This window comes from Pseudoalteromonas fenneropenaei, assembly GCF_042643375.1.
GTDB classification, from domain to species: domain Bacteria; phylum Pseudomonadota; class Gammaproteobacteria; order Enterobacterales; family Alteromonadaceae; genus Pseudoalteromonas; species Pseudoalteromonas fenneropenaei.
Genome location: NZ_JBHRSD010000006.1, coordinates 56,718 through 154,715 on the forward strand (window position 1 = coordinate 56,718; position 97,998 = coordinate 154,715).

Here is a 97,998-nt window from a genome sequence, read left to right on the forward strand (position 1 = left end):
TGGCGTTTTCACCAAATCGCATCACCACCACACCACCGACCACTTCGCCTTCACCGTTGAGTTCAGCAATACCACGGCGCATTTGCGGGCCTAAGCTTACGCTTGCGATATCGCCAATACTGAGTGCTGCACCTTTGTCATTGAGGCCAAGGGGGATACGTTCGATATCTGTCACTGATTTTATATAGCCTGAGGTCGTGACCATATATTCTGCTTCGGCCATTTCAATGACAGAGGCACCCGTTTCCTGATTGCCTTGTTTCAAAGCCAGTTGTACTAAACTCAACGGAATACCGTAGGCGCGCAATTTGTCTGGGTCAACCTGCACTTGGTATTGGCGTACCATACCGCCAATTGGTGCGACTTCTGACACTCCGGGTACAGTTTGTAGCTCATATTTTAAGAACCAATCTTGAATACTACGTAATTGGCTTAAATCATGTTTGCCGGTTTTATCCACTAAGGCATATAAATACACCCAACCTACCCCAGTGGCATCTGGCCCTAGCTGGGCTTTGGCGCTACTGGGTAGTGTGGGTGCGACTTGGCTGAGATATTCCAAAGTGCGGCTGCGAGCCCAATATAAATCCGTTTTATCATCAAAGATGACATACACGTAGGAATCACCAAAGAATGAAAAACCCCGCACGGTTTGGGCTCCAGGCACCGATAGCATTGCAGTGGTGAGCGGAAACGTGACTTGATCTTGTACCACCTGTGGCGCTTGGCCTGGGTAGGAAGTCTTGATGATCACCTGAACATCTGACAGATCAGGGATAGCATCTACAGGAGTATTTTTTAGTGCATACACCCCAGCGCCACTTAAGATAAAGGTCAGCAACAACACAAAGAAGCGGTTATGCAACGACCAGCGGATAATGCTTGCAATCATTTCAGTGCTCCTAGTGATGTGCCATGAGAGGGGTGATGGCGGTGATAAGCAAATCATCTTGCACCACAAAAGTAAACTCAATCTCCATACCTTGTTTGAGTGCTGTTAGGTCGAGCGTGTCTGCGGCGATAAAGTCCATGGTGGCAGCAGGACGTTGCCATTTTTCAATTGCCTCGCGGCTGATGGTAAGGATTCTGGTATCAGAATTAATTTGCTCAATAACCCCTTTCACTGTAGCGCTTGGCGCATCTTGTACTGGCATAGTAGCGGGTTTGTCCATAATATGAATACCCGTCAACAAAATGCTGCCATCGGCAGACTTCTCTATTTGGAAATGCAGGCTTTGACCAGCGGCAAGTGGTGTCATATCGACACTGTCGGCTACGTTAAAGTCCATGGTCATGGCTGGCCAATTCCAATCTGCGACTGGATCGTGATCTAAATTAACGCTACGGTTAGCTATATCGACTTGATTAACACGACCTGCCACCCACACGCTGTTACTGGTTTGGTCGCTCATACGTTTGAAGTCTGATGTTTTGCTCGACTCAGAGTCAATCAAAAATTGTGCGGATGTCACGACTTGGTCATCGGCATTCAAGCCCTCAAGAATTTCAATCATGTCTTCGCCAATACGGCCCAGCTTAACCGCAACCGATTTAAATTTGCCGTCGCCTAACGCGAGCACCACACGGTCTTGTTTACCGGTACGGATCACCGCTTCTTTGGCAACCTGTAAAGTCGCTGCGCTTGCTTCAGCGTCTAATATCACGCTGGCAAACATGTTTGGTTTAAGCGCATGATCTTGATTATCAAAACGCAAGCGTACGCGCAGGGTACGGGTTTTTACATCCAGTGAAGGGTAAATATAATCAACGCGACCATGCCAAGTACGGCTGGGTAAATAGTCGAGCGTCATACTCACATGCTGACCGATTTTGACCTGATTGGCATCGCGCTCAAATACTTCTGCTTCAACCCATACTTGGTCGAGTTGGCCTATGCTCATTAAAGTATTGCCGGGTTTAACGTAAAACCCTTCTCGGATCTGTAAATCGTCTAGCACGCCCGACTGCGGTGCATAAAAGGTGATGGATTGTTTGACTTGCTTGCGCTTAGCGAGCTCATCAATAAAGCTTGGCGCCAATTGTAAGGCGAGTAAGCGTTCACGCGCAGCATTGATAAGTGCTTGATTACCACGGTTTACGGCAATTAAGAACTCTTCTTGTGCGTTGACAAGGGCTGGAGAATACAGGGTGTATAAAGGTGTATCGGCAACAACTGGGTCGCCAGCCGCTTTAACGTATAAGGTTTCCACCCAGCCTTCGACGCGCGGGTGAATATGCATTAACTTGTCTTCGTCATATTGTACATAACCGACTGTTTTAATCCGTGTAACCATAGGCTCAACGCTGACTTTGGCGGTACGCACACCAAGGTTATTGACCACTGCGGGACTGATGGTGACTGTGCCAACTTCATTGCTACTGTCATCTTCTGCGTAGACCGGAATTAAGTCCATGCCCATTGGTGATTTGCCCGGCCCATCGCGACGGTAGTTGGAATCCATTGGCGCCACCCAGTAAAGCGGCTTTTTCTCATTCTCTGCACTTGGTGAAGTTGAGTCATGGCCTGTAAACCATTGCCAACCAAGGAGTAAACCAAGGCCAGTGCCTAAGATTAAAATAATAAAGGTTTTTACCAGATTCATGGCTTGGCTCCCGTAAATTGGCCAACATTAGGGTCAAGAAAGTAGTTCAATTTAGCCACGCTTTTGAGCGCGTCTGCATGGATGTTCAGCTCGGCAAGTTGTAGTTGCAGCACATTGCTGCGTGCCCGTACTACCTCACTAAACTCGCCATCATCATGGGTATAAGCGGTTAAAGTCGCTTCGGCTTGATCTTGGCTTTGCGTCAGTAATTGGCTATTAAAGCGTTGTTGGCGCTCATATAAACGCTTTAGATTGGCGTATTCGGCATACACTTGTCCGAGCATAGCTTTGAGCTGCAACTGAATTTGCGTTTTGCTCATCTCTGCTTCGGCAAGCGCTGCATCGCGCCATTGGTCTTGGCGATTTTGCGTAAATAATGGCACATCGAAGCTCACACCAACCGACAAAAAGTCACTGCGCGACATTCCTGTCGGTGCATCATCACGATAAGCGTAGCTGGCATTGACGCCCCATTGCGGCTGATATTGTGCTTCGGCTAATTTGATACCTTGCTCAGCACGTTTTTGGCCTTGCTGTAACGCATGTAGCGCCGGATGCTGTTGCAGTAATGCCACTAACTGTGGCTGGGCATTAAATGCATTGCCGTGTGTTAGGCTCAATTTAGGAAAATCACTTGGAATACTGATAGCCACAGGCTCAGCACCAGGCGTATTGGCTTGTAGCCAAGATGCCAGACGCGCAGTTGCAGTCTCGAGCTTTTGCTGCTCTTGGGCGATTCTTTCATCGAGCTGTAACAGCTCCAATTCAGCGCGGATCACATCTTGTTGGCGGGTTTTACCGAGTGCACTGGCATAACTGGCTTTAGTGATAGCCAGCATTTCGGCAAACAAAGCTTTGTTTTCAACCACCAGTGCCATGGCTCGTTTGGCACGCACGGCATCGAGCCAAAGCTCAGTCACTTGTAGCGCAACTTGCGCGCTGCGCTCAGCTTGTTGCCAGTTGACTTGTCCTGCTTCTGCGAGCAATTGTTGCTGAGCATGTTGCAAGCTATCGCCACGCGCAAACATTTGGTTTACGCCAATTTTGAGTTGCGTCATGGCTTCTTGGTTAAATGCAAAGCCATCGGTAGGCAAATTCATTAGACCAAGGCTGACGGTCGGGTCGGGCTGAGTATTCGCGGCAGTACTTCTTGCAGCCAGCGCTTTCGCTTTTAAGTTGGCACTTTGCTGCCATAAATCATGCTGCTGCGCGGTCGCTATGACGTCACTCAAAGGGAGTGTAACGGCAAGACTCGCCTGGCTGTAAAAACCTGCTAGCGCTATGGCTAACAAGGGCATTTTAAATACGGATTTCATCATGAGACTATCCCATAAAAACGCAAAAATGCGGAAAATTACGACAATTTTTGATGGAATTTACGGCGTTTTGGCCTTTTCAGGGCGCAATAAGCCTAAGTTAGGCTAATATCGGTGGGCGGTACAATGAACCTAAAGGTGCTGCGGGAATATAATTAAGGGTGCTATTAATTCGTGATGCAGTGACAGGAGCAAGATCATCAAGCCATTGAATAGCAACAAAATGGACTGAGCTACAAGCATGAGTTGGACAATGGCACTCGACTTTACAGCAATCTGCCATCGAGGCCATATCATCTGCTACAGTCATTTTATGCGTCATGGCATCATGGTTTTGCATCGCCATCGTGCTGTGGTCATTTTTTTCCTCGCTATTCATTTGGTGCATTTGTGCACCCATAGCGTGGCATGGCATAGCCGCATAGGCCAACCCTTGCACCATCACAGCAAGTAGCATAGTAATGACTATCAAGGTGGTTGAAATACGCAAGCCTATTTCCAAAAAATGTTTGCAGATATGCAAAAGGCTACCTTGGATGATGTAGTTTGTAAAGTAAAAGCAGTGTAAGGCGCTGTAATCGTAGTTTGCTCATAAGCAGCTACAATAGTCATTATGAAGTGCAAACTCGGCGCCGAACTATGAACAAAAACCAACTCAATCGACCTTCACAGAAGCCATGCAATACCGATGAATTGGAAAACATCACGAATACGGTAAACAGTCATATCGATGCGATGCTATTAGTTGGTCTCGGTGATGAGGACATCAATCAATACCGCCCCCAAATTGAACGCTTGATGCAATCTTTGTCTCTGTACTGCGGTATAGAAGTGGAAGAAATTGCGGACGGTGTGCTCAAATTTAAGTTGCCGAATCATCACTAGTTTGAAATTGCTGTTGCAACCATAGTTGAAAGGTTTCAACAGCAGTAGAGGTGTAATTTTTGCGGGTCAGCAAACTGTAAGCAAACCCCAACTGTAATGGGCAAACTGTGACAGCACTGAGCCAGCCTTGGGTTATATAGCCTGCAACTAACAACTCACTTCCAAAAAATAGCCCTTGGTCATGCAATGCTGCTTGCACGGCTTGCTGCTCGTCAGAAAAATAATACAGCTGCCACCGGGCGCCAAACTGTGCGGCGAGCAATTCCTCAGCTGGCCAAACTGGTAACTGCGGATTTTTCCATTGTGTGGTGTAAACCTTGAGCTGCCCCGTGGTGTTGATTTGTGCAACTACAGCTGGGGTGGCAAACAATCCAATCTTTTCACGCGTCAATAATGTACTTTTGCTTGTCGCGTCAAAGCTGCCATAACGGATGATACAATCTAGTGAGGTATCAAGAGCTAAATCATTCAGTTTATCGTCGGCGCAAAGCTTGACGCGAATATCTGGGTAGCGCTGCTGAAATTCAAGTAGCTTTGGCACCAGCCAGAGGGAAGCAAAGGCATGGGTGGTTGCCACAGTCACTTGATTGGCAGCGTGTTGTATGGTTTGTACAGCGTTACTGAGTTGGCTAAAAGCCTGCTGCGCACTTTGAGCAAGAGTTTGCCCCGCAGCGGTTAATGTTACGGCTCGAGTGTGGCGGATAAAAAGTGTACAGCCTAAGTGTGATTCAAGGTTACGGATTTGATGCGACACAGCGGTTGGGCTGATACAAAGCTCGTCTGCTGCGAGCTTAAAACTCAAATGGCGAGCTGCGGCCTCAAAACATCTCAGGGCGGATAACGGAGGGAGTGAGAGCAATAGTGATACCTCTAATAGGTGAATTTAACTCAGCTATAGGAAAAAACTTCTCGTTTGTTTAGATGGCTTTAACTAAGCATACTCAATGTCACCTAAACAACCGGAATACCTCAATGAAAAATATCTTACACATAGATGCCAGTGCCCGTAAAGCAGACCGCGAGATTGCTGCCCACAATTCTATTTCACGCCAATTAGGCCAAAAATTTATCACAAGATGGATGAGTTTATCTCATCAAACAAAAGTGTGTTATCGAGATTTATATCAAGAGCCAATACCCTTTATTGATGCAGACTGGATTGCGGCAGTATTTGCCAAACCAGCACCGAGTGAAACGCAGCAGCAACATCTGGATTTATCCGACCGTTTAATTGCAGAGGTCGCTGCGGCAGACCTGATTGTGATCACCACGCCAATGTATAACTATGGTATGCCCGCAATCTTAAAAGCTTGGTTTGACCAAGTGATCAGAGTGAATAAAACCTTTTCCTTTGACTTAGCTCGCGGCGATTATCCCTTAGAACCAATTCTAACCGGTAAAACCTTAGTGTTGCTGACTTCAAGTGGTGAGTTTGGCTTTGCAGAGGGGCTGGAACGTGCGCAGCTGGACCACTTAGTGCCGCACATTAAGTTGCTAAGCCGCTATCTTGGTGTGGCTGACTTTTACGTCGTACGTTCTGAATATCAGGAGTTTGCGGATGCGCGTCATCAACATTCACGAGCACAGGCAGAACAACAAGCAGTACAGTTGGCAGAGCAGCTTGCTAGTATTGCAAACCTAACTTAGTTCGCTTGAACGTTACTGGCATTTTTGCCATCGACTTGAAACGCCCAGCTTTGTTGAGAAAGGCTGTGCATACAACCCCAAGCGTTATTTTGTGCTCGGAATCTTAAGTTGTAATGGCCAGGTGCGAGGGTATAAGCCACTTTGAGGTTGAGTGTTTCGTTTAGGATCTGGTCGGGTGCTAAAGTAATGAAATCTTCTGCGGTTGGGGTCACGCGTTTGGCTTGAGGGCCTAGGTAATCAATGGCTCTACCATCGACATTGGTAATGATAAATAAATCAGACCAAAAGCCTTCGAGTGGTGTATACCAAGGCAATATCGTCACTTCGTCATGACTGACATTGGCCACCGTGAATATCACTTCATGAGGCTCTGAACCTAAGCTTATGGCATTGACATGCAAATAGCACTTTAAAGGCTCTGCTGATAAGGGCGAAACGATCAACGCTGTACTTAGCAAGCCAAAAATAGTTTTAATCATAACCTTTGCTACTAGCCTATTTGGTCGAAAGTTACAACATAGCTTAAGAAAAGGAGCCTAAGCAAGTTGCCAAGGCTCCTCATTCACCTGGGAGAATTAATTCTGGAACGGTGTGTTTTCTGCAAAGTATTCGTGGCTATCGGCATTTTGAATCGCTTGGCTTGGGTTGCTAATCGCCAAGTTTTTCGCGCCTGATTGGCCGTAAACTATGTCGTCCGTGCCAGCAACTGCATTGAAGTGGCTGAGCTCGTGAACTATGGTACCTGCACGAGAGTCAGTCCCTAACTCATTAGCGCTCCAGAAAGCGCGGCAGAGGTAGACTTTGTAAGGTTGAGTTGGGTAAACATACGCGAAGTAAGATTTTTTGCAGCTACAGTCAAATGTTAGAGGTTTGTTGTCGATTGCATCATTAATAGCATCGAAATTGGCTTTAACTGTGCTGTAACGGCTTGTTGTTGCCGCGCCAAACCAAGTTTGATAGCGAGTTGAAGGATTGCTTGCTGAGTGGCTATTTAGATAGCTGACAGAATTGTTGGTGATTTGATCCGCGGAATTAAGCGCAGATAAAATATCGTTTTTCTGCCCATTGTCACAGCGACCGGTAAAACACGTGCCGTCAATACAGTCACCTGCTGCTGCAGCATTAGCCGAAGTTTTAACAGAAGTAGTCGCTTTACTGATACCTTCTACCCACATGCTGACTTTGTTTGAATGTAGTGATGCGGTTTCAGCTTGTTGCAAAGCAGCAACACGTTTACGTGGGTCTACCAAAGTGTGGCCAAACAAATCTAGAGATTCAACATGGTAACTGATCTCATAGTTACCAGCTTGGCTGAAATCATACAGGCCTGTTAATTCGAATGTTTTGCTGAACGTTTCGCCCGCTTTAAGCTTAATGAAATCATTATCAGTCGGCGCCGGACGCTTATAATGTGGGCCATAAAAATCCACTTCTTTACCGTCGCGCGTAACATGGAAAATATGCTCTTCTTCTAAGTCAGTGTACCAACTCAGAACTTTTTGTACCCCTTTACCTTGGTTAGTAATATTGAGGGTCGCAGTCACATTCCCGTTGTCGTGGTTTTGTACATCAACTGATACAGCCAAGCTTTTGTTCCCTGCATAGCTATTAAAGGCGCTAAGCATTGCAACGGCAACAGCCGCTTTACTGAGATTACGTGTCATTGTTGTCATAATAGATCCTGTAGATTTGTTATTATTGCGTGAATAGAGCTATGGCTCGGGTTAATTTGTAAACTAAAAATAACCCATTTGCAATAAAATGTTTACATTGGTTTTTCTTACAGGGTCGTATTTTTACTTGTTCATCATTTTAAATACGAATTATGCATGAATGCGAAACAAGGTTGCGGTACAGAAGTGGCGTGTGATTTTACCGAGTATTTACAAGATGCGATTGCCAATAAAGTTATACACTGACTCGCTAATAGGCTGAAAATTAAGCGCTTCATCGGGGTTATCCACAATTTCTGTGGATAGTTATGTGTTTAACTAGGTATAGCTGGTGTGCAACGGGTGTTGCAAGGGGATAGCAAAGTAGAGTTAGCTAATGTTCAGCCAATCGTACCAGCCCTCTTCAACAGTTTTTGTCATTGAAGAGGGCGGTAGCGGAGGACTCTAGATAATCGTTTTACGCGTACGTAAATGATTGTACTTATCTTTGCTGTACTCGAGTTTTATCTCAACTAATTTTTGATAATTCTGTTGGAAGTAGGTTTGGGTTGGAATTGATGCGTCTTTAAAGCTGATAAATGCACCGTAAGTATTGTTGATTGGCGTATCTCGGCATACTTCAATCCAATCCATGGCACGGTTGGTATATTGGTACACGAGGTTATTTTGGCCTTCTTGTTTAAAGGTCACCAATTCATTCCACCAAGTCTGATATTGGATAGTGTACTGACAATCTTGATATGGGAATGCAACCCCAAGCTCGCTATCACCATTCGGGTTCTCCTGATAATAAGGGCCAGTAATTGCACCTAGAGTCACGTAGCAGAAGAGCCCTAAGTCTTCATCACATTTACCAATTAAAGGTGAGGTGAGGGTTTGCAATAGTTGCAACTTACCTTGGTCGCATAGCCCATTTTTATTGACTAATTTTGAGGTGATTTTGTGCGGCGCTGGTGCATCGTAATCGGGTTTAAATGGTTGCCCACCCAAAAGAGGTGTGCCGAGTAACATTTTTGGTTTGCGTTGCATGACTTGGTGTAGGGAGTTTCTATCCCAATTGCCAATCAACATACTGTAGTTTTTCTTGTCTTCTTTACCATGAACGGTGAGCTTACCATTTGGTAAATAACGTGCGACAAACTGCGTTAATGAAGACTCGCTACCCTGCCAATAACCATACATGATACTGTGATGTTCAAGTCTTGTAACAGCCTCTAAAGTTGGTACTTGGTCAGATGGCAAACCGTTGATTTTTAAATTGGTGCCAACTAGTTGAGCGGTACTTGTATCGGCGATGGTAGATTGCCAGTTGGACAACACAGTCACGCTCTTTTCACGATATGTTGTTTGCCCAGGTTGGTTCCATTCGATTTCAAAACGGTGAATTTCGTTTGGTAACTCAAAAGCTTTTACTTGAAATTCGGTGACTATCCCGTAACTTGGTGCGCCACCACCACGCAGTGCCCATAACAGCGCTTTATGCTCGTTATGTTCGGTTGCAGTAATGACATCGCCATTACCAAGTACCACAGTTGCGCCAACTAAATATTCACAACACATGCCTTTGATACGAGTCCAAGGACCCCAGCCACCCCCTTGAATATAACCTGCTAACCCTACGGTAGCGCATGTACCATGGGGGATGGTCAGTTCCGGCTGATGGCTTGCCAGTTTCGGTACTAGTTGATAAAACCGATAGCCTGAGCCGATATGAGCGATATATTCAGTCTTCCCACAATCGCTGAGTTGTTTTTTAACGTCGTACTGTTTAAGCCCTGAAAGATCGATTAACACCGCGTCGGTGCCGCTACATTCACCTTCGTGATCATGACCACCAGAGCGAACACGAACCAATAAATTATAGGCTGTTGCAGTGCGATAGACTTTTTGTACATCTTCCGTGGAGGTACACATCACTATCACTGCGGGGTTATATCTAAGGCGAGTGTTAAAGATCAGGGTTTGTGCTTGGTACGCAGTGAGCCCAGGTGTTTCTGACGCTTGAGCGTGTTCAGGGCTGAGAATACGGGTGATAGGGATCTCTAGTTGCAGCAACTCAGCAATAAAACGTTGTGTATTATTTGCATACTGCGCCATCAACGCCTGAATTTGCAAATACTGCTCATGGGGATCTTGTGTTTCATCAAAGTGGTAAATGTCTGTCATTATGCGTTCCTTCCATATTGAGGGGGTCAAAATATCTCGATGTTGCTGAAATGTTAGATGCATTAGCGGAAGTTTGCCATTACACCAAGTTACATCAGTAAGCTCACAGAAGTGGATGGTGCACCTTCGACTAATACTGGTTGAAAGAAAATGCTTACCCCTAGTCAGGAATAATGCCCAACTCCATAGACGTTAAACCGTGTTTTGGTCACGCGCACGTAGCTATGGACTTAGAGCAATCTTAATTGATGGGAAATACAGCAGTGGTGAAGTGGAATCGAAAATATTGTTTAAACGATTTTCTTCTTCTTATTAAGTTAAGCAAGTATGCCTAAAGTCAGCGGCTTTTCGTGGCTGGGAAGTGAGGTCATGGCAGGTTTTTGTTCCCGACAAAACCCTTGCCTTAATCAACTTCATCCCCTAAATCCATTTAAGCAATGACCGAAGTAACCAAGCTTCAAGGATGGATAGGCGAACGGAATATCTTCAGTGTAAACACGTCCATGATGACTCTCCCCCAGCTCAGACATCCTGTCTTCGCGTTCAACCCTAGCCAAGCTGCGGGCACTCGCTTGACTCCAGTAGGGTTTCACCCACACAGGCAGCATAATAGCGCGACATAAAGTCGCGCCCACAGGGGTAAACAATATTTATAGGCAAGGGTAGTTAAGCTGAATTTTGCCCAAATCGTCATTGTTAGAATGAGCGCGACATAAAGTCGCTCCTACAGGGAAAACAACATTGATAGGTGAGCGTACATTTTTTACTTAGTTGTTTATGGTTATGATCTAACTAAAGATTTCAGGCTAAACCTAAATGATGATAACCATCTGAAGTTGATGGTTTAGAGAAGAAAATTAAATGGGTGGCGGCTTGCGCCGCACAGCCCAGGGAGAATTGTCGGCAATGCCGCGCCATTCTCTTAAATCTGGTCTGCCGGCGTTCTTGCCTGTCGCGCGATAATGATTGCGCTCCTGATGTAGGTACACTAACAGATGTGTTTATTTTAGGAAACACAAAAATTGTATGAAATTATGTCAACGCTGTCTTTTTGGTAATTAATAGTTTGCTTTTGCATCGGTGGAATATCCGCGCACAAAGAACTAAGGTCACCGCACCAATTAGCACTGGGGTAATTAAAAACCACCAACTTGGCGCACTGAGCATGATCAACAGCGCATTGGCTCCTGCAGGAGGATGGGTGGTTTTTGTTAGTAGCATAGTGCTGACACTAAGGCCTGTAGCGATGGCTAGAGTTAAGCCATTAACAGGGAAGAACTGCAAGAATATCAGTCCAATAGCGGCAGTAAGCAAATGGCCAAAGATCACATTTCGTGGCTGTGCTAACGGGCTGTCGGGTAGGCCAAAAAGTAATACTGTGGTCGCGCCAAACGGTGCCATCAGCCAAATAAAGTGCGGCGACAATAACTCTAGTAGTGCCAGTAAACCAATTGCAATGGTGGCGCCCATGCCAGCAAGTAGGGCAGGAAAAACGACGGGCATATTAATCTCTCTCCAAGTAGACCGACTTGTCTACCATAGTAGACAAATCGGTCTACTTGTGTCAAGCTATTACAAAATGTGAGGTGTTGATGTTAGATAAACGACAACAGTTGCTTGAAACCGCGTTACAGTTATTTTATCTGCACGGGGTGCAGGCGATTGGCATTAATGAAGTGCTGAAAGTATCAGGGGTAGCAAAGAAAACCCTTTACCATCATTTTGCGAGTAAAGACGAACTGGTTTTGGCGGCACTTGCGGAGCGCGATAAGCGCTTTTTAACTTGGTTAAGGGCGGAATTGGCTTTAGCAAAAACGCCCGTACAAGTGCTGGCCGCTTTGTGTCAAGCATTGGAGCGTTGGTTTGCTGGAGAGGTGGCTGAGCTTGGGGTGTTTCGCGGCTGCTTTTTTATTAATACCGCAGCCGAGCTGCGTGACCGCGATAGCGCAATTACGATAGCCTGTAGGCAGCATAAAATGGCGGTGCGGGCGTTACTGAGTGAAAAATTAACGCAGTGCAGTTCTGCGCAGCTCGAGAGTATTTGTACGTTTAAAGAAGGCTTGATTGTCAATGCTCAATTGGGTTTAACGCGTGCTCCGGCTGCGCATAACCTTAAGTTACTTAAGGTGCTTGCAGGCTTTGAGGCATGATTTAATGCCTCAAAGCTTTATATCGGTCTGACTAGCGCTTTGGTGTGTTGTAAATGCGCCGTACTGTTATCATCGCTGTTAAGACCAGCAACCAATTCAGCCCCCCACCTGATGAGCCACCTGAATTATCTGGCTGGGTAGGTGTAGTCGGGTTGGTTGGAGTAGTTGGGTTGGTGACCACAGGCTCTGTGACTTTGACGACCACTTGCTGGGTATTTTGGCCTCCGCGTTCATCAGTTGCAACCAATTCAAAGGTCAACTCACCAGCGGTTTCCGGCGCCATAAACGATATCACTTTGCTGTTTATGCCAGAGAGCGTCACTGTGCTGCCCGCAACTTGGCGCCAAAGTAGCGTGACCGTATCGTCGTTGGCGTCACTCACATTGGCCGTGATGACAGAGAGTTGTCTGGTATTGACCTCAAGGTTGGTAGGCAAAAGCAAAGTGGGTGGTTGATTGGCTTCATCGTCAAGCACAGTAATGTTGAGTGCCAATGGCTCTGCATTATCACCAGACTCTAACAGTAACTGATAGGTTTTGTCGCTTTCACTCACTGAGTCGTTGATGGTGCTAAATGTCAGCCGCTGCGTGCTGCTATCGCCATCAGCCCAACTGAGTGTGCCAGATAGTGAACCGCTTAAATCCGTGCTTGCATCGCTATTAAAGCGATAGTTAACTTGCAGTTCTCCTTCATTGCCGTTTTCGCGCGCGACAGTGACGCTAAATGCTTCACCATTTTCCAATACCCGCAGATTTGCAGTGGTAAAATTGGCGATACCAGTATGTGCTTCGCGCTCGCCAAAATTTACTCGCAGCGTATTGTGCGCTAAGGTTGCACCGCCTTGGCTGTTTGCCAACCGCACAAAAACGGTCTTTTGCGGTTTTTGTTGGGTAGTGTGTAGCGCTATCGTAATGTACTTGGTTGCAAAGTCGCCGTCCTGCCAAGTAAGCGTGCCGTTGGTAGGCGTAAAGTCATCGCCAGCTTTGGCATTACCAGCCAGTACGTCGTATTGCACCGAAACAGCACCAGTTGCGCCAGCGCTGCGTGTTACTGCGATGGTCGCTTGCGTTGCGCCGCTATCAACCACAAGTTCGCTTGCTGGGAGTGACAAAGTACCGTGGTTTGAATTTAGTGTTTGGTCTTTGAGAATATAAAGTCCGCTATTAATGTCGCTGACTAAAAGCAGGCCTGAAGGCAAAAACGGATAGACACCCCAAGCGCCGTTAAATTGTGCGCCATCTGAAGCAGGAAAAGTATCAAAAAAGCCCGCTTCAATTGGTGTTGCTGGGTTGGTGATATCTAAAATTGTTAAGCCGCGTTGATAGTTGGACATATAGTAACGGTTGCCGCGCACAAATCCGTTATGATCGATTGCCTTAGTCGGGCCTTGCCATTCGCTCACTAATTTAGGCTGGGTGAGCTGTTTAACATCATACACTCTTAAGGTGGTGTTGAGGCTTACGCGCAGCTCATCTAATTCGTCATGAACAAAGACATAGTTGCGGTCTTCACTCCACCAGCCGGAATGAACGTAATGGGCGTTAAGATATGAGGCGGTGCTCAGCTGCTTGGGTTGGGTTTTACTGGTAATGTCCCAAAAACGAATTTCGTTCTCATTAAAATCGACAAATACCTCACAACCGATCATGGTACCATTACTGCAATCACGTGTGGCGCGAGTGTCATTCACCCAAAACGATACCGCGTCGTGGGTGTAATCAGAGCGGTTAGTTAATTTAACTGGGCTGGCTAACGACAGCGCAGTTGGAGATGACAACGATATATTACGAAATGCACCGCCTGAGACATTCTCCCCTACAAGGTGCAAGGTGGGAGTAGTGTGGTTAAGGGCGATATTCAGTGCATAATCAACGTTCGAAATATAGACGTTATGAGCACTGGCAGAGACAAAGTCCTTATTGACCAGAGTAACGCGGTTTGGCAAGCCACTTAGGTCTAATATCATCACCCCATCCCTGCCACTTTCAGAAGTGACATAGGCATAAGCTTGCCAACGCTTTTGGCTCGATGAGTAGAATTGATACACTTTGATATCGCGCCAAGTGGTACTAAAGCCACTGACAAAGGCTACTTCTTGTGGATTGCTTGGGTCTTTTAAGCTCACTATCGCCACGCCATTTTCAAACCCCATAATGGCATATTCGGTATTGTCATTGAGGTCCACATGACCCCACACATCATTGCCCTCGGCAGGGTTTTGTGAGAACTGGTTGAGCGGTATATGGGCAACTAAGTCAATATTGCGGCAGGCAAAACCTGCGGCACTACCATTATTACAAGGCGCATTAGTTTGTTTTTCGGCAAGTATTGCTTCTTGTTGCTGGCGAGCTACATAGGCTGATTTATAGCGCGCAAGGCCGTCTTGAATAATGCGAAACCCTTGCTGGTAAAGGCGTTCACTTTGCTCGTCTGGTACGCCATACAGTGTGGTTTGATGAAGACTAGGCGCTTGGTTTAAAAAATGATCAAAACGATTGTAACCACCTAGTACAGGTACGATAGCGCTAGTCAAAGCCAGTAACTCGTCGCTGCTGGTGATATGATAATCCCCCTCGGCAACAAGTACTTTATCACCTTTACTCGCTTGCGATACCGCATAGGAAATACTTTGACATGGCCGCACCGGGTTATCACAACGGCCGTGGTCTTTACCGTCAGTTGCTACAAAACGCGCTTTATCGTGTTCGGCGTGGGCGTTTGCAGCTAGGCTAAACATACTGCTGCTAAGCCACAGTACAGTGGTTAAAAGCGTTAAATTAGGTTTTAATGTGGATGCCATGCTGTTACACCTGTTGACCCGAAGCCAATTCTTGGGTATTTGTAATCGGAACATTATATATATTGCAAAAATGCTATGAAGTACAGAAATTATGCAATCGTTATCACTTCGCTAAGTATGGCTGCTTGTCAGCCCCATGACGGTGCAGAGATTTCGGTACAGTCGATGTGGCAAGCAACGCCACTGGTCTATTGCCAACCCTTAGCTCGTTCTAACTTGGTGGTGGAAAATTTTCAGTTTTATCTCTCTGATTTTAAAATAAATAATCAGCAGTTGACGTTGCAACCCGATCCGCGAGGTTTGCAACATAATGGTGTAGTGTTAATAGGCGGCGATTGTCATGATGCGGGAAACTGGCGGGTCAAATTCGCAGAACCTTTACCGGATGGGCAAATCAGCTTTACTCTGGGTGTGCCATTTGCGCTCAATCACCAAAATCCATTAACTCAGGCTTCGCCACTTAACGTACCTGAAATGTTCTGGACTTGGCAGCAAGGGCACAAGTTTTTACGTTTAGCGCTACGTGAAGAACAAACACAATGGCAGTTTCATCTTGGTTCATTGGCGTGCCAGTCACCAAGTATGATGCGTGCGCCAGATAACTGCTTGGTACCAAATCGTATCAGTTATACGCTCAATTACCGACGCGGCGATGTATTAAAAGTGGATTTTGCAATGCTGTTAACGGGGATGCAGCCACTAGTAGCTGGTGAGTGTATGGGGGATAGCAACAGTCCTGTGTGTCAACCAATCATGAGTAATCTTAATAACTTAGCGGTGTTTAACTTTGTTCGCCCGTAATCTTGTTTGGCTGCTCGGGGTTGTGCTGCTTGGTGCGGGAGGCGTCTATTGGCTAACTGATACGGCACCAGAGGCACCTTATGTGTGGTCTATTCCAGCTCATTATCCTGCGCCATTGGTACCCGCTGATAACCCCATGTCTGAAGCCAAAGTTGCTTTAGGTCGTTACTTATTTTATGACCGTAAATTGGCCGGTAATGGTAAGCAAAGCTGTGCTGACTGTCATCAGCAAGCCCATGCCTTTGCAGAACCTTTAGCAACTTCGATTGGCTCAACTGGTGAACTGCATCACCGTAATGCCTCAGCGCTCGTGAATGTTGCTTACAATAAAACCCTGACGTGGAGCCATCCGCATTTGCAAGAAATTGAACGCCAGGTACTTATCCCAATGTTTGCTGATAACCCAGTGGAAATGGGCATTGCAGGGCATGAGCAACAGGTTTTAAAAGCACTCGCGCGAGCGCCGTATCCTGAGTTATTTAACGCAGCATTTGGTGACGAAGAGGTGAATTTTTTACGGGTGACGCAAGCGCTTGCGAGTTTTGTGCGAAGCCTCGTCTCGTTTTCGAGCCCTTTTGACCGCTATGCTTATCAAAATGATGACAGCGCGCTCAGTGCTCAACAACTTGCGGGGATGGAATTGTTCTTTTCTGAGCGTTTGGAATGCCATCATTGTCATGGCGGGTTTAATTTTACTCAATCCACCACACATCAAAATCAGCCGATCAACCGCTTCGCGTTTCATAATACGGGGTTGTATTACACGCACCAGCCACAAAGCGGGCAGTGGGGATATCCTGAACATGACCGAGGGATGATAGATGTGACACTCAACCCTGGCGATGAAGGTTTGTTTCGCGCCCCTACACTACGTAACGTGGCTTTTTCCGCGCCTTATATGCACGATGGTAGTATTGCGACATTGAGCGAAGTATTAGATTTTTATGCTGCTGGTGGTAGGGTCATTGCAACCGGACCACTCGCTGGGGATGGTCGTAAGCATCCCAATAAGAATCAATTTATTAAAGGCTTTGAACTGACCGAGGACGAAAAGCAAGCCTTGTTGGCGTTTTTAGAGAGCTTGTCAGACGCGCACTTTATTCGCAATAAACAGTATGCCAATCCATGGCTCTTGGACGAGCAACCAGCAGTTGATCAATAAAGGGGCACAAACGATAAAAATAGCTTAGCTGATATAAAAAACGCTTTACTTTTTAAATGATTATCTTAAAATCAGGTTCGACTTTTGGGGCTATAGCTCAGCTGGGAGAGCGCTTGCATGGCATGCAAGAGGTCGGCGGTTCGATCCCGCCTAGCTCCACCAAAAGCTTCCAGAAAAATTCCGCCCATCACCCATCTGTTGTTTTTCAGTACCTCCCATACATCCAAATAAATCTATACAACTGCTCTTTACATGTCTGTTTTTAAAGGTTATTTTCCACTTTTGTATTTGCATAAGGACATCTGATGCGTAACTCAAAGCGGCAGCGTTCGCGTGCCATCGCTTTATTGGCGTTTGGGTTGTTGCTATTAGGGTATGTTGGATATCAATGGTTGGCATTGCACAGTATGAGTTGGTTCTCGGCGTGCACGGTTTAGGTTTTGCTTTGATTGGTGCGATTCGTTTGTGGTTGCCAATTCAGCATGACGCGATTGAAACGTTACTAAAAGTGGATGGCGGGACGCTTAATATTAAGCGGCAACAAGGTAATGAGCTGCAGCTACCGTTAGCTGACGTGGGTACTATAACGGTTGGCGACGGTTACCTTGCCATCGTTAAAGTAAATAATGGCAATGGTTTTAACGTGTGGCTACCCCTTTCTAAGGCCGATATTCTTGCACGTTTACGCGCCTTAGGTGTGTTAGCCGTGGCACATATTCAAGTTGTAGAATTAGAGGACGAGTAGCAACACTTTTGTTGCTGTGAAAAAGAGATTAAGAGAAAACAGGACTTATCATGCTTAAATTTCCCGCCCCGCTTACGGCTAATAGCCATATTGCTGTAACGGCATTTTCCAGCGGTGTTGCGGCGCCGTATCATCCTCGGCTTGACTTTGTGCTATCAGAGCTCCGTGCGCTTGGTTTTCAAGTGACTGAAGGGCAATGTTTACGCGAAGATAGCTGCCATGTCAGTGCGCCTAAAGCGCAGCGGGCAGCTGAGCTTATGCGCTTTTTGTTGGATGACACAGTCGATGCCGTGTTTGCGCCTTGGGGCGGCGAGTTTGCGATGGAATTATTGCCGTTGCTTGACTGGTCGCGCTTGGCTGCGGCTAAACCCAAGTGGTTATTAGGCTTTTCAGATATCAGTACCATTTTACTGGCACTCACTTGTAAGCTCGGCTGGGCAACTGCACATGGAACAAATCTTATGCAGTTACATCGTGGCCAAACTGATCCGCTGACCAGCCAAGTATTTAACGCGTTAGCTTTGGTTAGGGGTGAACAGTTGGTGCAGTATCCGCTGAGCCATTTTGAATCTCAGGGCGTGAGCATGGTACGCGACCCTAAAGCTGCTTTTACCCTGACAGAGCCTTCAACTTGGCAGGCTTTGGGCAAGGTGAATTTACCGGTGAGCGGACGCTTGTTCGGTGGCTGTCTTGATATTTTGGTGCATATCTTAGCAACGCCCTATGCGGATATTGAAACCTTCTGCCAGCAATATGCACCAGAAGGCATTATCCTGTATTTTGAAAACGCCGAGCTGCCACCCAATAGCTACTATCGTGCGTTAATGGGGCTGCGGATGTGTGGCTGGTTTGCCAAGGTGAATGCGATTTTAATTGGTCGTAACGCCAAGCCCGTTGCCCATGGTCAGGAAATCACGGACAAGCAAGCGGTACAGATGGCATTTGCGGATTTAACTATCCCAGTGCTTTATGATGTTGATATTGGTCATCTACCACCCAACTTAACCTTAATAAATGGGGCGCAAGCTGAGTTAAGTTTGGAACTTGGTCAATTTAAACTGACGCAAACTTGGGAGTAAGTATGAATAAGGTGACAATTCGACCAGGCAATATTGCGGACATAGCGGAAATTGAGCAGCATATTCCTGAATTTGTGGCACCTAAAACCACAACCATGATTTTACAGCGTTTGGCAGATAAACCTTACTTATTGCTGGTGGCCTATGATGGCGATAAGCCAGTGGCCTACAAGCTTGGCTATCAACTTGCAGCAGAGGAGTTTTATTCTTGGCTTGGCGCTGTACTACCAAGTTATCGAGGGCAAGGTATTGCGCGGCGGTTGCTGCTAGATCAAGAGTTATGGTGTCAAACCAAGGGTTACCAAGCGATTCGGGTCAAATCCATGAATTGCTTTAAAACTATGCTGCAGATGTTGATAAGTCACGATTATCACATTGTGGGCTGCGAAACTGCAGCAGCAACAACAGACCCGAAAATTCACTTTTATAAGCGGCTTAAGTAAGCCGCTTATAAGTTATCAATTGCCTTTTATTTGCTTGGTGCGCGCTTTTGGTTGAGGTATTGGTCTAACCACAGCGCGGCTAGAATAACAGCACTGCCCAGTGTCAGTTTGAGCGGATCACTCGGTTTATGCCAAATTAGGATATTGACCAAAATTCCCACTGGGATCAGTAAGTTGTTCATCACAGCTAATGTCCCTACTGATACCAAAGTGGCACCTTTGTTCCAAGCTAGATAACCCACTCCAGACGCGACTAAGCCTAAATAAGCTAAAATACCCCACTGTAATTGGGTTTGTGGCAGTTTATTAAAGTCGGCAAAGATAGCCAGCGAAACGCTCGATACCAACAAAGCGCCAATGAAAAACCAGCCAAAACGTTGGCTGTGGCTGATGGTAATGTGTTTATCAAGGCGTTTATACATGACTTGCCCAAAAGCAAAGCACAGATTAGCGCCTTGTACCAACAACACTCCTAACCAATATTGAATGTTTAAGCCTTCAAAGCGAATTGCCACAGCGCCGAGTACAGCGAGCACGGCGACCAATAAATAGCGCCAGTCGAAACTGCGGTTTAAAAAATCATTCAGTAACGTGATATAAACTGGCGTCATGACTGTCATGAGTAGCACTTCAGGCACGCTGAGGTACAAAAAAGCATGATAATAAAAGCCGTACATCAGACCAATTTGCACCCCCCCAATCAACATAAGCTGTGACGATAAAGCGATAGGTAACGCTCGCCATTTGAGTAACGGCAGGAAAACCAACGTCGCAAGTAAGATCCTAGACCAAGCAGCGAACCAAGCATCGACTTGGCCTGCCAAATAAACTCCAATAAGGCTAAATGAAAATGCCCAAAGCACTGTGATTGAAAGCAAATATGCCATGATGTTATGACCAAGGAGAAATTACGCGCAGTATATACTCTTCTTACTTGAAGTTGCAGCGGTGTTAGCTGTATTCCCGCATCCCTTCACATAGGATAGTTATATACAAGGGGATTTGCTCCTTGTAACTTCAAGTCATCTGGCTATAACAATGCCAGTGTAAGTTTCGTATTGTTCGTAAATTTCGATGATTTAGGTCGTTATAATGTGATTTTATTTTCTTATCATTTTTCTATAATGAAGTTCGTTCACACTTATCCCTTTAAGTATACCCATGAACGATTGGCCACAATAAGCTTGCTTACTGTGGCCTTTTTTTATGCTTTGAAAACGTAATGCGAGTTTTGTCAGGCCGTTCAGCGCAGTGCCAGTTTTAATTGCTACACTAAACGCAATTAAACTGATAAACCGTTCGGGATTGGGTTTCCGTTAGGTTAAGGAGTGAGCATGAAAAAGCTATTGCAATTAGTAGTACTTTCAACGGTATTGGCAGTGACAGGGTGTGCCACCAGTGGTGATGCGTCGCCAGCGGAAAAGCGGGCGGTGGTGATCAGCATGAAAAACAACACGCTTGCTAAACTTTACCAGCAAAAACCAGACGTGCGCCAGCAGCTGCAAAGTGCGCCGGGTTATGCGGTGTTCGACAATGCCAATGTGAATGTGATCATTGCCAGTGTCGGTGGCGGCTATGGTGTAGTAACCAATAACCGCACGGGTCAACAAACCTATATGAATATGGCCGAAGCTGGCTTGGGACTGGGCTTAGGGGCAAAAGACTTCAATATCGTCATGGTGTTCCACACCGATGCGGCAATGCAACGTTTTATTGACCATGGTTGGGCATTTGGCGGGAACGCCGATGCAGCGGCTAAATATCAAGATAAAGGCGCGGCAGCAGTGGCTGAAGCGGTGGTGGATGATGTGACTGTCTATTCGTTAACGGACTCAGGCCTTGCGCTACAGGCGGTATTAAAAGGCACTAAGTTCTGGGTGGACAAAGAGCTTAATTAGACAGAGCGCTTACACCAATTTTGTGATGCAACCAAAGGGGCTTAACGCCCCTTTTCTTGTAATGCAACTTGACTAAACTCTACGCCATCAATGCCTAGCTCACTTGCTAATAGGGCGCGAATATTGGCGTGATTGGTTGCACTCGGGTTCACTAATACATCAGCAAAATAGTGTTCAGCAAAACAAGCTAAAGTTTGCGCTTTACTTAGCTGATGCAATTTTGCGAACGCCAGCACTTTACATGACCCTTGATTTTCACCGCCAGCGTTATCAACACCATTGTTGTTAAACGCCACCGCAGTAAAATGATAATGAGCTTCGATACTGGTAATCACATCAGCAAAACGTAATGTTTCTGGTTGGTGCTCAAGATGTTGTAGTAGCTCGGTAATAGTCAGTGCCGACATAAAAATCCTTAGTTTGGCGCGAAGTTAAAACTTGGAAAAGTGCTTCGCGATGTTCATTCGATTTGTGTTGGCTTAGTTTAAAGTTCCCTTGCATATCGTCAATATGAATTGCAAACACTTGAATTTGTTTCATTAACATCGCTTGATCTTGCGCTGACATGGAATAAGCTAACCACGGAGTTGGCTGAGTGGCTTCAAAATAATCAGTTTGCGCCACCATATTATGCCATGCAGCTTCTGCATCTGTTACCGCTTCGAAAGTGCCGGTAATCGCCACCGCTTGATAATGCCAAGTAGGGAGTTTTTGGCTTGGCAGTAAGTTGGGCGAAATATATTCGCTTTCACCATGAAAAATCACCCGCACTGTATTGCCATTTTGATTGGTCAGAGGATTGTAGCGAGCACAGTGCCCCAGCAAACGCCCCGTCGCGACATCCAAATAAAGCGGCAATAAGCAAAACTCTTGCGCGGCATAGATCACCGTCGCCAATGGAAAGCGGGCGATTAACTGCTGTAATGGTAATGGGTCGTCGACCTGAAATTGACGTTTCGGGTAGCTCATAGTTGTTGCTCCAATGCGGTTTTTATTTGCGCCCAATCGTCATCAATTATCGAGAACCAAGCCGAATTACGAAATGGGCCTTGGCCTAAGCGCCTGTCTTTACGGCTGATCCCTTCAAATGTTGCGCCGATTCGCAGCATGGCATTACGTGACTTTTGGTTGTTCTCATGAGTGCGTAACTCGACCCGAACCAGCTGTAAATCCTCAAATGCATGCTTGAGCATCAAATACTTGGCATGTGTATTAACGAAGCTGCGTTGCCACTTAGGCGTAATAAAAGTATGGCCAATTTCAACTTTCAACTGTGACTGGTCATAACGGAAAAATCGCGTGGTGCCGATAACTTCGCCCGTGGCGGTTAATGTGGTGGCGAAGACTAATTGACTGGTAGCATCAAACTGGGCGGTATCAGTAAACCACTTGGCTAGCACATCCTCCGAAGCACAAAAATTTTGTAATAGCCATTGCCAAATTTGTGGATCTTGCCCCGCTGCTAATAAGCCCAGTAAATGTGCTTTATTCAAAGGCTCTAGGGTTACTTTATATGATTGTAGTGTCACTGGACTTAGCATAATGACTCCTTAATTGAGTGGTGAATTAACGCTTGTCAGATTACGGATTTTTGGTATAACAAAAACAACCAGAATGGATAATTTGTATAGACCAGAATGTATTCCTTACCGCTTTTGAACCAGCTAGACAAACCTAAATATCTCCAACTTGCGGATGCACTACGCAGCGCTATCCGGCAAGGGCAATTACAACCCGGTGAGCGTTTAGTTTCTGCGCGCAGCTTAGCTGAGTCGCTGACGCTAAACCGTCATACCGTGATGAATGCGTTGCAATTGCTGGTTGCTGAAGGGTGGTTGGCGAGTCAGGAGCGCAGTGGCTATGTGGTTGAAGCGAGTTTGCCAATAGAAAGTAGTCGCGGCAGTGCTAGTATGCCACAGTTTAATCCCATAGTGCCTACTTTTGCTCAACCACTGAGTCTGCCTAAAGCACCGCCACATTTAAGTTATGATTATCATTTTGGAGGGGGGTTGCCCGATTTACAGTTGTTTCCCTATTCCAGTTTTCGTCGCATGTTGGCAGAAGCATGTTTGCATCGCGAACTTGGCCATTTTCATTACAGTGAAGTGGCGGGGGTAAACGCGCTGCAACTGCAAGTATTGGCTTATTTACGTCGTGCAAGGGCGCTTAATTACCAAGAGGTGTTGATCTGTAATGGTTCACAAGAGGCTTTGTATCTCGTTGCGAAAGCGTTTTTACGTGAAGGCGATGAAGTGGCGATGGAAAATCTTGGCTATCCGCCAGCAAAAAAAGCCTTTGCCTCTTTTGGCGCGAGATTGCGTGGTATTCCTCAAGACGAGCAGGGGATCTGCACTCAGGCATTAAAAAATGTGTTAAGTGAAGGCAAAGTGCGGTTGCTGTATTTAACGCCACTCCATCAATATCCTACCACAGTAACCTTAAGCCCAGCGCGGCGTTTAGAGGTATACCAACTTTGCTATCAACATGGGGTGTTTATTGTTGAAGACGATTATGACCATGAGTTTCATTATGCTTGCCAACCGCTCAGACCTCTTGCTGCAGATGACCCCGCAGGGATAGTTATTTATCTGTCGACGTTTTCTAAATTGATGTTTGCAGGCGCTCGTACCGGTTACATCTGTGCATCTGAGCATGTATTGCCGCAATTAGTGGCACTTAAGCAATTGCTCAATCATAAGAACGATGCGGTGATGCAACTGGCGATTGCGAAATGGATGGCAAAAGGGGAGTTTGAGCGCCATTTACGCAAAATGACCAAGCTCTATCATGCGCGCCGAGATGCTATGGTGAACGAATTAGGTCAGTGGCAAAGACAAGGTAAAATCAAACAGTTTACTATTCCAGACGGTGGAATGGCGCTGTGGGTAGATAGTGGTATAGACGTGCGAGGCTTGGCACAACAGGCAGCCAAATTAGGGGTATTTATCCAAACGGAAGAGGAGTTTTTACTGGCACCAGAACATCTGCCTACGCATATTCGGTTGGGATTTGCAGGTCAAAGTAGTGAGCGTGCCAAACAAGGTTTGGCACAACTTATGACACTATTATAGCGCCATAGAAAACGGCTATTAGTGATGCATAGCCGTATTTGCGCAGCCTAGTTAGGCTGCGACTTCTGCTTTACAGCCCTCAGGGCCGTTTACAACCACAAAATTGGCTTTGCGGAAGAAGTTAAACTCAGTGGCAGATGCCCAAGTATAAGCGCCCATGACATGGCCAATCACCAATTCACCGACAGCCAATGGTGGCAACATAATATCTTCGCGGATCACGTCGATGCTATCGCACGTTGGGCCCGACAATACGCTCAGTTTTGGTTCACCAGCCGCATAGGGGAAGCTCAGCGGGTATACCATATGGTCGTAAATTTGCCCTGAGTACGAGCCATATACGCCATCATCTAGGTAGTACCAAGTTTGGTCGCCACGCTCAGCAATACCCATAACAGATGAAATTGCCGTCACTGCAGGGGCACAAATATAACGACCTGGCTCCGCAAGCACGCGAATATTGCTTGGTAACTTCGCAAGTTCAGCGCGAATTGGCGTACAATATTCAACAATATCAAAAGCTTTATTGTCGTAACTGACAGGGAAACCACCACCAATGTCTAACGTTGATAAGTGAATACCCGCTTGTTTAGCGTTTTCAATGATCTCACGGCATGCAGCGATAGCATTGCTATGGCGCATTGGGTTCACTGCTTGCGAACCAACATGGAACGACAGGCCAATTACGTTTAACCCTAATGCTTGAGCTTCTTTAAGTAAACCAAGGGCTTCTTCTTGGCGACAACCAAACTTTTTCGACAAGTCGATTTTTGTGTCTGGATTGCGGAAGCTTACGCGTAATAGCAATTTAGTATCGTGCTTGTACGCCACAAACTTTTGTAGCTCAACAATATTGTCAACCACAAAAGTGGTGCAGCCATATTCCAACGCATAGCGGATATCGCTATCGCGTTTGATAGGGTGGCTGTGGATGCAACGCTCTGGATCGACACCTACATCACGCACTAAATCAACTTCGCCGTTAGTAGCAAGGTCAAAGTAACCATCTAGCTCTTTAAGAACAGCGACAACAGCTTCGTGTGGCAGCGGTTTTAGTGCATAATGCAATGCTACACCTGGCAAAGCTTGTTGCAGTGATAAGAATTGCTTTCGTACAGCATCCCCATCTAATACCAGCAGTGGAGAGCCGTATTGGGCAACAAGTTTACGATAATCAGGTTGATTAGCATGCAGTGCGCTCAGTTCCATAAAGTGTGTGGTTACCTCGTTGGTTGAAAAGTGAACAGTTAAACAACTTTTGTGCGCGCATTATGCGCTTAATGAATTTAAATGCAATAAATTTAGATAAGTTTTCATTAATTTTTTTCACTTTCAGCGAAATATCAAAATTAACTGTTTTAAATCATGGTGTTACGTAAGGTTTTGATTTTTAGATACTGATAGGGTGGGGTTTGTTTAACCATATGTTTTATATTGATTTTTACAGCTTTCAACGGGGAGGGGAAGGAAATCGACACCTAGCTAGTAAACCATCGATTTGAAATGGCTGTTTAAGCTTTATCCTGAGCGGTAAGTTGAGTGCACGAGCCAAAATTATGGCTATGATTTTAAATCAAAATTTACCTGTTAATTGGTCGCGATGTGATGGGTTTATAGCAAGGTCATAAAATGTCAAAGCGATGTGTGCCTTTCTTGTTAGGTTATAAGCGTTATTCATGGCGCTGCATAGCGAAAAAATGGTGATAGCTTTACCACAATTCCTGTGCCCTCGTACCTTTTTCGTTTATCTTGCAGTTGTGGCAGTAATTTTTGAGCTGCTAATTGTGTCTAGGATGATTTTTGTTAATTTACCTGTCACTGATCTCGACGACTCTAAAGCCTTTTATCAAGGTTGAGGTTTTACAAATAATCCAAAATGCACCGCCCGGCCAATACTAGATAAGAGCAACAATGAAGTGTTGTTGTGTGTGTCTTGTGAGAACCGTACCGAAGTGGATGTATTTAACCACTTCGCGCATGATCAAGGCGGTGTTGCAGACGTGCTGCCAAAGCAAGATCACGGTTTTATTTACAATCGTAATTTAGCCTATTTAGACGGTCACATTTGAGAAATGATGTGGATGGATGCAACGGCACTGCAATAGTAAAGAGTTTTAACACGTAGTTGAATTGAAAGCGGATTGTGCTGAACTAATTCGACTAAAGTTTGTAGACTTTTCAACAAGCGAATGCTCAGAAACGATAAAAGGGCCTTGCGGCCCTTTGGTGAAGTATCGTTCAAGTTAGTGTGGTCACTTTAACCCCTTAAAGCAACCAACCAATTGTTTTGCAACCACGGCTTATCTCGTTAAGTTTCTAAGCTAGCGAGAGGAAAAAACCTGCAATTGCGGCGCTCATAAGGTTAGCCATTGACCCTGCCAACACTGCTCTGAGCCCTAAGCGTGCGATATCCTTTCTACGACTTGGCGCCATACCGCCTAGTCCGCCTAGTAAAATTGCTATCGATGACAAATTAGCAAATCCACATAACGCGAATGTGACAATCGCTTGTGTGTGCTCGCTTAACGTATCGCGATAATTAATAAAGTCTAGGTAAGCAACAAACTCGTTGACTACCAATTTCTGGCCAATGAAGCTACCAGCAATCTGGGCTTCTGACCAAGGTACCCCAATCACCCAAGCTATTGGTGCGAAAAGGTAACCTAAAATCTCTTGAAGCGTTAAAGTGGGATGGTCGAACCAACCACCAATACCGCCTAGCATACCGTTTAGTAGCGCAATCAAAGCGACGAAAGCAAGTAACATCGCACCTACGTTGAGGGCTAAATGCATACCACTTGACGCACCTGCTGCAGCGGCGTCAATGACGTTCACAGGTTTATCGTCACCGCTATCAACTTCTGCTAAATTTTCTTTAGGTGTTTCAGTCTCTGGCACAATCATCTTGGCCATTAAGAAACCACCTGGTGCCGCCATAAAGCTCGCCGCAATCAGGTATTTCAACTCCACACCTATGGTCACGTAGCCTGCCATTACAGAGCCAGCTACTGTGGCCAAACCACCCACCATAACAGCGAATAGTTCAGATTTTGTCATGGTTGGAATAAACGGTTTCACAATCAAAGGTGCTTCCGTTTGGCCAACGAAGATATTCGCGGTTGCAGACAGAGATTCTGGTCGAGAAGTTTTCAATAACTTCTGCAATCCACCGCCTAAAATACGAATAATCCAATTCATAATGCCGAGGTGATATAACACCGCGACTAGCGCTGAGAAAAAGACGATGACAGGTAATACTTGCACCGCAAAGATAAATCCCAACGTGTCTTGCTTGGCTAAGTTACCAAACAAAAAGCCAATGCCATCATTGGCGTAGCCTATGACGGCTGATACTCCACTTGACATAGCGGCTAGGGCATTTTTCCCAGCTTCAAAAAATAGTACAAAACCGCCGATGGCCACTTGAAGTATAAAGGCCACACCAACGGTGCGCAGGTTAATCGCTTTGCGGTTCGTAGAAGCCACAAATGCGATGCCAAGGAGCACTGCCATGCCCACGAGGCTCATTATTGTTGTCATGCTGAATAGTTCCCGATTATTCTTGCAGTAAATATTTTATTTTACTTTTAATAATGTCAATCGCAACGCGATTCATACCGCCACGGGTTACGACCAAGTCAGCATTATGCTTGGACGGTTCGATAAATTGATAGAACATAGGTCTAACAGTGGCTTGATACTGTTCTACCACAGAAGCAATGCTTCGTCCTCTTTGTTCTATATCTCTTTGCATCCGACGCAGTAGACAGATGTCTAACGGCGTATCGATAAACACTTTAATATCGAACGCTTCACTCAATGCAGGATCGCTCAGCAACAAGATCCCCTCAACAATTAAAATTTTTGCTGGATGAATCGTGCGTGTTTTGTTACTACGCGTATGCTGCGAATAATCATAGGTCGGTACTTCTACCGATTGACCTTGACGTAATAATTCTAAATGCTGGCGCAGTAAGTCGTGCTCAAATGCATCGGGATGGTCGTAATTCGTTTGCGTACGATGCTCCATCGGAAGATGAGACTGATCTTTGTAGTACGCATCTTCTTCAATGACGGCAATTGCCCCGGATTTAAGTTCAGTCACCAATTCATTGTAGATGGTTTGGCTAAACAAAGATTTGCCCGACGCAGAAGCGCCAGCTATGGCTATAATAGTTCGTGTCACTAAAGTTCACACCCAGCAGTTGTTCTTGATGGCGATCACAATAGCAAAAAAGACACGAATAATCTCTTTTGCCTCGCTTGGGGAGCAAATTTAACGACTTTGGTCGGTACAAAACAGGACTTATGTCCGCTTAACGAAATTAGCAAGTTAGCGACATGTTCGCGACAGATGAATAATTTTATGATGCTTTCATGACAGCGGACTTATGTCCTGTACGATAATTTTAGGTATCAATAAAGTAACAACCAGCGGAGGTACGGTGAATAATCTGGAACCAAAGCAGCAGTTAAGAGGTGAATAAAATGACAAGAGCAATCATATTAATGGCAGATAGCCTTGGCATTGGCGCTGCACCAGACGCCGCCAAATTTGGCGATGTTGGTAGCAATACTTTAGCCCACCTGTTAGCCGCTTACCATACGGAAAAAGGCCACGCGTTGGCGTTACCTAATTTGTCTAAATTAGGCTTAATTGCAGCATGCGAAGCAGCGGGACAAGAAACCTGTCTAGTCGCCGACCGTCAGACACCGATTGGTGCGTATGGCTATGCAAAAGAGTTGTCCAGTGGCAAAGATACGCCATCGGGACACTGGGAAATGGCAGGTGTGCCAGTTTTGTTTGATTGGGGTTACTTCCCAAATACCACACCTTGTTTCCCGCAAGATTTCGTTGACGAGCTATGTAAGCGCGCCAACATCCCGGGCATTTTAGGTAACTGTTATGCTTCGGGTACGACCATTTTAGAACAACTGGGTGAAGAGCATGTTAAAACCGGCATGCCGATTTGCTACACCTCAGTGGACAGTGTTTTTCAAGTGGCCGCGCATGAAGAGTCATTCGGACTGGAAAAACTTTATCAGGTTTGTGAAATCGCACGGGCACTGCTTGATGAACTAAACATAGGAAGAGTGATTGCGCGGCCTTTTTTAGGTACGCATAGCGGTGATTTTGCCCGTACCGGCAATCGTCGTGATTATTCGGTTTTGCCTCCAGCACCGACTGTGTTGGATAAACTGGCAGCCGCAGGCGGTGAAGTCGTGAGTATTGGCAAAATTGCTGATATTTATGCCCATCAAGGCATCACCCAGAAATTTAAAGCGCCAGGCTTAGAAAACTTATTAGCAAAAACCAGTGAAGTGATGGACTTGGTTACAGACAACGCCATTATTTTTACTAATCTTGTTGATTTTGATGAAAAATTTGGTCATCGCCGCAATGCCATTGGCTATGCGGAAGCATTAAAAACTTTTGATGACTATTTGCCGACTATACTCAACAAGCTGCAACCGGACGATTTGCTGCTGATTACTGCAGATCACGGTTGTGACCCAACAGCAGCAGGCACAGATCATACCCGTGAGTATGTCCCTGTGGTTGCATATCGAAAAGGCATGCAAGCTGTAGATTTGGGTGAGCGACAAACTTTTGCAGACATAGGTCAAACCCTTGCCCAGTGGTTCGATTTACCTGCGTGTGAATATGGCGAAGGCTTTGCGGCCGCGCTGAATAAAGCTTAATTAAAGGAAACAGACCATGAGTACGCCTCATATTAACGCGAATATCGGTGACTTTGCTGAAACAGTATTGATGCCTGGTGACCCACTACGCGCGAAATATATTGCGGAAAACTTCCTCGACGATGCTCGTCAAGTGACTGGCGTACGCAACATGTTCGGTTTTACTGGCACATATAAAGGTAAACCTGTGAGCCTTATGGGTTCAGGCATGGGTATTCCTTCAATGTCTATTTATGCACGTGAGCTGATTGTCACTTTTGGTGTTAAAAACCTAATTCGTATCGGTACTTGCGGTGGTATCAGCCAAGATATCAAAATTCGTGATGTAATTTTTGCACAAGGTGCAAGTACAGATTCAAACGTGAACCGCGCTCGCGTGCGTGGTTATGATTTTGCGGCGATTGCTGATTTCGGTTTATTAGAAAACGGCGTAAATGCGGCTCGTCGTTTAGGTATTGAGGCTAAAGTGGGTAACGTGTTTACCACAGACACTTTCTATCAAGCGGATGCGACTTTCTATCAGCAGCTAGACAAACTAGGTGTGATGGCAGTTGATATGGAAACGGCAGGTTTATATGGCGTTGCAGCTGAGTACGGTGCAAAAGCGATGGCGCTATTTACAGTGAGCGACCATGTCATTACTGGTGAAGCCACACCTGCTGATGAGCGTCAAAGTACCTTCAATGAAATGGTAAAAATCGCTTTAGAATCAATTTAACTTCTAATTTTAACAAGCTTAATGACAGTGCGGGTTCATACCCGCGCTGTTTACCCTGTTCCTTGGTAACGTAATCGCAGCGTTTTGGAGACACGCCTAAAACAACGCGAATCACACCCCAAAAAGCCACACCATAGTGTGGCTTTTTTTTGCCTATTTTAATCCTCTAAATTGAGCTAGTATTAACTCAGATTGGTCTCAACCTTTGCCAAAGAGTTAGATTTAACTCTGCTAGGAGGTCGCTTATGTCACAGTGGATCCAAGGACAAGTCGAAGACATCACTTGGTGGACGCAAAAACTTTTTACTCTTAAAGTTCGGGCAGCAGTTAAACCGTTTAAAGCCGGACAATTCACCAAACTTGCGCTCCAAGTGGGCGATAAACGCATCGCACGAGCCTATTCCTTTGTTAATGCCCCACACAACCCAGTTCATGAATTTTATGTGATTGAAGTCGAGGATGGGTTGCTGTCACCACCGCTTGCGTCGTTACTCCCGGGGGATAATGTTTGGATAGAACAAAATCCAAGTGGTTATTTTACCTTAGATGAGGTGCCTGATAGTGAGCAGTTGTGGATGCTAAGCACCGGCACTGCGATTGGTCCTTTTCTTTCCATGCTTCGGGACGAGCAGCTGTGGCAACACTACCAGCAAATTGTGCTAGTACATGGGGTGCGACACAATATCGACTTGTCATATCAAGCCTTACTGCTTGAATTGCAGCAGCAAAAAGCCAATTTTAGCTACATTCCAGTGGTGTCGCGTGAGCAGCCTAAGGTGGGTGTTGCAGGGCGCATAACCAAAGTGTTGAACGATGGTGAGTTAGAAGAGTATTGTGGGCTTATCTGTACCCCTGAAAAAAGCCAATTTATGATTTGTGGTAATCCTCAGATGGTGAAAGATACAACTCTATTACTGCAAGAGCGTGGATTTTTACGCAATCGTCGGGCGGCACCGGGTCACATTACGGTTGAGCAATATTGGTAAGGCTGAACTATATTTGTAAGCAAATGAATACCTAAAATGATGGGCGCTGCATGCGGCAAATTTGCTTACTTTTGACCTTGTTGGTGTTGGTGCTAGCAGGAAACGTACTAGCGGGTACTGAAATTGTCCGCTTTGTTGATGCCACCAGCCTCAAAAATAATCCTAACAATCGCTATTTTATCAAAGCGTTAGACCTTGCACTGCGCAAGAGTGAAAAACAGTATGGCGATTACTTTTTAAAAGCTATTGATATCCCTATTACCCAACAGCGGCACTTTGTTGAACTGGCGCTCGGTCGCATAGATGTGTTTTGGACCATGGCTTCGCCGCTGCGTGAGAACTTTGCCAGAGCCGTACCGGTTCCGTTAGCATTTGGCAGTTACGGTATTCGGCTTTTGGCTATCAACAAAGCAAGTCAAAGTTTTTTTGCTGGGGTAACCAATCAAGTCGAGCTAAGCGAGTTTATTGCACTCACCGGTCAGGACTGGCCTGACACCATTATTTTACGTGAAAGTGGCTTACGTCTTGACGATAGTCATTCTGAACACGACTTTTATACATTATTGCAAGGCAATCCTCAGTATTATTACCCAAGAGGGGTAACTGAAATTTACAGTGAATTGTCTGGTCCAAATGGAGTCGGGGTGGAGGTGGAGCCGAATTTGGCGTTTGTGTACCCAACCGTGATGTACTTCTATGTTGCGAATGATAATAAGCTGCTAGCCAACCGTTTAGAGGCTGGGCTCAAAGCGGCACTGGCAGATGGCAGTTTAGAAGCGCTATTTCTATCTTTCCCTGAGCATAGTGAAGCGTTCAAACAGGCTCAGTTACACAAACGGCAATTGATTAAGTTAGTGAACAATAACTTACCAAAAGGTGTTGTGGCGAGCGACATTGAAAAGTTACAGCAAAAGCTTATCAATACAGTAAGTGATAGGCAGTAAAAAAAGCCAGCATAGCTGGCTAAAGGCTTAACAGTAGTTGGGCATCAATGTTGGGAACAACCAGTACAATCTAAGCTGAATTGTCTTAATCATGGCTTAATGTGGCAAGTCAGATCAGCAAATGCTCAAGTAACGGGTTCTAGGAGGAAAGTAAGGCATGGTAAAAAAGGCTTTACTACTATTAACAGCGTTGATTTTTATGTCGCTTGCACACGCTGAGGTAAAGCTTATGGTCGTGACTGAAGATTGGAGACCTTATCAGTACCTTGACGAAAACGGTAAGATTGTAGGCCGAGCCAGTGACAAGGTAAGGGCAATACTGGACGAGGCGAAAATTTCCTATGATATACAGCTCTATCCTTGGGTCAGAGCCATGAAAATAGCGGAAGAACAGCCCAATACCATGATTTTCTCGATATTTCGCACTGCTGAGCGAGAGGCGCGATTTCATTGGGTGTGCCCGTTACTTGAACCAGTTAAAGAATACTTTTTTAAACGCAAAGATCGTACCGATATAAAAGTTGAAAGCCTAGAAGATGCCAAACGTTATGTGACGTCTGTCGTCAAAGGTTCGGTTGCTTACACTTACCTGTTGAGTAAAGGGTTTACAGCGAGTGTTAATTTGGATGTCGATGCTGATCCAAGTGCAATTCCGCGCAAGTTGATGGCGAATCGCATTGATTTAACGGTGGCAACTGAATACACCTTGTATGAATCTTTACTCGCCTTAGGTGAGTCTTATAATGACGTAGAAAGGCTTATCCAACTTAAAAATGTAGACAACAATCAAGCTTGTATGGCGTTCAATTTGCATTCGGATAAGGACTTAATTCAATCTATTCAAACTGCGTTACTTAAGTATAACCTCACTCACCGTGGGCCTTAAACGCTTACCCCTTAGTTCATTTAAATACTTGGTCTGGTGTTGAGGGCTTTGATATAATGTGCGGCTGAGTTGCCAAGCGCTTGGCTTTTGGCAGGCAAACATATGTATTTGAATTATTGAGTGGCGTGGAAAAGTTGTTTAAAGATACTGAAAAATTGGCCGGCTGGGACGGGCTAAATCAAGCTGCTGAGTTATTACAACAAGGCGAGCTGGTTGCTGTGCCAACCGAAACCGTGTATGGATTGGCTGCGGATGCGCGTCAGCCAGAAGCTGTTGCCAAAATTTTTCATGCCAAAGGCCGCCCTGCTGATCATCCATTAATTGTCCATATTGCCGATGTTGCAGAATTGAGTGAGTGGACGACAACTGTCCCTGCCTATGCACACACGTTGGCAGCAGCATTTTGGCCAGGCCCGCTGACGTTTATCTTGCCAAAGGCGCCGCACGTCAGTGATATAGTGACTGGCGGTCATCCAAGTGTTGGGGTGCGGTGTCCCTCACACCCGTTAATGTTGGCGCTACTTAAGCAACTCGGGACTGGGCTTGCGGCACCGTCAGCGAATCCATATAAAAAAATCAGTCCGACTACTGCAGAGCAAGTGCTGTATGGTTTGAATGGTAAAATCAGTGCTGTGCTTGACGGCGGCGCCTGTGAAGTGGGACTAGAATCCACTATAGTCGATTTAACCACTGACACACCGCGCATATTGCGTGCCGGCCCAATTACTCGACAACAGCTAGAAGCTGTGTTGGGATGCACGGTCGAACAACCCAAGCAACACAGCGAAGCAGTCTCAGGCAACGTTAAAGCGCATTATCAGCCAAACACGCCGTTGTTGGTCCTGCCACAGGCAGAATTATTGGCTAAGTTACACACGGCAAATGAAAAAACCGCGGTAATGTACTATTCCGAACAGGTTGCTCTGCAGGTACAAGGGCAAACGTTATTGACGTTAAAATTAGCTGCCGATAAAGCCCGTTATGCACAGAGTCTGTACTATGCGTTACATCAGCTAGATCAAAGTGAAGCCAATGAAATTTGGCTTGAACAGCCCCCAAGCGACGATGCTTGGAGTGATGTGCAAGACCGCTTGGCACGCGCGGCCTATCGTTAGTTGCCGGGCGTCCCAAGCGAGTACAAGTACTAGCACGGTGATCTAATTCACAAAAACAGCGTTTTAGAACTCTCTACCAGCGATATCATTATAAAAAGTCTCTATCGCGCCACGTTTTTGCATGGTTACAAACACTTGTTTGCCATCTTTGCCGCCAAATGCCACATTAGTCGGGTGCTGACCTGTTAGTTTGATTTGCCGAATTAACTGACCTTGTGGATTGAGTACTGCAATTTCCCCTGCACCATAACGGGCAATATAAAGATTCCCTTGCTTATCAGTACGCATGCCATCTAAGCCAAAATCGGCAAATTGGTGAAAGAGGCGCGCAGGGCCAATATTGCCATGAGGATCAAGTGAAAATGCCCACACTCGACGCTGCACACTTTCATTGACATAAAGTGTCTGATTGTCCGGGCTCACTTCAATACCATTGGTGGTACCCATGTTTTCGTTCAGTAAAGTCGTTGAACCATCAAGATTAATGCGCCACAGTTTACCTGTACTGTGTTGCCAATTGGGGTCGCTTGCGAACAATATGCCGTTATCCATGATGGCTAAATCGTTGGGCTGGTTCATCGTAGGCTGGTGCGCATAAACACTGACTTTAGCTTGGCTATCAACCTTCAGTACGTTATGACCGCTATAATCGGCAATAAACATCTCGTTACTGCGATTGAAGCGGATGCCATTGCCTGTGCTGCCTACAGGCAAAGTCACGTATAAGCTGGCTTGGTTTTGCTCACTCACCACGCCAATGGTCCCTTCTTTGGCAAAATTCACCGCATATAAATTACCTTGATGATAAGCAGGCCCCTCAACGCCCTGCGTAAAAGTACCGTCACTTATCCAATCAAAAGCTTGGTGTAGAGGTGCAGGGGAGTGAATGGTTTGAGTACAGGCGGTGAGTAACGCAAGCATAAACAGTGACAATGGCAAACGCATAACAGTCCTTTTCATTATAATATCAGTCGTTAATACCTGCATTGGGCATTAACTTAAGAGAAAACCAGTATGCAAGTATCTGCTCTCAAAGGAAATTGAGAATATTTCAGTTTTAGTGATACGGGGCAGTTGCATTTAGTTAGGTGAGTGGTGAAGATACCGCAAACGATACTCATAGGACGTAAACGTCATGACAGCATATCAACAATTGGTGGCACATTTTGCGACCATAGACAAATTCTCTCACCTCGCTGCGATTTGCGGTTGGGATCAAGCTGCGATGATGCCAAGCGGCGGCGCGCAAGCACGTAGTGAAGCCATGGCTGAACTCGCGGTACATATTCACAGTTTAAGTTGCGACCCTCGTATTGGCGATTGGTTGCAAGCTGCTCAAAGCCAAGAGTTAAGTACAATTGAGCAAGCAAGCGTGCGCGAAATGGCGCGTAGCTTCCAGCAAGCCACTATATTGCCGCAGCGTTTGGTCGAAGCCAAAGCCATTGCTGGGGCTAAATGTGAGCATGCATGGCGAACACAGCGTAAAAATAATGATTGGCAGGGCTTTTTAATTAACTTTCAAGAAGTTGTTGCGCTTTCCCGTGAAGAAGCCGCAGTACGTGCCAGCCAAGGCCATGCTACGGCTTATGACGCTATGCTCGACTTATACGAGCCCGGCGTGACAAGCCAACAACTGGATGGGGTGTTTGGTGATGTGAAAACTTGGCTGCCTGATTTTATTAACACAGCGGTCGAACGCCAGTCAAAGTTGGCTGTTGCGGACAGCCACTATCCGACCTCAGCACAAACCCAGTTAGGGCAAGCGCTGATGGCCCAATTTGGTTTTGATTTTGCGCGCGGGCGTTTAGATGTCAGCGTCCATCCGTTTTGTGGTGGTGTGAGTCAAGATACCCGCATAACCACGCGTTATCGTGAGGATGATTTCTTGCAGGCTATGATGGGCGTTATTCATGAAACCGGCCATGCGTGCTATGAACAAGGTTTGCCATCAGCACTTGCGGCGTTACCCGTTGGTAAAGCGCGTTCTATGGGTATTCATGAATCACAGTCGCTGTTTTATGAAATGCAGATTGCTCGTGATAGTTCATTTAGCGAAGTACTCTTTGCTGCAGTTAAGCAGCACTTAGCGGATTATCTACCTGCGGATTTCAGTGTCACGAAGTTACAACAGCAAATTCAACAAGTTGAACGTGGTTTTATCCGTGTCGATGCCGATGAAGTCACTTATCCTGCGCACGTTATTTTACGTTATGAAATTGAGCGTGATTTGATCAATGGCGCTATAGAGGCGGAGCATTTGCCTGCGCTGTGGCAGGAGAAAATGCAAAGCTACTTGGGTCTGAGCACTGCGGGTAATTATCGCGATGGCTGCATGCAGGATATCCACTGGACTGATGGCAGTTTTGGCTACTTCCCAAGTTACACTCTAGGGGCTATGTACGCAGCGCAGTTTCGTGCTGCAATGGAGCGAGAGTTTGATGTGAGCAAAGCACTACAAGCAGGCGACCTTGCGCCATTACGAAACTGGCTTGACAAAAACGTCTGGCAACAAGCGAGTTTGCTTGAAACGAATGAACTAGTGCGGGTTGCGACTGGTGAGCAGTTAAATCCGAACTATTTTAAACAGCATTTGGCCAAGCGCTATTTGGGTCAGTAACTGCGTTTACAATCGCAGAGTGGCGATTGTCCCTACTTAATCCTAAATTTAAAGGTGTTAAGCAGCCCATCAATCTTGATGGGCTTTTTTTATCGCTAAAATCTCGGGTAATTTCTCAACAAACAGTGAAATAAGTTGCGGATCAAAATGGCTCCCAGCTTGCGCTGTCATCCAATCAACAGCGTCTTCAATCGACCAAGGCGCTTTGTAAGGGCGCTTTGATGTGAGTGCGTCGAACACATCGGCTATTGCAACGATCCGTCCTTCAAGGCTGATCTCAGTATTTTTAAGGCCGAGCGGATAACCACTGCCATCCCATTTTTCATGATGTTCCATGGCAAGCTGATAGGCCAGTTGAATAAGTGGTGAGCGGGAATTGGCTAACACCTCAGCGCCGATTGTGGTATGAGATTGCATGACTAGGAACTCTTCCTCAGTCAGTTTGGCGGGCTTTAGTAAAATAGCATCGGGAATACCAATTTTACCCACATCGTGCATAGGAGCCGCTTGGCGCAGCATTTCTGCTTGCCACTCTGGCATGCCCGCTGCTAAAGCCAGCACTTTTGCGTATTGGCTCATGCGTTGAATATGGGCTCCGGTGTCAGTGTCTTTATATTCGGCTGCGCGCCCCAATCTTTCCAATAACTCAATATGTGATTGCCTGAGTTCTTCAGCTTGGACCAGTGACAAATGGGTTTTTACTCGCGCTCTTACAATGGCTGGGCTGATAGGTTTAGTAATGTAATCAACCGCACCGAGTTCAAAGCCTTTTGATTCGTCCGCTTCTTCATCTAAAGCGCTGACAAAAATAACCGGAATATGGCGCAGTTTGGCTGATTGTTTTAACCGCGCACAGACATCAAAACCACTTAGGTTTGGCATCATAATGTCGAGCAAAATAAGTTGCGGTAAATCTTGCTCAGCAAGTTGTAGCGCTGCTTCACCAGAGCGAGCAAATGATAAAGTGTAGAGGCTGCCAAGTACCTGCTGCATTACTTTAAGATTGGCAGGTTCATCGTCGACCACTAAGACTCGAGCGGGTGTGGCATTGAGTAAAGTCATTGCGGTTCCTCATGCTGATTAAGCCGCGCTAACAAAGCATTGAGTTTTGTAAGTGCGCGGTCAAAGTCAAATTCATCCAAGGCATTGCTGATCTCGGCTAGGTCTTGCGAATATTGGCCTAAAGCCTGACTTTGTAAGGTGTTTAAGGTATCTGTCGCCAGTTCGCCACGCGCGCAGGCGTCATGTAACGATTGGCATAGTGCAGTCAGCGTATGCAGATCAAAGCTGTAAAGTGGTGCTTGTGACGGGGCGCTGTCGCTTGGCCTTTCGCATAATGTTTGGCTTTGCTCAAGCGCGGTTGCCAAAGTTTGTTGCGCTGCTTCCCACGTATCTGCCGCTGCGGCGTTTTCAAGCGCTTTAACGGCCGCGCTAAGTGCTGCCAAACCTAGGTTACCTGCGGTGCCTTTAAGGGTGTGTAAATGGTTCACATGTTCGGCTTTAGCCGTAAATGATGCAGCAAGCAACATCTCGAAAGTGTCCTGATATTGAGTCAAAAATAATGCCACTTCACTCAGTGCTTGTTGTTCGCTGCCCCAAATTGCCACAGCCCGTTTTTGTTCAAAAACCTGCATTGGTTTTACGTAGGCTTGGGGAGTTTTGATCTCACCAAGATTTAAAACTTTGGCGATTTCTCGGGTTAATTCATCCATTTCAACCGGTTTTGTGGCAAAACCGTCCATGCCAGCTTGTTTAGCCGTGACTTTGTCTTGCTGTAGAACACTTGCGGTCAGTGCAATGATTGGAGTTTTTGCTTGGCCGTTTTGTTGCTCCAATGCGCGGATCTGTGCGGTGGCACTGAGCCCATCACACAGTGGCATATGAATATCCATCAAAATCACATCAAAACGTGCGGTTTTAAATTGCTCCACTGCTTCAATACCATTGTGCGCAATGGAAATATGATGGCCTTGCTTTTCCAGCAATAACTTCAGTAAGCGAGTGTTTTGTTCGATATCGTCAACCACTAAAATCTGTAGCGGCGGCAAGGTAAAGGCTTGAGCTGATACTATTGCGCTCTCGTCCATGTGGCTAACCGCCAAAGGCACAGTGACCACAAATTGGCTGCCGCTGCCAAGCTCACTCTGTGCTGTAATGCTACCTTGCATCAGTTCAACCAGTTGTTTACTAATGGTGGTGCCAAGACCTGTGCCGCCAAAGCGTCTGGTCATGGTGGCATCGGCTTGCTCAAAAGGGCTGAAAATCGCTTCAAGGCGATCAGCGGCAATGCCTATACCAGAATCACTGACACTAAACTGCACTTGATTTTCATCAAGCTGTTGTACTGACAGAGTAACAAAACCTTGCTCAGTGAATTTCACCGCATTACCAACTAAATTGGTTAGGACTTGTTGCAGGCGCTGCGCGTCACCGAGGTAAACATCGGCTAAGTTTGGCTCGACCGTTAAGTTGAGTTGTAAGTCCTTTTTCTTGGCTTCTAGCCAAAATGTCGATACCACGGCATCTAACAATTGCCGCAAGTTAAACGGCGCGTTAAGGAGTTCAAGTTTGCCTTTTTCTAGTTTGGCAGAGTCGAGAATTTCATTGAGTAAACCTAACAGCGAGCGCGCAGAGCGGTTGACGGTTTGCACATGTTTGAGTTGCTCTACTGATAAATCGCTGTCCATAAGCACATCACTAAAACCAATAATGGCGTTCATTGGAGTGCGAATTTCATGGCTCATATTGGCCAAAAACTGCTGTTTAGCATTGGCGGCAATTTCCGCTTGTTGCTTGGCCTTTTGCAGTTCCTGTTCATATTCTTTTTGTTCGCTGATATCAAGCAAGACACCGTCAATCCAGGTGGCTTCGCCATTGTCGGCATAATTGAACGAGCCTTTGTCCAGCACCCAAACTACTTTGCCATTGCGATGACGAATACGATATTCAACCGAATAACTTTGGCGGCTAAGCCGAGCTTCTGCTACTTGCAAGTCGGTTTGATAGGTGTCTTCAGGTAAAATCAGCTCGGAGAAATGAATGTCACCGCACAAAAACTCTTCATCACGATAGCCAGTTAAGTTAATCACACTGGGACTAATGACTAACATTTGCCAATATTGGTTGGTTAGACAGCGAAATGCGACACCCGGCATATTGTTTAGTAAAGTACGGTATTGCTGCTCTTTTTGTTGCAAAATTTGTTGAAGCTTATGCTGCTCGCTCAAGTCGGTAATAAAGCCAACAAAAAGCGGCGCTTGATCTGTCTGTTTGACTTCACCAATACCTAAGCGAATGGGGAACACTGTGCCATCTTTATGTTTGGCAAACACATCGCGATTGACCCCAATCACTTTGGTAAACGTCATGTCGTTGGGCTTTTGTAAATAGCCATCGTGAACGGCGGCGATGCTGTCATCCATCAAAAGTTTGACGTTTTTCCCTAGCACTTGATGCGCTTGCCAGCCAAAAATGGCTTCAGCTGCGCGGTTGAAGCTCAGGATATGCCCGCGCGTGTCTATCGTCACAATGCCATCAATTGCGGTTGAAAGAATGGCTTCAAGCCGAGATTGACTGGCGGTTTTTTCTTCCAGCAGCATACGGTAGCGGTACATACCATTAAAAATCACCACGATGCCAGTTAAGGTTAAGGTAGCAAAAGCCACTCCTAATGCGATAAAAGTGAGTTCGCTGTTGTTTTGATCAAGCATTGGCGAGGTGGCGATAAAACGGGTTGCTAACATACCAGTGTAATGCATACCAGAAACGGCCAAACCCATTACCAACGCGGCGACGATGCGCAACTGCACATGGGTGAGTGTTTTAAAACGTTGCTCGAGTCGAAAACGGCTATACAACGCAATAAACGCCAAAACAACCGCGACCACAATCGAGAGCGCAAACCACCATGGGTCGTAACGCAATAGCGGGCTTAGTTCCATTGCGGCCATGCCGCTATAGTGCATGGTGCCTATACCTGAGCCAAGTAACAGTGAGCTTATTGCCAGTTGTTTAATGGAATGATTGGGATTGGTGAGAATTTGCTGCGCTACCCAGCAGGCGGCAAACGCCGGAAAAAACGAAGCGATGGTAATCGCTGGGTTATAAGCAACTGTGGTACACAAAGAAAATGCCAGCATGCCGATAAAGTGCATACTCCAAATGCCACCACCAAGTATCAGTGCACTACTGGTGCAAGCAAAACGTTTGTAGCCGCGAATGGCAGTTTTACTACCCAAATCACTTAAATAGAATGCTAGGTAACTGGCAAAAATCGCGATGAGTACAGACAGAAAAACCAGATACGGGTTATACACTCCCTGCAACACTAAAGCGGGATCGGGATGATTGATAAATAATTGTTGCAGCATAACCGCTCAGGTAATGGATTTAAAATTCAGTTTATTACACTTACAAGCTGACGCCAAATAGATTGCGGTAAGCATGTTGGCGACGATAGGGAATTGTAGCAAGTATAGGTTTATGGTTTGTCAGCAAACACTTACCTAAATATAACTACAATGCTGATAGTTGTGGCTGTTATGAGTTGCATACGTATTCATAAACTACACAGAATAATTTAGGTTAAGTTTACATTGTTGTTAATAAAAGGTGAAAAACACAATGATAAAACAATCTATAACCGCATTGGCTTTATGCAGTGCGCTCGCAACACCACCCCTTTTGGCTGCACCAAGTACCTTTGTGCACTTATTCGAATGGTCTTGGTCTGATGTCGCCTATGAATGTGAGCGTTACTTAGGGCCAAAGGGCTATGCCGCAGTACAAGTATCACCGCCGAGTGAGCATATTCAAGGTGAACCTTGGTGGACACGTTATCAGCCTGTGAGTTATCAGCTTATTAGCCGAAGTGGCGACCGTGCGGCATTTACAGACATGGTGGCGCGTTGTAAACAAGTAGGTGTCGATATCTATGTTGATGCGGTGATTAACCACATGGCAAATGGCGCCGGCGTGGGCGTGGCTGGCAGCAGTTTCGGCGTTAAGAGCTTCCCCATGTATAGTAATCAGGATTTTCATAATAGTTGTCCTATCAATGGGGAAGATTATGCGAACAATGCCTGGCGCGTGCAAAACTGTGAACTGGTCGGTTTACCGGATCTCAATACCAGTAGCACTTATGTGCAAACCCAGCTTGCCAATTATTTAAATGATTTGTTGTCGCTCGGTGTAGCTGGTTTTCGCCTCGATGCCAGTAAACATATGGCTGCCAACGATATTGCCGATGTGATGAGTCGGCTAAGCCAGCCCGCGCTGATATTTCAAGAAGTGATAGATCAAGGCGGCGAAGCGGTGCCAGCGAGTGATTACTTTGGCAATGGTCTAGTCACCGAATTTAAATACAGCACTAAACTAGGCGAAACGTTTAAGTTTGGTAAATTAGCTTGGCTTCGCCAATTTGGCGAAGCTTGGGGAATGATGCCAAGTGCTAACGCGGTAGTCTTTGTCGATAACCACGATAACCAGCGTGGTCACGGCGGGGCGGGCAGTGTGGTGACGTTTAAAGATGGCAAGCTGTACGATTTAGCCAACGTGTTTATGCTCGCATATCCTTATGGTTATCCAAAAGTTATGTCGAGCTATCAATTTGCGCACAGTGATGACGGCGCACCGAATGTTCCAGTTCATGATGGTAATACTTTGCATTGTGAGGCAAATAGTTGGCAATGTGAGCATCGTAAACAGGCAATTGCTGGCGCGGTGGCATTTCGCAATAACACTTTAGCGGCATGGCAAGTCAATCATTGGTGGGACAATGGTAACAATCAAATAGCCTTTGCCCGTGGCAACCTAGGGTTCGTTGCAATAAATCGTGAGTCTTACAGTATGGCCGTACAGCTTCAAACGGGTTTGTCAGCCGGTGACTATTGCGATGTGTTAAGTGGCGAGTTAAATACGGCTCAAGATGCGTGTAGCGGAACTCGTATTACGGTCGCCAGTGACGGTACGGCTCACATTAATTTGCCCGCCATGTCGGCGCTCGCTATCCATCACGCAAGCAAAGTGACTAGCACAACCCCAAGTAACTGGCAGCGCACTGTGGTCTTTATTCAAGCACAAACACAAACTGGGCAAGACATGTTCATTCGCGGTGGAATTGATCATGGTTTTGCGTTATCCCTTGGCAAACAATGTGATGTTAACTCGCTGGCATGTGCTTTGCCAATTCGTTATCGCAATCAACTCAATGTGACCAGCGCAGCTTGGAAAATGGGTGATCAGTATCTCAACTGGCAAGGGCGAGAAAATGCTCAGCCACAAGATGCTGAAGGTAGTCCATTAGATTGGACAACTAATCAATGGCCGCAAGAGTGGGGGGCTAAACGTAGCTATGAAAGCGATGGTTTTGGTGAAATGTCGCTCAATCAATGGGGGAGTCATTATTGGTTGTTAGACGTAGATATGGATTGTAATGCAACTTATAACGGTTGGTTTGAACTCAAAGCGTTTGTTAAAAATGGCCAAGGCTGGGAGGGGAATATCAATCAGGCGGAACGTCCTTACGCAAGTAACAACCATTTTGCCCAGTGTGGCAGAGTAAACGTGTTTGAGTTTGCTAACAGCAGCTTTCAAGTGCTGGATTTCTAACTTAGGGTGACATGCATAAAAAAGCCAGCGCAGTGCGCTGGCCTAATATTGGTTTATTGCGTATTAGCGACGACGTCTGATAAGACCCGCTGCTGCCAACAGCATTGCAAACCAGCCTAACGAACCTGAACTGCTCTTCTTCGTTGGCACGGTTGGTACAGTTGGCGTAACAGGCGTTTCGTTGGTCACTTTCACAACAGTGGTTGATGTGGTGGTCGTTTTACCATCGCTTACCGCCAGTTCAAACTTGAGCACCGCATCAGCAGTAATGCTTGGTGGTGTCACTGTCAGCTTCGCGGTATTTGCACCACTAACTGTAGCCGTAGGGCCTTCTACTTGAGTCCAAGCGTAAGTGAGTGTGTCACCGTTACGATCAGTTGCCATGGCTTCGATATCAACGTTAGCTGACTCTTTGGTCGTCACTTCTGCAGCTACCGTTACTAATGGTGCAACGTTATCACACGCGTTAACGTCACCCGCTATCATTTTATGGAATACCGGTGATGCTAAGTTTGAGAACTTCACATCATCAATAAACCAGCCAAGATCAGCAGTATTGCTGTCAGATGAAATACGGAAACGGAATTTAACCAATTGACCATTTAGCGATTCGCCAAAGTGGATAGTTTCAACGTTACCGAACATCGTGGAGCCATCGAAGTTTCTACCACTGAATACCGGTCTGTCTTGTAGCGATTGAGCTGAGTTGTCCTCTAGTTTCTCCGTGTTATAGCCCACTTCGAATTGACCACCAGCTGTACTTGAAGTGACATCAACCCAGTTTCCGCCGTTGATACTCACTTCCACTACCGCACCATCCCAGCCAGCTTCAAGCATATACAGGTGCCAGAAACTCACGCTGAAGTCTGGACCAAAACCAACTTCAAATGCCTCAGTTTCAACGCCCACGTCAGATTCAAAGCCAGTGTTCGCTAAGAACATAGTTTGTGCACCAAAGTTCACACCTGGGTTTTTCGATGCAAAATATGCCGTGTTTTGAGTATCAACAGCTTGCGTACCCATTGCCAACTCGCCGCCTTTCATGACGTGCTCTTTAAAGTCAGCAAATGCAGTTAGCCCTTCCATTGAAGCAGTTGCGGTCAAACCATCGTTTGCTTTTAAAGTAAAGTCGTAGTTAACCATGGTTTCAGCAGTCAACGTTGGTGCGCCAACGGTGGTTTGCTCAGGGAAAGTCACTTCGAACGTCAGCGTGTCAGCGATAGCTGCATCATTGAGTTTTACTTTGAGCGGCATGCTTGAAACAGTCGCGAATGGTGCAATACTCTCGATGGTGATAATACCGTCGTTTTCTAAAGTCACGTTTTGACCACTAGTCACTACAACTTTAGCGGTAACATTGTTCATCACCGTTTTGCCAGCGTTTTTTACCGCAACAGTAATAGTGCCTGTTTCACCTTTATCTAGCACGTTGTCGTTAGAACAGTAACCAACGTCAGCACCGTTAAAATTGGTGTTCAATTTAACACTTTGTGCCTGAATTGCGCTCAATTCTGTTGAGTACGACTCAGTCACGCCAACGTTGTCCGTGCTGAAACGTGCCGGAGCAATAGCGCCTAAACCAAGGCCGCGACGCGCAAATGCAGCCAATGCCAATTCAAAGTCTTCCATATCTGCAGCATAAATAGACGCAAGAATGGCATCACGTGCTTCAACATAGGTTGGTGCAATCGGTGTCGCTTTGTATCCTGAGATCAAGTAAGTTGCCATACGGTCTTGGGCTTCTTGGAAACCGTGTTTGTTGATAAGTCCGACATAAACGTCCCACAGCATAGTTGCCCAAATTTCACCTGGCGCATGTGGAGAGGCAACGCTTGTTGGTGGTAAACCAGGAGGTGTGGCACCACTTTGGATGTGTTTAAAGGTTAATGGGTTAACCGACATATCCGTCGAATACGGTGCACGGCGAATACCTGTGGTAAAGTCCTCAACATAAGTACCTGTCGCATAAGGATGTTGGAACTTGTCATTACCCGCAATCGCCATATCTGATTCTAGCGCTAAGAACATCAGCGAGTGGAAGTCACCCCAGCCTTCGCCCATCGCACGACCTTGGAAGTTAATTAAACCAGATGAGTTACCAACCAAACGGTTAGAGATATAGTGACCCCATTCATGCGCAATAATACCGTTGTCGAAGGTTGAATCTTTCAGAGGGAAAGTATTCATCATATTAACGGTAACCGCTTGACCATTATCGATTAAGTCGTAAATTTTCTTACCATCTTGGAAATTTAAGCCCATTGATGGAATGTACACATCATCAGCCTCACCACCCATAGGTGCTGGCGCGCCATTATCGACGTTATTCACAATTAGCACACCAATTGCACCTGCTTCTTGCGCCTTCTGCGATTTCAGTACAAACGCACAGGCACCGCGGTCAATAATGGCAATTTTGCCAGCCACATCGGCAGCGTTAATTGCTGTTTCGCACCCTGCATGCGGCGTTGCAGTACCATCATTGATACGTACCACTTCGCCACTGAAGTTATATTGACGTGGACCATATGAGGCGATTTGAGTTGACTGCAACAAACCAATATTACTTGGAGAAGTTACTGTTACTGCATAATCTTCGCCCACTTTGGCATCTTTGCTAGTCCATAAGTATTGTTGCATACGAGGGCTGCGACCGTCAGATGGCGTGCTCATATTGGCGTTATTAAGGCCTAAATAGTCTTGCGCCTGCACATGTAGAGGGTCGCCCTCAGCACCGCCACGCTCGTAGTTGGAAAGCTGCGCATTACCTGCTGCTTCATCAAAACCATAGTCGTAGAAGAAGTCATGCAAGAAGTTGGTCATGTAGAACAAGTTCACAATCGCCGCTTTACGATTATGCATGCTGTTAGCTGTTTGTGAGCCATCTAATTGATAGTCAAAAGTCATCGCTGAAGTTGTTTCAGCAGTAAAGTCGCCCTCAGTAAAGCCATCTGGCGCAACAACGTCAGCATAAGCGAAGACGTTATTACCTGAGGTAATTGTTGCGCCCTCTGGTAGCCATGGATCTTGAGTGCTAATTTTACTGTAGTTAGCGAGTGTCACTAACGGCGCGGCTAAGATCTCAGTTTTGTCCGGATCGTTGTCAATTTTTGGAATAACATCGCCGTGTGGGCCTTCCATTGGGTAACCGTCTGGTTTGGCATAAACTCGGTAAGTGTAATCGTTACTGTGAGCGACTAAGTCGTTCTTAAGAAGCACTTTATTGTTGTCTGCGCTGATAACAAAACCGAACGCTTCAGTTTCAACACTATTGGCTTTTGTTACTTCTACTTCCACATAGTGTGCGGCAATTAGGCGTGAACCATCATCAAAAAAGACTTTTTTAGCACGCGGTGCAAAACCTGCTTTGTCTTTACCGAAGTCAGCTTGGAAGCTAACGTAATCGCCTTCAACTTTTTTCCCTGATAAATGAATGGCATTGTCGCTCACGCCTAAATTACTAGCCGCTACGCGAATGGCATCTTGCGCATCACCAAAGTGAGCAAACTGAGGATTGGCGCCATTAGCCAATTTATTGGTCGAGAGATAACCTGACGCGGCAACTAAGTTTAGCTCTTTGTCCATCATGATATTGAATTCACGATTAAACACTTCAACACCCGCAACAGATTGCTTGTATTTTGCAATGCTAGGGCCTTTCTTCGCTTCGTGGAAATTGACCAAGGTTGCGTCCGAGTCGCCAGATTTCGCTACACTTAAACCAGTTAACTGGTGCAAGTAGAAATTCGCAGAAAATTTTGCTTGGTCAGCTTTAGCAATGCCAGTGAAGTTTGGTTTTACATAATCAGATGGAGCCCAAACGAAAGTCGCTTTACCTAAATCGGCATCAAATGAACTTGCCATTCCTGATTTAGTTGGCTTTGCTGCGAGTGCTTGTTGCGCAGCTCTGATTTGTTGATTCTGGTCCTGCGTAACGGCAGTGCTGTTATGAACTAAAGATTGGGTGTTGATGAACTGCGCATTTGCTGTGCTGCCAAGGGCTGCTACAACTGACGCGGCGATGAGCGTGATTCGAGTTGTTTTTATCATTTTTTCACCAATTTGTTGTTTGGGTTGTTGTGATTCGAATGTTAACATAGCAGGAGTCTGTGCCTATTTTCAAAAATATTTTGCAATGAAAGGTAAATATTTACTTATGAAAAAATTAACATTAATTGTTTGCTTTTTATCTTTATTGATAACTGGTTGTAAAATAAAGGGTTTAGAGGAAAGTCAGGCGAAGCCAGCTAAAGCTGATGGTGCTGCAGCTGTACCTCCTTCGAGCGAAGAAAGTGTGGTTGAAATAAAATGTCCAGATAAATCAAGGTGCTTGGACCTTTTTGAGGGCCTAACTTTGAAAGTGGGCATGGACAAAGTTAAGGTAAGTAAATTGCCGTTGCTCAAAGGAGATAAGGTAGAAAACTTATCTACAGCACAATTTGGACGAGTGACTGGTGAAATTGTAGTCGAGCTGCATGATAATTCAGTACCTGAAATTGCAAATATGATTGTTGCCAAAAGCGGTTCAAAATCGCTTGTTTATCGTGTCGAGAATAACACTGTCGATCTCTATAACGCATTGATGTTGCTGTCTAAAAATAAATCAGTTCGCATGACTGAGTTGCAGGTTTTTTATTCAGGTCATTCGAGTACAGCTGAGACTTTCTAATCAGGATCTGCGCATTGAATCGATGTGAGGAAAGCTTGCTTAGATGTGCGAGCGAAAAAATTGGATGAATAAGCGGGTTTTGCTTGTAATACCTCAAAGGTTGCCATAGCAAGCATGCGTTGATACTCAAAAAATGCAAAGCAAGTATTTTTAAAGTCGCCATTGTTCCTTACGATCTATCAGGACGACTCGTTCCTTGATCAAACATTGCGCGTTTTTTATTTCTAAAACATCAAGGTAGCGACCGTTGAAGACTTCGAGTTGCTTGTTTGGAGGCTGCTGATAAGAGCGCTTAAGTAAAATAAAATGCGAAAGGGCGGTGATCTTGCCTTCGTCATTAATGCTTATTTCACTGGAAGTCAGATTGTGCATGGTCTTGTCGGTTTTAATGGCGGCTTGTTGGCGTGTAACAATTGCCTCTTTACCTTTGAGTTCAATTTGCAAAGCAGGAACTGCAAATGTGGCGTCAGGTGTGAATAAACTGCCATACTGTGCTGCGCTGCCATTATCTCTAGCCTTAAGGTATTGATACAAAGTGTCTTGGCACGCTGCCACATGAGATCCTTCGATGTTTGTATGAGAGCGGCCAGTCAAAAAATTTAACACGCCTATCAGCGCAGAAAAGTGCAATAATTTTTGCATGATGATCATCCATGAATTTTGGAGGAGGTGAATAAAGCACCAGTTTGGATGAAGAGTAAAATAAAAACCAGCAAGTGCCGTGAAAATCCATAGGAATTTGTGAGACTTTTACCATAGTTGCTGTTGTTTTAGCTGAAAGATAGGTGAGGGAATACGATATTTTCATTTGGTAGATTTTTTATTTGATTGAATTACATGTATTTTTTTATTCTTAGTTAAATCATAAATGTGTGTTTTTCAATAATGACAGGTCGCAGATCTCGTAAATCTTTGTATATCGAGTATCCTGAGCGCTTGAAAATACCGTCACAGGAAGTGTCATGAAATTACTAGGGACCTTTGCATTATTACTTTGCAGCGCGCCATTGTTCGCATTAGATGATCAAGCTCAATCAATTAGCTGTAACAAATTAACCTACCAAAGAGATTTGCTGACCGTGATTAGTGATAATCAAGCGTCACATGAGTTTGCGCAAGAACAGCGACGTCAGCAGCTGGATATGCTATTGCAGCGGCATTGTGTTTACACGCCAGAGAGTTTGCTGAAGATAAATTCGGAGATCCTTGTAAAAAGCAATGTAAACCTCACTATCGCAGGCGTCGTATTTCAAGATGCAATGCAACAAACGCAGTGGGAAAGCTATTATCAACTTCCCGAACGATGTCGTAGTAAAAGTGCTGATCCAAGCGAATTCGTATGGTGTAGTCAACATCGTCGTGAACAAAAATTACGTTTTCTGAAGCGCCAGCAGTTGGAACAAAACTCCGATGGCTTTGTATCCTTGGTAGCAGCATATACGCAGTAACGAACTTTCAATAAATTGATGTAAAAGTGACTAACTTTACACAATTTTCTCGGCAATATTGTGCGTTTGTACGATATTCGCGGTACACTGACGTTTTTGTTATTAGGGAACACTATGGTTCTGCTAAAGCAGTTGACTCGGTCCATCTCCATTTTCTTCGCTGGGTTAATTACATTTTGTTGTGTTGCATCGACGACACTTGATGGACGTGCGCCGCTGGTGCCAGCACCTCTCCAGCAGCATGTTGTATTGATTTCTTTGGATGGTTTTCGTTGGGACTACATCGAGAAATTTGCGGCGAAAAACTTAGCTGCGATAGCAGATAAAGGTGTACGCGCCAAACGTATGCAACCCGTTTATCCAACAAAAACTTTCCCTAATCATTTGTCAATGGTAACCGGCTTGCTGCCTGTCAACCATGGCATTATTGATAACGAATTCTGCGATAGTGCGCGTCAGCTGCAGTGTTATCAAATGGGCATGGGGAAAACCGACAGTAGTTGGGTAAGTGGTATTCCGCTGTGGAATTTAGTCAAAATGAATGGCTTAAAATCAGCGACCTATTTTTGGCCGGAATCCGAAGCGCGGATCAACGGTATGGTGCCCGATTATTATTACTATTATTCACAACATGCGGATTATTCGCAGCGGGTTGAGCAGATAATGCAGTGGCTGCGGTTACCAAATGGCTTAAGGCCGACATTTGTGGCAGGTTATTTTTCACTCGTCGATACCATAGGTCATCGCTATGGCCCTGATAGTGAGCAGACTAAACAGGCAGTACTGGAGCTCGACGCACTAATAGGTCTGCTCTACGCTGACTTGCAAACGCTGCCTTTTGCGGTGAATTTAGTGATTGTATCTGATCATGGCATGGCGCAGATTGATCCCAAAAAAGCCATCAGCTATCCAAGTCTTCCGATATCAAACCGCTGGTTGGTGAAAAACTCAGAATCTCGGTTGTTGTTGTACGCAAAATCTGATGCGAAAGTTGATAAGGCCAAACAAATTGAGTTGCTAAAAGCGGCGGCAAAAGGTCGTTTTAAGGTGTTAAGCGATGAGCAATTGGCTGCTCTGCATTACCAAAATAGCAGTCGAATTCCAGACATCATTTTAGAAACTCAGCCCCCAAGAGTGTTTAAAGGTAATGAAAAACTTACTGATCTTGGTATTCATGGTTATGTTGATGCAGATACCATGGACGCTATTTTTATCGCTGCGGGGCCAGCATTTAAAACCGGTTTAGTGTTGCCTGTGGTGGAGAATCTTGATGTCTACCCAACTCTTGCGCAGGTAATGGGGTTAACTTTATTCAACCAACCCGATGGTGATGGCGCAACTTTGGCTCCCGCCTTATTGCCTGCTAAGCGGAAGTAACAGTAGTTAATTAGTGACGGTGATGGTTTTTGTGCTTTTCTTTGGCACGCACAACGCAACTGGCGAGCGCATAAACCACGTAAACCAATACTAGCGCATTGCCGACCACTAATATTTCTTTATCGGACGCGAGCATCCAGAGCATAGCTAAAGCAAGCATGGCTAGCGATAGTTGCGAAACCAAAGGATGAACAGAGCGAGGCTTTTTCATGTCAACCATTCAATGTTGGGAATGCTGATAAGTGTAAAGGAATTTACTTAAGGTTAAAACCGCAGCAAGCAAAAGAACCACATTGTACGGTTTTAACAGAATAGGTCCAACGCTACGCGCCTGTACCTTTTTTAGCTGCACAAAAGCTACATATCACATTTAAAGTTGATTTTGGTGACATAAGGCCTACCCATGGCGTGCTCTGCAGAGTTGCCTGCAACGGATGCAATTGCCCCTGCGTCATCAACTCGACCATCGCCAAAGATCCACAACGCTGTGCCTACGCCTGAGACTATCTCGGCGGTTTTTAACGCAGCGAGGTAATCCGCTTCAGGTTGGCTCCCTTCATAACTGACAGTTTCATTGAGGACATACATCTTCGCTTTCAGGCTTTGGCAATAGTGGCGCGCCTGTTTGAGCGCATCCTGAATGCCTTCATCGCGCTGCTGCGAGTTTACTACTACATAATGAGAGTTTTGTGCACTTGGCCGAACATCATCATGATGGGCGCAGGCTACCAACATACTTGCAGTTACTAATAATAAAAAATGCTTCATATCAACCTCACAGACCAATAATGTACCATTTTCCCCTTATTCGGTGGCTTTTGACCAGTAAAAAAATGTAATATTGAGCAAACACTTGTGCGAAATATCATGAAATATTTATTACTCACTCTTTTATTGATCTGGGCTAGGAATAGCGATACTGTGGTAATGTAAATTATTAATCTAATGTAACCTAATTTCTCAACTAACGTACTGTGTTCATCTATGACCTTATCATTTAGTCACTTTTATAACCTACCCAGCAGTAGCGCTCGCTACGAGTTTGCTGTGGAAATGATGTACAAGCGCTTTGGTGCCAAAGTGTGCATGATAGGTAAGTTTGTAGAAAACGGTGAAAAAGTAAAAACCGTTGTACATAGTGAACACGGTGAGTTGATAGATAATATTGTCTATGAACTGCGTGGTACGCCCTGCCGGGACGCCAAAGACAGCCATAGTATTTGCCTGATTGATTCTTGTATTCAACAGCGTTATAGCGATGATGAAGCGTTGCGAGTGTTGAATGTTGATGGTTATTTAGGAGTGACACTGAGGGCGTTAGATCATAAGCCGATAGGTATAATGGTCTGTTTGTTTGAGATCTGTCCGGTAATTTCAGAAGACGATAAAATTTGGTTTCAAGAATTGAGCCATTTAGTTGGTGCTGAGCTCAACCATAATCTTGAAATGGCGCAGCAAGATGCGTTACTCAATCACCTTACTAAAGGTGAACGTATTGCTAAACTCTGTTCTTGGTCATGGCAAGTAAATGTCAATCGCCATTGGTTTAGCTATGAAATGCCAAGGCTGATGCTCAAACCTGAGGCCTCGCCAAGTCTCGCTACGTTTTTAAATAGCCTGACTGAGTTGGACGCACAGCGTGTGCAAAGGTTGTTTAAACAAATCAAAGCTGGCATGGTGCGCCATGTTGATATTTCGGTATTGCATCGCCTACATAATCAACAACGTGGTTTATTCCATATTGTTGGTCAAGTCGAGCAAGCCGAAGACAACGAAATCGTGTTTAATGCCACGATTCAAGATGTGACTTACATCACCTCTTTAAACCAACAGCTTGAGCTCACCAACGTCGTATTTGAAAACGCCAACGAAGCCATCATGATTTGTGACGCAGAGAATAAAATCATCATGATCAATCAGACCTTTGAGACGCTTACAGGTTATACGGCGGATGAGCTCTGTGGTAAAGATCCGAAAGTATTATCGTCAGGTCTGCAGGATGGGCGCTTTTACCGCAAAATGTGGGAACAGTTACTTCAGCACGGTACTTGGAAAGGCGAAATTTATAATCGCCGTAAAAATGGCCAAATTTTTCCGGAGGAATTGACTCTTACTGTGGTTAAAAATGACATCGGGGAAATAAGTAACTATGTGGCGATTTTCCGCGATATTACGGATTGGAAACGAACCGAGGCGCAGCTGACCTTTTATGCGAATCATGAGCCTTTAACCGGTTTGCTTAACCGCCGTAGCTTTATGGATGCGCTGGAAGTGAGCATTTCAGAGGCGCGTAGTCATCATACTCCTTGTACTTTGTTATTTATCGGCCTTGACCGCTTTAAGGAAGTCAATGACGTATTTGGCCCAGAAACTGGTGATAGGGTACTAGTATCGGTAGCGAAACGATTACGAAACAGCGTTCGTCAGTTGGATATGGTTTGTCGTTATGGCGGTGATGAATTCGTGATTTTACTTAGTCACTCCAATGTTGATAGCGCCATGAGTGTCGCGCAAAAGCTGAGTGAAAAGCTTCGTCAGCCATATGTGTTTAATGAGCTCACCATCGAAATTACCGCAAGTATCGGGGTTGCACAGTTGGAAGAAGGTACGGCAACCAATGCTGCGACCTTACTACGTAATTCTGCGCATGCTATGTCGAGTGCAAAGAAGACTAATGTCGGTAGTGTGGCCTTGCACAGTCAGCAAATTCAAGCCGCTTATCTACAAAAAATAGAGCTAAAGCATAAGCTTAAGCAAGCATTGAAAGATGGCACTTTAGAGGTTCACTATCAACCAATCGTCGACTGTTACTCGGGCAAAATCACCAAGTTTGAGGCTTTAGCCCGCTGGCATGACGCGGAGTTTGGTGTTATCCCGCCTGGGCAGTTTATTCCTCTTGCCGAAGAGTTTGGTTTTATTCACCTTATAGGCCAGTTTGTGCTTGAGCGTAGTTGTCGCGATTTGGCCGAAATTCACCGCGCGGGTTTTACCCAAGTAAGCATCTCGATAAATCGTTCTGTGAATGAATTTAAAGTCAGCAATAATCAAGTTGAGCAAGTAGCTAACGCGATTGCACAGGCTGGTATCGCACCAAACAGCATTACTTTAGAAGTAACCGAATCCATTGCAACTAATAGTTACACTTGGCATATCTTAGAAAAACTGCGGGCTTTGGGTGTGCAAATAGCGCTGGATGACTTCTGCACGGGATATTCTTCGCTCAGTAACCTCATAGAAAATCAGGTCGACTTCTTAAAAATTGATAAGTCATTTGTGGATAGTCTGCTGGCTGATCAAGCTAAACAAGTGATGATCAGTGGCCTGATTCAAATAGCCTCGCAGTTGGGTATCGCTGTTATTGCTGAGGGTGTAGAGACTGATATGCAGCTCCAGTTATTGCAGCGTTTTGGCTGTCATTTTGTGCAAGGTTTCTATTTCAGCAAAGCACAAAGGTTAGATAAATGTATTGCGATGTTGAAGCAAGAGTGCCAGCCATTTGACGCTACAGGGCTAAGCGGTAAAAACGGCACGGTGTAGGTTGGGCTACTTAACTAACCCTAGTTCATAAGCTCGTAGCGTGGCTTGGGTGCGATCACGAACCTGTAATTTGGCAAGTACATTAGACACTTGATTGCGCACTGTACCTTCCGCTTTAAACAACAATGCTGCTATCTCTTTGTTGGACTTACCATGCGCAATTAACGCCAAAATCTCTCGTTCCCGCTCAGTAAGTTGTTCCAGCAATGGCAGTGTGTGTTGATTGAAAAGTGAGCTGGCCAGCGTTGGCTGGATCACGACTTCACCCCGGCAGACTTGGTGCAGCGCATTTTCTAAAGCTTCTAAAGCGATATCTTTGAGCAGACAACCTTTAGCGCCAGCTTGCATGGCGCGCCGCAGCTGTTGGGTGTCGTCAAAGGTGGTGAGGATCACACAAGGGCGCATGAGGTTTTGTAGCTGCATTTGCTCTAACACTTCTGCACCACTTAGCTCCGGCATGCGCATGTCCAACAAGATCACATCGGCATCCACAGTATTGCTCTGTAGTTGCTGTAAAAACGCTTTACCATCTGATGCACTCCCGCTGACCACAAGTGATTGCGACAGCGCCAGCAACGCCTGCAATCCTTGACGAAATAATGCCTGATCGTCCACCAGATGCACTTTAAGTTTGTGATTCATTTAGCTGTCCTTACATTTAATCGTAACGTGATAAACATTGCCCTAGTTCCCCAAAACACCGAAATTACAGCTTTATACGCAGTACCAACTGAAAACAACGAGCTTGCGTGCAGTTCCAACTCAGTTCAGCGTTACAAGCAGAAGCTCGCTCAGCCAAGCCCAGCAAACCATTGCCGGGGTTGACCAAGCTAGGGCAGTGGCCACCGTTATCTGCAATAGTGGCGACAATGTCATCTGCTGTTTGGACAATCTTGATATTAACTAAGCTCGCTTGGCTGTGTTTTAAAGCATTAGTGATCGCCTCCTGACAGGTGCGCAGCAGGCAATGTGCCTGATTTAAATCCTCAACTTTAAGATCTGAGGCTATGTCCAAAGTGACCGTTAAATTCGGTAAATTGCGGGTCAACTCCTTCAATGTGGTTTGGATAGCCACAGGCTGCAGCTGGCGTTTGTCGCTGACCACTTCACGTACACTGGTCAGGCAGCTTCTAGCTTGCTGATAACAGAGGGCTAAGTTGTCGTCTTGTGGGTGGGTACGGCGTGCGACATCTAGCATCAAAATAAGGCTGGTAAGATGATGCCCGACATCATCATGGAGCTCTCGAGCGAGGCTAATACGCTCTCGCTCAGCTGCTGCTTGGCTGAGCAAATGGCTGGTTGCTGCTAACTGATTGTTGGCAAGCTGGAGGTTTTCTTTGGCTTGTTGCTCCTGGTTCATGCGCTCGCTGAGTACTAAGGCAAAAAGATGGAAGCAACCAAATAACGCTACATCGACCCATCGCCAGCCATTGTGCCAGTAAAATGCCTGTGCCAGCAAATAGAGGCCTAAAAAGGCCGGGATATAACTATAATATGCCCACTTAGGTAGATAAAACGCCAAAATTGCACTGAGCATAATGCTGTAAATCAATATGATACTGTTGTCTTCTTGCAGTAGTAGCGCAACGAGTAGCGCGACCGCAATACCCAGCCCAGTATAGCGACTTGCTAAACTGAAATGTTGACGAGTTTCATTGGTTACAAACAATAAGGCAGGTAACAAAGCACAATGTAAGGTAAATAGCACCCACCAAGATGATGAGTTACGACTGTCTAAGAGGCTCAATGACGCAACTGCTGTCCAAGTTGCCAGGGTGGTAATTAACCACCCTGGAGTATAACGAAAGCATTCCAACACTTTGTCTGCTCGCCTAATTTTTACCTTAGCATAGCAAATTTGCGGCATTTCGAAATACGACAAATGTCACGCTTTATTAGATAAATAAGGAATAACTAGCTTCGCTAATGCGGCAATGTGGTCTTCACGGTCATTAAGTGCTTTGATATAACGGTAGTGTTTACCGCCAGCATGCATAAAGGTTTCGCGATTTTCCTCTTCTAGTTCTTCCAGTGTCTCTAAACAATCCGCGCTGAAGGCTGGGCTTAATATCGCTACATTATCAATACCTTGCTTGGCAAACTCAGTTAAAGTGACATCAGTATATGGTTGTAACCATTCAGCCTTACCAAAGCGGCTTTGGAACGTGGATACCGCCAATCCTTCCGGTAATTGTAAGCGTTCACTCACTAATCGAGTTGTTTGCATACAAAAACAGTAGTAAGGGTCGCCCCAGTTTAAAAACTGTTTTGGTGTACCATGATACGAAAACACCAGTTTGTCAGGGGTGCCGTTAGCAGTTAAATCCTCGGCGATGGAGTTTGCTAAAGCTTCAATGTAGTCGGGTTGTTGATGATAGCCATTGATAAAGTGCAATTCAGGTACCCAGCGCCAACTACGCAGTACTCTACTGACGGCATCAAATGTTGAGCCTGTTGTTGCGCCTGAATATTGCGGGTACAAAGGTAATACAACAATCTTCGTTACACCTTGCTCGCGCAGCTTAGTCAAGCCACTTTCAATTGAGGGATTGCCATAGCGCATGGCCATTTCGACAATCACATCTTGATGCCCTAAGCGGATTAGGTGTTGCTGTAACTTTTGCTGTTGAGCTTGTGTGATGGTGATAAGAGGAGCACCTTGCTCAGTCCATATTTTTTGATAATTCTTCGCAGACTTAGCCGGACGAATACGCAAAATGATGCCGTGCAGGATAATTAGCCACAGTAGGCGAGGGATTTCCACAACTCGAGGGTCGGACAAAAATTCTCGCAAATAGCGGCGCACAGCACTGGTTGTAGGGGCGTCAGGGCTACCAAGATTAGTGATAAGTATGCCGGTCTTTTGGCTGAATCCGCGTTGGTGAGGATTATCTGTGATGGCTGAAAATCGAGACACGCTGGCTCCTTTGAGCAATGTTGAAGGGTAGATGGCATCATTTTACAAGAGGATAACAACGTAAGTCATCTAACAATGGATCAATCTCTGCAATCGAAAAAAGCGAAAACCATACTTTATTCGCAATTTCTGGAACATGATAAAATATCCATTGAAAATGTAAGGTTAAATAACTAAGGTGCCAGCCATTTATCCTGCTGTCATCTAATTGTAATAAGGAAATTGTTGTGCGTCGCAACTTACCTATCACACCGCATGAGCAACATTTTGACTCATCAACCCAGTTAATTTCTGTCACCGATCTACAGGGCAATATTGTTAGCTGTAATGATCATTTTGTAAAAATTAGCGGTTTTGCACGCACTGAGCTGATTGGCCAACCGCACAATATAGTGCGCCATCCCGATATGCCGGAAGCTGCGTTTCGGATGATGTGGCAAGAGCTGAAAGCGGGCAGGCCGTGGATGGGGATTGTAAAAAATCGCTGTAAAAACGGCGATTTTTATTGGGTAAATGCTTATGTTATGCCCGTAACTGAGCGCGGCCGCGTGGTTGGTTATGAGTCGGTGCGAGTGAAGCCAACAAAACAACAAGTGGCAAAAGCCAGCAAGTTATATCAACAGCTACATGATGGGAAATCCGCTAACTTCAAAGTGCCAAAAGCCACCCAAGCGATGGCTTTAATAGCCATGATGTTAGCCTTTTGTGTAATGCTTTGGCAATGGCAGCCGATTGCGGCTGCGGCGCTATTAGCACTGTTATTGGTCATTTGTAATCTACTGCACTGGCAGCGCCGTCGTAAAGACATGGCCGAGTTAAGCCAATTATTCGCCCATAGTTTTTGTGACCCAGTTGCGATGGCCGTATACAGTGAATTCCGCGGAGTTAAAGCGGAACTTGACGTGCGTATTCAAAGTGCGCGCGCCCATCTTGAAACCGTTTTAGCGCGCTTAAGTGATGGCGCGGAGCAAGTTGCGGTTGGGGCTGAGAACACCAAACAACTTAGCCAGCAAGCCAGTTTGCAGATTCAGCGACAGCAAAGTGAAACTGAACAAGTCGCAGCTGCAATGACGCAAATGAGTGCTAGCATTCACGACGTCGCTACTCATATCCAACAAACGGCTCAGGCTGCGGGCCAAGGCGAGGCATTGGCGTCGCAGAGTAATCGCTATGGAGAGAGCACAGCTGAGGCGATTAGCAAATTGGCGGAAACAGTGCGAGAAATTGGCGCCTCTGTACATGGAGTGAGTGCGCAAACTGCAAAAATAGCGGAGGCTGCGCAAATCATTGAACATATCGCGGAACAAACGAATTTACTTGCACTCAATGCGGCGATAGAAGCGGCACGCGCTGGCGAGCAAGGACGAGGTTTTGCTGTCGTAGCGGACGAAGTACGCCATTTGGCGCAGCGCACTCAGCAATCGACCCATGAAATTTATGCCATTATCAAAGAATTGACCGAAGGTGCTCAAGCTGCGGTGAGTATTGCGGACCAAGGCAAAGAAGAAGCGCAGCATGGATTAATGCAAATTGCGACCAGTGCGGATTGTTTAATCCAAGTGCGGGAAGCAATTGCTGATATTCAATCTCGCGCTACTACGATTGCCAGTGCAGTTGCCCAGCAGGCGGCGGTGTCAGACGAAATTAATCAGCAAGTGACCAATATTGCTGATCTAGCCCGCGAAGGGAGTAATGGGATCGTGCAGGTTTTGCAAGCCAATGGGCAGCAAGCTGCGACAGCACAGAATCTTCATGAACTGGTTGCGCGTTTTAGTACTAAAACCACTAAACCTTAATCAAGCGTCAGTCAAGTAACTGCAGCTTGCGTATCCCAAGCTGCAGTTACTTAACCATGATCCGAAATGGTGTCGGGCGCTGCGCCTCTAACTGTTGCAACTTGGCGATGGACTTGTCTGAAAACACATGGCCTTTTGGTAACAGCATAATGCCTTTATGGCTATGAATGGCAAGTCCTAAGGTCATACCGGGCTGCAACTCAGCGGAACTGATAATATCCATTGAACCCACTTGCTCCGAGGGGTTGCTTTTTACATTTTGGAGATGCTGTTCTAAGGCTGTCACAACTTTAGGGTGGTAAAAATTGCCGCTGTAGAGTTTTATCATTTCTAACGCATGTTCAGCACGCGCGGATTTTGGTAGATTGCTGTCATGAATATGTTGTTGGTAGTCCCGAGCCACAGCGAGAATGTGTGCTGTGATGGGAATATTCTGACCTCTAAGCCCTTTTGGAATACCATTGCCGTTGTACTTTTCAAACTGATGGTAAATTCCCTCCGAGACTTCACTGAGGTGCGGTGCTGGCATTAACATCAATTGTGCAATGGCGGGATGGGTATAAAATAGCTTACGTTTTTCATCGCTTAGCTGATTTACCGAGACTTTATAAACCTCAGGATCCATTGCCAATAAACCTACTTGTGCAAGATAGCCAGCCATACTCACAGTTTCCAAAATGGCGTTACTCAGCTTAAGTTGTTTTCCAATGCCTCGGCAGGTTTGAGCGACTTTTTTTGCCAGTTCTGCATCTAAATAGGGGTTGGCATTGATAAAATTATACAACACTTCTACCGTTGCTTTGTGGTCGCGCTGTTCATGCTCATGCGCAACTTCAAGTTGCTTCAGAACTTGGCGAATTTGCTTGGTGCGCTTATCAACCAAAGCTTCTAGCGACGTATTTAATTCCTTGAGTTGGTTATTCTGCGCTTCAATTTTCGCTAATAGCTGCAGGTTTTGTTGCTTCAATCTATATTTTTCTACAGCTTCTTTGACGGTTTGAATTAACTGATCATTTTGCCAAGGTTTTTGCAAATAGGCGTTAATACCCCCTTTATTGACTGCATTTACGGTAGCATTCAAATCTGCGTAGCCTGTCAGTAAAATGCGTTGGCAGTTAGGTGCAATGGCACGGGCCTTTTCCAAGAATTCATCGCCGCTCATATTAGGCATACGCATATCACTGATGATCACTTCAAATGGGGTTTGGCGCAGTGCTTCAAGTGCACTTTGCCCATCAGTAAAGGTAGTCGCAAGCAAGTTGCTACCTCTTAAAACTCGTGTCAAAGAGCGCAGCACACTCTCTTCATCGTCAAGGCAAAGTACTTTTGCAGGGGCTTCAAAATCCAAGGTAAGTGGCTCCTCAGAAATCATTAGAATTTAGTCTTATCTAATTATCACTATTGATAATTTAGTCTAAGCTTAGGCAAGAAACAAATTTTCAAGGTTTTGGCTAATGTTAAAGATAACAGCGCTTGTTATCGATGATGATGAATTGATCCTTCGCGCCTTGAGTCGTACTTTAAAGCACATTGATAGTGATATTGATGTGTTTACACTGACTCAGCCGCTAGAACTACTCCATTGGGTTGCTGAACATGGCGCACCTGATCTACTTTTTTGCGATTCATTAATGCCAGAATGCTCGGGTGTCGAAGTCTTAGAACAGGCGAGATTGGCTCTCCCTGCTACGGTTAGGTGCCTGTTAACGGGTGACTTATCGACTAACTTATCGTGGCAAGTTGGAAATATCGCCCATTGCTATTTTGCCAAGCCCTTCACTAAGCATCAACTGGTTGACGTTATCAAAAATACGCGGCAGCTCAAGCAACTGGATTTACCTCAAGATACCAAAGCTACTTTGGGCGCGTTAAGGGGATTGCCGGCATTAACGGCAACCACCAGTCAAATTCTGCGCAGCTTACGAGAAGTGCCACCTAGGCTCGATGTCGTGGCTGATTTACTGAGCCAAGATCCGCCTTTAGCCGCAAAAGTAATGCAAATTGCTAACTCTGCTTTTTTAGGCTTTATTGCGCCTGTACACAAAACCCATCAAGCGGTGTTTCGGCTTGGAAGTCATTTATTACAGGCAGTGATCACCTGTTTTGAACTTGAGCGGTTAATGATTCCTGTCGGTGGTGAAATGGAAATAGCCCGGTGTATTACACTCGCTCAACAAAAAATGGCGCTCGCGGAATCACTGGGTGAATATTTGAGCCTACCACGCCATTTGTTGGAAGAGTTGCAATCGTGCTGCTTTTTAAGCGCAATAGGACCTATTTGCGCTACTTGCTTAGGCCAGTCTGATTGGAGTGAAAAGCAACAAGCTGAGCTTTCAGCTTATCTGTTAGCCTTATGGGGTTTTGAGTCATTGGTGGTCACAGGTCAGCTTTACTTACATGAGAACTATGTTGACCACCAACTTATCACCTTGTTGCACGCCGTCATTAGTTTGCAGATAGGCTCAGGTGCAACCTGCAACGATGTGCAAAATGCGCTGAGCGGACATCTAAAGGCATTGTCTTATACGGAACAAGTCGCTAAGTGGCGGCTCAAGGAGTCCCAATGAAAGGAGTTATTTTTCGTGCATTAGAGCAGTTGGTAGTTGACAAACTGGGGATGGCGGCGTGGAACAACTTATTGCAACACCATGGGCTTGCTGAGCAAGTTTACATCTCACCTAAGAGTTACCCAGATCAAGAGCTAATGAGTTTGGTCGGTGGTATTTCCGAAGCGTTAGCCATACCTGCAGATCAGGTTGTGAAGATGTTTGGAGAGTATTTGTTTGGCTACTTGGCAAATCGCCATTGTGCAATAATGAACCAGTTCGTTAATTTTCAGGAACTGATATTTGGCATTGATGCAGTTATCCATAAAGAAGTGATCAAGCTTTATCACGAGCCTAATCTACCAGCGATCCGGGTTGAGCAAGGGAGTCAGGGAGAATTAAATGTTTTTTATGCTTCCAAACGTCAACTCTGTTGGTGTGCAGAGGGGTTGATAGTTGGAGCCGCAAAATACTTTAACACTCGGATTAGCCTGCAGCACCCTGAGTGTATGCACCAAGGGGCGAGTGAATGTCGGATAGTTGTTAAGGTTGAAGATAATGGCTGATATTGATTATCAAGCCGCGTTTATACGTGAGCGGCGAGCGCGCGATGAACTTGAGCAGTTGTTTGAAGACCAAACGCGGGCGTTGTTTGACGCAAATTTGGCGTTACAGGAAAAAATTGCCACGCTAGAGCGGCAAAAGGCTCTGGTATTAAAAACTGAAAAAATGGCGACGCTAGGGTCACTTGCTGCGGGAGTTGCACACGAGATCAATAATCCACTTGCGTATGTTTCTAGTAATATTGAGTGTTTGCAAGATTACAGTCAGGCGCTTATCGATATGAGCACCTTGGTGAGTGACCTTGATAGTGAAGGGCAACTCCCGCCAGAGTTACTCCCTTTGGCTGCAAAATTACAAACTAAATATGATGTCTCTGCGATGACTTTTGAGATCAAGGAAATGCTTGACGACGTCAGTGATGGTGTTAAGCGTATTTCGGGGATTGTAAATAATTTGCTGAGTTTTTCTCGACCGAGAGAGAGTCAGTTTGAACACGTGGATGTTTGCTCTCTCATTGCAAAAGTCGTGCGGCTGTTAGAAAGCCAGTTCAAGTACGTAAATTTGGTAAGCCATACTCAAGCTGTACCACTCACCTACTGCAATGGCGATGCATTAGGCCAAGCTATCATTAATGTCTTACTTAATGCTAAAGAAGCGTGCGAGCAAAGACAGGAAAGAGATGGTGTTGTACATATTTATTTGTGCGAAAGCCAAGACATGATAGTCATAAAAGTGACAGATAATGGCTGCGGTATGACAGAAGAAACCATGACTCGGGCTTTTGAGCCATTTTTCACAACTAAACCAGTTGGTCAAGGCACTGGTATGGGTTTAGCTGTGGTTTATGGTGTTATCGCTGATCATCAAGGTTCGGTTGATATCGACTCAAAATTGCAAACCGGCACAGTAATTACCATAAAAATCCCAGTTTCCCACACTCCACCTGTCTATCGCTAAATCAACCAAATTTCATTCGTTTTGAGCCTCATTGGGTTATTGCGCTTTGTGCGTAAATATATTCCTTCAACTCCCTTTTATCTTGGTCTGATCAGGGTACATCTATCCTTGAACAAGAGTGAATGATACGAAATGCTCAGCATACTCTAAAGGTCGTTTTACAGGTGTTTGTTAGTTGGCTTTATAATTTTTTGTAAAAAAATAATTTCTTTTGTTATAGATATTGATAATCTTGTTGACCTAGTTTTTCTAATCTGACTCTTGCATTTGTTGCCCCTCCTCCTTCTGAAAAAAATCATAACCTTTTCATTTTAATGTAATAATTGATTTATTTTTATACGCCAGCAATGAGATTAATTCATGGTGTATATAATTTGTTCAGTATGAGGTGCGCTCATGTAGAAGTGTTAATTTATAGGCTAAAAGTATTGGTTATTGACAGATGTAACGACATTTTACCGAGTTCAAGGAGTTGACGAAGGTAAACTATGTGTTACTTTTATGTTTGCATGTGAAATATACGTTACTAATGATAGGTTGGAGAGAAGATGAGATCACAAAAATATCTCAAGTCGATTGCGCAATTGAGCGCCATTTCACTTGGGTTGTTTGCAGCTCAAGCAATGGCAGTTGATTGTACTAATTTGGCACAATGGCAAGCAGGGCAGGCATACAGCGCTGGACAACAGGTGCAAAAAGCCAATTACGGTTATAAAGCGAATTGGTGGACACAAACTGATCCTGAGACGCATTCTGGTCAATGGCAAGATTGGACTAATTTGGGTCAGTGTGACAGCGTTGTCAATAATCAGCTACCTGAAGTCAGCGCATTTAGCCCTGCAAACGGTACTGAGTTTAATCAAAATGACAGCGTTGCCATTTCGGTAAATGCAACGGATGCTGATGGTACTATCGCGAAAGTTGAGTTCTTCCTAGACGGCGCTTTATTGTCCACTGCAACCTCGGGCAGTCAAGGCGTGTACGCGACCAGTTGGACTGCATTACCTGGTAGCCACACCTTGGCAGTCAAAGCGACCGACGACAAGGGCGGTGTTTCACCTACTTTGAGTCATCAGGTCACGGTGAAAACGTCGGGTCCGGTCAATCAAGCGCCAGTTGCTGACTTAGCGCTCTCTTCTGCTCCAGCCAAGCTAGTCGTTGGTAGCCAAGTGGTATTTGCACTCTCTGGCAGTGACAGTGATGGTCAAGTAACGCAGTTGAGCTTTGCCGTAAATGGCGCTGAAGTCGCTGCTACTTCTGGTGCTGCAACTCAGTATACGTGGACTGCAACGCAATTAGGTGCAGCGCAATTTGTGCTGACAGTAACCGATGACAAAGGTGCGGTATCTAGTGTCTCCAAAACCCTTACTGTGGTTGAAGATACTCCTGGCACAGATCCAGATGCGTGTCGTCCAGCAGGTCTTTACCAAACGCCGGGTGTGAACACCCCCTATTGTACTGTCTACGACGCCAATGGTCGTGAACTTATGGGTGCTGATCATCCGCGTCGTATCATAGGTTACTTTACTAGCTGGCGTAATGGCGCAAATGGACAACCAAGCTACCTTGTTAACGATATCCCATGGGATAAGATCACCCACATTAACTATGCGTTTGCGCATGTTGATGGTAGTAATAAGGTTTCAATTGGCGATCCTAATGCGGCTAATAACCCTGCAACGAATATGGAATGGCCGGGTGTTGCAGGTGCAGAGCTTGACCCAACACTGCCGTACAAAGGTCACTTCAACCTATTGAACAAATACAAAAAGCAATATCCAGATGTCAAAACTCTGATCTCTGTTGGTGGCTGGGCTGAAACCGGTGGTTATTTTGGTGCCGATGGTACACGCGTGAAAAGCGGTGGTTTCTATACGATGACCACTAATGCCGATGGCTCAGTGAACCAAGCTGGGATTGAAACCTTTGCGGCCAGCGCAGTGAGCTTTATCCGTCAATATGGTTTCGATGGTGTGGATATTGACTATGAATACCCGTCTTCGATGGCCAACTCTGGCCACCCAGATGATTTTGCGATTTCGAATGCGCGTCGCGCAGGTCTAAACGCATCTTATCAAGTGCTAATGAAACGGTTACGTGAAGAGCTAGATAAAGCCGGTCAGCAAGACGGCAAACATTACATGTTGACGATTGCTTCACCTTCATCAGGTTACTTACTACGCGGCATGGAAACATTCCAAGCAGTACAATATTTAGATTATATCAATATTATGTCTTACGATTTGCATGGTGCGTGGAACTCACATGTGGGGCCAAACGCCGCATTGTTTGATACCGGTGAAGACTCAGAGCTCAAAGCATGGAACGTATATGGTACGGCGGAATTTGAGGGCATTGGTTACCTCAATACCGACTGGGCGGTGCGTTACTTCCGTGGTGCAGTTTCTGCTGGTCGTATCAACATCGGTATTCCGTATTATACCCGCGGCTTTAAAGATGTAGTTGGTGGCACCAATGGTATGTGGGGTCAGGCGAAACAAGCTGATCAAAATAACTGCCCACCTGGTACAGGTGAAGGTGAGAAGAACTTCTGTGGCGCAGGCGCAGTAGGTATCGACAACCTGTGGCATGACAAAAATGACGTTGGTCTTGAAGTTCCAGCTGGTTCAAATCCATTATGGCATGCGAAAAACCTTCAAAGTGGCATAGTACCAAGTTACCTAGCAGCGTATGGCTTAACGCCAGATACTGATCCACAAGACCGTTTAACTGGTACGTATACCCGTCACTACGATGCGGTTGCAGTTGCACCTTGGCTTTGGAATGACCAGAAGAAAGTATTTATCTCCACAGAAGATGAAGAGTCTATGGCGCGTAAAGTCGATTATGTGATAAGCAACGGTCTGGGCGGCATTATGTTCTGGGAACTCGCGGGTGACTATGACTACGACGCAGCTAAAGGCGAATACTTTATGGGTTCTAGCCTTACTTCGCTGGCGCACAGTAAGTTCAACCAAAGTGGTAGTGCGTACAACGTGCACATCGGCAATGTGAACTTCCAGGTACCAACAGAGCAAGTGGATGTCAGTTTTGCGGCCAAAGCGTTCCCAGTGGGTGATGATAACTACCCAATTTCACCGACATTTGCCTTTACCAATAACTCAGGTATTGATTTGAGCGGTGCGAAAATTTCATTTGATGTACCAGTCTCTACCTCTGCGATTTTCAAATCGAATTGGAATGCGCAGGAAAAACTCGGCATGGCGGTGGACGTAAACGGGTCGAATGCTGCTGGCAACAATATTGGCGGTTTTGAAAATGAGTTCCATCGGTTCTCAATCACTTTAGTAAACGAGTGGGGCGGCAGTCCAAAATCATTTGCACCGGGTGAGACGGTGAATGCGCAAGTGATGTACTACATGCCAATTACAGGTCCAAGCAACTTTGTGGCAGAAAAAGACGGCAAACGTTATGCGTTCAAGTTTGAATATCCACAATTGCCTGCGGCACAACCTGGTACAGATCCGGGCACAGGTGATCCTGTGACTACTTGTGAAGGTAAACCAATCTCTGAGATCAGTGTTTACCCTAACTTCCCTCGTGGTACTCACGCGGCGGCGGGCGACCTCATCATCGAAGGCAAAGCAGTTTACAAAGCCAAATGGTGGAGCAATCAGGCACCTGCAAGCAGCAGTGACTACAGCAAAGTTTGTAGTATCTGATAAGCCAAAATTGGGGGGCAACGCCCCCCATCTGGAGCACACTATGACACAACATGTAAAGTTTTCACCGCTGGTACTACTTGGTGCGTTGTTATTGCCACAGTTTAAGGTTTCGGCGCATGGTTTTATGGAATTCCCTAAAGCTCGGCAGTCTATCTGTGAAGCGCAAGGGGGTTACTGGTGGCCAGATGATGGTTCGAATATTCCCAATGCGGCTTGTCGGGCGGCATTTTTAGTGTCGGGTTATGTGCAGTTTACCCAAGAGCACGAATTTTCGGTCAACGTCGCCAATTACTTAAATCAAGCTGCGGTAGAAGCAGCAGTACCCAATGGCAGCCTGTGCGCAGCAGGCTCACATGAAAAACGCGGGATCAATACCCCACATGCGGACTGGCAAAAAACCACAGTTACGCCAAACAGTAACGGTGAGTTAGCGATACGTTTTCGAGCGACCACTCCGCACAACCCGAGTTTTTGGAAAATTTACCTTTCTAAACCGGGCTTCGATTCCGCCACTCAAGCGCTAGGTTGGCAAGACTTAGAGTTAATTAACGAGTTTGGTACGTTGGAAGTCGTCAAAGACCCTGATGGCAAGCGCTATTACGACATGGTTGTGAATATCCCAGCGAATCGCAGCGGTGATGCCATTCTTTATACCCGTTGGCAACGTAATGATGTTGCTGGGGAAGGCTTCTACAACTGTAGTGACATTACTTTTGCGGCAGATACAGGTCCAGTAAATTGGGTCAGTGCAGGCTATTTTGTTAGCCAAGGCCAATCAGCCAATGTCGGTGATAAAGTGTGGGCACGGGTGTTTAATGGTTCGGGGCAAGAGCTGCTCAGTCAGTTACTGACAGTGACTTCAGCTAATGCGAACAATTGGGGCGCTGAGCTTGCACAAGTTATCAATAGTCAATATGGGCATGTAGCCCAAATTGGCGTGAAACAAGGCAACGGCGAGATTCAATTTGACTCACAAAACTTGCTGAGTAACCAAGTGTTTGTCACGGACAACAACCACACCTATAACCTCACCATTCAAGTTGCTGGACCAAATACGGCACCAGCCGTTCATCAGCCAGATCCTCTCGTCCTTAATGAAGGACAAAGCCAAAGTTTGCATGTGCATGCCTTTGATGATGAGCAAACTGAGCTTAGTTATGACTGGCAGTTTCCAGCCCCTTTGAGCTTCACCGGTACGGGCGCAACTATCACTATTAGTGCGCCACAAGTGACCCAAGATACAGTTTACAGCGGCACCATCACAGTATCTGACGGGGAGTTGAGCACCACTAAAACCCTTTCTGTGACAGTAAAGGATGTAGTTGCACAAAATCCCGCTTGGTCGGCAAGTAGCACCTATGTAGGTGGCAATCGCGTTAGCCATAATGGCGCTGATTATCAAGCCAAATGGTGGACGCAAGGTGAAGAGCCGGGCAAAGCCGATGTATGGCAAAAGCTTTAGAATTTAAGCAGTAAAAACAACAACACCCGCCCAAGGTTTGGGTACAACATGTAAAATAGGTTGAGAAAGTTATGAAAATCAAAACAGTAACCGTAGCAGTCGGTCTAGCGATGCTCAGTGGGGCTGCGTTTGCAGCACCATCAGCGCCTAGTATCAGTTGGGAACCACAACAGTATTCTTTTGTTGAAGTTAATCTTGATGGTAATGGCTCTTATAAGCAACTGGTTACCGCCAAAGAGACAGTGAACATCAGCATTAAATGGAATGCTTGGAGTGGAGCTGGTGGTGATAGTTATAAAGTGTATTTTGATGATATGTTGGTCAATCAAGGTGCGCTCGCGGCAGGAACAAAAAGTGGCACTATCAGTTTCCCTTATCTGAAGTCAGGTCGCCACACTATGTATGTTGAGCTGTGTGAAGGCGCGGTTTGTGCGCGCAGTGCCGGCAAACCCATTGTCATCGCCGACACGGATGGTGGTCATTTAGACCCACTGCCAATGAATGTTGATCCGAACAATCGCAACAATGGCACCATTCCAGGCATGGTGACGGGCGCTTACTTTGTTGAGTGGGGGATTTATGGTCGTAACTTTGATGTGACGAAAATTCCAGCTCAAAACCTGTCGCACTTACTATACGGTTTCATTCCAATTTGTGGTGCCAACGAATCGTTGAAAGAAATTGAAAACGGCAACAGTTGGCGCGCACTGCAAACGGCCTGTAGTGGCACTGCAGATTATGAAGTAGTGATCCATGACCCGTGGGCCGCGATTCAAAAAGCGATGCCGGGTGTAGATAGCAACGACCCAATCCGTGGTGTGTACTCACAGCTTATGGCGTTGAAGCAACGTTACCCTGATCTCAAGATCCTACCTTCGGTTGGTGGTTGGACACTGTCAGATCCATTCCATGGTTTTACCAATAAAGCGAATCGTGACACCTTCGTTGCGTCAATGAAAAAATTCCTAAAAACTTGGAAATTCTATGACGGCGTAGATATTGACTGGGAATTCCCAGGTGGCGATGGCCCTAATCCAAACTTAGGTGATCCAGTCAATGATGGCCCAGCTTATGTGGCGTTAATGCAAGAGCTACGCGCCATGTTAGATGAGTTAGAAGCGGAAACTGGTCGTCAATATCAACTTACCTCAGCAATTGGCGCGGGTTACGACAAAATTGAAGATGTGAACTATCAAGCGGCTTCGCAGTATATGGATTACATTTTCGCGATGACGTATGACTTCTACGGTGGTTGGAACAATGTTACAGGTCATCAAACGGCATTGTACTGTGGCTCACATCAAAGCGTAGGTGAGTGTAATGGCACAGGCGTTGATGACCAAGGTAATCCGCGCAAGGGGCCAGCTTATACGGCTGATCATGCTGTACAACTGTTGCTCCAACAAGGTGTTAATTCTCGCAAAATCGTAATGGGTGCTGCTATGTATGGCCGCGGCTGGGATGGTGTGTTTGAAGCCAATGCAACGATTCCGGGCAATCCAATGACAGCCCCAGGCAATGGTAAATACACCGGCTCTACGTCGGAAGGTGTTTGGGAAGCTGGGATCATGGACTATAAAGCCATCGCTAAGAATTTGGTTGGCCCAAATGGAACTGGCTTAAATGGCTTTGAAGTTGGCTATGACGAGCAAGCGCAGGGTGCCTATGTCTGGAACCGCACTTCAGGCAAGTTATTGACATTTGATAACGCTCGCTCAGTAAAAGCCAAAGGCCAATATGTGAATACCCATACGTTAGGTGGTTTGTTTGCGTGGGAAATCGATGCGGACAACGGCGATATTCTTAATGCGATGTACGATGGTTTGACTGGTGGTGTGATCCCTAATCGTCCACCTGTGGTAGATGTTGCAGCTGCGGTGACAGTTAACTCTGAAGCGCAAGTTCAAGTTGCGGCGAGTGCATCGGATCAAGATGGTGATACTTTGACTTACCTTTGGTCAGGTGATAGTGCTTTGCAGCTCGCGAATACTTCAGCAGCAACCGTCACTGTAACTGCACCAGCGGTCACACAAAATAGTCAATACACACTACAAGTTGCGGTGTCTGATGGCAAAGTGACTACGACGAAAAACGTGGTAGTGACAGTAAAAGCGCCAGCTGGGCCAAACACAGCTCCAGTTGTTGATGCAATTGCTAACGTCACGATGGCAGAAGGCGCAAGTCAAGCTGTGGCTGTAACTGCAACGGATGCGGAAGGTGATGCACTTAGCTATAGCTGGAATGTACCAGCGGGCTTAACTTTAGTTGGCAGTGGCGCAAATGTAACGCTACAAGCAGCTGAAGTTGCAGCAGACACCAACTACACAGTGTCTGTCACCGTGTCTGACGGTACATTAAGCACAACTCAGTCTTTTACTGTGACGGTAACGAATACCGCTGGACCAGTTGATACGTGGAGTGCAAGCCAAGTGTATGTTGGTGGTGATACTGTCGTTTATGGTGGCAAAAACTACCGCGCAAAATGGTGGACTTTAGGAGAAGAACCTGGCAAAGCCCAAGTTTGGCAGTTGCTATAAGTAGTTTTGGTCTGTAATCGCAAGAGGACTCAAGGACGAGCCAGGCCATTAATACTAGTGACAAAGGCGCAATAGCGCCTTTGTTTTTTATGTGCGTTTAGACCATACTAACTAACAAGCAAAGCTAAGTTGAGTGAGCAGTGCGCCAATTCATAGTTATCATTTGTTTATTGTTCAGTGGGGCGGTCGCTGCGAAATGTGAAAGAACATTAAAGGTTGGTATCGGTACAGAATGGCCACCTTATGTCATGTACGCGGATGAGCGCGCTTTTGGACTAGACGTTGAAATTACCGAGCATGTGTTAAAACAAGCTGGGTTGTGTTTTACGTTTGTCAATTTGCCTTCTTCTGCACGAGGCATCAATGAATTGGAAAAAGGTGAAGTCGACATTCTCCCATCTGCGAGTTTCAATACCGAACGTGCAAAAATAGCCTTCTTTAGTGAACCTTATCGCCGCGAGCGGATGCGGTTGTTTTCGCTGTCGCCAGACGAACGTGCGCGCAATTTGCAAGAGTTGTTTGCCGCTGATTATATTTTTACTGCCAATCCAGGCGCTTATTATGGTGAAGAACTGGCCGACATTCTGAAAATTGATTGGTACAAAAAGCGTTTTTTTGAAGTCGCCAGTGTCGATAGACGCATGCAAATGGTTGCACTTGGGCGGGTTAACTATTTAATCGAAGACGAAATGTCAGGGCTCTACTTTGTTCACAAGCTAGGTTACGACAAAATCAAATTGCACAGTTATGTAGTGAATGATAACGCCATTCATTTTATGCTTAGCCGTAAAACTTTTAACGAAGTGCAAGTACGGCAAATCAATGATGCATTGAGCATGGTATTACCGACAGTCATCGCATTACAGTTAAAATACATTCCGAATTATCATCAACTTGCAGATAAAGACCAATGACAGTCAAGCTTCTGGCAGATTTTCCAAGGACGGTGAAATGAAAGTCATGAAAGTCATGAAAGTCATTTGGCTATTCTTACTGATGATGTTAAGCCTAAATGTTTGGGGTGAGCGCAGGTGCGAAGTGACTGCTAAGGTCGGGCTCGCAGCTGAATGGCCGCCTTTAGTGATTTATCAAGGGCAACACACCACAGGACTAGATGTTGAGATTGCTCGTTTGGTGTTTAACGACGCGGCCATATGCTTGGAATTTAAACGCTTACCTTCATCCGCACGGAGCTTGACTGAGATGGAGAAAGGCGAAATTGATTTAGCCTTGATGACCAGCTTCACAGAAGAGCGCGCCAAATATGGCGAATTTTCGATACCTTATCGGCTAGAGAAAATGCGTTTATTTACCTCTCATGCTGCACTGAGTGATACTTCGTTAAGTCAAGCGCTTGAGCGCGGATACAATATCGGCGTGAGCATTGGTTCTTATTATGGTGAGGAGTTTGAAGCCATACGGGGTGGCGAATATCAAACTGCGGTGGTTGAAGTAGCCAGTGCTAAACGGCGCGCACAGTTATTGATGCTAGGACGTTTAGATTTGATCATAGAAGATGAAATTACAGGGCGTTATCTGTTTGCACAAAGCAAAAAGCCGATATTTATGTCTGACTATCCAGTGCATGATAATGGCGTACACTTTATTTGGCGCAAGGGCTTTTTCACCGTAGAGCAAATCGCCGCCATTAACACCGCGATTGTCGCCCGAAAAACCGCAATAGCGTCCTTATTGGCGCAATATCAAAGTGGCAAGCTCTAGCTTGGGTATATTAGCCAAGCCGAGTGACGGTCACTTTGATTTTCCCTGTATTGGCGCCATAGTAGCGGCTAATGTCATTGGCAAACGGGGTAAACTCGCCGCTTTGTGCAATTTTTACGTCGGCGCCTTCATTAATCGCAAAGACCCATTCATCTTTCCCGTTAATCGACCCGATAAGTGCAAACCAGCTGGCTTGGGGACAGCGGCGAAATGGCTCAAGTAAGGTGATGGGGGTGCTTTTCTCACCGACGGTGACACCAGCTCTTTGCCATCCAGTGGCCGCAACTTTCACACCGTTATCAAACCAATACCCGTCAAGCTCTGGCGTAAAACGATAAGTGGCGCCTTTTTCTAACAAAATACCAGTGCAATTGTAGGGCTCTGCTGCATACACCAAACATTCGGTGGATTCGCCTTCTTGCAATACAGTTAGGTTTTGCTTTGGTAACTCAATATGCGCCGATAACCCTTTAAAGGTTAAGGTTTCACCACTTGGGTATTCAAGGCGATATTGCAAACCTTTAAGCGATTCAGGACGATACGAGGCAACATGGAAAATCCGCAGGGCAACACTGTGATGGATAAGTGGCAATTCGCTGCTGAGCTGATTATCGACCATCACAGTGCAAGTTCGGTCAACGTTTTTAAAATTAGCTGAATACCATAAATAGTCTTGCTGGTGGCTAACGGCCAACGGGTTTGGATGAATCGCTAAATCGTCTTCGTCGATTAACAGTCCGCCATCGAGGGGCAACAACGCCGCATAATCAACCTGTTTTGTTGTCAACAAACGAATGGCTATGGGTAAGTCGAGTAACCATTCAATTGCATAGCGCAAACACACGTCAGATAAGCCATCACGGTAAAAGCCGCCACCAATGTCAGAGTGGGCGCCTGCAAACCAGATCTCCTTTACTTTAGGTGAAGCGTTGAAGAGTGTTGGTTCAAAGGCACGGCGTTTATCATCGAGTGATACACAGTGCAGCGCAGCGGCAACATTACTCGCTACATCACAATCACTGAAGATCACATGCTCAGCGCCACATGTTGCTTTGGCAATTTTACTTAAACCAAGCGATGCGACGGTATCGAATACGCATAAGTAAACGTTTGCGCTAATGAATTGCTCAAGACATTTAGCAAAACGCCGCGCCAATGCTGCGCCTCGACTAAACCCCGTTAACAAGACTTGATCACCGGCTTGGTAATGACGCTGAAAGTCATGCAGTGCCTGATTCAAAATACTGCCTACTTCGGCGTTCCGCGGAGCCAAGATTTGGTTTAGTACACGTTTAACTGCGCTGCCTTGCATACCAATTCCGGCGTAGTAAAAACTTTGTTGTTCTGAAAAGTGGCTGGGAGCGTGAGGATGAAGTTTGCCGCCGAGTAGCAAATGGAGTTTGAGAATATTGGAAATGGCGGCGTCTTCTTTGAAATGTTCGGAGGTGAATTGTTCGCTATCGCGGGGCTCGTTGCCCGTACCATCAAAGTTAAAGATTAACAGCTTCGGTGCCATACCTTTATTTCCTGTCAGGGTTTTTCTCACTTTAACGTGAAATTGTGATATTTTTGCGTCACTTTGTTGAACAACTTGAGACCACCTAATGGAACATGGCAGCTCGCTGGATAAAAGCTTAAATCAACATTTTGGATTTTCCAGTTTTCGTGAGGGACAGCAAGAGACAATTTCTCATCTTGTGGCTGGGCACAGTGCGCTGGCAATATTTCCGACCGGATCTGGGAAATCCTTGTGTTATCAACTGACAGCTCTGCTGCTGCCGCATTTAACTTTGGTGGTCTCACCTTTATTGGCTTTGATGCAAGATCAAGTGGCGTTTTTACAGCAAAAAGGCATTGCAGCTGCAAGCCTTGATAGCACCCAAGACAAAGCCGAGCAACAGCGTATTACTCAAGCGGTGCAACAAGGGCAGCTGAAGATATTAATGATCTCAGTCGAGCGGCTGAAAAATGAGCGTTTTCGCTTATGGTTACGGGGCATTCGTATTTCGTTGTTGGTGGTAGATGAAGCGCACTGTATTTCTGAATGGGGTCATAACTTTCGCCCAGATTATCTGAAATTACCTCACTATCAGCAGGAATTTGCCATTCCCCAAGTATTGCTATTAACTGCCACGGCCACGAAGAAAGTAAAACTGGATATGGCGGCGCGTTTTAATATTGCTGCAGAGCATATTGTACAAACTGGGTTTTATCGTAAAAACCTTGATTTGAGCGTTGTGGCTATTCCTGATCAAGATAAAATTGCCTACCTTATCAAAGCATTGTCTCGATCGCCGGGCGCTGCCATAGTTTATGTCACGTTACAGCAGCAAGCTGAAGCTGTTGCCAAGCAGTTACAAGCAGCAGGACTTGGCGCCCGAGCTTATCATGCGGGTATGAACGATGAGGCAAGACGTAGTGTGCAGGCGGACTTTATGGCCGACCGGGTGCAGATTGTAGTTGCCACCATTGCTTTTGGTATGGGCGTGGACAAGGCTAATATTCGTGTTGTTGTCCATCATGATTTACCTAAATCACTCGAAAATTACGCGCAGGAGATTGGCCGTGCAGGCCGTGATGGTGCACTCTCGCATTGTATCGTGCTGGGTAACCTCGATGGCCTCAATACCCTAGAAAACTTTATTTATGGTGATACGCCCGAGCCGGACAACATCGCCGCCTTGTTGACTGACATAGCAACGCAAAGTGAGGCTGGGCTTTGGCAAATGGTAGATAGCCGCTTGGCAAGCCAAACCGATATTCGCATTTTAGCGCTCAAAACTTTGTTGGTGCAGCTCGAACTGCGCGGGGTGTTAACAGCTCAATACGCTTACTATGCGGAGCTGCGGTTTAAGCTGCTGGTCAGTGAAAAGCAATTATTTGCTCAGTTTGATAGCGCGCGCCAAAGTGTGCTGCAACAAATTTTTGCGTATTGTGAACACAAACGCAGTTGGTCAACGGTAGATGTTACGGGCCTATTGCAAAGCGGTAGCATTACCCGCGATACCTTACTGGCGGCGCTCGAATACTTACAAGAGAAAAGTTTACTGGAGTTGGAAAGCAAAACTTTAACTCAAGTGTATCAAGTTAATCAGCAGAAGTTGGCCGATCCTGATTTAAAAGCGCAGTTGGCAGATTATTTCTTAACTAAAGAACACAGTGAACTTAATCGGATTGCCTTGATGCTCCGCTTTTTCCAATCAAACCGCTGTTTAAGCAGAAATTTGTGCGATTATTTTGCCGACCAACAAGGTCCAACTCAGTGCGGTCATTGCTCTGTATGTCGTGGTAAAGTGGTGGTGTTTAAACAATATGTTGAACCTACTCAAGTGAGCGATGAGGCTATCCGCGAAGCGGTGTTTGGTCTTAACAAACTCCTAGCGCAAGCTGGGGATAAAGCCTCTCCTATGCTTAGAGTGCGCTTTTTAGCTGGCACCGTGACACCAAAAATGACGCGCTATAAAATTAAGCAACTCCCAGGTTTTGCTGCTTGCCAAAGCTGGCGTGGGGAAGTGATTTCAGCCACCTTAAAGCGCTTGGGGTTATTGGGCGTGACATCCCAAGGCGAATAAAGTGTGCTTGAGGCAGGTAGGCTAGTTAAGTTCGTTAATTTGTCGCATTAGTCTAATTAAATTCAGCCTAAGTGCATGGCCAATATGGCATTTAGATTCAATCCCTAAATTAAAAAATGTGGGTCTGGCCTAAGCTTGCGACGGAGCTTGCTATCGGTCATCATGCCCACATACGTGTGGCTCACCCATCAAGGAGTTTTTAGTTATGCACCCACATCTTAAACGCTTAAGCCAGTGCGCTGATGCGCCACACCGTCTAATTATAGGCTTGATGAGCGGCACTTCGTTAGATGGCTTAGATGTCGCGCTGTGTCGACTTACTGGGTGTGGCAATCAAACTCAGTGCGAACTCTTGGCATTTGAAACCCTGGCCTATAGTCAGGACGAAAAAGCGACCATACTCAGTGTGTTTTCTAAAGCTGAGGTGTCACTCCAACAGCTGACTTTAGTCAACGCTTGGCTTGGGCGTTTACATGGCGAAATGGTCAATAGCTGTCTTGCCAAGTGGCAAGTGGACGCCCAAACGGTTGATTGTATTGCCAGTCATGGTCAAACCATATTTCACTGTCCGAAGCACCAGCACGGCTTGGCACAATTTGGTCACGCCACTTTGCAAATTGGTGATGCAGACCATTTAGCCGTAACGACGGGGATCACCACCTTAAGCGATTTTCGCCAAAAGCATATTGCGGTTGGTGGGGAAGGTGCACCGCTAGCAATTTATGGCGACCATTTGTTATTCAGCGACGCCACTGAACACCGTGTATTACTTAACCTTGGCGGTATTGCGAATTTAACTTTGTTACCGGCCAATGGGGCACTTGAGTCTGTGCTTTGCTCAGATCTCGGGCCTGCCAACACTATGATTGATGCTTACGTACGCACCCATCTTGCTTTACCTTATGATAAAGACGGCGCTTTGGCTCGTGCTGGCAGCGTCCACCAAGAGTTACTTGCGGCGCTTTGCAACCATGACTTTTGCCATCGTGCATTGCCTAAATCCACAGGCCCTGAAGTGTTTAATCTCGCATTGTTGGCGCAAGCCCAAGCGCAAACCAATACCACGTTGCTCTCGCATCAGGATGTGGTTAGCACTTTAACGGAATTTTCTGCTTGGCTGGTGGCAGAGGCTATCTCTGAGCTTGCGTTACAAAGGCCAAATCTAAGTGTTTACGCCAGTGGTGGTGGTGCATCTAATCCTGAGTTAGTGGCGCGTATTATTGCGCGTCTTGATAAGCGTATTCACTTTACCACCACATCTCAGTTGGGAGTTAACCCCGATGCCAAAGAAGCGATTTTGTTTGCACTGCTGGCAAACGAGAGTTTGTGCGTACCAAGACAAGGCGAAGCGTCGGTATTAAACGTGGCGATGGGTAAAATCAGTTTTCCAAGCTAAATCTAATCGCATAGAAAACGTTAACCTTCTAAAAAACAGAGAGAAAAGCGACAACGCAGTGCGCAGCGTGCCGCTTAACTCTACTGATCCAAGGGGAACTAAGGGACGAGGCGGATGGCACAGAGCCACTCGACTCAACGGCTAATACCGTGACTGAGAAGCTATTGCTGTTTTTAATCGCGCCATGGCGACCATGTAAATTCAATTGCAACACATATTCACCCGATAAACCGCTTCCCGCCAGCTGCATTGCCACGGCTTTGGCATTGAGCAATGCCTCATTAATAGTTACGGTTGCACTGAAATTGCTGCGCCGTGATTTTACCGCGGTAGCATTGACAACCAGTTGATCTCCCAAAGCTGCATCAAAAGGTAATTCACATTCACAATGCAATGTGCCGCCCTCTGCAATAAAACGCGGTGGATAAATTGGGGTATGATCAAATTTGACATGGTGACGTGCGCTGGGGGCAGTAAAACCAGCTTTGTCAGCCATGACGCCGTCAAACAACATCTGCAACTAACCGAGTAAATATACTAATTTATGTTAGCTATGATGACGCAACAAGATGACACTATTATGACAAAATACCTATTTTAACAATAGTTGATGTTAATAAAGTAAGCGGTTTGTATTGACTTCCTCGCTAATAGCTTGTTCAAACAAGCTATTAGCGAGGAAGTCATGCTGTCAGAGCAGGCTTGAAGGCGAGTTAATCAATATGGAAACGGCCGACCAATTGGTCCAGCGCATTGGCCAGTTCCACCAGCTGTTCAGCACCGTGCGACAGTGCATCGGTTGCCGCGCCCACTTGTTGCACCGAAGCACTTACACCTTGGATCTGCCTATGGGTGTCGCCCGCAGCTTGCCCTTGCTGGTCAGCTTCACGAGAAATATCTCCGATGATGCGTTTGACCGAAGAAACTGAACGGGCAATGTCATCAAACGCTTGATGGGCTTGTTCTGATTCTGCAATTGCCTGCTTCGACTCGCCGACACTTTGTGTCATTTGCTGCGAAACATGCCGAGTACGTTCAATAAGCTTAGTCAATACCTGTTCAATTTCTTGGGTAGCATCGTGTGAGCGCTGTGCTAAGGTACGTACCTCATCCGCGACCACGGCAAAACCTCGACCTTGTTCGCCCGCTCTAGCAGCTTCAATGGCGGCATTGAGCGCGAGGAGATTGGTTTGCTCTGCAATAGCGCGGATCACGCCAAGAATATTGGTGATGTTGTTACTTTCGCTTTCAAGTTGATCCATGGCTTTAGCCGACACACTCAGCGATTCATTGAGCTTTGCTACTTGAGTTACTGTACCGCTTATCAGATGGTTACCTTTTTGCGTATGGTTGTCGGTAGCGTTGATTTCAGCCAGCGCATCTTGGCAACTACTACTGACATTTTGCGCCATTTGCTCAACGGACTGCGTTGTATCGGCAGCTTCTTGAGCGGAGCGGGCCTGATGATGGCTTTGTTTACGGATGTCATTTATCTGATTTTGTGATTTATGCGACTCAGCGTTGAGGGTCTTGGCATTGGTTTGGATATCTCGAACTAGCGTATTGATAGAATCTAAAAACTGATTAAACCAGGCTGCCAGCTCGCTTATCTCGTCTTTGCCTATGACTTTGAGGCGTTTTGACAGGTTGCCTTCTCCTTGGGCAATATCACGTAGCCCCTCAGACACCATTTCGATTGGATAAACAATTTTATTCGCCATAATCACAGCGATAAAAGCAAATAAGATCAGCATGATAACGGCAATGCCACCGATACTTGCCGACATACTGTAAGCGGATTCAAGAATTTCATCGGTTTCAATTACCGCAATAAACTGCCAATTTAAGGCTTTGGAGCGGTATACCTCGGCATCGAGGTCTTTTTTACCTTCTGTAACTACAAAACTCACTTTACCTTGATTGGCTTTGATGGCTTGATAAAGCGGGGTGTCTATGTCGTTAATATGTTTGAAGTTATTGGCCTTATTTCGCGGGTCGGCAAGTACCGTACCATCTCCAGCCAACAGAATAAGGTAACCAGTGCGGCCAAATTTGATATTGGCGACGATATCCGTGAGTGTTGCAAGTGTAACATCAAGCGATTGCACGCCAACAAACGCGCCATTGCGTTTAATCGCCGTTGCGACCGACACCATAGCTTGGCCTGTTACCCCTTGATACGGGTCGGTTACCACAACCTCACTGCTGGAGTTTTTCACCGCTTGATACCAAGGGCGTTTACGTGGGTCATAGTTACCCAAAGGCTCTGCCGGAAACTGCAAAAACCCGCCTTGCTCAGTACCTAAGTACACAAATAACAGTTCTTTATGGGTTTCGCCAAAAGACTGATAGAGCTTAAAGATTTCCGCTTCTTCTGGGGTATCTTGAAGTGGCGCCATAGGCTTTTCAGGGCCAAAATACTGCGTGGTGGAGGATGGTACTTGTTTAACAACGGGGCTTGCGGCTAAAAAGCGGGCGTTACTCTTCATTTGGTCAAAGAACATAATGAAGGTGTTTTCAACTTGTGCAATCTCACTTTGCGAGGTTTCATAAAAGCGTTCCAGCGATTCACGCTTAGTCTGTGAAATACTCACAATTGAAATAGCCAAGATTGGTACTATTACTGTCAGCACGAAGCTGATAATGAGCTTTTTGCGCATTCTCATCGTTGCACTCCACCGCTTATATTTTGTTGTTGTCGGCAAAAGTATAACCCAAAATTTACAAATGACGCTTTGATTTACAACATTTATTCGAAAAGGAAAGGAGTGCAAGCAGGTAGAGCAGCTGGGCGGCATAAACAGCCACCCAGTTTTAGGATTAGCAAGGAATATTATGTTTTTTCAAAAGTTTATAAAAATCAGAACGGTTGCGTTTGGCCAGCTTCGCCGCTTCCGCAACGTTACCTTGACATAAGCTCATGACTTTCTTGATATAGTCTAGTTCAAACTGCCGTTTAGCGTCATTGAGTCCCGGAAACTCCTCCGCCTGTTGTCCAGGTAAAGCGGCCCTTACGGTATTTTCGCTAATTAGTTTACCTGCGGTGAGTGCTACACAGTGTTCAATGACATTGCTCAGCTGGCGAATATTACCGGGCCAGCGGTAATTAAGAAGTGCCGTCATGGCAGCTGGGGCAAACTGCTTGTCCGCCAGTTTATGTAAAAAGTGATTAGCTAGATAAGGAATGTCCTGCGGGCGCTCGCGCAGCGCTGGTAAAGTAACTGATACCACGTTGAGGCGATAGTACAAATCTTCACGGAATTGACCTTGTTGCACCGCTTGCCACAAGTCTTTATGGCTTGCAGATAAAAACCTCACGTTGATTTTGCTCTCGTGTTGGCTACCCACCGGCCTTACCTTACGCTCTTGCAAGACCCGCAGTAGCTTGACTTGCAGCTCTAGCGGCATGTCGGCAATTTCGTCTAAAAATAAGGTGCCGCGGTCAGCACTTTGCACTAAGCCTAGCTTATCTTGCGTGGCGCCCGTAAATGCCCCCTTAACATGGCCAAATAACTCTGACTCAAGGAGTTGTGCGGGCACTGCACCGCAGTTAATAGCGACAAAAGGGCCGCCAGCCATTTGGCTGGCACGGTGAATGGCGTTGGCGGTGACTTCCTTACCTGTGCCACTTTCCCCTTGAATGAGCACATTAGCGTGACTTTGTGCCAGCGTTGCCAATTTATGCGCCAGTTGGTGCATGGCTTCACTTTGATAATATAAGCCGTAAAACTCGCCACTTTGCTGACTTAAAGTCGCTTGCTGACGGCCTTTAAGGCAGGTCGCCAAGGTGTCTTGAAGTGCTTGGGTGTCGATAGGTTTAGTTAAGAAACCTGCCATACCTTGTTGGGTGGCTTGAACTGCATCAGGGATTGAGCCGTGTGCTGTCATCATCACCACAGGGAGGCCGGCAAAACGTTTGCGGATCTCAGTAAACAGCGCCATGCCGTCCATGTTTGCCATGCGCAAGTCAGTTAACACTAAGTCGAAGTGCTGTTGTTCTAATTGCTGTAAAGCCAAAGTGGCACGATGAGCGGTACTGACCTCATAGCCAAAGCTTCCAATACGAATGGCTAACAGTTCACTGAAATCAACATCGTCATCTACCACCAAAATACGCGCTAAGCTCATTGTGTGCCTCCTGCTGGTGGTAGTTGAGGTTGTGTGCTGTCCTTTAAGCGTGCTTGCTCAATTTGCGCCAGTTGCTGCTTAAGTGCTTGCAACGCTTGTTTGTTGGCCGCGGCATTGGCGGATAACGTGTTGATCTGCTCTTTTAACAGATTGATCTGCGCACTTTGTTTAACCGCGGCGTCGAGCTGCTGCGCCATTAACTGAAAGTAATACTGATAACTTTGTGGCCAGTTTGGCAACTTGGTGATTTGTTCCAGCAGCAGCTGGCGCTTTATTAACTTGCGGCTGTTGCAGTATTCTTCGAAAAAGTTCTGTAGTTCAGCTTGGCGCTCAAAACGTGCATTAAAATCAATCGCGCTGTGATTGCAACTGGCGTGATGCCAAGCGATCACTGTATCTAGTGGCGCGAATTGGAGCGCATTGCTCTGCGCAGGCCCTACAAACTCTGGTGTGGCTGGTGAGTCAAAGCTGCTACAGCCGCTCACCAGTACCAGCCAAAGGAGACCTGGAAACTTTAAGATGTGTTTACTTCGGGTGGTCATTGCGGAACTCCTGATGACGTTTGTGGTGTTGCACTTGGCGTCAAATGATAAGTGAAATCTATCGCGATATCGCCTCCTTGGCCTGGCACTATTTGGCATTGGCCGCCGAGAGCAATGGCGCATTCAGCTACAATTGCTAATCCAAGACCTGTGGCAAAGCTACTATTATGTGTTTCGTTTTCATCGCGGTAAAAAGGTTCAAAAGCGCGTTCTGCGGCCGTTTCGCTAAAACCTCGGCCATCATCCAACACACGGATCTGGCATTGGGCAATGTTGTCTTGGCGACTGAGTACGCAAATTTGTACTTGAATTTGGCTGTTGGCAAATTTTAAGGCATTGCTTAACAGTTGTGTAAGCGCCAGTTTGCACGGTAAATAGGGCAAGGTTTGAATTTCAGGCGAAATCGTCCAATGTATTTCCACTTCGTGGCTGCGTTGTTGTTCCGTAAAATATTGCACTAATTCGGCTTGTAGCTCACTGACCGCCTTTGCTTCACCTTGTCCACCCAAGCGCGCTATGCTGCTGTAAGTCAGCAAATCTTCAATCAGGCTTTTTAAATGCGTTGATGAACGGGTGATAATACCAAGTACCCGCAGCTGCTGAGCAGTGAGCGGACCCAGCACTTCACCACTGAGTAAGCTGCTGCCCTCTACAATCGACGCTAGCGGCGTTTTTAACTCATGGCTGACATGGCGTAAAAAGGTTTCCTTTTCTTGCTCTTGGCGAATAAGCGCGATGCGCAACCAGTCTAAGCGTTTACCTAGCTGCTGCAATTCATGGCTACCACTGAGTGAAATGGGTTCTTGCCAGTGCCCTAGGCCAAGTTGCGTGGTGGCATTTTCAATTGCGAAGAGCTTATCGCTGAGCCGTCTGACCAAAAATAGGCTCATCACAATCAGCACCGGAATAAGTAGCGCAAAACCAGTAAAGAAAGTAATGCGGGTTTGCTCAAACGCATCGTGCTGTTTATTGAGGTTTACGCTCAGGAAGGTGCGAATACTCGTGCTAAGTTGTTCAAATTGGCTGTTTATTTTTAAAAAGTCAGGTGCCGTCTGGCTGTCTTCAGGGAGGTTAGCCATAAACTGTTGCCATTTAGCAACAAGCGCTGGTTTGTCGGTGTGGGATTTTAGCAACAACGCAGATTTTTTTATTTCCTGCCATTTCGCCTGAATCGTTTCCGATAAGGCGTTGTCTTGTAGCAGTTGGTTGTTCATTTGGGCTTTTTCAAGATTACTTAAGGTGTCTCTTAATGCTCGTAGACTCACTTCAACACTATGATTTTCAATGTAAATTCTATTTACGTCAGAAGATGCTTGATTTAAAGAATAAGCAAACCACAAAGTCAATAGGATAAGTGGGATAGTTGCAGCAAAAATGGCAAATTGCGCTTGTTGTACCAAAGATCGAGAAATTAGCGATTTTTTTTCTTCGCCGAGGCGTTTCAGCCAATTTAGCCGCTTTAAATTAAAGCCAGTTAGCATCGCAATCTTATCCTTTCATTTTTGCTGTTGCATTTTTGCGACAGCTTAACTTGTTGATTTTAAACAACTCACATCTTCAGTGGTATTTTGCTGTTGCTATTTGGCAACAACTAGACTTAATCAAAACTGAATTAAATCCCACTTATTTTTATAACTTATTGTTTTTTATATTGAAATAAAAAGTGGCATCGTTCTTGAGATAGTTAACTCGAAGCGAATTGAGCGGGTATCACAATTCTAGTTACCTGACTCCCACATTAGAAGGAAAGTCATATGAAAACAGTAACGAAAACTCTAGTCGCTGCAGCTGGATTAACACTGGCGTTAACAAGCCAAATGAGTATGGCGCAAAGCGAATTCGAAAAGTACGACGTTGATGGTAATGGTGCCATTAGTTTGAGCGAATCGAAAGCGAATCCAGTGCTAATGGCACAATTTAAAGACTTAGACGTTGACAACAGCGGCGAGTTAAGTGAAGCCGAGTTTGCCAATTTCAAAGGCTAAAGACGTTAAGTGCTAACGGAAAAGGCGGGACATGGAAGTCTTTTTATTCAGCCGTCAAGTCAGGATGCTTTTTACAGGTGGAGAATCCACCCTGACATGATGGTTCAAAATTGAACGATTATCGCAATATTGAGGAATTTAAGATGAAAATCACCACAACTTTAGCAACAACCCTAGGTTTATTAGTAAGTGCAGTGGCATTCGCTGCAAGCGTTAACTTCGCTGATTTAGACACAGATAAAAACGGCACACTTTCAGTGGCAGAAGCAAGCGTAGTTGCTGCACTCGCTGAACAGTTCGAAAAACTTGACCTAGATAAAGATGGTCAATTGACTGAAGCCGAATTTGCTAACTTTGCCGAGTAAGGAGCACCCTATGAACAAGCTAACTCAACTACTAGCAGTATCAGCAGTACTAGCAAGCAGCGCAGCTATGGCAGCAGACTTTGCTGACTATGACCTCGATAAAGATGGCTACATCAGCCAAAGCGAAGCGAAAGTGTCTGAAACTTTGACTCAGATCTTCGAACGCTTAGACCGTGATGGTGATGGCAAGCTGTCTGTTGAAGAATTTAAAGATATCGAATCTTAATCTTTCTTTCCACAATACGCGAATCCTTTCAAGCCGCTAAGTTTCACTTAGCGGCTTTTTAGTTATTTTATTTTTTACTCGAAATGATTTCGTTAACATATTGTAATTATTGGCTTTGTAATGTGCTGTAATTCGCAATTAGAACTAAGTATAGTAATAATCGCAAAAAAGGAGCCATTTCAATGCAAAGACGTTCATTTTTATCGTTCGCTACTACCTTAGCTGGTGTAGCCTGTTTATATAGTCAATCTGGGTTTGCATTATCACTTGCAAACAACAAACTTAACCAATCTACGCAGCGTTGGTCTTTAAAACAATTCGCTGCATTAGGAATAAAAGTCCCTCAAAAAGCAATTACTACCGTGGACAATATGGAAATAAGTGTAAATTGTCCGCCGTTAATCGTCCGTCAATATGATACACGTCTTTATGTTTACTATGACCTCCAGGCTGCTATATATGTTTACGACTTAAATGGAGTATTACTCAAAACCATACCTTTGCTTGAACAGGTAAAAGGACTTAAAGATTTTGCTGTTGATTTGAATCGGCAAGTACTTTTGCTTGTAGAGCGAGGAAGTGAAGCAATTCGTATGGTTGACTTTGACCTACAAGAGTTGCAAAGGATCTACCTTGAACCAGCCCCGACACACTCCACCACACAGCTGCCCAGATCGCTAACAATAGATGCGTTGGATCGCCTGCATATTGTTTTTGAACAACAATCTGAAATTTTTGTTTACAGTATGTCAGGTGCATTTTTATTCACTTACTTGCCGCAAAATCAAAACCAGCTGCTACGCTTAAGTAGCATTGACGGGAATGAGCAAATAGTCATCAGTGGTGGAGTGTTTAACGATCGACAGATAATCAAAACTGTTGATGGGGAAGCGTTTTAATAAATAATAATGTAAGGCAAGGACAGAAGAAGTGATAGATAAAGAAGTATCTTTTGTAAAGCTGCCCATTCAACTTGATGCAAATGACTGGCAGCATGATTTAGCTAAACTGAAAAACAGCACTGCTTGGATAGCGCATGTCAATAAGCAATGTTATCAAGGAAATTGGTCTGCGTTAGCGCTCACTTCCTTGCAAGAGCATGTCCATGCTCATCCAATTATGCAGACGTTTTCAATTGAAAATGGTAAAGGGACTTGGTGTGACTTACCCGTGTTACAAGAATTGCCCGCATTATTAAAAATTTTACGTAGCCTACCATTTAAATATCAATCAGTTAGAGCGATGCATTTGGCTCCCGGTGCAAGTATTTTCCCCCATCGTGATAGGGGGTTAACTTATTCCAATGGCTGCGCACGTTTGCATATCCCATTGCAATATTCAGACCGAGTCCATTTTATGGTTAATGACAAATTGATGCCTATGCAAATAGGGGAGATTTGGTACTTCAACGCGGATCAAATTCATAGTGTAGAAAATCAGAGTGATGAAGACCGCATTAACTTAGTGATTGATTGTACCGTAAATGATTGGTTAAAAGCGGTGTTGTCTGGGGTGCAAACATCTAGTTCTAACACGAGTATTGAGAAATGTATTGAACAAAGCGAGTTACTGTAATTCGCCTTGGCAATAGTAGTAAGTATTTGAAACTTGATTAACAAAGGACGATGCAATGGAGAAATACACTTTTGAAACACTCAGTACATTGCTGGGGCAAACGTTACAAACAAAAGTTGATGGTATTGATATAGAGGTTGAAATTTCGGACGTAGCGCGTACGGCAACGCATGGTGAAAAATGGGATGCTTTTGCGCTTTATTTAAAGCACCAAAACGACGATGTGGTTTTTAATCAAGGTACCTATGAATTTAGCCATCCAGATTTGGGGACTACACAGTTGTTTGTTTCGCCAAACTCTCATGAAGAATTAGAAATAATTTTTTCACGCCGAATTCAACCTAAGTCAGAGCAATAAGGAATCACTATGGAACCATACGTTGGTAATATTCAGATGTTTGCGTGTACATTTGCACCTCACAATTATGCTTTTTGTGATGGTAGTCAAATTACCATTTCGCAGAATCCCGCACTTTACTCACTACTCAGTAATACATTCGGAGGTAATAATACCTCCTATTTTAACATACCTGATCTGCGAGGAAGAATGCCGATACACCCCGACCCTGTTCATGGTCTGGTACAAGGCACAAAAGCGGGAATGGAGACTGTATCGTTAACGCTTGCTCAGCTACCTACCCATAACCATACAGTTCAAGTAACGATTCAAGACGCTGACACAGTTCGGCCTAATACTCCCAATGGTTCTCAACCTGCCATTTTTGCGCCTGTGCTTGAAAATGCTTTACCAGCCTACGGACCACTTGGTAATAATACGGCGACACTAAGCTCATTTACGCTTTCAGAAGAACCTGATAGCAATGATACAGGGGCACCGCATAACAATCTTCAACCAAGTACAGTAATTAATTTTTGTATTGCTTTACAAGGTTTATACCCGCAACGCAATTAAGGAAAGTAATATGTCAACTCGTTTTATGTCAGAAATTACATTATTTGCTGGAAATTACGCACCTCAGCAGTGGGTATATTGTTATGGAACAATTTTAGCAATATCAGGAAATGAGGCACTTTACTCATTGATCGGCACAAACTATGGTGGTGATGGCCGCAGCAGCTTTGGCCTGCCAGACTTACGTGGGCGTGTGGCGGTTGGAAATGGTACTGGCCCTGGGCTCACACCAAGGGGGCTTGGACAAATGTTTGGTGCAGAAACCGTGACATTGGATTCGACCCAGATACCTGGGCACAGCCATAATTTTATTGTTTCGACGAGTGCTGCAAGTGCAATGTCACCGCAAGGAAATGTCTTAGCGTCAGCCGACCAATATGTAACGGTTCAATCATCAGATAATCTGTTCCCAATGAAAAATAGCGCTATTGGCTCAACTGGGGAAGGGGCTGCGCACAATAATATGGCCCCCTTTTTAGCACTTAACTTCATTATTTGTACTGCGGGCGTGTACCCTCCAAGAAACTAATTAAGGAATTAACCATGAGTGAAGCATTTTACGGTGAGATTATGATGTTACCATACACATATTCCCCTTACGGTTGGGCCTACTGCAATGGTCAGCTGATGTATATTGCCCAAAATCAAGCCTTGTATGCTGTGATTGGGCCTATGTATGGAGGTGATGCTAGGACGACATTTGCAGTGCCTAAATTACAGGGGTGTTCTCCTATTTCTGCTGGTACAGGCCTAGGATTGACGCCAAGACCACTCAGTTACGGTGGTGGTTATGGTACCTGTGCATTGAATTATACGCAAATGCCAGCGCACACCCACCAGCTATATGGTCAAATAGGGTCAGCGTCGGTGTCTGATCCAATCAATGCGGTGCCGAGTATCTTAAGAGACAACGCCGCGAGTCCACCTACTACGATACCTAGATACAATAAGACCGACGATCCGGACACCTATATGGATGAAGGAGCATTATCTTACGCTGGAACAAGCGCCCCGCACGAAAATAGGCAACCCTATTTGGCGCTAAACTTCTGCATATGTATAGAGGGTGTGTTCCCGATGAGAAATTAATTTTTATCTCGAGTAGGTAGAAGTCGAAAGACATCTTAGTAGCTAGACTTCTGCCTGTTAAGCTTTTGATTTGAAAAAATCATACCTCAAAAGTTAACACGCTCTATTGCTATTAGAGGGACCAACTTTGTTTTTTAGTTGTATGCGCCTAAACGTGGCGAAATTTTAATTGGTTACAATGAAAAATATACTGTTAATTTTGATTTTACTGTCGCCGATTTTCTTACATGGAGAAGAAAGCTGGCCCAGTAAGCTTGTTGTTGATTATCGAAGTAACCCAGTAACATTACATTTAGTTGAGGTTAGTGACGGCTTTCCACATTATACACACCCCAAATTAAACGGCTTTTTGTTGCGGATAGCGGGGCGTTTGCTTGTTAAGCATGAGAAAACACTAAACTTATCTAACTTAGATGATTTTAAAGATACGCCACAAATGCCTATCTTGAAGCTGAATGACCACACCATGTGGACTGTAGTGCAGTTATCAAACCCCCAAGCGGTAATAAATGCAATGGTAAAATTAAGGCACGTCCCTGGTGTTCTATTGGCGGAGCCGGACTTTCTTCAGCTCAAAATTACAGCCGCGCGTGGTGAAAAAGCGCGTAGCGAAAGTAACGAGACCAGATATACCGCGCCCCAAAACTATGTACGTACAGTGCTTAACATCAAGGAATGGCCGCTTTTGGCTGGGGAGAATGTCAATATAGCCGTCATCGACAGCGCATTTAATATATATGACGACTCGTTAAACATACCTAAGATTATACTCAATTATAATGTTCATCGCCGAGAGCGTATTGACAAAGCCAGAATAGAGCCAAGAACTATATTTAATGACCCTTATCATGGCAATGCGAGTTTGTCGTTGCTGTGGGGAGTGGGCGAGCAGGCAAAAGGGCTGGCACCGCAAGCGTCAGCGATTTTAATTGAGCGTGCTGTAAACTGGAGCTCTGATTTAGCATTAGCATTACAACTTGCTCAATCAGCAGGGGCAGATATTATTGCATGCCCATGGACGTTGCGTTTTACGCCGCAAATTGTCTCAGATGCTTTAGATGCATTAACTACGATGGGCCGTGAGGGTAAAGGTGCGATTGTGGTTGCCGCTGCCGGCAATCAATATTTTAATATTGATGATTCGCTGAGTTTTGCTGCTGAGCCGAACGTGTTAGTAATCAATGCATTGAGTAACGGACAGCTTTGGCCAGCGCAAAAAAAGCAGTTTAATGCCATATTACCTGTGCCTTACCTTATAAATTTTCAAGGGCGCACCCTGTCGTATTCAGGGACTTCGTCCGCCAGTGTGGCTGTATCGGGTGTAATAGCGAGTTTACTAAGCATTGATCCTGCGCTTTCTCGCCAAGAGATCGAGGATTTGTTACGCAAGTTCTCATCCCCTGAGCTTGAGGTACAAGAGTTAGTTAAATATGTCGTTGCAGAATCTAAAAGTAATAGAAACCACAATTAATAGATTAGTTAATTGCATGAGTGCTAGAAGGAAATGGATATGAATTACAATCAGTTAAAATTACCTGCGGGTCTGCATGTTAGACCTGCAGTGGCAAAAGATAAGGTGTTTTTAGCGCAGCTCCATAACGAAAAACGGGACGATTTACGTTTAATTCAAGGCGAAAAAGATTTTGTCGAATCAATTATAGCTATGCAGCTCAATGCGATGGATCAGGGGTATGGGGAGCAATTCCCCAACGCCTTGTATTTTATAATTGAATACTATAATGAGGCGGTTGGTCGCGCAGTATTGGATTTTGAACACAATAGGGTGCATTTAATTGATATTGCGTTTTTACATAAAGCGCGGGGACATGGTTTAGGTGAGGCGGTGCTGCGGTCGTTTATGTATTCAGCGAGTCAGTTAAAGGTGCCAATGCATTTATCGGTACAGCAATTAAATGTTGCCGCAAAGCGGTTGTATTTAAAACTTGGTTTTAAAACAGTTGAAATTACAGCACCTTATGAGAGAATGATGTGGTACCCCCAAGCAATCGTAAATAGCCAAGCTTTTACCTAAAAAGACAACAATACTAAGATGGAGAGGTAGGTGTTGAATAGTACGGACCTAGATGATTCTGAAATAGCTGCAGCTCCGGACACCTTGAGCACATTTGCAGTTAAGTATTGCGAGCGATTTGCGCCATTATTAAAAGCCATGAATGCGAGCTTATTGTTAAGCTCCTATAGTGCAAATAGTTTGGTTGTTTTGAGTAGTAGTGATGGTGTTGAAATCCAAGTAACTTCAGTGTTTGTCCCGCGCCTACTGGGTATCGCTCTCAACGCAAAACAAGATGAATTAACGCTGGCCGCGTATGGTCAACTGTTGCAGTATCGTCGAGTTGAAAATCCAAGTGCCCATAAAGCCTTAAATGAAGTTGCTAAAAATAGCGACACCATATTTTTGCCAAGTAGCTCTGTAGTGACAGGGTTTTTAAACACTCATGATATGGCATACACCGCCGACAATTTGTTGTTTGTAAACAGTAGTTTTAGCTGTATTGCGGCGGTGAAGGTAGGTAAAAGCTTTGCACCAATTTGGCAACCTCCCTTTATTTCTGAGCTTAAACCGGAAGACCGCTGTCATCTCAACGGTATGGCTCTTGAAAATGGCCAACCTGCCTTTATTAGCAGTTTTACCACCAGTGACAAACCCAACTCATGGCGTAGTAAGAACAGCTTTACAGGGATTATTATGCGTGTAATGGATAATCAAATTGTCGCTGATGGTTTAAGCTTGCCTCATACGCCTCGCTTACACCAAGGTAAGCTGTACTTTTGTGAATCTGGTGCTGGTAAGTTGTGGTGTATTGATAATCCATATGCAGATAATCGAGAAGAAATGCGTTTAACGTGTGTTGGTGAATATCCGGGATTTACCCGAGGGTTAAAATGTCTTGGTGACCTCGCATTGCTTGGTTTATCTAGGTTAAGGCCAGCAAAAGATGGCAGCGAACGAAACACAGATATGCCGCTTTTGAACAAGCTAGATGACATCGCCAGCGGCGTATTGGCGATTGATTTACGTAGCGGAGAGGTGGTAGCGCAACTGCAATTTAGTGACGATGTGGCACAAATTTATGATCTTGAGCTGCTTGCTGATAGCGTTGGCCCGCATATCTTTGCTTGGGATGCAGAAGAGGTGAGCCAAGTGTTTACTTTTTGAATTAATATATTATTGGCGTTGATGTAATGGTGTGTAATAGTTACAGCAAGATAATTATGTTACAACCAAAGTGGATATTTTTCTCATAACACCTATTTTTAAATAGGGTACTTATAATTATTAAGTGCTCTTGGGTAAGGGGTAGTTGTACAACTATGCTAATGCCCGCAAGGATTATGGTTACTAATTAAAAGCAACAGGATTCTCTATGTCGCAGTCATTTCGTGTCTCCCCGCTTGCCAGTGCAATTACAAGTTTAATTGAACAGTCTCAGCAATCTTCGGATAAAAGTTTAGCACCAAGGTCAATGGCAACGCCGTCATTGCTTACCTTTGCAATGGCTGGGGCTATGATGTGGCATGCACAGCCGGTACAAAGTGCAGAGTTGCAGATTGTCGAATCTGCAGATGCCGAAATGCGACATCTGATGGAGGACAAAGCGGCGGCAACGGCTAAATTTGATTTAGATGCTTTTTTAAGCGCAGCAAAGCGCTTCAATCAGAAATCAAAGTTAATAAAAACCACAATGGGACAATTGACAAATACATTTAGTTACGAAAGTCCAAGCCCTGTATTTATTGGAGGCGCGAAAGCGCTGGCAAAAACCAATGCTGCGGCTGATCCACGTTGTATCAGTAATGTTTGTTGGTATACTGGCAATTCCATTTATCCGGCATGTAACAGCGATGCAGACTGCCAAGGTGACTCTCCTCCAACAGCAAGTAACGTATCCTTTAGCGGTAACTTACAAGTAGGGCAGACATTAACTGGATCTTATACCTATGCCGATGCAAACGGTGATACCCAAAGCGGTACTACGTTTAAATGGTACGCTTCTAATAATTCTAGTGGTTCAGGTAAAACTGCGATTAGTGGTGCTACATCACAAACTTTTACGCTTACCGCTAGCCAAGTCGGTAAGTTTATTAGTTTTGAAGTGACACCAAAGAATAGTAAGGCAACAGGGACAGCAGTATCAAGCGCAATTAACCCAACTGCGGTAACAGCGCCTGATAGCGCACCAACTGCAAGTGCCGTGTCTTTTAGTGGTACGCTAGCTGTTGGGCAAACCTTAACTGGTTCTTATACTTATAGCGATAGCGATGGTGATACGGAAAGTGGCACTACCTTTAAATGGTATGCCTCTGATAGCAGTGGTGGCGCAAACAAAGCCGCGATAAGCGGTGCAACGTCACAAACCTTCACGTTAACATCAAGCCAAGAAGGTAAATTCATCAGCTTTGAGGTAACACCGCAAAATGCTAACGCTACAGGGAGTGCTGTAGAAAGTAGCATTAATTCAACTGCCGTAAACAGTAAGCCAGTGGTGGATTTACAAGGCAGTGGTGGTAACGACACGACGGCTTCGTTTTCTGAGGGTAGCGGTGGGGTAAATATCGCGCCTTCTGCGAGTGTCACGGATGTCGATGGCGATACGATTACTTCAATTACAATAAGCTTATCTAACTCTCAGGGCGATACAGATGAGGGTATCTACATCTCTGGTTCGGCAATTGATACACTTAAAGGAACATCGGGCGCATCGGACGTAAATGGCTCGCTCGAAACCACGATTAGTAGCCTGAGTGCAACAACATCAGCAGTAGCGACTTTTTTACAATCTGTAAAATACAATAATAAAGCGAGCACCCCAAATACCACCGCAAGAACAATCACAGTTATCGTCAGTGATGGTACTAACAGCAGTACGTCACGTACCTCAACTATTAGTGTTTCAGATGTGAACGCAGCAAGTTCTACCGCTGCTAGTTTTAATACAACAACGGGCACGAACCTTTCACCTGCTATTATTTTTGGCAGTGGTGATGAAACACTGACGATAGCGAGTACCAGTCATATTACCGGCTCTACGGCAGATGGTGGCGCAGGAACGGATACTTTGTCTGTACCGACTGGTTCAGATTTAACTGGGTTCACCTCATTAACGAATTTTGAAACGTTAACCCCAGATAGTGGCGCGTCTGTTACCCTTTCTGAGACGCAGCATGAAGCTTTTACCACCATTAATGGTGCAGGTACGAATCAGTTCACCATTAGTAGTGCCGATGGCGATGGTTTGCTTTCAGGTGATGCCGACATTGAAACTTATGTGCTCAATGCCGCACTGACTTTCACTTTAGGTAGTGCATCACAAAACGTGACAGGGGGCAGTAGTGCTATAACGGTTAAAACCGGCGCAGTAACCGCATCTGGCACATTGGCTGGCAGTAGTAGCAGCGATACCTTAGAGCTGGCAAGTGGCGCAAATATCGCTGGTGCTACAGTAAGTGCATTTGAAACACTTTCGTTAGAGAGCGGCGCCTCAGTAACCATGACAGAAACGCAGCATGATAGTTTCTCCACTATTAGCGGTGCGGGCACAGAACAAATTACTATTTCTACCGCAACAGATGGTTTTACTGCCGCAAGCAGTATTGAAACTTACGTGTTAGGTGCAGCAAATACCGTCACTTTATCTAGCGCTAGTCAAAATATTACGGGTAGTTCTGGTAACGACACCATCAATGCGGGCAGCTTAACTATTACGGGTACCTTAAACCCTGCTGGTGGAACCGACACGCTCAGTCTTTCGAGCGGTGCTGATATCTCTAGTGCCACAATCGTTAATTTCGAAAACTTAACTTTGGCAAGTGGCGCCTCAGTAACCATGAAAGCCACTCACCCGTCAAAGTTTGCAGGTACAATCACCGCTGCGGGTAACGAAACTATTACCATTACCGGTGACGGCAGTTTTACCACGTTATCTAATATTGAAACTTTCTCAGTTAATGACGATTCAAGTAACAGCCGGACAATTACGCTTGGTGCAGCAGGTACTTCTGTTTCTGCCACGTCTTCGACGGACGCCATTACTTTTGATGTTGGATCATTAACATACACCGGCACGTTAACGGGGGAAAGCAGTGCTTCAGACACGCTCGCCATGTCTTCTAGCGCCAATATCACCTCTGCAACACTGAACAATATTGCCAATTTGACTTTAGCCAGTGGCGCCAATGTGTCCATGACAGCTTCGCAGCACAGTGCGTTTAGTGGAACCGTGACGGCGGCAGGCAGCGAAACAATAAACATTTCTGGTGACGGTAGTTTTACCACTTTCAGTGCAGTTGAGAATTATGATGTTGGCGATGACTCGACCAATAGCCGCACCATTACAGTAAGTAGCACGGTGAGCGTAACAGCAGGGTCATCAACGGACGCAGTAACATTCGCGCTGGGCGGTGCAAGTTACTCAGGCACTTTAATTGGCGAGGCTTCTGTTGCTGACACTGTGACTGTGTCGGACGGTGCTGATGTGAGCGGCGGTGGCTTTTTAAATATTGGCACACTGAGTTTACTTTCAGGTGCGAGTGTTGCAATCGACTCGGCAAATCTCAATGATTTCAGCTCATTCACAGGCTCTGGTGGCAGTGAAACGCTAAAACTAATGGATGGGGGGACTTTTGATTTCTCATCAGAGACAGTTTCTGCGATTGAAACTGTGGCCATAGGCACAAACAGTGCCTTTACCATTATGCTGACAGATAACTTTAATAGTGATGGCCAAGCTGTAGCAATCACGAATACTACGGGAAGTGCTATCACCAATGCGTTATCGATTAATGCTAGTGCATTTAGCGGTGATACGTTAAATATTAGCGCAACTGACCTAAATGGTAGTGATACCTTTGTTGGCGGTAGCGGTGCAGATACGTTACGCCCTGGTGACGGAACAGACTCGTTAACGGGTAATGGTGGCAACGACAACTTCATTGGTAGCGCAAGTAACCTTAACGGCGATACCATCACGGATTTGGCTATCGGCGATACCATCACAGTAACAGGCGTGACTGGATTATCTACGAGTAATGTGAGATTTAATGGTAACAGCACATTAGAAGTTGATACCAATGCAACGGACTTTAGCTCAGCTGAGATCTCGATATCGCTGACTAACTCACCGGGCAGCACGTTAGATTTTACGGTGGCAGACAGTGGCAGCGATACACTAATTACCCTTATTGCGTACAATGAAAAACCGACTTTCAGTAACTTAAATGGTACCTCTACCTTCACTGAAGGTGGCTCAGCCGTGGTTATTGATTCAGATGTTACAGTTGCCGACACTGAACTCGATGCACTTAACTCGAGTAATGGCAATTACAACAATGCGTCGTTAACTATAGTGCGTAGTGGCGGGGCAAATTCAGACGATGTCTTTGGTAATTCAGGGCTGTTATCAGCGCTGACGGAAAGCGGCACCTTTAGTTACAACAGTGTAGAAGTTGGCACAGTGACAACAAACTCGGCTGGTACCTTAAAGCTCACCTTTAACAGCAACGCAACGTCAGCGTTAGTTGATAGTGTGCTACAAACAATTACCTATTCGAATACGTCCGAAAATCCAAGCACCAGTGTCACGCTTAACTATACCTTTAATGATGGTACATCGAACAGCACAGGTACTAATCAAGCCTCGGTCACGATAACACCTGTAAACGATGCGCCTACTGATATTAGTTTAGATAATAGCTCAGTAGATCAATCTGATACTGCGGCCAATTATAATATTGGGGCGCTCTCAACCACGGACGTTGATGATAGTAGCTTCACTTATACGCTCACTACAGGCTCAAGTGCGAACGGTACATGTACCGCAAGTACAGGCAATGGTAGTTTCCAAATTAATGGCAGTAATTTAGAGGCCAATGCAGCACTCTCAGCCGGTAGTTATATCGTCTGTATTCAAACAGATGATGGTGATACAACGTTCCAAAAATCGTTTACGATTACTGTCAATGATAACGTTGCGCCAGATGCACCTTCAACGCCGGATTTAGTGGCAAGTTCAGATACGGGTAGCTCAGATACGGACAATATTACCAGTAACACCACGTTGACTTTCAGTGGTACGGCTGAATCTGGCAGTACGGTAAAACTCTATAGTAACCAACATGGTAGTACAGTGATTGGTTCCGGTACTGCGACAGGTGGAAGCTGGCAGATCACGACCACAACTACTTTGACAGCGAATGTAAATCATACTATTACTGCAACTGCAACCGATGCGGATAACAACGTGTCGAGCGCTTCGGCAGGCTTGAGTGTGACAATTGATAACACGGCGCCAAGTACGCTGAGTATTACCACACCGATTGAAACAGATGGTCAAATAAACGCCTCGGAAGACAATGATGTCTTGCTTGAGGGCACAGGTGCTGAAGCAAGTGCCAGTGTAACAGTATCTATTACTGATGGTAGTAATAGTGTCAGTCGTTCAGTTACTGCGGATGGTTCAGGTAGCTGGACAATTAGTGGTTCTGAGTTAGATGTAAGTTCATTGTCGAACGGTAGTTTAACTGTTAACGCAACACAAACAGATACTGCTGGAAATACATCTACGGCCGCTTCAACGACTGTGACTTTGGACAATGTTGCCCCATCCGTATCTATAAGTAGCAATAAAACAGCACTGCTTGATGGTGAAACAGCGACCATCACCTTTACGCTGTCTGAAAGCAGCACGACTTTCACTGAATCGGATGTCACGGTTGCGGGTGGCACGCTCTCGGGCTTTAGCGGCAGTGGTACCAGCTACACCGCAACCTTTACACCAACGGCGTCCAGCACCACAGCGGCAACCATAGATGTGGCCGCAGGGAAGTTTACTGATGCGGCAGGTAACAACAATACCGCAGCCACGCAAGTGTCGATGACAGTGGATACCGTGGTGCCGACCATTAGCATTGTGAGTGATAAAACCGCCTTAAAAGCGGGCGAAACAGCGGCCATT

81 protein-coding genes and 1 tRNA gene (1 of these 82 cut by a window edge) are annotated in these 97,998 nt (G+C 45.5%); 48 read left to right on the forward strand and 34 right to left on the reverse strand.

The features are described from left to right. The 4 genes from ACFOEE_RS03265 to ACFOEE_RS03280 form a co-directional block, all read right to left on the reverse strand. Positions 1–892, reverse strand: partial view of an efflux RND transporter permease subunit gene (locus tag ACFOEE_RS03265; protein WP_377120870.1) — the beginning only. The gene continues 2,243 nt to the left of window position 1, outside the view; only the first 892 of its 3,135 coding nucleotides appear in the window; the start codon lies at positions 890–892; the stop codon falls past the left edge of the window. Positions 893–902: 10 nt separating this feature from the next. Beyond that, positions 903–2,603, reverse strand: coding sequence for an efflux RND transporter periplasmic adaptor subunit (locus ACFOEE_RS03270; RefSeq protein ID WP_377120872.1), 1,701 nt, complete (start codon positions 2,601–2,603; stop codon positions 903–905). Beyond that, complete coding sequence (locus tag ACFOEE_RS03275) at positions 2,600–3,922, reverse strand: TolC family protein (RefSeq protein ID WP_377120874.1); 1,323 nt, start codon at positions 3,920–3,922, stop codon at positions 2,600–2,602. The genes ACFOEE_RS03270 and ACFOEE_RS03275 overlap by 4 nt, the downstream gene beginning before the upstream one ends. 97 nt (positions 3,923–4,019) lie before the next feature. Beyond that, positions 4,020–4,409, reverse strand: coding sequence for a hypothetical protein (locus ACFOEE_RS03280; RefSeq protein ID WP_377120876.1), 390 nt, complete (start codon positions 4,407–4,409; stop codon positions 4,020–4,022). Between the two features lie 95 nt (positions 4,410–4,504). Between ACFOEE_RS03280 and ACFOEE_RS03285 the strand changes: the two genes are divergently transcribed. Next, positions 4,505–4,804, forward strand: a complete 300-nt coding sequence (locus ACFOEE_RS03285; protein ID WP_377120878.1) for a hypothetical protein — start codon at positions 4,505–4,507, stop codon at positions 4,802–4,804. On the opposite strand, the gene ACFOEE_RS03290 is transcribed toward ACFOEE_RS03285, so the two are convergent. Next, entirely contained in the window at positions 4,782–5,663 is an 882-nt protein-coding gene (locus tag ACFOEE_RS03290; protein ID WP_377120880.1) for a LysR family transcriptional regulator, read from the reverse strand. The genes ACFOEE_RS03285 and ACFOEE_RS03290 overlap by 23 nt on opposite strands. Positions 5,664–5,776: 113 nt before the next feature. Between ACFOEE_RS03290 and ACFOEE_RS03295 the strand changes: the two genes are divergently transcribed. Next, complete coding sequence (locus ACFOEE_RS03295) at positions 5,777–6,451, forward strand: FMN-dependent NADH-azoreductase (protein WP_377120882.1); 675 nt, start codon at positions 5,777–5,779, stop codon at positions 6,449–6,451. Here the strand turns inward: ACFOEE_RS03295 and ACFOEE_RS03300 are convergent. From ACFOEE_RS03300 to ACFOEE_RS03315, 4 genes are all read right to left on the reverse strand, one after another. After that, positions 6,448–6,930: a hypothetical protein gene (locus ACFOEE_RS03300; protein WP_377120884.1), complete on the reverse strand. Its 483-nt coding sequence runs from the start codon at positions 6,928–6,930 to the stop codon at positions 6,448–6,450. The two genes, ACFOEE_RS03295 and ACFOEE_RS03300, sit on opposite strands and share 4 nt — an antisense overlap. Before the next feature lie 96 nt (positions 6,931–7,026). Next, on the reverse strand, positions 7,027–8,124 hold the full coding sequence (locus ACFOEE_RS03305; RefSeq protein ID WP_377120886.1) for a M35 family metallo-endopeptidase: 1,098 nt from the start codon (positions 8,122–8,124) through the stop codon (positions 7,027–7,029). A gap of 444 nt (positions 8,125–8,568) precedes the next feature. Next, positions 8,569–10,290 (reverse strand): FAD-dependent oxidoreductase, encoded by a 1,722-nt coding sequence (locus tag ACFOEE_RS03310; RefSeq protein ID WP_377120888.1) that lies wholly within the window; start codon positions 10,288–10,290, stop codon positions 8,569–8,571. A gap of 1,032 nt (positions 10,291–11,322) precedes the next feature. After that, positions 11,323–11,793: an HPP family protein gene (locus ACFOEE_RS03315; RefSeq protein ID WP_377120890.1), complete on the reverse strand. Its 471-nt coding sequence runs from the start codon at positions 11,791–11,793 to the stop codon at positions 11,323–11,325. Between the two features lie 89 nt (positions 11,794–11,882). On the opposite strand from ACFOEE_RS03315, the gene ACFOEE_RS03320 reads away from it, so the two are divergent. Further along, on the forward strand, positions 11,883–12,440 hold the full coding sequence (locus ACFOEE_RS03320) for a TetR/AcrR family transcriptional regulator (protein WP_377120892.1): 558 nt from the start codon (positions 11,883–11,885) through the stop codon (positions 12,438–12,440). 31 nt (positions 12,441–12,471) lie between these two features. Here the strand turns inward: ACFOEE_RS03320 and ACFOEE_RS03325 are convergent, their stop codons facing one another. Then, complete coding sequence (locus ACFOEE_RS03325) at positions 12,472–15,240, reverse strand: choice-of-anchor B family protein (RefSeq protein ID WP_377120894.1); 2,769 nt, start codon at positions 15,238–15,240, stop codon at positions 12,472–12,474. Positions 15,241–15,315: 75 nt separating this feature from the next. Here ACFOEE_RS03325 and ACFOEE_RS03330 point away from each other — a divergent pair, with 75 nt between their 5' ends. The 6 genes from ACFOEE_RS03330 to ACFOEE_RS03355 all read left to right on the forward strand — a co-directional run bounded on the left by ACFOEE_RS03330 (position 15,316) and on the right by ACFOEE_RS03355 (position 19,470). Next, complete coding sequence (locus tag ACFOEE_RS03330; protein WP_377120896.1) at positions 15,316–16,041, forward strand: MbnP family protein; 726 nt, start codon at positions 15,316–15,318, stop codon at positions 16,039–16,041. Beyond that, on the forward strand, positions 16,028–17,203 hold the full coding sequence (locus tag ACFOEE_RS03335) for an MbnH family di-heme enzyme (protein ID WP_377120898.1): 1,176 nt from the start codon (positions 16,028–16,030) through the stop codon (positions 17,201–17,203). Before ACFOEE_RS03330 ends, ACFOEE_RS03335 begins: the two co-directional genes overlap by 14 nt. Positions 17,204–17,289: 86 nt before the next feature. Further along, positions 17,290–17,365 (forward strand) — tRNA-Ala (locus tag ACFOEE_RS03340). 226 nt (positions 17,366–17,591) lie between these two features. Beyond that, positions 17,592–17,948, forward strand: coding sequence for a hypothetical protein (locus ACFOEE_RS03345; protein WP_377120900.1), 357 nt, complete (start codon positions 17,592–17,594; stop codon positions 17,946–17,948). 50 nt (positions 17,949–17,998) lie between these two features. Further along, positions 17,999–19,027, forward strand: a complete 1,029-nt coding sequence (locus tag ACFOEE_RS03350; protein ID WP_377120902.1) for a S66 family peptidase — start codon at positions 17,999–18,001, stop codon at positions 19,025–19,027. A 2-nt stretch (positions 19,028–19,029) separates the two neighbouring features. Further along, positions 19,030–19,470, forward strand: coding sequence for a GNAT family N-acetyltransferase (locus tag ACFOEE_RS03355; protein WP_377120904.1), 441 nt, complete (start codon positions 19,030–19,032; stop codon positions 19,468–19,470). 26 nt (positions 19,471–19,496) lie between these two features. On the opposite strand, the gene ACFOEE_RS03360 is transcribed toward ACFOEE_RS03355, so the two are convergent. Further along, the gene (locus tag ACFOEE_RS03360; RefSeq protein ID WP_377120906.1) at positions 19,497–20,357 is read right to left on the reverse strand and encodes an EamA family transporter; all 861 of its coding nucleotides are present in this window, start codon (positions 20,355–20,357) and stop codon (positions 19,497–19,499) included. A gap of 447 nt (positions 20,358–20,804) precedes the next feature. On the opposite strand from ACFOEE_RS03360, the gene ACFOEE_RS03365 reads away from it, so the two are divergent. Beyond that, on the forward strand, positions 20,805–21,368 hold the full coding sequence (locus ACFOEE_RS03365; RefSeq protein WP_377120908.1) for a lipid-binding SYLF domain-containing protein: 564 nt from the start codon (positions 20,805–20,807) through the stop codon (positions 21,366–21,368). Positions 21,369–21,409: 41 nt separating this feature from the next. Here the strand turns inward: ACFOEE_RS03365 and ACFOEE_RS03370 are convergent, their stop codons facing one another. The 3 genes from ACFOEE_RS03370 to ACFOEE_RS03380 are packed head-to-tail and all read right to left on the reverse strand — an operon-like array spanning position 21,410 to position 22,909. Next, positions 21,410–21,775, reverse strand: a complete 366-nt coding sequence (locus ACFOEE_RS03370) for a HopJ type III effector protein (protein WP_377120910.1) — start codon at positions 21,773–21,775, stop codon at positions 21,410–21,412. After that, entirely contained in the window at positions 21,735–22,337 is a 603-nt protein-coding gene (locus ACFOEE_RS03375) for an FMN-binding negative transcriptional regulator (protein WP_377120912.1), read from the reverse strand. Before ACFOEE_RS03375 ends, ACFOEE_RS03370 begins: the two co-directional genes overlap by 41 nt. Next, positions 22,334–22,909, reverse strand: coding sequence for a GNAT family N-acetyltransferase (locus ACFOEE_RS03380; RefSeq protein ID WP_377120914.1), 576 nt, complete (start codon positions 22,907–22,909; stop codon positions 22,334–22,336). Before ACFOEE_RS03380 ends, ACFOEE_RS03375 begins: the two co-directional genes overlap by 4 nt. 96 nt (positions 22,910–23,005) lie before the next feature. Between ACFOEE_RS03380 and pdxR the strand changes: the two genes are divergently transcribed. Continuing rightward, the gene (gene pdxR, locus ACFOEE_RS03385) at positions 23,006–24,439 is read left to right on the forward strand and encodes a MocR-like pyridoxine biosynthesis transcription factor PdxR (protein WP_377120916.1); all 1,434 of its coding nucleotides are present in this window, start codon (positions 23,006–23,008) and stop codon (positions 24,437–24,439) included. 51 nt (positions 24,440–24,490) lie between these two features. Here the strand turns inward: pdxR and ACFOEE_RS03390 are convergent, their stop codons facing one another. Then, the gene (locus tag ACFOEE_RS03390; RefSeq protein ID WP_377120918.1) at positions 24,491–25,648 is read right to left on the reverse strand and encodes a type III PLP-dependent enzyme; all 1,158 of its coding nucleotides are present in this window, start codon (positions 25,646–25,648) and stop codon (positions 24,491–24,493) included. A 719-nt stretch (positions 25,649–26,367) separates the two neighbouring features. Here ACFOEE_RS03390 and ACFOEE_RS03395 point away from each other — a divergent pair. Further along, positions 26,368–26,508 carry a hypothetical protein gene (locus ACFOEE_RS03395; RefSeq protein WP_377120920.1) on the forward strand — a complete coding sequence of 47 codons (141 nt, stop codon included), beginning with the start codon at positions 26,368–26,370 and terminating at the stop codon, positions 26,506–26,508. Positions 26,509–26,755: 247 nt separating this feature from the next. Here ACFOEE_RS03395 and ACFOEE_RS03400 read toward each other — a convergent pair whose 3' ends face one another. Together ACFOEE_RS03400 and udk are read right to left on the reverse strand one after the other, a co-directional pair. Beyond that, on the reverse strand, positions 26,756–27,979 hold the full coding sequence (locus tag ACFOEE_RS03400) for a NupC/NupG family nucleoside CNT transporter (protein ID WP_377120922.1): 1,224 nt from the start codon (positions 27,977–27,979) through the stop codon (positions 26,756–26,758). A gap of 16 nt (positions 27,980–27,995) precedes the next feature. Continuing rightward, a complete protein-coding gene (gene udk / locus ACFOEE_RS03405) occupies positions 27,996–28,625 on the reverse strand; it encodes a uridine kinase (protein WP_377120924.1) in 630 nt (209 codons plus the stop codon). Positions 28,626–28,927: 302 nt separating this feature from the next. Between udk and ACFOEE_RS03410 the strand changes: the two genes are divergently transcribed. The 6 genes from ACFOEE_RS03410 (at position 28,928) to ACFOEE_RS03435 (ending at position 34,791) form a co-directional block, all read left to right on the forward strand. After that, a complete protein-coding gene (locus ACFOEE_RS03410; RefSeq protein WP_377120926.1) occupies positions 28,928–30,142 on the forward strand; it encodes a phosphopentomutase in 1,215 nt (404 codons plus the stop codon). Positions 30,143–30,158: 16 nt separating this feature from the next. After that, positions 30,159–30,860, forward strand: coding sequence for a purine-nucleoside phosphorylase (gene deoD / locus ACFOEE_RS03415; RefSeq protein ID WP_377120928.1), 702 nt, complete (start codon positions 30,159–30,161; stop codon positions 30,858–30,860). A 245-nt stretch (positions 30,861–31,105) separates the two neighbouring features. Further along, positions 31,106–31,846, forward strand: coding sequence for a ferredoxin--NADP reductase (locus ACFOEE_RS03420; protein WP_377120930.1), 741 nt, complete (start codon positions 31,106–31,108; stop codon positions 31,844–31,846). 50 nt (positions 31,847–31,896) lie between these two features. After that, positions 31,897–32,790 (forward strand): hypothetical protein, encoded by an 894-nt coding sequence (locus tag ACFOEE_RS03425; RefSeq protein ID WP_377120932.1) that lies wholly within the window; start codon positions 31,897–31,899, stop codon positions 32,788–32,790. A gap of 157 nt (positions 32,791–32,947) precedes the next feature. Then, entirely contained in the window at positions 32,948–33,676 is a 729-nt protein-coding gene (locus ACFOEE_RS03430) for a substrate-binding periplasmic protein (RefSeq protein WP_377120934.1), read from the forward strand. Between the two features lie 125 nt (positions 33,677–33,801). After that, a complete protein-coding gene (locus ACFOEE_RS03435; RefSeq protein ID WP_377120936.1) occupies positions 33,802–34,791 on the forward strand; it encodes an L-threonylcarbamoyladenylate synthase in 990 nt (329 codons plus the stop codon). Positions 34,792–34,854: 63 nt separating this feature from the next. Here ACFOEE_RS03435 and ACFOEE_RS03440 read toward each other — a convergent pair whose 3' ends face one another. After that, positions 34,855–35,736: an SMP-30/gluconolactonase/LRE family protein gene (locus ACFOEE_RS03440; protein WP_377120938.1), complete on the reverse strand. Its 882-nt coding sequence runs from the start codon at positions 35,734–35,736 to the stop codon at positions 34,855–34,857. A 190-nt stretch (positions 35,737–35,926) separates the two neighbouring features. Between ACFOEE_RS03440 and ACFOEE_RS03445 the strand changes: the two genes are divergently transcribed. Further along, positions 35,927–37,408, forward strand: coding sequence for a carboxypeptidase M32 (locus ACFOEE_RS03445; RefSeq protein ID WP_377120940.1), 1,482 nt, complete (start codon positions 35,927–35,929; stop codon positions 37,406–37,408). Between the two features lie 69 nt (positions 37,409–37,477). Here ACFOEE_RS03445 and ACFOEE_RS03450 read toward each other — a convergent pair whose 3' ends face one another. Then, a complete protein-coding gene (locus tag ACFOEE_RS03450; RefSeq protein WP_377120942.1) occupies positions 37,478–38,470 on the reverse strand; it encodes a response regulator in 993 nt (330 codons plus the stop codon). Then, on the reverse strand, positions 38,467–41,778 hold the full coding sequence (locus ACFOEE_RS03455) for an MHYT domain-containing protein (protein ID WP_377120944.1): 3,312 nt from the start codon (positions 41,776–41,778) through the stop codon (positions 38,467–38,469). Before ACFOEE_RS03455 ends, ACFOEE_RS03450 begins: the two co-directional genes overlap by 4 nt. Before the next feature lie 253 nt (positions 41,779–42,031). Here ACFOEE_RS03455 and ACFOEE_RS03460 point away from each other — a divergent pair, with 253 nt between their 5' ends. Further along, positions 42,032–44,017: an alpha-amylase gene (locus tag ACFOEE_RS03460; RefSeq protein ID WP_377120946.1), complete on the forward strand. Its 1,986-nt coding sequence runs from the start codon at positions 42,032–42,034 to the stop codon at positions 44,015–44,017. A 63-nt stretch (positions 44,018–44,080) separates the two neighbouring features. Here the strand turns inward: ACFOEE_RS03460 and ACFOEE_RS03465 are convergent, their stop codons facing one another. Further along, positions 44,081–48,067: a rhombosortase-dependent M36 family metallopeptidase gene (locus tag ACFOEE_RS03465; RefSeq protein ID WP_377120948.1), complete on the reverse strand. Its 3,987-nt coding sequence runs from the start codon at positions 48,065–48,067 to the stop codon at positions 44,081–44,083. 106 nt (positions 48,068–48,173) lie between these two features. On the opposite strand from ACFOEE_RS03465, the gene ACFOEE_RS03470 reads away from it, so the two are divergent. Next, positions 48,174–48,686: a hypothetical protein gene (locus ACFOEE_RS03470; protein ID WP_377120950.1), complete on the forward strand. Its 513-nt coding sequence runs from the start codon at positions 48,174–48,176 to the stop codon at positions 48,684–48,686. Between the two features lie 150 nt (positions 48,687–48,836). On the opposite strand, the gene ACFOEE_RS03475 is transcribed toward ACFOEE_RS03470, so the two are convergent. Next, positions 48,837–49,328 carry a nuclear transport factor 2 family protein gene (locus ACFOEE_RS03475; RefSeq protein WP_377120952.1) on the reverse strand — a complete coding sequence of 164 codons (492 nt, stop codon included), beginning with the start codon at positions 49,326–49,328 and terminating at the stop codon, positions 48,837–48,839. A 320-nt stretch (positions 49,329–49,648) separates the two neighbouring features. Between ACFOEE_RS03475 and ACFOEE_RS03480 the strand changes: the two genes are divergently transcribed. Together ACFOEE_RS03480 and ACFOEE_RS03485 are read left to right on the forward strand one after the other, a co-directional pair. Beyond that, a complete protein-coding gene (locus ACFOEE_RS03480; RefSeq protein WP_377120954.1) occupies positions 49,649–50,134 on the forward strand; it encodes a hypothetical protein in 486 nt (161 codons plus the stop codon). Between the two features lie 114 nt (positions 50,135–50,248). After that, on the forward strand, positions 50,249–51,511 hold the full coding sequence (locus ACFOEE_RS03485; RefSeq protein ID WP_377120956.1) for an alkaline phosphatase family protein: 1,263 nt from the start codon (positions 50,249–50,251) through the stop codon (positions 51,509–51,511). A gap of 10 nt (positions 51,512–51,521) precedes the next feature. Here ACFOEE_RS03485 and ACFOEE_RS03490 read toward each other — a convergent pair whose 3' ends face one another. Together ACFOEE_RS03490 and ACFOEE_RS03495 are read right to left on the reverse strand one after the other, a co-directional pair. Beyond that, positions 51,522–51,722, reverse strand: coding sequence for a hypothetical protein (locus tag ACFOEE_RS03490; RefSeq protein WP_377120958.1), 201 nt, complete (start codon positions 51,720–51,722; stop codon positions 51,522–51,524). Between the two features lie 146 nt (positions 51,723–51,868). Beyond that, positions 51,869–52,279 carry a hypothetical protein gene (locus tag ACFOEE_RS03495; RefSeq protein WP_377120960.1) on the reverse strand — a complete coding sequence of 137 codons (411 nt, stop codon included), beginning with the start codon at positions 52,277–52,279 and terminating at the stop codon, positions 51,869–51,871. 216 nt (positions 52,280–52,495) lie between these two features. Between ACFOEE_RS03495 and ACFOEE_RS03500 the strand changes: the two genes are divergently transcribed. Next, positions 52,496–55,048 (forward strand): putative bifunctional diguanylate cyclase/phosphodiesterase, encoded by a 2,553-nt coding sequence (locus ACFOEE_RS03500; protein ID WP_377120962.1) that lies wholly within the window; start codon positions 52,496–52,498, stop codon positions 55,046–55,048. A gap of 6 nt (positions 55,049–55,054) precedes the next feature. Here the strand turns inward: ACFOEE_RS03500 and ACFOEE_RS03505 are convergent, their stop codons facing one another. The 3 genes from ACFOEE_RS03505 to hemH form a co-directional block, all read right to left on the reverse strand. Beyond that, complete coding sequence (locus ACFOEE_RS03505) at positions 55,055–55,690, reverse strand: response regulator (RefSeq protein ID WP_377120964.1); 636 nt, start codon at positions 55,688–55,690, stop codon at positions 55,055–55,057. Positions 55,691–55,754: 64 nt separating this feature from the next. Then, the gene (locus ACFOEE_RS03510; RefSeq protein ID WP_377120966.1) at positions 55,755–56,795 is read right to left on the reverse strand and encodes a sensor histidine kinase; all 1,041 of its coding nucleotides are present in this window, start codon (positions 56,793–56,795) and stop codon (positions 55,755–55,757) included. A gap of 138 nt (positions 56,796–56,933) precedes the next feature. Beyond that, entirely contained in the window at positions 56,934–57,965 is a 1,032-nt protein-coding gene (gene hemH / locus ACFOEE_RS03515; protein WP_377120968.1) for a ferrochelatase, read from the reverse strand. Positions 57,966–58,192: 227 nt separating this feature from the next. Between hemH and ACFOEE_RS03520 the strand changes: the two genes are divergently transcribed. After that, positions 58,193–59,761, forward strand: coding sequence for a methyl-accepting chemotaxis protein (locus ACFOEE_RS03520; RefSeq protein WP_377120970.1), 1,569 nt, complete (start codon positions 58,193–58,195; stop codon positions 59,759–59,761). Between the two features lie 46 nt (positions 59,762–59,807). On the opposite strand, the gene ACFOEE_RS03525 is transcribed toward ACFOEE_RS03520, so the two are convergent. Beyond that, positions 59,808–61,133 carry an HD domain-containing phosphohydrolase gene (locus ACFOEE_RS03525; RefSeq protein ID WP_377120972.1) on the reverse strand — a complete coding sequence of 442 codons (1,326 nt, stop codon included), beginning with the start codon at positions 61,131–61,133 and terminating at the stop codon, positions 59,808–59,810. 82 nt (positions 61,134–61,215) lie between these two features. Between ACFOEE_RS03525 and ACFOEE_RS03530 the strand changes: the two genes are divergently transcribed. From ACFOEE_RS03530 to ACFOEE_RS03565, 8 genes are all read left to right on the forward strand, one after another. Further along, positions 61,216–62,328, forward strand: coding sequence for an HDOD domain-containing protein (locus tag ACFOEE_RS03530; RefSeq protein WP_377120974.1), 1,113 nt, complete (start codon positions 61,216–61,218; stop codon positions 62,326–62,328). After that, positions 62,325–62,873, forward strand: a complete 549-nt coding sequence (locus tag ACFOEE_RS03535) for a heme NO-binding domain-containing protein (RefSeq protein ID WP_377120976.1) — start codon at positions 62,325–62,327, stop codon at positions 62,871–62,873. The genes ACFOEE_RS03530 and ACFOEE_RS03535 overlap by 4 nt, the downstream gene beginning before the upstream one ends. After that, on the forward strand, positions 62,866–63,828 hold the full coding sequence (locus ACFOEE_RS03540) for a sensor histidine kinase (RefSeq protein WP_377120978.1): 963 nt from the start codon (positions 62,866–62,868) through the stop codon (positions 63,826–63,828). The genes ACFOEE_RS03535 and ACFOEE_RS03540 overlap by 8 nt, the downstream gene beginning before the upstream one ends. Before the next feature lie 548 nt (positions 63,829–64,376). Further along, on the forward strand, positions 64,377–67,511 hold the full coding sequence (locus tag ACFOEE_RS03545) for a glycosyl hydrolase family 18 protein (protein WP_377120980.1): 3,135 nt from the start codon (positions 64,377–64,379) through the stop codon (positions 67,509–67,511). Between the two features lie 43 nt (positions 67,512–67,554). Continuing rightward, on the forward strand, positions 67,555–68,976 hold the full coding sequence (locus ACFOEE_RS03550) for a lytic polysaccharide monooxygenase (protein WP_377120982.1): 1,422 nt from the start codon (positions 67,555–67,557) through the stop codon (positions 68,974–68,976). Between the two features lie 71 nt (positions 68,977–69,047). Continuing rightward, on the forward strand, positions 69,048–71,513 hold the full coding sequence (locus tag ACFOEE_RS03555; RefSeq protein ID WP_377120984.1) for a glycosyl hydrolase family 18 protein: 2,466 nt from the start codon (positions 69,048–69,050) through the stop codon (positions 71,511–71,513). Positions 71,514–71,653: 140 nt separating this feature from the next. After that, positions 71,654–72,427, forward strand: a complete 774-nt coding sequence (locus ACFOEE_RS03560; protein ID WP_377120986.1) for a substrate-binding periplasmic protein — start codon at positions 71,654–71,656, stop codon at positions 72,425–72,427. A 37-nt stretch (positions 72,428–72,464) separates the two neighbouring features. Continuing rightward, on the forward strand, positions 72,465–73,235 hold the full coding sequence (locus tag ACFOEE_RS03565) for a substrate-binding periplasmic protein (RefSeq protein WP_377120988.1): 771 nt from the start codon (positions 72,465–72,467) through the stop codon (positions 73,233–73,235). Positions 73,236–73,245: 10 nt separating this feature from the next. Here the strand turns inward: ACFOEE_RS03565 and ACFOEE_RS03570 are convergent, their stop codons facing one another. Next, positions 73,246–74,751, reverse strand: a complete 1,506-nt coding sequence (locus tag ACFOEE_RS03570) for a phospholipase effector Tle1 domain-containing protein (RefSeq protein WP_377120990.1) — start codon at positions 74,749–74,751, stop codon at positions 73,246–73,248. An 88-nt stretch (positions 74,752–74,839) separates the two neighbouring features. Between ACFOEE_RS03570 and ACFOEE_RS03575 the strand changes: the two genes are divergently transcribed. Both ACFOEE_RS03575 and ACFOEE_RS03580 read left to right on the forward strand, forming a co-directional pair. Further along, the gene (locus tag ACFOEE_RS03575) at positions 74,840–76,807 is read left to right on the forward strand and encodes a RecQ family ATP-dependent DNA helicase (protein ID WP_377120992.1); all 1,968 of its coding nucleotides are present in this window, start codon (positions 74,840–74,842) and stop codon (positions 76,805–76,807) included. A gap of 205 nt (positions 76,808–77,012) precedes the next feature. Then, positions 77,013–78,203 (forward strand): anhydro-N-acetylmuramic acid kinase, encoded by a 1,191-nt coding sequence (locus tag ACFOEE_RS03580; RefSeq protein WP_377120994.1) that lies wholly within the window; start codon positions 77,013–77,015, stop codon positions 78,201–78,203. Between the two features lie 28 nt (positions 78,204–78,231). On the opposite strand, the gene ACFOEE_RS03585 is transcribed toward ACFOEE_RS03580, so the two are convergent. The 5 genes from ACFOEE_RS03585 to ACFOEE_RS03605 all read right to left on the reverse strand — a co-directional run bounded on the left by ACFOEE_RS03585 (position 78,232) and on the right by ACFOEE_RS03605 (position 84,354). Beyond that, positions 78,232–78,699: a hypothetical protein gene (locus ACFOEE_RS03585; protein WP_377120996.1), complete on the reverse strand. Its 468-nt coding sequence runs from the start codon at positions 78,697–78,699 to the stop codon at positions 78,232–78,234. A 217-nt stretch (positions 78,700–78,916) separates the two neighbouring features. Beyond that, positions 78,917–80,869 (reverse strand): methyl-accepting chemotaxis protein, encoded by a 1,953-nt coding sequence (locus ACFOEE_RS03590; protein ID WP_377120998.1) that lies wholly within the window; start codon positions 80,867–80,869, stop codon positions 78,917–78,919. 154 nt (positions 80,870–81,023) lie between these two features. Beyond that, positions 81,024–82,331, reverse strand: a complete 1,308-nt coding sequence (locus tag ACFOEE_RS03595; protein ID WP_377121000.1) for a sigma-54-dependent transcriptional regulator — start codon at positions 82,329–82,331, stop codon at positions 81,024–81,026. After that, a complete protein-coding gene (locus ACFOEE_RS03600; protein ID WP_377121002.1) occupies positions 82,328–82,873 on the reverse strand; it encodes a hypothetical protein in 546 nt (181 codons plus the stop codon). The genes ACFOEE_RS03595 and ACFOEE_RS03600 overlap by 4 nt, the downstream gene beginning before the upstream one ends. Then, the gene (locus ACFOEE_RS03605) at positions 82,870–84,354 is read right to left on the reverse strand and encodes a sensor histidine kinase (protein WP_377121004.1); all 1,485 of its coding nucleotides are present in this window, start codon (positions 84,352–84,354) and stop codon (positions 82,870–82,872) included. The genes ACFOEE_RS03600 and ACFOEE_RS03605 overlap by 4 nt, the downstream gene beginning before the upstream one ends. 273 nt (positions 84,355–84,627) lie before the next feature. Here ACFOEE_RS03605 and ACFOEE_RS03610 point away from each other — a divergent pair, with 273 nt between their 5' ends. From ACFOEE_RS03610 to ACFOEE_RS03670, 13 genes are all read left to right on the forward strand, one after another. Beyond that, positions 84,628–84,858 (forward strand): EF-hand domain-containing protein, encoded by a 231-nt coding sequence (locus tag ACFOEE_RS03610; RefSeq protein ID WP_377121007.1) that lies wholly within the window; start codon positions 84,628–84,630, stop codon positions 84,856–84,858. A 143-nt stretch (positions 84,859–85,001) separates the two neighbouring features. Beyond that, complete coding sequence (locus tag ACFOEE_RS03615; protein WP_377121009.1) at positions 85,002–85,223, forward strand: crotonobetainyl-CoA--carnitine CoA-transferase; 222 nt, start codon at positions 85,002–85,004, stop codon at positions 85,221–85,223. 10 nt (positions 85,224–85,233) lie between these two features. Further along, complete coding sequence (locus ACFOEE_RS03620; RefSeq protein ID WP_377121011.1) at positions 85,234–85,449, forward strand: EF-hand domain-containing protein; 216 nt, start codon at positions 85,234–85,236, stop codon at positions 85,447–85,449. Positions 85,450–85,631: 182 nt separating this feature from the next. Next, positions 85,632–86,348, forward strand: a complete 717-nt coding sequence (locus ACFOEE_RS03625) for a hypothetical protein (protein ID WP_377121013.1) — start codon at positions 85,632–85,634, stop codon at positions 86,346–86,348. 31 nt (positions 86,349–86,379) lie between these two features. Next, positions 86,380–87,024 carry an aspartyl/asparaginyl beta-hydroxylase domain-containing protein gene (locus ACFOEE_RS03630; protein ID WP_377121015.1) on the forward strand — a complete coding sequence of 215 codons (645 nt, stop codon included), beginning with the start codon at positions 86,380–86,382 and terminating at the stop codon, positions 87,022–87,024. Positions 87,025–87,079: 55 nt separating this feature from the next. Then, positions 87,080–87,382: a DUF6916 family protein gene (locus tag ACFOEE_RS03635; RefSeq protein ID WP_377121017.1), complete on the forward strand. Its 303-nt coding sequence runs from the start codon at positions 87,080–87,082 to the stop codon at positions 87,380–87,382. Positions 87,383–87,391: 9 nt separating this feature from the next. Further along, the gene (locus ACFOEE_RS03640) at positions 87,392–87,937 is read left to right on the forward strand and encodes a phage tail protein (protein ID WP_377121019.1); all 546 of its coding nucleotides are present in this window, start codon (positions 87,392–87,394) and stop codon (positions 87,935–87,937) included. A gap of 10 nt (positions 87,938–87,947) precedes the next feature. After that, the gene (locus tag ACFOEE_RS03645; protein ID WP_377121021.1) at positions 87,948–88,466 is read left to right on the forward strand and encodes a phage tail protein; all 519 of its coding nucleotides are present in this window, start codon (positions 87,948–87,950) and stop codon (positions 88,464–88,466) included. Positions 88,467–88,507: 41 nt separating this feature from the next. Next, a complete protein-coding gene (locus tag ACFOEE_RS03650) occupies positions 88,508–89,026 on the forward strand; it encodes a phage tail protein (RefSeq protein WP_377121023.1) in 519 nt (172 codons plus the stop codon). A gap of 178 nt (positions 89,027–89,204) precedes the next feature. Then, entirely contained in the window at positions 89,205–90,497 is a 1,293-nt protein-coding gene (locus ACFOEE_RS03655) for a S8 family serine peptidase (RefSeq protein WP_377121025.1), read from the forward strand. A gap of 39 nt (positions 90,498–90,536) precedes the next feature. After that, a complete protein-coding gene (locus ACFOEE_RS03660; protein WP_377121027.1) occupies positions 90,537–91,058 on the forward strand; it encodes a GNAT family N-acetyltransferase in 522 nt (173 codons plus the stop codon). A 30-nt stretch (positions 91,059–91,088) separates the two neighbouring features. Then, complete coding sequence (locus tag ACFOEE_RS03665; RefSeq protein ID WP_377121029.1) at positions 91,089–92,204, forward strand: TIGR03032 family protein; 1,116 nt, start codon at positions 91,089–91,091, stop codon at positions 92,202–92,204. Between the two features lie 208 nt (positions 92,205–92,412). Beyond that, positions 92,413–97,998, forward strand: a 5,586-nt coding sequence (locus tag ACFOEE_RS03670; protein ID WP_377121031.1) for a beta strand repeat-containing protein, incomplete at its 3' end; no start/stop codon positions are given.

Bases quoted from the DNA above. Each gene is read 5' to 3' on its own strand.
- ACFOEE_RS03460 (WP_377120946.1), top strand. From the start codon at position 42,032: ATGATAAAACAATCTATAACCGCATTGGCTTTATGCAGTGCGCTCGCA.
- ACFOEE_RS03495 (WP_377120960.1), bottom strand. From the start codon at position 52,279: ATGAAGCATTTTTTATTATTAGTAACTGCAAGTATGTTGGTAGCCTGC.
- ACFOEE_RS03485 (WP_377120956.1), top strand. From the start codon at position 50,249: ATGGTTCTGCTAAAGCAGTTGACTCGGTCCATCTCCATTTTCTTCGCT.
- ACFOEE_RS03585 (WP_377120996.1), bottom strand. From the start codon at position 78,699: ATGGCTGACAAAGCTGGTTTTACTGCCCCCAGCGCACGTCACCATGTC.
- ACFOEE_RS03300 (WP_377120884.1), bottom strand. From the start codon at position 6,930: ATGATTAAAACTATTTTTGGCTTGCTAAGTACAGCGTTGATCGTTTCG.
- ACFOEE_RS03615 (WP_377121009.1), top strand. From the start codon at position 85,002: ATGAAAATCACCACAACTTTAGCAACAACCCTAGGTTTATTAGTAAGT.
- ACFOEE_RS03545 (WP_377120980.1), top strand. From the start codon at position 64,377: ATGAGATCACAAAAATATCTCAAGTCGATTGCGCAATTGAGCGCCATT.
- ACFOEE_RS03550 (WP_377120982.1), top strand. From the start codon at position 67,555: ATGACACAACATGTAAAGTTTTCACCGCTGGTACTACTTGGTGCGTTG.
- ACFOEE_RS03650 (WP_377121023.1), top strand. From the start codon at position 88,508: ATGATGTTACCATACACATATTCCCCTTACGGTTGGGCCTACTGCAAT.
- ACFOEE_RS03305 (WP_377120886.1), bottom strand. From the start codon at position 8,124: ATGACAACAATGACACGTAATCTCAGTAAAGCGGCTGTTGCCGTTGCA.
- ACFOEE_RS03490 (WP_377120958.1), bottom strand. From the start codon at position 51,722: ATGAAAAAGCCTCGCTCTGTTCATCCTTTGGTTTCGCAACTATCGCTA.
- ACFOEE_RS03295 (WP_377120882.1), top strand. From the start codon at position 5,777: ATGAAAAATATCTTACACATAGATGCCAGTGCCCGTAAAGCAGACCGC.
- ACFOEE_RS03605 (WP_377121004.1), bottom strand. From the start codon at position 84,354: ATGCTAACTGGCTTTAATTTAAAGCGGCTAAATTGGCTGAAACGCCTC.
- ACFOEE_RS03525 (WP_377120972.1), bottom strand. From the start codon at position 61,133: ATGATTTCTGAGGAGCCACTTACCTTGGATTTTGAAGCCCCTGCAAAA.
- ACFOEE_RS03500 (WP_377120962.1), top strand. From the start codon at position 52,496: ATGACCTTATCATTTAGTCACTTTTATAACCTACCCAGCAGTAGCGCT.
- ACFOEE_RS03270 (WP_377120872.1), bottom strand. From the start codon at position 2,603: ATGAATCTGGTAAAAACCTTTATTATTTTAATCTTAGGCACTGGCCTT.
- ACFOEE_RS03610 (WP_377121007.1), top strand. From the start codon at position 84,628: ATGAAAACAGTAACGAAAACTCTAGTCGCTGCAGCTGGATTAACACTG.
- ACFOEE_RS03410 (WP_377120926.1), top strand. From the start codon at position 28,928: ATGACAAGAGCAATCATATTAATGGCAGATAGCCTTGGCATTGGCGCT.
- ACFOEE_RS03310 (WP_377120888.1), bottom strand. From the start codon at position 10,290: ATGACAGACATTTACCACTTTGATGAAACACAAGATCCCCATGAGCAG.
- ACFOEE_RS03350 (WP_377120902.1), top strand. From the start codon at position 17,999: ATGCTTAAATTTCCCGCCCCGCTTACGGCTAATAGCCATATTGCTGTA.
- ACFOEE_RS03565 (WP_377120988.1), top strand. From the start codon at position 72,465: ATGAAAGTCATGAAAGTCATGAAAGTCATTTGGCTATTCTTACTGATG.
- ACFOEE_RS03575 (WP_377120992.1), top strand. From the start codon at position 74,840: ATGGAACATGGCAGCTCGCTGGATAAAAGCTTAAATCAACATTTTGGA.
- pdxR (WP_377120916.1), top strand. From the start codon at position 23,006: ATGTATTCCTTACCGCTTTTGAACCAGCTAGACAAACCTAAATATCTC.
- ACFOEE_RS03635 (WP_377121017.1), top strand. From the start codon at position 87,080: ATGGAGAAATACACTTTTGAAACACTCAGTACATTGCTGGGGCAAACG.
- ACFOEE_RS03535 (WP_377120976.1), top strand. From the start codon at position 62,325: ATGAAAGGAGTTATTTTTCGTGCATTAGAGCAGTTGGTAGTTGACAAA.
- ACFOEE_RS03400 (WP_377120922.1), bottom strand. From the start codon at position 27,979: ATGACAACAATAATGAGCCTCGTGGGCATGGCAGTGCTCCTTGGCATC.
- ACFOEE_RS03480 (WP_377120954.1), top strand. From the start codon at position 49,649: ATGAAATTACTAGGGACCTTTGCATTATTACTTTGCAGCGCGCCATTG.
- ACFOEE_RS03555 (WP_377120984.1), top strand. From the start codon at position 69,048: ATGAAAATCAAAACAGTAACCGTAGCAGTCGGTCTAGCGATGCTCAGT.
- ACFOEE_RS03470 (WP_377120950.1), top strand. From the start codon at position 48,174: ATGAAAAAATTAACATTAATTGTTTGCTTTTTATCTTTATTGATAACT.
- ACFOEE_RS03320 (WP_377120892.1), top strand. From the start codon at position 11,883: ATGTTAGATAAACGACAACAGTTGCTTGAAACCGCGTTACAGTTATTT.
- ACFOEE_RS03530 (WP_377120974.1), top strand. From the start codon at position 61,216: ATGTTAAAGATAACAGCGCTTGTTATCGATGATGATGAATTGATCCTT.
- ACFOEE_RS03380 (WP_377120914.1), bottom strand. From the start codon at position 22,909: ATGCTAAGTCCAGTGACACTACAATCATATAAAGTAACCCTAGAGCCT.
- ACFOEE_RS03360 (WP_377120906.1), bottom strand. From the start codon at position 20,357: ATGGCATATTTGCTTTCAATCACAGTGCTTTGGGCATTTTCATTTAGC.
- ACFOEE_RS03355 (WP_377120904.1), top strand. From the start codon at position 19,030: ATGAATAAGGTGACAATTCGACCAGGCAATATTGCGGACATAGCGGAA.
- ACFOEE_RS03315 (WP_377120890.1), bottom strand. From the start codon at position 11,793: ATGCCCGTCGTTTTTCCTGCCCTACTTGCTGGCATGGGCGCCACCATT.
- ACFOEE_RS03655 (WP_377121025.1), top strand. From the start codon at position 89,205: ATGAAAAATATACTGTTAATTTTGATTTTACTGTCGCCGATTTTCTTA.
- ACFOEE_RS03465 (WP_377120948.1), bottom strand. From the start codon at position 48,067: ATGATAAAAACAACTCGAATCACGCTCATCGCCGCGTCAGTTGTAGCA.
- ACFOEE_RS03425 (WP_377120932.1), top strand. From the start codon at position 31,897: ATGCGGCAAATTTGCTTACTTTTGACCTTGTTGGTGTTGGTGCTAGCA.
- ACFOEE_RS03325 (WP_377120894.1), bottom strand. From the start codon at position 15,240: ATGGCATCCACATTAAAACCTAATTTAACGCTTTTAACCACTGTACTG.
- ACFOEE_RS03390 (WP_377120918.1), bottom strand. From the start codon at position 25,648: ATGGAACTGAGCGCACTGCATGCTAATCAACCTGATTATCGTAAACTT.
- ACFOEE_RS03590 (WP_377120998.1), bottom strand. From the start codon at position 80,869: ATGAGAATGCGCAAAAAGCTCATTATCAGCTTCGTGCTGACAGTAATA.
- ACFOEE_RS03365 (WP_377120908.1), top strand. From the start codon at position 20,805: ATGAAAAAGCTATTGCAATTAGTAGTACTTTCAACGGTATTGGCAGTG.
- ACFOEE_RS03455 (WP_377120944.1), bottom strand. From the start codon at position 41,778: ATGCTGCAACAATTATTTATCAATCATCCCGATCCCGCTTTAGTGTTG.
- ACFOEE_RS03430 (WP_377120934.1), top strand. From the start codon at position 32,948: ATGGTAAAAAAGGCTTTACTACTATTAACAGCGTTGATTTTTATGTCG.
- ACFOEE_RS03440 (WP_377120938.1), bottom strand. From the start codon at position 35,736: ATGCGTTTGCCATTGTCACTGTTTATGCTTGCGTTACTCACCGCCTGT.
- ACFOEE_RS03450 (WP_377120942.1), bottom strand. From the start codon at position 38,470: ATGACTTTACTCAATGCCACACCCGCTCGAGTCTTAGTGGTCGACGAT.
- ACFOEE_RS03645 (WP_377121021.1), top strand. From the start codon at position 87,948: ATGTCAACTCGTTTTATGTCAGAAATTACATTATTTGCTGGAAATTAC.
- ACFOEE_RS03345 (WP_377120900.1), top strand. From the start codon at position 17,592: ATGGTTGGCATTGCACAGTATGAGTTGGTTCTCGGCGTGCACGGTTTA.
- ACFOEE_RS03420 (WP_377120930.1), top strand. From the start codon at position 31,106: ATGTCACAGTGGATCCAAGGACAAGTCGAAGACATCACTTGGTGGACG.
- ACFOEE_RS03570 (WP_377120990.1), bottom strand. From the start codon at position 74,751: ATGGCACCGAAGCTGTTAATCTTTAACTTTGATGGTACGGGCAACGAG.
- ACFOEE_RS03370 (WP_377120910.1), bottom strand. From the start codon at position 21,775: ATGTCGGCACTGACTATTACCGAGCTACTACAACATCTTGAGCACCAA.
- ACFOEE_RS03625 (WP_377121013.1), top strand. From the start codon at position 85,632: ATGCAAAGACGTTCATTTTTATCGTTCGCTACTACCTTAGCTGGTGTA.
- ACFOEE_RS03275 (WP_377120874.1), bottom strand. From the start codon at position 3,922: ATGATGAAATCCGTATTTAAAATGCCCTTGTTAGCCATAGCGCTAGCA.
- ACFOEE_RS03620 (WP_377121011.1), top strand. From the start codon at position 85,234: ATGAACAAGCTAACTCAACTACTAGCAGTATCAGCAGTACTAGCAAGC.
- ACFOEE_RS03660 (WP_377121027.1), top strand. From the start codon at position 90,537: ATGAATTACAATCAGTTAAAATTACCTGCGGGTCTGCATGTTAGACCT.
- ACFOEE_RS03445 (WP_377120940.1), top strand. From the start codon at position 35,927: ATGACAGCATATCAACAATTGGTGGCACATTTTGCGACCATAGACAAA.
- ACFOEE_RS03540 (WP_377120978.1), top strand. From the start codon at position 62,866: ATGGCTGATATTGATTATCAAGCCGCGTTTATACGTGAGCGGCGAGCG.
- ACFOEE_RS03640 (WP_377121019.1), top strand. From the start codon at position 87,392: ATGGAACCATACGTTGGTAATATTCAGATGTTTGCGTGTACATTTGCA.
- ACFOEE_RS03475 (WP_377120952.1), bottom strand. From the start codon at position 49,328: ATGCAAAAATTATTGCACTTTTCTGCGCTGATAGGCGTGTTAAATTTT.
- ACFOEE_RS03330 (WP_377120896.1), top strand. From the start codon at position 15,316: ATGAAGTACAGAAATTATGCAATCGTTATCACTTCGCTAAGTATGGCT.
- ACFOEE_RS03600 (WP_377121002.1), bottom strand. From the start codon at position 82,873: ATGACCACCCGAAGTAAACACATCTTAAAGTTTCCAGGTCTCCTTTGG.
- ACFOEE_RS03595 (WP_377121000.1), bottom strand. From the start codon at position 82,331: ATGAGCTTAGCGCGTATTTTGGTGGTAGATGACGATGTTGATTTCAGT.
- ACFOEE_RS03375 (WP_377120912.1), bottom strand. From the start codon at position 22,337: ATGAGCTACCCGAAACGTCAATTTCAGGTCGACGACCCATTACCATTA.
- deoD (WP_377120928.1), top strand. From the start codon at position 30,159: ATGAGTACGCCTCATATTAACGCGAATATCGGTGACTTTGCTGAAACA.
- ACFOEE_RS03505 (WP_377120964.1), bottom strand. From the start codon at position 55,690: ATGAATCACAAACTTAAAGTGCATCTGGTGGACGATCAGGCATTATTT.
- ACFOEE_RS03580 (WP_377120994.1), top strand. From the start codon at position 77,013: ATGCACCCACATCTTAAACGCTTAAGCCAGTGCGCTGATGCGCCACAC.